Genomic DNA, 115,343 nt, shown 5'->3' with positions numbered 1-115,343 from the left:
GCCGACCAGCAGCAACAACAATAACAACCCGAGCACGAGCGGTACGCCAAGCACGAGCGGCACCAGCGGTACGTCCACCGGCACCAAGGGCGTAGTCAGCACGGTCGGCCAGACGGCCACCGACCTCGGCAGTACGGTCGGCAACATCAGCGTGCCGGGCCTCGGCGACGGCGTGACGAAGGGTGTCGGCAGCACGCTCTCGAGCACCGGCACGATCGTCGGCGCCGCCGCCGACGCGGTGAGCAACGGGCTGGGGCAGATCGGCACGGCGAAGGATCCGGTCGGCACGACCGTCGCGGGCCTCGGCAACGTGGTCGGCGCGACGAGCAACACGGTGTCCGGCCTGAGCTCGACGGTCAAGGCACTCGGCACCGGCCAGCTCGCACCGCTCGCGCCCGTCACGACGCCGGTCGGCACCGTCCTCGACACGGTGGCCAACGGCTTGACGGCCGCCGGCACGACGCTCGGCTCGACGCTGTCGTCGGGCGCCGTTCAGCAGGTCACGCAACCGCTCAGCTCGGCAATCACGCCGCTCGTGATCACCGCCGGCCAGGTCACGCAACAGGTCGGCACGACGACCGGCCTCGGCCAACCCGTCTCGGGCCTGCTCGGCCAGGTCGGCGGCGCGATCAGCTCGGCGGGCAAGCAGGTGGGCGGCACGTCGAGCCAGCCGCTCGTCGGCGACGTCGGTCAGCTCGTCACGGCGGTCGGCAACACCGTCACCAACGCGGGCGGCCTCGTCAACCCGAACGGCCCGAACGGCGCGGCACCGATCCCCGGCCTGATCACGAGCCTCGTCGGCGGCTCGACGGCGACCGTACAGAACGGCACGTCGTCGGGTTCCGGCTCGACGAATCCGCTCGGCGGCCTGCTGTCGGGTCTCGGCTCGACGCCGCTCGGCTCGCTCACGGGCGCACTCGGCGGCGCGACCGGCGGCTCGGGCAGCAGCCCGCTCGCGCCCGTCACCGGCCTCGTCTCCACCGTCACCGGCGCACTGAGCGGTGCGGCGGGCGGCAGCGGCGGCCCGCTCGCCCCCGTCACGAATCTCGTGTCGACGGTCACGGGCACGCTCGGTGGCGCGACGGGTGGCGCAGGCAGTGCAAACCCTCTCGCGCCTGTCACCGGTTTGCTGAATACTGTCACCGGAGCAGTCGGCGGCGCCGCAGGATCCGGGGGATCGAGCCCGCTCGCACCGGTCACGTCGCTGGTTGGCGGCGTCACGGGTACGGCAACGTCGGGCGGCAGCTCGACGGGGCTGCTGGCACCGGTAACGGGGTTGCTGGGTACGCTGGGTAGCGTTGGCAAGTAAGGAGGACGGTCGCACCTTCGCAGCCGGAGCGAATGGCGCGGCCGTACAAACACAACCGGCATTGCGGCACGCGGCGCGCGGCACCCTGGTGTCGCGCGCCGGCATTACAAAGAAGACGAAGAGCAAGGCCAACGAGGAAGAACAATGAAATCCAGACTCGACAGATGGATGATGCTGCTCGCCATCGCGGCAGCAGGCACGGCACATGCACAAACGCGCGTCGGCGGTAACCCGCTCGACTCCCTGCCCCAGATCAACGCGCCGAAAACCGGCCCGAACGTGACCGTGCAGGTCGCACCGCAAGCACCGCAATTGCAGGAGTTGCTGTCGCGTCACCTGACACCGACCACATTCCAGGTCGAAGGCGTGAAATCCGTTCCGTTCGAAGAGATCTCGCGTCGCTTCACCCCGCTCGTCGGCAAGGACATCACGATCGGCGACCTGATCGAAACCGCCAACGGCGTGACGAAGCTGTACCAGGATCGCGGCTTCGCGCTGTCGTTCGCGTTCGTCCCGGCGCAGACGTTCGAGAACGGCGTCGTGCGCATCACGGTTGTCGAAGGCTATGTGTCGGACGTCAAGGTCACCGGCAAGCCCGGTGCGATGGAATCGAAGATTCGTGCGATCGCCGCGCATATCACTGCCGATCGCCCGCTGCGCCGCGCGACGTTCGAACGCTACGTGAACACCTTCGGCCTGTTGCCCGGCCTCACGGTCAAGGCGAACGTACCGCCGCCGCAAACCACCGACGGTGCCACGATGCTCGAACTCGCGGTCGACCGCAAGCCGTTCAACGTCAGCACCGGTATCGACTTCAACCATCCGGGCGTCCAGGGTCTCATCACCGCGACCGAAAACGGCCTCACGTCGTTCGGCGAGCAACTGAGCATTTCCGCGCTGGCGCCGCCGGGGCGCGACAAGCAAACCTATTTCGCATTCAGCGGAGCGGTACCCGTGGGCAGCAGCGGCCTGATCACGCGCCTCGACGCGAGCACCTATCGCGGCAAGCCGACCGACAACCCGGGGCTGCCGTCGTACGTGCAGCGCACGGTCAAGAACGAGAAGCTGGGTCTTTCGGCATCCTATCCGATACTGTTGAACAACCAGCGCAGCCTGCTCGGCACGGTGTCGGGCTACGCGGCGCACAACGAGGACAACTACCAGAACCAGATCAATGGCGCGACGCTCAACAATCGGTCGCAGGTCCGCGTGCTGCAACTGCAACTTGACTACACCAACGTCCAACCGAAGCAAGTGCGAAAGTTGAGCGTCAACGTAGCCAAGGCGTTCGACATCCTCGGCGCGTCGAAATCGCAGGTCGCCCAGGCCAACGGCTCGACGATCACGTACGCCGACCCGACATCACTGACCTTCGTCCGTACCGGCGCGACCTTCACGCAAACCAACGAGTGGCCGTTCCGGATCGGCACGTCGGTTTCGCTGACCGGACAATACAGCCCCGACTCGCTGCCGACATCCGAGCAGATCTCGTTCGGCTCGACGCGTTACGCGCTCGGCTATCAGCCGGGCGAAGCGTCGGGTGACTCGGGATGGGGGATGTCGCTGGAGGTCAACCGCGGCTTCACGCCGGGCTGGACGTACATGAAATCCGTAACGCCGTACATCGCCTACGACATGGCGCGCGTGTACCTGCACGCGGGCACACCGTCGCCGAACCGCATGTCGTCGGTCGGTATCGGCGTGCGTTTCACCGACAGCCGCTTCTACAGCCTCGACCTGAACGTCGCGAAGCCGGTGGGTGACGCTCCCGTCGAAAGTGCGTCACGCAGCCCGCGCATCAACGCCGCATTCTCGTATCAGCTCAACTGATCGGGCACCCAACAGCCCGCGCCAGCGGGCTGTTTCGATTAGAGTCCCCTCTATCAAACGTGACACGCGGTTTCACGTATTCTGGCGAAGCTCGCAACATGCCCGCCCCATGCAGACGGTCGTGCGGGCAAATCGAACACGACATGCAAAACAAGGAGGACGACAATGATTCAACTGACCCACCCGTTTCGTGCCATCGCCGTCGCCGGCGTACTGCTCGCTTGCGCCGCGCCCACGTTCGCACAAGCAGACAGCCCCATCGGCATGTGGCAAACGATCGACGACAACACGCATCAGCCCAAGGCACTCGTGCAGATCGCCGAGGACGGTGACGGTGCGCTGACCGGCAAGGTCGTGAAGGGCCTCGGCGCGAACGATACGCCTGATCGCCGCTGCACCGCCTGCACGGACGAGCGCAAGGATCAGCTCATCAAGGGCATGACGATCATCAAGGCCATGAAGAAGGATGGCGACCACTGGGACGGCGGCAACATTCTCGACCCGGAGAACGGCAAGGTCTACAAGTGCAAGATGACGCTTGAAGACGGCGGCCAGAAACTCGTCGTGCGCGGTTACATCGGCGTGTCGCTGCTCGGTCGTTCGCAGACCTGGGTTCGCCAGCAATAATGCGGCTCGCGCTTAAACGCGCGGCTCAATGAAAAAATCGGCCTGCGACGAAGTCGTCAGGCCGATTTTGTTTTGGTGCGTGCGTGGCGGGAACTGATGAACATCACGCTGCATGCTTCAGCGTGTCCGACGCATAGCTGCCAGGTGCGCGATATGCGGGCGCCGCATTGCTGCGTGCTTCCGCCGCCTTCGATTGCGTGTGCTTGCGCATCCGCGTGGACAACTCGTTGCACAAATTCACGCCTGCGTCGCCATATAGTTCACGCATGACACTCATCAACGTGCCCGTCTCGTGCCAGACCTTGAAGCGACGATGGCAAGTCTGGTACGAAGGGTAACGACGCGGCATGGCCGACCACGTTGCGCCGCTGTAGATCACCCAGAGCACGCCGTTCAGGACGGCACGCGTATTGGCCAACGGGCGGCCGCGCAACTCGGTGCGCGGCTGCATTTCGGGCAGAAGCGACGCAACGCAGCGCCACTCTTGATCGGTCAGATCGCGATACGGTGTCATGGACATCTCCAGCCTTAGTAACCATGACACAACGATATCGGCTCACCTCAACAATGAATATAAGACAAATCCGAAATTACCCCGAGATTGCTTTAATTTGACCGGAATTGACGATTGAATCCCGTCAATTGCCGGAAATCGCACTCAGGTCAGCGACGTATCGACGATGCGGCGCGGCGTTTCGATGTATTCCTTCGACTGCATCTCGACGATTCGCGAGACCGTACGCGCAAACTCGTTGGCCATCGGGCCTTCGATATACAACTGCTCCGCCGGCACCGCCGCGGACATCAGCAGCTTGACCTTGTGGTCGTACAGCACGTCGATGAGCCACGTGAAGCGCCGCGCCTCGGACGCCATGCGCGGCGACATCTGCGGTACTTCGGACAGCACGATCGCGTGGAAGCGGCTCGCCAGCTCGAGATAGTCGTTCTGCGAGCGCGGGCCGCCGCACAGCGTCGCGAAGTCGAACCATACGACGCCGTCCGCCTTGCGCAGTGCCTTCAGTTCGCGCTTCTCGATATGCAGGAGCGGGCTTTCGTCGGGAACGGCCGCGAGCTTCTGGAACGCATGCCGCAATTCGCGATCGGCATCCGCGCCGAGCGGCGTGTGATACATCTTCACCTGCGCGAGCGTGCGCTGGCGATAATCGACGCCCGCGTCGACATTGAGTACGTCGAGCTTGGACTTGATCAGCGCGATTGCCGGCAGCATGCGGTCGCGATGCAGGCCGTCCGGATACAGGTCGTCGGGATCGTAGTTGGACGTCATCACGAACTGCACGCCGTTGTTGAACAGGCGGTCGAGGAGACGGTACAGGATCATCGCATCGGCAATGTCCGACACGTGGAACTCGTCGAAGCAGATCAACCGGTAGCGCTTCGCGATGCGCCGCGCGAGTTCGTCGAGCGGATCGGCCTGCCCTTTCAGCTCCTCGAGCTCGCGGTGCACTTCGCGCATGAACTCATGGAAATGCAGCCGCGTCTTGCGCTGCACGGGAACGACCGCGTAGAAGCTGTCCATCAGGAAGCTCTTGCCGCGACCGACGCCGCCCCACATGTACACGCCGCGCGGGAGGTCGGGATGATTGATGAGCTTCTTGAATGCGTTCGAGCGGCGCGCCTTGTACTCGACCCATTCGTCGAAACATTGCTGCAGGCGATCGACGGCCGCGCGCTGTGCGGGATCGGACTGATAGCCGCGCGTGGTCAGTTCGCGCGTGTAGTATTCGGTGACGTTCATCGGGCAAACCGGAAAAAACGAAGGCGGACGGGAAACCCCGCCCGCCCTCGTCATGAGACGGCTGCGCCGGCCGATGGCCGGCCGGCGCTATACCGCGCTCAGCTGTTCAGCGAGCGCTTGTCGACGGCGAGCGCCGCTTCGCGCATCACTTCCGACATCGACGGGTGCGGATGGCAGATACGGGCGATGTCTTCCGACGCCGCCTTGAATTCCATCGCCACCACGGCTTCCGCGATCAGGTCCGACGCGTTCGCCGCGATCACGTGCACGCCGAGCAGTTCGTCGGTCTTCGCGTCCGCGATCATCTTCACGAAGCCGTCCGGCGCGTTCATGCCGAGCGCGCGGCCGTTGATCGAGAACGGGAACTTGCCCGACTTGATCTCGCGGCCTTCCGCCTTCAGCTGCTGCTCCGTCTTGCCGACCCATGCGATTTCCGGGTACGTGTAGATCACCCACGGAATGCAGTTGTAGTCGATGTGCGGCTTCTGGCCGTCGATCACTTCCGCGACCAGCACGCCTTCGTCTTCCGCCTTGTGCGCGAGCATCGGGCCACGCACCACGTCGCCGATCGCGTACACGTTCGGCACCGCCGTGCGGCAGTGGTCGTCCACGTCGATGAAGCCGCGCTCGTTCGCCTTCAGGCCGATTGCCTCGAGGCCGAGGTTGTCGGTGTTCGGCACGCGGCCGACCGACACGATCAGGCGGTCGGCGTCGAGCGTCTGCGCGTTGCCGTCCTTGTCCGTGTAGGCGATCGACACGCCATTCGCGGTCGTCTTCACTTCGCCGATCTTCACGCCGAGGTTGATGTCGAGGCCCTGCTTCTTGAACAGCTTGGCCGCTTCCTTCGCGAGCGCTTCGTCGGCTGCGCCGAGGAAGGCCGGCAGCGCTTCGAGCACCGTCACTTCGGCACCGAGGCGACGCCACACCGAGCCGAGCTCGAGGCCGATCACGCCTGCGCCGATCACGGCGAGCTTCTTCGGCACCGAGTCGAACGTCAGCGCACCTTCGTTGTCCGACACGATCTTGTTGTCGACCGGGATGCCCGGCAGGTGACGCGCCTTCGAGCCCGTCGCGATGATCACGTTCTTTGCGGTGACGACTTCGGTTTCACCTTCGCCGCTCACTTCGATCTGCACGCCGGCGTCGGTCTTGCCGGTGAACTTACCATGGCCCTTCAGCCAGGTGATCTTGTTCTTCTTGAACAGGAACTCGATCCCGCTCGTCATCTTCTCGACGATCGCGTCCTTGCGGCCGAGCATCTTCGCGACGTCGATCTTCACGCCGTCGACCGTGATGCCGTGGTCGGCCAGGTGGTGCGACGTGTTCTCGAACTCTTCCGACGATGCGAGCAGCGCCTTCGAGGGGATGCAGCCGACGTTCAGGCACGTACCGCCGAGCTTCAGCGCGCCGGCCGGGTTCTTCCACTTCTCGATACAGGCAACGGTCTTGCCGAGCTGCGCGGCGCGGATCGCGGCGATGTAGCCGCCGGGGCCGGCGCCGATCACGACGACGTCAAATTCCTTGGACATGACAATCCTTTCTTCTTGTGCAGCCGCACGGGCCGCGCGTGTCGCGCGCCCGTGCGGTGCGGGTCAATGCGGTGAAACTCGGCTTACAGGTCGAGCAGCAGGCGTGCCGGATCTTCCAGCGCATCCTTCATCGCGACGAGCGACAGCACGGCTTCGCGGCCGTCGATGATGCGGTGGTCGTACGACAGCGCGAGGTAGTTGATCGGACGGATCACGATCTGGCCGTTTTCGACGACCGGACGCTCCTTCGTCGCGTGCACGCCGAGGATTGCCGATTGCGGCGGGTTGATGATCGGGGTCGACAGCATCGAGCCGAACACGCCGCCGTTCGAGATCGAGAACGTACCGCCCGTCATTTCCTCGATCGACAGCTTGCCGTCCTTCGCCTTCTGGCCGAACTCGGCGATCTTCTTTTCGATCTCGGCGAGGCTCAGTTGATCCGCGTTGCGCAGGATCGGCACGACGAGGCCGCGCGGCGAGCCGACAGCGATACCGATGTCGAAGTAGCCGTGGTAGACGATGTCGTTACCGTCGATCGATGCGTTCACGAGCGGGAACTTCTTCAGCGCGTGGACGGCCGCCTTCACGAAGAACGACATGAAGCCGAGCTTCACGCCATGTTCCTTCTCGAACTTGTCCTTGTACTTGTTGCGCAGCTCCATGACCGGGGCCATGTTCACTTCGTTGAACGTGGTCAGGATCGCGTTGGTCTGCTGCGACTCGAGCAGACGCTCGGCGATACGCGCACGCAGGCGCGACATCGGCACGCGCTGTTCCGGACGGTCGTTCAGCCAGGTCGCGGCCGATGCCGGCACCTTTACTTCCGGCAGCGACGGCTTCGCAGCGGCGGTCTTCGCCGGTGCAGCAGCCGGAGCGGCCTTCGGTGCGCTGCCTGCTGCCAGCGCGTCGCCCTTCGTGACGCGGCCGTCGCGGCCCGAACCCGCGACGTCGCCTGCCGACAGGCCCTTCTCGGCCAGCAGCTTCGATGCGGCCGGCGATGCGGTGGTCGACGATGCGGCTGCAGCGACCGGCTGTGCTGCCGGTGCGGCTGCAGCAGGCGCTGCTGCCGGCTTGACTTCGGCGGCGCCTGCCGCGGCTTCGGCTGCACCTGCCTTCGCTTCGGTGTCGATCGTTGCGATCAGCTGATCGGCAACGACGGTGTCACCGTCGTTCTGCAGCACTTGCGCGAGCACGCCCGCAGCCGGTGCCGGCACTTCGAGCACGACCTTGTCGGTCTCGAGTTCGATCAGGATTTCGTCTTGAGCGACTGCTTCGCCCGGCTTCTTCTTCCACTGCAGCATGGTGGCTTCCGAAACCGACTCCGAAAGCTGGGGGACTTTGACTTCTACGATAGCCATGTGATTTTCCTGGATGCTTAATCTGGGGTGTGACGAGGTTCGTGCGATTCCTTCGGCCGGTGCGGCGCGCAACGCGCCCGGCGGGCCAAAAGAGACGGGAAAGCGCATGGCGCCTTCCCGTTTCGCTTCCGTCGGTTATTTCGCGATCGATGCGCTCTTCAGGCGGCCGAAAGCACCTTCGATGAGGGCCTTCTGCTGCTCGTAGTGCTTCGCGTAGTAGCCAACCGCCGGCGAGGCAGAAGCCGGACGGCCGCTGTATGCCAGCTTCTGCCCTTCCTTCATGCCTTCCTTCAGATGGTGCTCGACGTAGAACCAGGGGCCCTGGTTCTGCGGCTCGTCCTGCACCCAGACCACTTCAGTCGCGTTCTCGTACTTCTTCATTTCGGCTTCGAACTGCTTGTGCGCGAACGGATACAGCTGCTCGATACGGATGATCGCGACGTCGTTCGCCTTCGCTTCGCGGCGATGGGCGACGAGGTCGTAATACACGCGGCCCGAGCATGCCAGCACGCGCTTGACCTTCTTCGCGTCGATGCCGCCGTCGGTTTCGCCCAGCACCGGCTGGAACGAACCCTTCGCGAGTTCCGACAGGTCCGACACCGCTTCCTTGTGACGCAGCAGCGACTTCGGCGTTGCGACGATCAGCGGCTTGCGGAACAGGCGGATCATCTGGCGACGCAGCAGGTGGAAGATCTGCGCCGGCGTCGTCGGTTGAACGACCTGCATGTTGTGATCCGCGCACAGTTGCAGGAAACGCTCGATACGCGTCGACGAGTGCTCCGGACCCTGGCCTTCGTAGCCGTGCGGCAGCAGCATCGTCAGACCCGACACGCGGCCCCACTTCACTTCGCCCGACGAGATGAACTGGTCGATCACGACCTGCGCGCCGTTGACGAAGTCGCCGAACTGCGCTTCCCACAGCACGAGCGTGTTCGGCTCGGCGGTCGAGTAACCGTATTCGAAGCCCAGCACCGCTTCTTCCGACAGCACCGAGTCGATCACCGTGAACTTCGCCTGGCCTTCGGCGATGTTCTGCAGCGGCACGTACGTGCCGTCGTTCCAGCGCTCGCGGTTCTGGTCGTGCAGCACCGCGTGACGGTGCGTGAACGTGCCGCGGCCCGAGTCCTGGCCGGTCAGGCGCACCGAGTAACCCGATGCGACGAGCGACGCGAACGCGAGGTGTTCGCCCATGCCCCAGTCGAGCGGCTGGTCGCCACGCGCCATGTTGCGGCGGTCGTTGATCACGCGCTCGACGAGCGGGTGGACCTTGAAGTTTTCCGGGACCGTCGTGATGCGTTCGCCGAGGCGCTTCAGTTCTGCGAGCGGCACGGCCGTGTCGGCTGCATCCGTCCACTTGCGGTTCAGGAACGGAACCCAGTCGACCGCGTACTTGCTCTTGTAGTTCGACAGGACCGGGTCGACCGTGTGGTGACCGTCGTCCATCGCCTTGCGGTACGCCTTCACGTAGTTGTCGGCGTCTTCCGCGGTGATCACGCCCTGCTGCACGAGCTTCTCGGCGTACAGCGCACGGGTGCCCGGGTGCTGCGCGATCTTCTTGTACATCAGCGGCTGCGTGACCGCCGGCGTGTCCTGCTCGTTGTGACCCAGCTTGCGGAAGCAGACGATGTCGATCACGACATCCTTGTGGAACTGCATCCGGTAGTCGATCGCGATCTGGATCGCGAGCACGACAGCTTCCGGATCGTCACCGTTCACGTGCAGCACCGGCGCTTCGATCATCTTGACGACGTCGGTACAGTACAGCGTCGAGCGCGCATCGCGCGGGTCGGACGTCGTGAAGCCGATCTGGTTGTTGATGACGATGTGCAGCGTGCCGTGCGTGCCGTAGCCGCGCGTCTGTGCGAGGTTCAGCGTTTCCATCACGACGCCCTGGCCAGCGAAGGCCGCGTCACCGTGGATCTGCACCGGCAGCACTTGCAGGCCGTCTTCGTCGCCGCGACGGTCCATCCGCGCCTTCGCGGAACCTTCGACCACCGGGTTCACGATTTCGAGGTGCGACGGGTTGAACGCGAGCGACAGGTGGACCGGGCCGCCTTCCGTCGACACGTCCGACGAGAAGCCCTTGTGGTACTTCACGTCACCGGCCGGCAGGTCGTCGACGTGCTTGCCTTCGAATTCGGCGAACAGGTCGGCCGGCATCTTGCCCAGCGTGTTGACCAGCACGTTCAGACGGCCACGGTGGGCCATGCCGATGATGATTTCCTGCACGCCGCGCTTGCCCGCGTGCTGGACGACTTCGTCCATCGCCGCGATGAAGCTTTCGCCGCCTTCGAGCGAGAAGCGCTTCTGGCCGACGTACTTGGTATGCAGGTAACGCTCGAGGCCTTCGGCGGCCGTCAGGCGATTCAGGATGTGCTTCTTCTCGTCGGCCGAGAAGTTCGGCGTCGCGCGGGTCGACTCCAGGCGCTCCTGCCACCAGCGCTTCTGTTCCGGGTCGCTGATGTACATGTACTCGGCGCCGATCGTGCCGCAGTACGTGTCGCGCAGGCCCTTGACGATGTCACGCAGCGAAGCCTGGTCGAAACCGAAGTACAGGTTGCTTGCGCTGTACGTCTGGTCGAGGTCGCCTTCGGAGAAATCGTAGAACGCGGGTTCGAGCTCGGGAATGGCGGGACGTTCGCGACGCTTCAGGGGATCCAGATTGGCCCATTGCGAGCCGAGGAAGCGATACGCGCTGATGAGGGACTGGACGTGCACCTGCTTGCGTGCCGCAGCCAGATTGGTCGTGCTTTCGCGCGGGATGAAGGCATTGGCCTTCGCGCGCTCGGCGAACGATTCGACGATCGGAAAATGGGCGACGTCATTGGCATTCGAACCGTCCGTTGCAGGCACATTCTGCAGCGCGTCGAAATACTCTCGCCAGTTTTCCGGCACCGATGCCGGATTGTTGAGGTATGCATCGTACAGTTCTTCAACGTACGAAGCATTGCCGCCGAACAGATAGGAGTTCAGCTGAAACTGCTTCATTACATCTGACATTTTACGCTCACCTTTCTTCGAGCTTCTCGAGAAATAGCGGGTTACTCAACCTTCCGCGACACGGCCTGACCGTTTAGCGGATTGCGAATCAAGTCTTGCTTGGAAGGACCTAAAACTTGCGTGCGCGCAGCATATCACAGAACCGATACCGGAGTTCACGGCGAAATGTGCCCGAAAGCACCGCGCGACGGGGTTTTGCCGGATTGCCACGAGCCGCGGGAACAGTGTTTTGCAGACAATCCGATTGCGCGTCGCGCAGATGCAAAAAAGGCTGCCCGCAGGCAGCCTTTTCCGTGACGCAACGAACGGCCGGAACGCTTAGTCGACCGCGCCTTCGCGGCTCGCGCGGCGACGCTCGTGCTCCTTCAGGAAGCGCTTGCGCAGGCGGATCGATTGCGGCGTCACTTCGACGAGCTCGTCGTCGTCGATGAATTCGACCGCGTATTCCAGCGACATCTGGACCGGCGGCACGAGGCGCACCGCTTCGTCGGTACCCGACGCGCGCACGTTGGTCAGCTGCTTGCCCTTGATCGGGTTCACGACGAGGTCGTTGTCGCGGCTGTGGATGCCGATGATCATGCCCTCATAGAGCGCGTCGCCCGGCTTCACGAACATGCGGCCGCGATCCTGCAGCTTCCACAGTGCATAGGCCACGGCAGCGCCGTCGTCCTGCGAGATCAGCACGCCGTTGCGGCGCTCGAACACCGAGCCGTCCTTGACCGGTGCGTACGAGTCGAAGATGTGGCTCATCAGGCCCGTGCCGCGCGTGAGCGTCAGGAATTCGCTCTGGAAGCCGATCAGGCCACGCGCCGAGATCTTGTACTCCAGACGCGTGCGACCGCGGCCGTCCGACGCCATGTCGAGCATCTCGCCCTTGCGGCGGCCGAGCTCTTCCATCACGCCACCCTGATGCTCGTCCTCGACGTCGACGGTCAGCAGTTCGTACGGCTCGTGACGCACACCGTCGATTTCCTGCATCACGACGCGCGGACGCGACACGGCCAGCTCGTAGCCTTCACGCCGCATGTTCTCGACGAGAATCGTCAGGTGCAGCTCACCACGACCCGACACTTCGAACACCGTTTCGTCGCCGGTGTCCTTCACGCGCAGCGCGACGTTGTGGTTCAGCTCCTTCATCAGGCGGTCGCGGATCTGGCGGCTCGTGACGAACTTGCCTTCGCGGCCGGCGAGCGGCGACGAGTTGACGAGGAAGTTCATCGTCAGCGTCGGTTCGTCGACGGTGATCATCGGCAGCGCTTCCGGCGTATCCACCGCGCAGATCGTCGCGCCGATGCCGACGTCTTCAATACCGTTGATCAGCACGATGTCGCCCGCTTCGGCCGATTCGACCTGCACGCGCTCGAGACCCGTGAACGACAGCACCTGGTTGATCTTGCGGTTCAGCACTTCGCCTTCCGGGCCGAAGCGCATCGCGACCGGCTGGCCCGGCTTGATGCGACCGCGCGTGATGCGGCCGACGCCGATCCGGCCGACGTACGTCGAATAATCGAGCGACGTGATCTGCAGCTGCAGCGGTGCGTCCGGATCCGCCGGGCGGACCGGCACGTGCTCGAGGACTGCCTCGAACAGCGGGCGCATGTCGCCTTCGCGCGCGGCCGGGTCGAGCGACGCATAGCCGTTCAGGCCCGATGCGTAGACGATCGGGAAATCGAGCTGCTCTTCGGTTGCGCCGAGCTTGTCGAACAGGTCGAAGGTCTGGTTGATGACCCAGTCGATCCGCGCACCCGGACGGTCGATCTTGTTGACGATGACGATCGGCTTCAGGCCGAGCGCGAGCGCCTTCTTCGTGACGAAGCGGGTCTGCGGCATCGGGCCCTCGACCGCGTCGACGAGCAGCAGCACCGAGTCGACCATCGACAGCACGCGCTCCACCTCGCCACCGAAGTCCGCGTGCCCCGGCGTGTCGACGATGTTGATGTGCGTGCCTTCGTACTCGACCGCGCAGTTCTTCGCGAGAATCGTGATCCCGCGCTCTTTTTCGATGTCGTTCGAGTCCATCACCCGCTCGGCAATCTGCTGGTTCTCGCGGAAGGTGCCGGACTGGCGAAGCAGTTGGTCGACGAGCGTAGTCTTGCCGTGGTCGACGTGGGCGATGATGGCGATATTGCGAAGGGCGCGGGTCATAGAAACCTGGAAATCGTTTGAACGCGCAAAAGCGCCCGCTCGTTTTTCACGGGCGCGCGCATTGCAGCTTGGAAAGCCACAAATTATAGCACGTGCGGATGTCGGGAGCTGACCGGCACGTTGCGACGCAACACCAGACGACCGCACACCCTCCCCTCGAACCCGCCGGTCGGCCGAAGCCCGCGCCATTGGCAAGCCCCAAAAACCTTATTGGGATAGTGGATTTATGGGACACAAAGCGCGCCCTTTGCCGTTCGATTAACATTTGCCGCGGCAAGCAACTGTGCCTATACTGCTGCCTAGTCAACTATTGCAGCTTCAGGGTTTTATGTCGGATTCTTCTACCCAACCGCCCGTCTCGCCGCTGTCCTCGTATCAGATGAACGACAGCGTCGGTTATCTGATGTCGCGCGTGAAGTCCGTGATGACCAACCTCGTCACGCAACGCACGCAGGAGGAGCTCGGCATCACGGGCACGCAGGCGAGCATGCTGTTCATGATCGCGGTCGGCAAATGCTCGACGGCCGCCGAGCTCGCGCGCGAGTACGGGATCGACGCGAGCGCGGTCACGCGCCTGCTCGACCGGGTCGAGAAACGCGGCCTGCTTTCTCGCGTCCGCAGTGTCGAGGATCGGCGCGTCGTGCGCCTCGAGCTGACCGACGAAGGCCGTGCGCTCGCCGAACGGCTGCCGCCGATTTTCCGCAGCGTGCTCGACCAGGTGCTGGACGGGTTTACGCCGGAGGAAGTCGGGTTCCTGAAGAGCATGCTGCGCCGCATTCTCAGCAACTACTGCGAGACCGCCGGCGGCAGCATCACGTAATAGTTGCCATAACAATTACTTTTGACAGATTAATGTAAGGAAATCCTTGCAGTGTCCATCATTCATTCCGAGTCAGGGATCAGCGCGATGAAATCCTCCCCGTTGTCCGTGCGCGCCGGGTCGTGCCGCGCCGCCATCGCCGCCGCGGTCGCCGCACTGGCACTGGCGGGCTGCGCGAACTACATCGGCATCAAGAGCGACAAGCAGATCGCCCCCGCGTCGCAATTCGAATCCGCCCAGAGCCTGCCGGCCCAGGGCGGCCAGTGGCCGGCGCTCGACTGGGCCAGCCAGTTCGGCGATCCGCAACTGCCGAAGCTGATCGACGAAGCCCTGCAGGGCAATCCGTCGATCGCGCAGGCGCAGGCGCGCATCGCAAAGGCGTCGTCATACATCGAATCGTCGCGCTCGAACCTGATGCCGAAGGCGGAAGCCAGCTATTCGTGGACGCGCGAGCTGTATTCGTCGAACGCGCTGTTCCCGCCCCCGTACGGCGGTCAGTGGTACAGCGAAAACAACGCGCTCGCGAGCGCGTCGTGGGAACTCGACCTGTGGGGCAAGAACCGCGAGCGCCTGCATACCGCCGTGTCGCAGGAAAAAGCCGCCGAAGCCGACATGCAGCAGGCACGCATCACGCTCGCGTCGTCGGTCGCACGCACCTACAACTCGCTCGCGCAACTCTATGCGCTGCGCGATATCGCGCAGCGCGAGATCACCAACCGCGAGACGGTCGGCAAGATCACCGACGGCCGCGTGTCGGCCGGCCTCGACACCAACGTCGAACGCCAGACGGCGCGCGGCAATATCGCGACGACCCAGGCTTCGCTGTCCGATCTCGATGGCCAGATCACGACGGTGCGCTACCAGCTCGCCGCGCTGCTCGGCAAGGGCCCGGACCGCGGGCTGCAGATCGCCGCGCCCGTGGTGAACCCGAGCGGTGAAGTCGCCCTGCCCGGCAACCTGCCGGCCGATCTCGTGTCGCGCCGCCCCGACATCGTCGCCGCGCGCTGGCAGGTCGAAGCCGCGATGCACGACGTGAAGGAAGCGAAGGCCGAGTTCTATCCCGACGTGAACCTCGCGGCCGGCTTCGGCTTCGATGCGTTCGGCTGGGGCAAATTCCTGAACTTCGCGAGCCGTCAGGCGCAGTTCGGCCCGGCGATCCACCTGCCGATTTTCGATGCCGGCGCGCTGCGCGCGCAGCTCAAGGGCCGCTACGCGGACTTCGACCTGTCGGTGGCGAACTACAACCAGACGCTGATCAGTGCGCTGAACGACGTCGCGACGCAGGTCGCATCGATCCGCGCGGTCGATCGCCAGATGGGCGATGCGCAACGCGCACTCGACGCATCGACGCGCGCCTATGACCTCGCGGTCATCCGCTACAAGGCCGGCCTGTCGCCGCAACTGCAGGTGCTGACCGCGGACAGCAACCGCCTCGCATCGGAGCAGACGGTGACCAACCTGAAGATGCGCCGCCGCGACATGCAGCTCGCGCTGATCAAGGCGCTGGGTGGCGGGTTCGACGCGACCGGCACGCCGCTCGCCGCACCCGATGCCGACAAGCCGACAAAACAGGCCGCCAACTGATCCGGCGCCACCACTACGCAGACACTCGAAATAACGGACGGAGAAAATCGCCATGAGCGACCAACAAAACGCCGCCAGCGCGCAGCCGCAGAACAACGGCAAGCGCAAGCGAATGATGACGCTGCTCGTCGCGGTCATCGTGATCGCGGCCATTGCGTACGGCCTGTATTACTTCCTCGTCGCCCGCTTCCATGAAGGAACCGACGACGCGTACGTGAACGGCAACGTCGTGCAGATCACGCCGCAAGTCACCGGCACCGTGATCGCGGTGAAGGCCGACGATACGCAGACCGTCAAGGCCGGCGATCCGCTCGTCGTGCTCGACCCGGCCGACTCGCAGGTCGCGCTGCAACAGGCGGAAGCCAATCTCGCGCAAACGGTGCGCCAGGTGCGCGGCCTGTTCGTCAACGACGACCAGTACCGCGCGCAAGTCGCGCTGCGCCAGTCCGACCTGTCGAAGGCGCAGGACGACCTGCGTCGCCGCCTCGCCGTCGCGCAGACGGGCGCCGTGTCGCAGGAAGAGATCTCGCATGCCCGCGACGCGGTGAAGGCCGCGCAGGCGTCGGTCGACGCCGCGCAGCAGCAGCTCGCATCGAATCGCGCATTGACCGCGAACACGACGATCGCATCGCACCCGAACGTGATGGCCGCCGCCGCGAAGGTGCGCGACGCGTACCTTGCGAACGCACGTAACGTGCTGCCCGCGCCGGTCACTGGTTACGTCGCGAAGCGCTCGGTGCAGGTCGGCCAGCGCGTGTCGCCCGGCAACCCGCTGATGTCGGTGGTGCCGCTCAATGCCGTGTGGGTCGACGCGAACTTCAAGGAAGTCCAGTTGAAGCACATGCGCATCGGCCAGCCGGTCGAGATGACGGCCGACATCTATGGCTCGTCGGTCACGTACCACGGCAAGGTGGTCGGCTTCTCGGCCGGTACGGGCTCGGCGTTCTCGCTGTTGCCGGCGCAGAACGCGACGGGTAACTGGATCAAGGTCGTGCAGCGCCTGCCGGTGCGGATCGAACTCGATCCGAAGGATCTCGACAAGCACCCGCTGCGCATCGGCCTGTCGATGCAGGTCGACGTGGACATCAAGGACGAACGCGGCGACCAGCTCGTGAACGCACCGAACACCGTCTACGAGACCAACGTGTTCGCGAAGTACGGCGACGAAGCCGATGCCGAAATCGCCCGCATCATCGCCGAGAACGCAGGCGGCAACGCATCCGCGCCGGCCGCGGCGAAGTCGAATGCCGTCGCGAAGATGATGTAACCGTTCCGACTCCGGAAAAAGCAACCGACATGGCACAGGCTCCTGTCTCTCACCCGCCCTTGCAGGGCGGGCAACTCGTGATCGGGACGATCGCGGTATCGCTCGCGGTGTTCATGAACGTGCTCGACACGTCCATCGCGAACGTCGCGATCCCGACCATCTCGGGCGACCTCGGCGTGTCGTCCGACCAGGGCACGTGGGTCATCACGTCGTTCGCGGTCGCGAACGCGATCTCGGTGCCGCTGACCGGCTGGCTGACCGACCGCTTCGGGCAGGTGCGCCTGTTCCTCGCGTCGATCATCCTGTTCGTGATTTCGTCGTGGATGTGCGGTCTCTCGCCCAACCTGCCGTTCCTGCTCGGGTCGCGCGTGCTGCAAGGCGCGGTGGCCGGCCCGATGATTCCGCTGTCGCAAGCGCTCCTGCTGTCGAGCTATCCACGCGCCAAGGCACCGATGGCGCTCGCGCTATGGGCGATGACGACGCTGATCGCGCCCGTCGCCGGCCCGATCCTCGGCGGCTGGATCTCGGACAACTACTCGTGGCCGTGGATCTTCTACGTCAACATCCCGGTCGGCATCGCCGCCGCCGCCGCGACGTGGGCGATCTATCGCAACCGGGAGTCGGCCGTGCGCCGCGCGCCGATCGACGGCGTAGGCCTCGCGCTGCTGGTCATCTGGGTCGGATCGCTGCAGATCATGCTCGACAAGGGCAAGGATCTCGACTGGTTCGCGTCGACGACCATCATCGTGCTCGCGCTGACCGCCGTCATTGCGTTCGCGTTCTTCGTCATCTGGGAATTGACTGCCGAGCACCCGGTCGTCGACCTGTCGCTGTTCCGCATGCGGAACTTCACCGGCGGCACGGTTGCGCTGTCGATCGGGTACGGCCTGTACTTCGGCAACCTCGTGCTGTTGCCGCTGTGGCTGCAGACGCAGATCGGCTACACCGCGACCGACGCCGGTCTCGTGATGGCGCCGGTCGGGCTGTTCGCGATCCTGCTGTCGCCGCTCACCGGGAAGTATCTGCCGCGCACTGATCCGCGCTTCATCTCCACGGCGTCGTTCCTGACGTTTGCGCTGTGCTTCTGGATGCGCTCGCGCTACACGACGGGCGTCGACGAATGGTCGCTGACGCTGCCGACGCTCGTGCAGGGCATCGCGATGGCCGGCTTCTTCATCCCGCTGGTGTCGATCACGCTGTCCGGCCTGCCCGGCCACCGCATCCCCGCGGCATCGGGCTTGTCGAACTTCGTGCGGATCATGTGCGGCGGCATCGGCACGTCGATCTTCCAGACCGCCTGGGACCATCGCAACAACTTCCACCACGCGCAACTAGTCGAGCAGGCGAACGTCTACAACCCGGCGTTCAACCAGGCCGTCACGCAGATGGGCAACCTCGGGCTGACGCAGGATCAGGCGCACGGGCTGATCAACAACATGGCCACGCAGCAGGCCGCGCAGCTCGGCGTGAACGACCTGTTCTACATCTCGGCGGCAATCTTCGTGCTGCTGATCGGGCTGATCTGGATCACGAAACCCGAGCGCTCGGGCGGCGGCGATGCAGGTGCCGCGGCATCGGCTGCACACTGAACACGCAGCCTGGACGCAAACAAAAAGCCCGGTCGACATCGACCGGGCTTTTTCATTCGAGCGGGAGCGTTCCCGCGGCTGCGTCAGGCCGCCGTGACGACGAGCCGTTCCGGCGCCAGTACGCCGTTCGTCTTGCGCGCCACGCCGAGCAGCCGAGTGGCGTCATAGACGCGCACACGCTCGCCTTCGGCCGCGTCGATCGGATCGAGCGCCGACAGCGGCAGGCGCTGGCCGTGCAGGAACCGTTTCGCGCTGGTTTCATCGAGACGAACCAGCGGAAACGTCGACAGCAACGCGTCGACCGGCTGGAGCCACGCATCGCGCGACGCTTCGTCCGCATCGGACAGCGCATCGAGCGTCACCGCATGCTCGAGCGTCAGCGCGCCGACGCCCGTGCGACGCAGCATCGTCAGATGCGCGCCGCAACCGAGCGCCTCGCCGATATCCTCCGCCAACGTACGCACGTAAGTGCCCTTGCTGCAGGTCACGCGAAACGTCACGTCAGGCAGGTCGCACGCAAGCAGGTCGAGTGCGAGGATCGTCACGTTGCGGCCCTCGCGCTCGACGGTCTGCCCCGCCCGCGCATATTCGTACAGCGGCTTGCCGTCACGCTTGAGCGCCGAATACATCGGCGGCACCTGCACGATCTCGCCGGTGAAGCGCACGAGTGCGGCTTCCACCGCCGCGTGGTCGCATTCGACGGGCCGCGTCTCGATCACTTCGCCTTCCGCGTCGCCGGTGGCCGTACGCTGACCGAGACGCATCGTCGCCTCGTAGGTCTTGTCCGCTTCGAGCAGATCCTGCGAGAACTTCGTCGCCTCGCCGAAGCACAGCGGCAGCAGGCCGGAAGCCAATGGATCGAGCGTGCCGGTGTGACCGGCTTTTTTCGCGAGCAGCAGACGCTTCGCGCGAATCAGCGCATCGTTACTCGACAGGCCGACCGGCTTGTCGAGCAGGAGGACACCGTCCAGCACGCGCCGGGGCACGCGCGGACGTTGGGGTGCTGCAGTCGTCATAGGCCGGTCGAGCTCAGTCGTCCTTGGCGGCCGAATCGGCCTCGTCGTCGTCCTTCGCGCGCGTCGAGTTCGCTTCCTTGATCAGGCGCGACATTTCCACGGCCTTCTCGATCGTCTGGTCGTAGTGGAAATGCAGCGTCGGCACCGTATGGATGTGCAGGCGCTTGAACAACAGGTTGTGCAAGTGACCCGACGCGTGGTTCAGCGCTTCCTGCGTCTTGTCCGGATCGCCGGTCAACGCGGTGAAGTAGACCTTCGCGTGTGCGTAATCCGGTGTGAGCTCCACGCTCTGGATGGTCACAATGCCGATGCGCGGGTCTTTGACCTCGCGCATGATGAGTTCGGACAGATCGCGCTGAATCTGGTCAGCGATCTGCACGTTGCGATTGGGGGAAGTACGTTTCCTGGACATGATCGATCCGTGATCCGTTTATCAGGATAAAGCGGCGGCCAGTATTGGCACGCCACCATGAAAATGGGCGGGACAGGCCCAAAGCCTGCCCCGCCCATGAGCCGATGCGCGAGGGTTACAGCGTACGCGCGACTTCGGTCACTTCGAAGACTTCGAACTGGTCGCCTTCGACGATGTCGTTGAAGTTCTTCACCGACATACCGCACTCGAAGCCTTGCTTCACTTCCTTCACGTCGTCCTTGAAGCGCTTCAGCGATTCGAGTTCGCCCGTGAAGATCACGACGTTGTTGCGCAGCACGCGCACCGACGACGAGCGCTTGACGACGCCGTCCGTCACCATACAGCCGGCGACTGCACCGATCTTCGGTACCTTGAAGACCTGGCGCACCTCGACCATGCCGGTGATGACTTCGCGCTTCTCCGGCGCCAGCATGCCCGACATCGCCGCCTTCACCTCATCCACTGCGTCATAGATGATGTTGTAGTAGCGGATGTCGATGCCGTTCGACTCGGCCAGCTTGCGCGCCTGTGCATCTGCACGCGTGTTGAAGCCGATGATGACAGCCTTCGATGCCGTTGCGAGGTTGACGTCGTTTTCGCTGATGCCACCCACCGCGCTGTGCACGATCTGCACGCGCACTTCGTCGGTCGACAGCTTGAGCAGCGATTGCACGAGTGCTTCCTGCGAGCCCTGCACGTCCGCCTTGATGATGAGCGGCAGGTTCTGCACTTCGCCTTCGCCCATCTGCTCGAGCATGCTTTCCAGCTTCGCGGCCTGCTGCTTCGCCAGCTTGACGTCGCGGAACTTGCCCTGACGGAACAGCGCGATTTCACGCGCCTTGCGCTCGTCCGGCAGCACGATCACTTCTTCGCCCGCACCCGGCACTTCCGACAGACCCTGGATTTCGACCGGGATCGACGGGCCGGCTTCCTTCGTCGGCTTGCCGTTTTCGTCGAGCATCGCGCGCACGCGGCCATAGGCCGTACCCGCCAGCACGACGTCGCCTCGGTTCAGCGTACCGGACTGCACCAGGATCGTCGCGACCGGGCCCTTGCCCTTGTCGAGCTTCGCTTCGATCACGATGCCCTTGGCCGGCGCCTCGACCGGTGCCTTCAGTTCCAGCACTTCGGCTTGCAGCAGCACGTTCTCGAGCAGATCGTCGATACCCGCGCCCGTCTTCGCCGAAACCGGCACGAACGGCGAATCGCCGCCGTACTCTTCCGGCACGACGCCTTCCGCGACCAGCTCCTGCTTGACGCGATCGAGATTCGCGTCCGGCTTGTCGATCTTGTTGATCGCGACGACGATCGGCACACCGCCTGCCTTCGCGTGGGCGATGGCTTCCTTCGTCTGCGGCATCACGCCGTCGTCGGCTGCCACCACCAGCACCACGATGTCGGTCGCCTTCGCGCCGCGTGCACGCATTGCCGTGAACGCTTCGTGACCCGGCGTATCGAGGAACGTGATGACGCCGCGCGGCGTTTCGACGTGGTATGCGCCGATGTGCTGCGTAATGCCGCCCGCTTCGCCCGCTGCAACCTTCGCGCGGCGGATGTGGTCGAGCAGCGAGGTCTTGCCGTGGTCGACGTGACCCATGACCGTGACGACCGGCGGACGCGGCAGTTGCTCCGCATCGGTACCGGTTTCGCCTTCGACGAGCAGCGCTTCCGGATCGTCCAGCTTCGCGGCAACCGCGCGGTGGCCCAGTTCTTCGACGATGATCATCGCCGTTTCCTGGTCCAGCACCTGGTTGATCGTGACCATCTGGCCCATCTTCATCATCACCTTGATGACTTCGGAGGCCTTGACCGACATCTTGTGCGCGAGGTCGGCAACCGACACGGTTTCCGGCACGTGCACTTCACGAACGATCGGCTCGGTCGGCGCCTGGAACGTCGAGCTGTCCTGGTGACGGCCGCGACCCTTCGGACCGCCGCGCCAGCCGCGGTCGACACCGCCGCTGGAATCGCCGCGCGTCTTGATGCCGCGACGCTTCGATGCGTCGTCCTGCCAGCCGCCCTTGCCTGCGCCCGGCTTCTTGTTACGGTCGCCCGCACCTGCCGGCGCAGTCGTGGCCGGCGCTGCCGCACCGGCCGGCTTCTTCACGGCCGGACGCGCCTGCGCACCTTCCGGCTTCGCCGGCTTGTGCAGCGTGCCCTTCGCTTCGGCCGGCTTCGGCGGCTCCACCGGCTTCGGCGGCTCGACTGCCTTGACCACGGCCTTGCGCGGCGTGTTCATCATTTCGCGGATCGCACGCGCTTCGGCTTCTGCCGCTGCACGACGCTTGCTGATCTCTTCCTGCTCGGCGCGCGCCTTGTCCGCCGCCTCGCGAGCAGCGTCTTCAGCCTTCTTCGCCGCTTCGCGCTGAGCCGCACGTTCGGCGGCTGCGCGTGCTTCGTCCTGCGCGGACTGCGTGCTGGCCGTTTCCTGCTGCTCGGCTGCCGCAGCCTGCTGTGCGGCCGCCTGCTGCTGCGCCGCCGCTTCGGCCGCGGCACGCTTCACTGCGGCCTCTTCCTCGGCGCGACGACGCTCGGCTTCAGCCGCTTCCTCGCGGGCGCGGCGCTCTGCTTCCTCGCGCTCGAGGCGTTCCTGGCGCTCGCGAAGCTCCTGCGCCTGCTTCTCGAGCAGCTCGGCCTCACGGCGCGCTTCTTCTTCGCGACGCTTCAGTTCCGCATCGTCGTCCGCCTCGGCAACCTGCGCCTGACCCTGTTCCGCACCCTCGCTCACGTCGTCGCGCTTGACGAACGTACGCTTCTTGCGGACCTCGACCTGAATGGTGCGAGCCTTGCCCGTCGCGTCAGATTGCTTGATCTCCGACGTATGCTTGCGGGTCAGCGTGATCTTGCGCTTGTCGCCGTCGGTTGCGCCGTGCGACTTGCGCAAATGATCGAGCAGACGCGCCTTGTCCGTTTCGGACAGCGCATCGTCTTCACTCGCTTTCTGGACGCCCGCTGCCTGCAGCTGTTCGAGCAGCACACCAGCAGGCATTTTCAGTTCCGCGGCAAATTGGGCTACGTTGTTACTCGCCATTCATTCCTCTTAGTGCAAGGACCGATTCCTTGCGGTTAGCATCGGGTCAGGCCATACGGCCGCCATCAAATCAGTGCGCCATGGTCATTTCTCACTGGAACCAATGTTCACGTGCTTTCATGATCAACGCCTTAGCGGCATCCTCTTCCATTCCGGTCATGTCGACCAGTTCATCTACAGCCAGCTCGGCGAGATCGTCGCGCGTCTGCACGCCGTGTTCGGCCAGCTTCGCGAGCAGCTCCGGCGTGATGCCGTCGAGGCTCTTGAGATCCAGCGCTGCGTTCTCGACCTTTTCTTCGTTCGCGATGGCCATCGTCAACAGCGCGTCGCGTGCGCGATTGCGCAGTTCGTGCACGGTGTCCTCGTCGAACGCCTCGATTTCGAGCATTTCGTTGAGCGGCACGTACGCGATCTCTTCCAGGCTCGTGAAGCCTTCGTCGATCAGGATGTCGGCAACTTCTTCGTCGACGTCGAGACGCGCCATGAACAGTGCACGCAGCCGGTCGCGCTCTTCACCCTGCTTCAGGGCGGATTCGTCCGGCGTCATGATGTTGATCTGCCAGCCGGTCAGTTCGCCTGCAAGACGAACGTTCTGACCGCTGCGGCCGATCGCGACAGCCAGCTCGTTCTCGTCGACGACGACGTCCATCGAGTGCTTTTCTTCATCGACGACAATCGACTGAACAGCTGCCGGCGCGAGCGCGCCGATCACGAACTGGGCGGGATCCTCCGACCATAGCACGATGTCGATGTTTTCGCCACCGAGCTCGTTGCGCACGGCCTGCACGCGGGAACCGCGGATGCCGACGCAGGTGCCGATCGGATCGATCCGCTTGTCGTACGCGATGACGCCGATCTTCGCGCGCACGCCCGGGTCGCGGGCAGCCGCCTTGATCTCGAGCAGGCCCTGCTCGATTTCCGGCACTTCCATCTCGAACAGCTTCATCAGGAACTCGGGCGCCGTACGCGACAGCTCGATCTGCGGGCCGCGCGCGGTGCGGTCGACCTTCGCGATGTAGGCGCGCACGCGGTCGCCCACGCGCAGGTTTTCCTTCGGGATCAGCTGATCGCGGCGCAACAGCGCCTCGACACGGCCCGATTCGACGATGAAGTTGCCCTTGTCGAGGCGCTTCACCGTACCCGTCATGATCTTTTCACCCCGCTCGAGGTAGTCGTTCAGGATCTGCTCGCGCTCGGCGTCGCGCACCTTCTGCAGGATCACCTGCTTCGCGGCCTGCGCGCCGATGCGACCGAACTCGATCGACGGAACGGGTTCCTCGACATACTCGCCGACTTCGACGTCGGGCTTCTGCTCACGTGCTTCGAACAGCAGGATCTCGCGATCCGGCTCCTGCAAGCCTGCCTCGTCGGGCACGACGAGCCAGCGACGGAAGGTTTCGTGCTCGCCGCTTTCGCGATCGATATGGACGCGGATTTCGGCGCCTTCGTCGAACAGCTTCTTGGAAGCGGACGCGAGCGCAGCCTCGAGGGCGCCCAGCACCACATCCTTGTCGACGTTTTTCTCGCGCGCCAGCGCATCCACCAGCATCAACACTTCGCGACTCATTATTTGCGGCTCCTAAAGTCAACTTGCGGAATCAGGCGGGCTTTGTCGATATCGGCCAGCGTGAAATCCAGCATGGCCGCCTCGCCCTTCTTCCTCTCAAATTCCAAACCGATCGTTTCGCCATTCGGCGCGTGCAGAATGCCCCGGTACGTCTTGCGCCCGTCCAGCGGCTTTTTCAAGGTCACGGAAACTTCGCTGCCGGCGAAGCGCTCGAAGTCGGCCAGCTTCTTCAACGGGCGGTCGAGCCCCGGGGACGAGACTTCGAGCCGTTCGTAATCGATGTTTTCGACCGTCAAGACGTGCTGGAGCTGACGCGTGACCTTTTCGCAATCTTCGAGCGAGATGCCGGCAGGCTGATCGATATAGATGCAAAGCATGCCGCGCCCGGTGCGCTCGAGATCCACCAGCTCGTAGCCGAGCCCGGTGACCGTGGTTTCTATCAGTTCCGTCAGTTGCACTGTGTCCTCTCAGGTGTTCGCGCCCGCCGCTCGCGATTACACCCGCGGGCGCGCGCCTTAGCCGGCGCAGGAAGCGCTACCCGAGATGCCTAACCGTTTCAGCAAAAAAAAATGGGCGGAACGCCCATCTTCTTACTGGTGGTCGCACCTGAGCCGCACATTGAATCCGTACGCCCAGCGACTCCGCGATTATAGCGATTTTTGGCGCAAACGCCAAGCCAGCCCGTAAAAGCAGCGTGTCGCCTGCCTTTACGGACCCAAAAATGCGAAATCGGGCTGCACGATTGACCGGCGCCATGACGACACGCCGGTGATCGGTCATGCCGGCGGCCATCCAGCACCGCGCGATATATATACAGTCGAAGGCAATCAACGCAATGCCTCGCGCCGACAAGACCGGCCGGATGCCGATCCGGCCGGCACACCGGCGGCCTTGCGCCGCATGCCTGACTGAATGCTCAGCGGCTGCGCGTGCGGCTGCGCTGCGGACGCTGACCGCCGCGCGGGCCGCCGCCGTTGCCGGCACCCTCGGCACGATTGCCGTTCGGGTTGCGGTTACCGCCCTTGCTGCCGCCACGCTTGGGGCCCGCGCCGTCGCGCTTGGGGCCTGCGCCATACGACGCGCGATTGCCGTCGACATCGCCACGGCCACCGCCGGCGCGATTGCCATCGCGTCCGCCTCCGCCCGCACGATTGCCATCCCGGCCGCCGCCGGCGCGATTGCCGTAGCCCGACGGCGCGACCGGCAGGCTGCCGTAGCCGCTCAGACCCGGCAGGCCCGGGCCGCCACGACGACCGCCACCACGACGGGGCTGATCCAGCTGCCCATGCGTCGTCAGCACCGGCTCACGGCTGATGAAGCCCATCGACGTCTGCATCGGATCGGGCTGGCGACGCTCCGCCTGGCCCGCACCGGCGCGCTTGCCCTTCTCCTCGGACGGCGCTTTCAGGCCGACGGTCGCCATCAGCTTGCGCACTTGCGCGTCGTCGAGCTCTTCCCAACGACCGCGCTTCAGGCCACGCGGCAGCGGAATCGGGCCGTGACGTGTACGGATCAGGCGGCTCACCATCAGGCCGACCGCCTCGAACATCCGGCGCACTTCGCGGTTGCGGCCTTCGGCCAGCGCAACGTGATACCAGTGGTTCGTGCCTTCGCCGCCGCCGTCGCGGATGCGCAGGAAGTTCGCCGGGCCGTCATCGAGCTCGACGCCGTGCAGCAGTTTCTGCCGCATACCTTCGGCCAGTTCGCCGACGACACGCACCGCGTACTCACGCTCGACGCTGTAGCGCGGATGCATGAAGCGGTTGGCGAGGTCACCGGAAGTCGTCAGCATCAGCAGACCTTCGGTATTGAAGTCGAGGCGGCCCACCGCGAGCCATTTCGCCGTCTTCATCGGCGGCAGGCGGTCGAACACCGACGGACGGCCTTCCGGATCCGCGTGGCTGACGATCTCGCCCGTCGGCTTGTGGTACAGCAGCACGCGCGGCGGCTTGTTCGGCAGCTTGCGCTTGACCGGCTTGCCGTTGATCCGCACCTGGTCGGTCGGCATGATGCGCTGGCCAATGTGCGCGGGCTCACCGTTCACCGACACGCGTCCGGCCACGATCAGCTCTTCCATTTCGCGGCGCGAGCCCATGCCCGCTTCCGCCAGCACCTTGTGAAGCTTCGGCGCGTCGTCGTCCGGCGACAGCACGCGCTTGTTCGCCGGCTGGCTACGGCCGCGACGCAGCATCGGTGCACGCACGCCGCTACCGCCCGCGGAGTTGTCCGCGTCGAATGCCGGCGACGTCACGTAGGCGAACAGTTCGTCCTGGGACGCATCGCCCTCCACCTTTGCCGCGCCGCCTTCGGCCTTCGGTGCGCTACCGCGACGACCCTGGCCGCCCTGAGCCTTGGCCGCGCCTTCGCGCTTGGCCGCCGGCTTGCGAGCCCCCTTGGCCGCACCTTCCTTGCGCGGTGCACGCGTCGGCTGCGGCGCTTCGGCGGCCTCGGCCGGCTGCGCGTCAGCGCCTTCGCCGCCCTGCGGCTCGCCTTCGGCGCCCTTCGACTTGGCTGCCGCGCGACGCCGCGCGATCAGGCTGCGCGGGCCTCGCCGCAGACCGCGGCGGGGACGCTCGTCGCCGCCCTCGGCCGAAGCGCCCTGCTCCGGTGCATCGTCGGCACGCGCTGCCTGTACGGCAGGCGCGGACGATTCAATATCGTGGATATCTGTCAAAACAACCTCAAAATGTCAGGTCTCGCGCCCGGCGCGGGCGCGGCAAGAAGTTGGCCGCGATCAGGCGCGACGCTGTTCAGGTTCTGCTTCGTCGTCCGGCAGCGCATCGGCACCGATGGGTGCACTGGCGCTTCGCACGGCATCGGCGAGACTGTCGGACGTGTCGTCCAGCAGCTCGTCGTCCGCAGGACGGGAACGGGGGGCGTCGGCCTGGCCGGCCTCGCCGGGCGTGTCGCCGGCCGCTTCCGCTCCGTCTCCGGCAACCGCTTCGGCAGCCGGCTTGCGATCTTCCTCGCTCCAATCCGCGCGCAGCGGCTCGGGCTGCGCACCGGCCGGCACTGCTTCGGCGCCAGCCTGTTCCATTCGTTCCGTTTGCCCGTGAACAGCATCGAGCGTATCGCGGCTCGCGATTTCATGCGTCGACGCGCCGTCCGCCGCAGGATCATCCGGCAATCCTGCCGATTGACCGGCGGATGCCTCATCTGTTTGCGGCGCGTCGCCCGTTGCATCGCCGGCAACCGGCATGCCCTCGTCGAAATCCATCGCCTGCTGCGCCAGCAGCGCGGCCTCGATGTTCGCGGCCGGCTCTTCGAGCGCAGGCAGATCATCGAGCGCCTTCAGGCCGAGGTCGTCGAGGAATTGCTTGGTCGTCGCATACAGCGCCGGGCGTCCCGGCACGTCGCGATGACCGATCACCTCGATCCAGCCGCGATCCTCGAGCTGCTTGACCACCTGCGTATTGACCGTCACACCGCGAATCTCTTCGATATCGCCGCGCGTGACAGGCTGCCGATACGCGATGATCGCGAGCGTTTCGAGCACCGCACGCGAATATTTCGGCGGCTTCTCGGGATGCAGGCGATCCAGATAGTGGCGCATCGCCGGCTTGCTCTGGAAGCGCCATCCGGTTGCCAGCGCCACCAGTTCGACGCCGCGGCCGGACCATTCCTGTTTCAGATCTTCGAGCAACGTGCGGACCGTGTCAGCCGACACGCCGTCGGCAAAGAGCTTGCGCAAATCGCCGAGTTTCAGCGGTTCCTGCGCGCAGATCAAAGCAGTCTCGAGGACGATCTTCGCCTCTTGGGTATTCATGCAGCTAGGCCAGACCCTGTGGTCAAACGAACCGGATCAACAAACAGACGAAAGGAACGGAAGACGCGCTCGCCCGATTCTGATCGGTCATATTGATGGGAGCACGAACCGGGGGCGGCGAACCAACTTCAGGCCAGGCCCAAACCGGACGGAACAGCACGGCTCAACGACGGAACCGCGTGACTGAGCGCCATATTACGCAAAATTGCCCGGTGCGTAAAGATGAGCCGAACGGGGTGCCGCCAGCACGGCGCGCCCGCTCCGGCCCCGCTTCAGCGGTCGGCCACGCCCCGTGCCAGGAACCGCCGTAACCGCTCCACGCCCGCGTCAAGGCGTGCCGGATCGCACGCGTAGCACCAGCGCACGAACCCTTCTCCCTCCGGGCCGAATGCGCGCCCAGGCGCGAGGCCGAGCCCCGCCTCGCGCACCAGCGTCTTGCAGAACGCGAGGCTGTCCGACGCGCCCGGCAGGCGCAGAAACAGGTACATCGCGCCCGGCGGAGGCGGCACCTCGACACCCGGCAGCGTGCGCAGCGCGGCGACCAGGTGATCGCGCGCATCGTTCAGCGCCGCGACGAACGACCGCACGAACGGCTCGCCATCGCGCAGCGCGACCTCACCCGCGGCCTGCACGAAGCCCGGCGCACACGACGTGTTGTATTCGACGAGCTTCGACAGGTCGGCCATCACCGCTGCCGGCGCGACGAGCCACCCCAGGCGCCAGCCCGTCATTGCCCACGCTTTCGAAAACGAATTCACGACCACGACCCGCTCGTCGCGTGACGCGATGTCGAGGAACGATGGTGCACCGTCCGCACCGCCGGCGTCGAAAGCGAGCCGCTCGTACACCTCGTCGGCGACCAGCCAGATGCCGTGGCGGCGACAATGGGCGAGCACCGCTCGCTGGTCGTCGCGCGACATCGTCCAGCCGGTCGGATTGTTCGGCGAGTTGATCAGCAGCATCCGCGTATCGGGCGTCAGCGCCGCCAGCAGCCGCTCGACATCGAGCTGCCAGCCCGCATCGCCATAGCCGAGCGGTACGCATTCGACCTGCGCCCCAAGGATCTTCGGAATCTCGACGAGATTCGGCCACAGCGGCGTGACCGCGACGACACGTTCGCCCGGACCGACCAGCATCTGCGCGGCCAGCATCAGCGCGCTTACACCCGAGCTCGTCACGGCCACGGTGTCGGCCGCCGTCGCACCGTGACGGGCGCTGACGTAGGAGGCGATCGCGTCGCGCAGCGGCGCAGTGCCGAGATTGTGCGTGTAGAAGGTCGCGCCATCGCGCAGCGCCGCCGCGGCGGCGTCCCGGATGAAGTCCGGCGTCACGCGATCGGATTCGCCGAACCAGAACGGCAGCATGTCCGGCACGCCAAAGCCGGCGTTTGCCACTTCCCGGATCAGCGACGGACGCAGCGCGTGCACGGCGTCGCGCGCCACCGGAAGAGAATCTGCGGAATGCACCATCGAGAACCACCTTCGAGGAACACGATCCGCGTAGTGTACCGGCCCGCGCGCAGGGCCGGCGCACGTCGATCCGCGTCAGTCGAGGTCCTCTGCCCTCTCCGGCATCTGCCGCACGAGTTCCCAGATCGCTTGCGCAGCGGGCGACAACGACCGGTCGCGGCGGCGCACGAGTTCGACCGTGCGCTCGGTGCGTGGCGTGAGCGGCCGCGCGACGAGCGTCGAGCCGGCCGGTAGCGGCAGCGACAGCCACGGCTGCACGCTCACGCCGACGCCGGCCTCGACGAGTCCGAACACGGTCGCCGAATGCCCGAGCTCCTGCATGACCGTCGCGTTGACATGATGAGCGGCCAGCGCGGCATCGATCAGCGGCCGGCTTCCCGATGCATGATCGAGGAGCACGAGGCGCTCGCCGTCCAGCGCCGTCCAGGGCACCTCGGCACGCGCCGCGAGCGGATGGTCCGCGCGCGCGACCAGGCAGAACGAATCGGTCATCAACGATTCGCAGACGAGATCGGCCACCGTGAGCGGACCGATCACGACGCCGAAATCGACCTCGCTCGACTTCACCTTGCGCAACACGTCGCTCTGCACGTCGTCGCGCAAACCCAGCGTCACGAACGGAAACTGGCGCTCGCACGACGCAACCACACGCGGCATCAGCCGGCACGCGATCGTCGGACTGGCCGCGACGATCACGCGTCCGCGGCGCTGCTCGCCGATCTCGCGAATTTCGCGCAGCGTGTCGTCGAGATCGTCGAGCAGACGGGACACGCTCGCGATCAGGTTTGCACCGACATCGGTCAGCTGCACGTCGCGCGTCGTGCGATCGATCAGCTTCAACCCGAGCTCGGCCTCGAGCTCGCGCACGCAGCGACTGACCGCGGACTGCGTGAGCCCGATCTCGTCGCCCGCGCGACTGAAGCTCTTGAGCCGCGCGACCTCGATGAAGACGCGAAGCTGGCGCAGCGTGACGTTCATTTCCCGACCTCATCAATCGTCGATATCGATGCGCGATTTTAATGCGCGAATCCAGCTTCGATGTGCGAATCAGGCACCTGCCCCACATGTTTCGCTGCGGTGCAATACATCCGCGAACGCACGTGGTGCGGGCGAACTGCACAAGATTGGTGATTGTCCCGATTTGCTGGCGGGTTATTTTGGCGTCTTATACGCCCCTAGCTGACTTAGCCGTTAGCTCGCTGCCAAGCGGCTCTCGAGGGAATTACCTCCGACATGGCACGCTTCGTGCATTACCTGGCGCACAGGGCGCAGGTTTTCGTCGGACGGAAGAGCAGAAACGCCGCTGCCGGCCAACCGGACGCCCCCACCCGGCACTCGATGATCGAGTGCCTGAAGAGTGCGCGGCGCAGGGCAGCGCACCGGAGTTAGCTTCGCTGAGGTGAGGACATGATGCTGTTCGACGATTTGAGAGATAACGAGTGGGCGCTGGTCGAGGGTCTGTTTTGCTCTGAACCCGCGCGGAGTGAGCGGCGTGGCCGCCCCCGCGTGGAAGCCCGCTCGGTGGTGAACGCCGTGCTGTGGGTGCTGTCGACGGGTGAAGGCTGGTCGAAGCTGCCGGGCCGCTATCCGTCGCCGCCGACTTGCCGCCGTCGCTTCGACGAATGGCAGGCGGACGGCACGCTCGCCGAAATCGTGAAGCGACTCGGCACGAGCGGCCGGCAGATTTCCCTGCGCGGGCGCATCGGCGCAAGCGCCGCGAAGCCGCCCGCACCGCCGAGCCGCGACCGGCTGCGCGGCGCCTTCTGGACCAATCCGGAATCCTGGCGCGCGCCCGTCAAGATGGCGTAACGAATGCTCGATCGGGCGGCTTCGGCCGCCCGGTTTCTTTCAGCGTCGCGACCTGTTCGCGACGCCCGCGTTGCCGTCGATTACCGTTGTCGTGTCGCGATACATCTATTTACCAATATTTACAGCAAGCCTGCACTCCCACGCTTACCTTAGCGAAATATCAACAGGCCGCGTCGACGGCTTGAAGGGAGCCCCGCCATGAAACCAATGTCACTGCTCGTCGCATGCGGCATTGTCATTTCCATGGCGTTGTCGGCCCCAGCCCACGCCGACGATCGCGTGAAGCCGCCCCATCGCCAGCAGGATCACCGGAACACCCTCCGCCAGCCGCCGTCCGCCAATCCGCCCAGCCGGCAAACCGTGCCGCGCGGCGACCTGCGCGGCGACATCGCCAGCAACGCGCGAGCGCGCATCGGCTCGCAGCCGACCGACGTACCGCGTCATCCGTAGTCCTGCCAATTTCGGGATTTAGCCAAAGAAAATGCCCGCGGTCGGGAACTGCGTCGCATGCGACGAGTCACAACGTTGCCATGAGCACAGCGTGGCAACAGCAAAAGTATCCGGTACGCCCGTATCCTCGCGATACGGGCTTTTTTTTGGCGCATCGCCAGCCGCACGGCGATGTGCGTGACGGGATGATCGACCGTTACAGACGGCTTTCGAGAATCGCCACGGCACTCGCTTCGCTCAATGCGTAGTCGGCCATGCGGCGATCGGTCCAGGAAAGTAATTTCTCGTCGCGCTCGAGGCGCGAGAATTCGGCTCGACCGCTTTCGGTCAACACGGCAATGTCGACCGGCGCATGGAAGCCCGGCGCGGGGGCAACGGTTTTCTGCCTGACCGTGTCCATGAGCCCGAGCGAACGGAGATACTCGAACACACCCGGGCGGCGTGCCCACGGTACCTGGCGGTACTGCACTCGTCTCAATGCGTCGAGCACCGCTTCGTTGGAATACGTGGCCATCTCGATTCTTTCTTAAAGTGCAGCGACAATGCGAAGCGGCGCGCCGGGCGGCGTCTCCGCCCGCCGATACCGCCACCGATTCTGGACGCCGACGGTCGGCGTCGCGTCAGGGCCGGATCGTCAGCCGTCCATAAAAAGACACCATACCCCAATCAAATTGATTCTGTTCGATTCATTTGTACTTCTCTTCATCTGTTTCATGCTCTGCCGCAAGCGGCGACGAATCATCTCGATCGCCGCCGTTGCGCTGTTCTGGCTGCTCGCGACAGGCTGGCTCGCCGCGCCGCTGATCGCCTGGACCGAGGCGGGCGTCGCACCCGTCGAGCACCCGGACATGCATGGACGGACCACGCTGATTCTCATCGGCGCAGGGACGAAGCGCACCGACTCCGGGCTGCGGCCTCCACCTGACGGAACCGCCCGCATCCACAAGGTCGCAGCGCTCTACCGCGCCTGCCGGCAGCAAGCCGAGCGCTGCACCGTGGTGATGTCGGGCGGCGACCCGCAGCATCACGGCGAAACCGAGGCTGCCGTATACGGGCGCCAACTCGTCGCCGAAGGCGTCGCGCCCACGGACCTCGTTCTGGAACCGGAAAGCCGCACAACCTACGAAAACGCGAAATTCACTGCGTCTATACTACGCTCACAGTATGACGACGCACGCATTCTCGTCACCTCGTCATACCAGATGCGCCGCGCATTGCTCGATTTCCACCGTTTCGGGATCGATCCGCAGCCCGTTTATGCGAATCGCCGGCGTGCGCAAACAGGCTGGCTGCCGCGCTGGCGCAATGTCGTCAACGCCGAGCAGGCGCTTCATGAACTGGTCGGCATCGCGCAGTTCCATGTCTATCGACGGCTCGGGTGGTTCTGACGACTCCGGGGAAACCGGAGCGGAAATGACTGCGGCGACGACGATGGCACGCACGTGACGAAGCGCGCGAAGTGTTGCGCGACTTCAACGGGGCGTTGCGTCGCGCCACGATCCGGTGCACATTGATCCGTCACTTTTGTTACACTCGACACGCACTCGATTGCAGTCGCCAGACAAAACGGCAACACTCGGGTTCATCACCACTTAGCGGAGGTAAAGCAATGAAGAAGACGTCCCTGGCTATCCTGGTAGCGATGTCGGCGCTGACTGGCGCAGCGTATGCGCAAGAGAGCACGGAAATCAAGACGATTACCGATCCGGCCAAGATCTCCGAGATCGAGCAGCGCGCACAGGCGCTGCAGCAGCAGCAAGCGGCTGAAGCCGCTCAGCCGGCGGTGCAGGAAGAGCATCACCACGGCAAGAAGGCTGCTCACCACAAGGCAGCTGCGAAGAAGGCCGGCAAGAAGGCTGCCAAGGCCGCAGACGCTGCCAGCCAGTAAGTTCGGCGGCACCGCACAAGCGAAAAGCCGAATCCGGGCAACCGGGTTCGGCTTTTTTGGTTGCGGTGCCCGTGCGCTGTGCTAAAGTCGCGCACCGAAATTTTCCACCCGTGCGCACCCCGGTGCGGAGGACAGCATGAGCAACATTCAACTCGACATCGAGTGGACCGAAGCCGCCACTCGCCAGATCAAGCAACTGATGCCCCGCGGCTCGGCTGACGCGTTCCTCGCGCTGCCGCCGATCGAGTGCCTGCCGATGGAGGGCGACGTGCTTTTCCTCGGCCCGCAAGGCAAGCAGCAACCGTTCATCGTCGCCGAGCGCCAGTACCATCACGACGGCGACGCCGACTGGACGATCATCCTGATCCTCGACGTACCCAACACGTCGCACTGACGCATCCCGCGACCGGACACGTCCGGTCGCCCTGCCCGGCTCAGACGAGCTTCGACAGCACGCGGATTTCGGAACGCTCGATCCAGTCCGCGGCCGCTTCCCGATAAGCGAGAATGTGCGCGGAACGCGCATGAGCAGCCAGCGCCTCCTCGCTTTCCCAGCGCTCGACGAATACGAATCGCGCCGGCTCGTTCAAGTCCCGATGCAGGTCGTACTGCAACGCTCCCGCTTCGTTGCGGGTCGGCTCGACGATCCCTTCGAGCTGCGCACGCAACTTCTCCTCGGCGCCCGGCTTCGCCACGATCAGCGCCACCACTGCAATTTCCGCCATTCCCGCTCCCCCCCTTCGTCTGGAAAAGTCCGAGAATACGCGAATCGTGCAGCGGCTGCGCCAGCACGGCGTCACACGACGGCCCCAAAAAAATAGCCCGCGCTTCAGAGAAGCGCGGGCGAAACCGTCGCCCTACGAGGATAGGCGACGGGGCCATCGAGATCCGCACGCTGGCGCGGATCGTCATCAGTTGCGCCGACGCTTGTCGCGTCGGCATTCGAAGACGTCGATACCGTTGATCGGGCACTCGCGGCGCACCCCCGGCATCTGACGCCATCCTCCCTGTTTCAACAATTCCAACATATAAAGCAGGTTGCGTGCCAGCCACCACAGGCCGACCACCCTATTGATTTAAAAGGATAAATTTTTGACCTTCGACGATGCGACACGGGTTTTGCCGCCGTAACGCACGGATGTTACGTAACGTCACGAGGAGGGACCGAACCTTCCGCACACATGCGCGCCGGCGAGCGGCGATAAAAAAACCCGCCATGTGGCGGGCTTTTCATCGATGCGGAGAAACGTCGAGATCAGCGAAGCTGATTCACGAGCAGCCCCATGATCTGGCGAGCCGGCGACGACGTATCGATCGCGCCCGCATCGTCGACGATCGCGATGCGCGTCTGGTCGGCCGTGAGTGCCTTCACGTTGACACGGTACTGCTTCGCCTGCTTTTCCTTCTTGCCGTGGAACAACTGGCTCCAGAAGCCCTGCTCGGCCGAGGTCAGATCCTTCGGATCGACATAGCGCACGAAATACAGGCCCTTGGTGCGATCGCGATCGTCGACGGTGAAGTTCGCACGATCGAGCGCGAGACCGACGCGCAGCCACGACCGGTCGTACGGCTCGCCGAGCGTGACTTCCGACGGGACGGCAGCATCAGCCGCATCGTTGCCTTGCGCCGACGCGCGGGAAACGTTTTGCGCGGCAATCGCTGCAGCAGCCTTCGACGATGCGTCGTCGGCCTTCTTGTCCTTGGCCACCGGTACCGTGTTGTCCTTGATGTTCGCGATTGGCGGCTCGCCGTTCTTCGCGCGCTGCTCGTTCTGTGCGAGCACCGCCATCAATCGCTTCAGGTATTCGGTCTCGAGCGCCGGATCATTCGGCTTCGGTTCCCACTTGCTCGAATCGTTGTTCGAGCCCGTGATCGCTTCGCGCATCCCCTTCTGGCTGATGAACACGTAGGTGCCGCCATTCGGCGCCGAATCGAGACGCGTACGGTACTTGTTGCGCTCGGCCGTCACGTACGAGTTGCCCATCGCCTTCGAGATCACGCTACGGATCAGGCCGTCATTGATCTGCGGATGGGTTTCGTTCCAGTCGGTTTCCATCACGCCCTTGTCGCGCTGGTCGACGACGAGCAGGAAGCCCTGCTCCTGCCAGAAGCGGCGAACCTGCGGCCAGACGGCGGCGGGCTGCTTGCCGTCGATCACGAGCCAGCTCTCGGTGCCGTCGCGCTGGATATGCATGCCGGCGACGGCCGGAGCAACGGTGTCCAGCGCAGGCGCTGCCTGCTGGACCTGCTGAAGCGCGGACAGGGAAGTCGCGCCGCCCTGGGGCGGCAGCGAACGCTGATCGGCCGTCTCGTCGAGCATGTTGGGCGGCACTGCGAGCGACGCTTCCTTCGATTTCGAATCGCTCTTGTAGTCCACTTTCGTGGGCGACGACGTACCGCAACCGGCGACGAGCGCGCCGGTGGCGAGCACTGCAGCGAACCGCATGGTAAGACGAAGATCAGTCATGTTCGGGGAATCCTCTTCCGCTAAATCACGGCGCTTTCCGTGGATCAACCTTGCATTTTACCGGGGCCGCGCCGCGATGTGCAAAAAAGCGACCGGCAAGAAAAAACCCGCGTCAGCTTGAGCTGACGCGGGTTCTTTGTCTGGTCGGGGCGAGAGGATTTGAACCTCCGACCACCTGCACCCCATGCAGGTACGCTACCAGGCTGCGCTACGCCCCGAAAGAAAAAAATTATAACAGACAGTTTTCCGATTTAGAACGGGTCGCATGCATTTTGTGAATATTCTTGTGAAATTTTTTGGCGCGAAGGCACGATGCGGGCAACGACGCGCGTGGCATGAACGAATTGCGCAGCAGCAACCACACGACGCCGCCTCGCATTCACCGCTTGCGCGCCACACAGATGACCGTGAGCCCGGCGACGCGGTTGAAACGGAATATCGGTAACTCGATCCGACAGATCGACTTGAGCAAGCCGTTGACGAACGGATGGTGACGACGCAATTGCGACGCCGGCTCGCTCGGCTGCCGACGCACCCGTTCGCCGAGCCGCAACGCTGCCGCAAGCGGAAACGTGAGACCGAAATAATAGGCGCCGTGCTCGACGTCGAGCCCCGAGCGACGCACCACGTCCTCGAGACTGCCCAGCGTATATCGGCGCTTGTGCTCGAGAAAATCGTCGTGCCCGCTCCAGAGGAACTGGAACGCGGGAACCGTGATCAGAAAGCGGCTCCCCGAAGGCGCACCCTTCACATACTGCGTGAGCAGACCGACATCGTCGTCGACATGCTCGAGCACATCCATCAGCAACACGAGATCGGCGTCGAATCGGTCGACGGATCGCCGAAAGTGGATGGGCTTGCCGGACGCTTCGCCGTCGGTATCGTCCGCATAGCTCGTATCGACACACCACGCCTCCGTCGCCTGCGTACGCTCCAGCAAGTGCTTCGAGAAGAAGCCCGAGCCTGCACCGACATCGAGTATCCGGTTTGCACCAGGCACCCCAAGGAACCGACGGATCGCACTCGCCTTCGACGCGTAGTACCAGTGATCGCCCACGCCCGCACCCAATACGTCGACTTCCTTGAGATCCATGACGTTTCCCCGTGATGGCTACTGTGCTTTGGTCGATACAGCCACTGATGTCGATCTTACCGCGCTGCCGCCGCCGATCCTACCTGTCGACAACGCGCAGCCGGCCCCGGCAACCCGCATTCCGACCTAATCGAAAAGGACGATGGCCGGTTCGCCGCAAATCGCTACCGTGCGGTTACCCGGCGCGAGATCGATGCGCACGGGCGAACCGTCCGACTGCATGCCGATCGGTCCGGCCCGGCTTTGCCGCGTCGCACGTGATACAGGAGGCAACCTCGGTCACCACCGCAGTCGCGACCCCTTGTAACCGTCTCCGATACAGGGCATTGAATGCATCAGAAAAACGAAATTTCCCGTCGACAGTTTCTCCGGCTGGGCGCCGGTACGATAGGCGTGGCGCTGGGAAGCGCATCGCTTCTGTCGGCATGCGGAGGCGACTCGATTTCGGTCGCGCCGGTCACGACACCGCGGTTGAGTTCCGTATCGAATTTTCGCGACTCGGCCGGGCCGGACGGAACCGGCTACGTGACAACGAGCGGCGCCAAGATGAAAAAAGGCGTGATCTATCGTTCCTCCGCGCTCGCGTTGTCGGCCGCGGACATCGCCACCGTCGGCACGCTTGGCATCAGGCAGGTCTGCGACCTGCGCACGCCCGCCGAGATCAAGACGCAACCGGATGTGCCGCTGGCCGGCGCCGCCTGGCAAAACCTCAACGTGCTCGGGGCGGCCAGCATCGAGCCGCTCCCGACCACCGGCGCCACCGCGACGGCATTCATGTTGAGCATGTACCGCGCGTTCGTCACGTCGGACACCGCGCATGCCAGCTATCACGCGCTCTTCACCGGATTCGCCGGCTCAGGCGAAAACCTCGTGTTCCACTGCACGGCCGGCAAGGATCGCACGGGCTGGGCCACCGCGATCCTGCACACGATCCTCGGCGCGTCCGAACAAACGATACTCGCCGACTATCTGCTGACGAACGTCTACAGTGCATCGGAAATCGCGACTTCGGTCGCCCAGGCGCAGAAAGCCGGCGGGCAAAATGCGGCAGACATGATGACCGCGCTGCAAGGCGCACACACCGACTATCTGCAGGCGGCATTCGACCAGGTCACCGCATCGTACGGCTCGATGACGTCGTATATCGCGAACGGGCTGCAACTCGACCAGACGACGCTGAACGCAATCCGGCGGCACATGCTGGTCTGACCGACCCGCAGGCTGCGGCGGCGGGGCTGGATCGCAGCTCCGCTTCGACCGCCACGGCCGCTGCCCGTCGCATCCGGCGAAACCCGCATCGGCCAAGGCTGCGGCGGATTTTCCCGGTCGCAGCGACATTCGCCGGCGACGGGCCGCGCAAACCAAACGACCGTTTGATCCAGCCGCCCAATCACCCTGAATCCATTGTCCCGCAGCCCGCCGGACGGCCCTACCCCGGCGCCCGTTGTTTGGTAACGCCGCTCTAGCGCGCTATGCCACACTGCACGGCATCGACGCTCGCGCCGTGCAGTGGCGCGCGCCGCCGTCGATCACGACAAGACATGGAGACAGACGATGCGGAATGCGGTCCGGCGCGGCCATCGCTCGCCTTTGGCAATTTTCGACTGGATTTCCGGCCCGCCACGCGCGGGCGGCCCCATCTCGCCCACGACGTCCCGCGTGTTCGGCTGCGGCGTGCTGGCGCTCGCGCTGCTGTGCGCCGGTTGCGCGGAATCCTCCGCGCAGCGTGACGGCAACACGTCGGCCGCGTCGACGAAGATCGAACGCACCAAGGCCGAACGCCTCACCCGCGAGCAGCAGGTTGCACGCACCGTGCCGTCGCTCGCATCGATCAGCCTCACGCAACCGCGCCCGTTCACGCTGCGCGATTCCGGCCAGAACGGCGCGATGACGTTCCTGCGCGACGTCGATTTCCGCATCGTCAACAATCTCGGCTTCTTCATCCACCAGTTGTCGGCCACGCTCGTGCCGACGCAAGCCGGCGCGCCGATCGTGTTCGACGATCCGACCAGTTTCCAGATCGACGTGCATGAAGGCACGGTCACGCTCGACGACGCGAAGCTCACCGCGCTCTTCAACACGTACATCTTCGGCTACCGCAACGCGCCCCTGCGCAAGCTCGCCGTGTCGGCCGGCGACGGCGTGATCCACCTGCAAGGCGAGATGCAGCGCGACGGCTGGGTACCGTTCTCGCTGACCGGCACCCTCGCGATCCGTGACGGCAGCCAGCTCGTGTTCCATCCGACGGGCGTGCGCGTATCGGGCATCAACGCGCAGCCGGTGATGCGCGCGGCCAACGTGAAGATGGCCGACCTGCTGAAAGTCCAGACGCCGATCGCGCAACTCGCCGGCGACGATCTCGTGATGTCGGTCGACAAGCTGATGCCGCCGCCGCGCCTGAAGCTCACGATCACCGCGCTGCGCGTGACGCCGGCCGGGCTCGACCTGAAGCTCGACGACGGCACGCATGCCGGCTTCGCGATGCCCGCGAATGCGCCACAGCAAGCGATGTACATTCGCGGCGGCGACGTGAAGTTCATGCGCTCGATGCCGATGAACGCGGACATCCTGATCGGTCCGGTCGATTCCACGAAACGCGACCAGACTTTCGTGTTCGACCTGTATCACTATCGCGACCAGGTGTCGGCCGGCTACTTCAATTTCGACGAAAGCGGCGCGATGGCGATCCGGATGCCGTCGTATGCGGGCCCGGCCAGCGGCGCGTTGCTCGGCAACGCGACCGCGCGCCTGAACGACAGCTTCCTCGCCGCGCAACAGAATGCGTTGCGCGACATACGCCAGCACTGGGAAGCCTATGCACTCGCGGCGAACCCCGCTCACCCCGGCATGCAGAAGGTCGCAATGCGGCGCACGTCGACCACGCCGTTCAACGAACGGCACGTGTCGAACCGCAACCCGACGATCCATCTGCGCAACGTCGACTTCAACCTGTCCGGGGATATCGGCTTTCACGTCGAGGACCTCGACGTCGAGCTCGTATCGAAGCGGCCCGGCGACCCCGTCGATCTCGACGATCCGAACCAGTACGACATCCGCATTCTCGGCGGCACCGTCGTCGAGTCGTGGAAGGCGATGTCGGCGCTCTTCAACAACTATCTGCTCGACTACTCACCGCGCTCGCTCAACGATCTGCAACTGAGCGCGGACGGCACGAACCTGCGCGTCCAGGGCGGCATCAAGCTGTGGAACCACGTGCCGGGCGTCTGGCTGCCGACCGACATGAAGGGCACGCTGTCCGTGCTCGACGACCGGCATCTCGCGTTCACGCCGTCCCAGGTGTCGGTGCTCGGCATCCCGCAGGCGAAGCTGCTGCGTTCGCTCGGCATCGAGCTCGCTTCGCTGACGCCGTTGCAGCGGCGCGGCGCGGAACTGCGCGGCGACACGCTCGTGCTCGACCAGTACACGGTGTTCCCGCCCCCCGTGCTGAACGGCAAGCTCGGACAGGCAACGGTCGAACGCGACGGGCTGCGCCTCACGTTCAGGCGCATGGCAGGCGCGCCCGCGCCGCAACGGCCGCAGATCGATGCACCGAGCTACATGTGGATGGAAGGCGGCGACATGAAGATGTTCAACGTGCTCGAACTGAACGTGCGTGCGCTGATCCGCAATTCGGCCGAGGCCGGCCCGATGCGTTTCGACCTGTACGGCTACCGCAACCAGGTTGCACAAGGCTCGGTGCGGATGCTGCCCGACGGTACGCTGGTCGTCGACATGGGGCAGAAGAACCCGCTGGCGTCACGCTGAAACGCACCCGGCACGCATGAAAAAAGCCCGGTGGCACGCTGCCAACCGGGCTTTTCATTTCATTCTTCGCGCTTCGCACTCAGTCGTGCTTCAGTCCGTCGAGCACGTCGAGCAGCGCCTGCCGCAATGCAATGACGTCGACGGTCGCGCCCGGCTTGCCCGCTGTACGAGCATCGGCGGCCTGCGCCTCCGGCTCGACGGGTGCTGCCGCAGCCCGCTCGCCGGCCGGCGAATCGAGCCGGTTGCGCGCACCGTTGATCGTGAATCCCTGCTCGTACAGCAACTCGCGAATCCGCCGGATCAGCAGCACTTCGTGGTGCTGGTAGTACCGCCGATTGCCACGCCGCTTCACCGGCCGCAGCTGAGTGAATTCCTGTTCCCAATAACGCAGCACATGCGGCTTGACCCCGCACAGCTCGCTGACTTCACCGATCGTGAAGTAGCGCTTTGCGGGAATCGGAGGCAAGACGACTTTCTCAACCGTAGTGGTCATCGTCGGTTAACCGTCGGTAAAGGGTGCGCGGCGGCCGCGCGGAGACGTCAGCGCGCGGGGCTTACTCCGCGCCGTTTTCGACCAGCGCCTTCAGCTTCTGGCTCGCGTGGAAGGTTACCACCCGGCGGGCCGCGATCGGAATCGCCTCGCCCGTCTTCGGATTGCGGCCCGGGCGCTGCGGCTTGTCGCGCAACTGGAAATTGCCGAACCCCGACAGCTTGACGCTCTCGCCGTTTTCGAGCGCGTCACGGATCACCTCGAAAAACGCCTCGACCATGTCCTTCGCTTCACGCTTGTTCAGCCCGACGCTGTCGAACAGCAGCTCCGCCAGTTCCGCCTTCGTCAGCGTGGGCGTCTCGGTAGACGCCGGCGCCGAAGCGTCGCGGTTCATGGCGCTGCGTTGCGCCGTCAGGAGGGCTTCGAATTCACTCGAGGTCATGTCGTTCATATCTGCCATACAGCGCGTTAAATCAAAACTTACGATCGGAAAAGGCCGCCCGCGAGCGGGCGGACCTCCTCCTTAGCCGCGCAGGCGCGCACCGGCACGAGCCATCCGCTCGACCAGCGTCTGGATCGCCTGATCGACGACCTCGTCCTGTAGCGTGCCAGCCGCGTCCTGCAGCGTCACGCGGAAGGCAAGGCTCTTCTCGTGCGCGGCAAGACCACCGGAAGTATTTGATTTTGCACGAAATTCGTCGAAGAGTACAACCTTCTGAACGAATCGGCAGGCCTCTTCGGCAAGCGCCTTCTTCATTTCGTCGAAAAGTGCCTGAACCTCGACCGCCTGATCGACGACAACGGCGATATCGCGACGAACCGGCGGGAATTTCGATACGTCGGTCGGCGCGGGCAACGCACGTGCAATCAGCGCGTCCGCGTCCACCTCGAACATCACCGGCGCGTGCGGCAGCTCGTACTTCTGCATCAGGCGCGGGTGCAGTTCGCCGATCCAGCCGACCGCACGGCCATCGACTTCGATGCGCGCGCTGCGGCCCGGATGGAGGGCCGGATGCTCTGCCTTCACGAAGCGTGCGGTTGCGGGCGCGAGCAGTGCCTCGAGATCGCCCTTCACGTCGAAGAAATCGACCGCGCGGGTTGCCGTGCCCCATTGCTCGTCGAGCGCCGGACCGTACGCAAGCGCACCGACGCGCTTCGGCTGCACGTAGCCCTCGACCGTCAGCTCGCCGGCCTTCGCCGCCGTATCGGTGAGGAACACGCGGCCGGCCTCGAACACGCGCACGCGATCCGCGCGGCGGTTCAGGTTGTGGCGCAGCACGGAAATCAGGCTGCCGAACAGCGTCGTGCGCATCACCGACAGCTGGCTCGCGATCGGATTCAGCAGGCGAATCGGATGGTCGTTGCCCGCGAAATCCTGCTCCCACTCCGCATCGACGAAACTGAAGTTGACGGTTTCCGCATAGTCGCGCGCGGCGAGCGCGTGACGGATGTCGTGGATCGAGCGCCGCGTCTCGTTGGTCGCGCGCATTTCGCTCGTGGCGACCGGCGGACGCGCCGGGATCTTTTCGAAGCCGTAGATGCGCGCCACTTCCTCGATCAGGTCTTCCTCGATCTCGATGTCGAAGCGATGCGACGGCGGCGTGACGAGGAATGCGTCGTCTTCACGCTCGAACGGCAGCCCGAGGCGCGTGAAGATGCTGGCGATCTCGTCGGCGCCGATCTGCACGCCGATGATGCGGTTCGCGCGCGACACGCGCATCTTCACCGGCGCGCGCTGCGGCAGGTTCACGGACTGATCGTCGACCGGGCCGGCCTTGCCGCCGCAGATCTCGAGAATCAGTTGCGTGATGCGCTCGACGTGCTCGACGGTCGTCGCGTAGTCGACGCCGCGCTCGAAGCGATGCGCCGCATCGGTCGAGAAGTTGTACTTGCGCGCGCGGCCGCGGATGCTGTCCGGCCACCAGAATGCGGCTTCCAGATAGATGTTGGTCGTATCGAGCGTGACGGCCGTGCTGTCACCGCCCATGATGCCGGCCAGGCTTTCGACCTGACGGTCGTCCGAAATCACGCCGACCGTTTCGTCGAGTTCGACCGTGTTGCCGTTGAGCAGCTTCAGCGATTCGCCGCGCTTGCCCCAGCGCACCTCGATGCCGCCGTGGATCTTGTCGAGATCGAACACGTGCGACGGGCGGCCGAGCTCGAACATCACGTAATTCGAGATGTCGACGAGCGCCGACACGCTGCGCTGGCCGGAACGCTCGAGGCGCTCGACCATCCACTGCGGGGTCTTCGCATGCGCGTTCACGCCGCGGATCACGCGACCCGAGAAGCGGCCGCACAGATCGGGCGCGGCAATGCGCACGGGCAGCGTTTCGTCGAGTTCGACGCGCACCGGGCGGATGTCGACCGGCGTCAGCGGTGCGCCGGTGATCGCAGCCGTCTCGCGGGCGATGCCGAACACGGACAGGCAATCCGCCTTGTTCGGCGTCAGCTTGATTTCGAAGATCGTGTCGTCGAGATTGAGCGTCTCGCGGATGTCCTGGCCGACCGGCGTGTCTTCCGGCAGCACCATCAGGCCGCTGTGGTCCTCGGACAGCTTCAGCTCGCGTGCCGAGCACAGCATCCCCTGGCTCTCCACGCCGCGCAGCTTCGACAGCTTGATCGCGAACGGCTTGCCGCCCTCTTCTGCCGGCGGCAGTTCCGCGCCGACCAGCGCGACCGGCACCTTGATGCCGGGCGCGACGTTCGGTGCGCCGCAGACGATATTCAGCGTCGCGCCGGTGCCGGCGTCGACCTGGCAGACATTGAGCTTGTCCGCATCCGGATGCTTGACGACTTCGAGCACGCGGCCGACGACGATCTTCGACGTCGGCGGCGCAGCCTTGCTCAGCGATTCGACTTCGAGCCCCGCCATCGTCAGCGCGTGCGACAGTTCGTCGGTCGTCAGCTGCGGGTCGACAAAGGTTCTCAACCAGGATTCAGGGAATTGCATGGATGTCTACGTTCGAAACAGGTTAGATCGACGCCCGGGCCCCTCGGAAATGTCCGTCGGGGCGTGCACGGGCACAGGTCGGCGCGGCGCGCGGCGTTACGCGAACTGGCGCAGGAAACGCAGGTCGTTCTCGAAGAACAGCCGGAGATCCTGGACGCCGTAGCGCAGCATCGTCAGGCGCTCGAGGCCGCTGCCGAACGCAAAGCCGATGTAGCGCTCGGGATCGAGGCCCATGTTGCGAATCACGGTCGGATGCACCTGCCCCGAACCGGAGATCTCGAGCCACTTGCCGGCGTTCTTGCCTTGCTCGAACATCATGTCGATCTCGGCCGACGGTTCCGTGAACGGGAAATACGACGGACGGAAGCGCACGAGAATGTCGTCGCGCTCGAAGAATTTTTTCAGGAAGTCGGTATAGACGCCCTTGAGGTCGGCGAAGCTGATGTTTTCGTCGATCCACAGCCCCTCGACCTGATTGAACATCGGCGAGTGGGTCGCATCGCTGTCGACGCGATACGTGCGGCCCGGCGCGATCACCTTGATCGGCGGACGGTTCATGCGCGCGTAACGCACCTGCATCGGGCTCGTGTGCGTGCGCAGCAGCAGCTGGCGGCCGTCGGCATCCTTGCCTTCGACGTAGAAGGTGTCCTGCATCGAACGCGCCGGATGGTTCTCCGGGCTGTTCAGCGACGTGAAGTTGTACCAGTCGGTCTCGATTTCGGGGCCGTCGGCCACATCGAAACCGATCGAGCCGAAAATCTGTTCGACACGCTCCCACGTGCGCATCACGGGGTGCAGGCTGCCTGCACCGGCGCCGCGGCCCGGCAACGTCACGTCGATCGCTTCGGCGGTGAGGCGCTGATTCAGCAGCGCGTCGGCCAGTGCCTGGCGACGGGCGGTCAGCGCGGCTTCAACCTGCTGCTTCGCGACGTTGATGCGTGCGCCTTCGGTCTTGCGTGCTTCGGGATCGAGCTTGCCGAGGCCCTTCAGCAACTCGGTCAGCGCACCCGACTTGCCGAGAAATCGTGCTTTCTCGTTTTCGAGCGTGGTGATGTCGGCAGCCTGTTCGAAGGACTGCTGCGCGTCGGCGACAATCTGGTCCAGATCCATAGATCCCATCATTTCCAACGTCATTCGGTCTTGGCGAGCGAAATCGCCCACCAAACAAAAAAGGGGCTCGGAAGAGCCCCGTTTTCGCTGCAGCGGCCGAGACTACCGGAACCTCGCTGCAACTAACCACGCAGTGCTAATTTCGCAATTAGGCTGCAACGGCGGCTTTCACCTGCTTGACGATCGCAGCAAAAGCAGCCTTGTCGAACACCGCCATGTCGGCCAGAACCTTACGGTCGAGTTCGATCGACGCCTTCTTCAGGCCGTTGATGAACACGCTGTAGGTCATGTCGTGCTGGCGAACTGCCGCGTTGATACGCGTGATCCACAGTGCGCGGAACACACGCTTCTTGTTGCGGCGATCGCGGTACGCGTACTGACCAGCGCGCATCACCGCCTGCTTGGCGATGCGGTAGACGTTATTGCGGCGGCCGCGATAACCCTTGGCCAGGTTGATGATCTTCTTGTGGCGGGCCCGTGCGGTTACCCCACGTTTGACTCGAGGCATGTTTCTCTCCTTAGAGTATCAGTTAGGGGTTACGCGAACGGCAGCATCGCGCGGACGGAGTTCAGATCGGAATCATGAACTGCCGTTGCGCCGCGCAGGTGACGCTTGTTCTTCGTGGTTTTCTTGGTCAGGATGTGACGCTTGAAGGCTTGACCGCGCTTGACGGTACCGCCCGGACGCACCACGAAGCGCTTTGCAGCACTCTTCTTGGTCTTCATCTTAGGCATGACGAACAACTCCAGTTTATTAGATGGCGATGGGTGTGCGGTTGGCTTGCGCCCTTGACCCGCCCTTCGAAACCCAGTCCACTTGTGTACGGCAAACCGCTTGCGCAGCCGCCGTCATTGCTGGCGCGCCGCCCTGACCGGGCAACGCGCCGAACCTCTGCGAACCTGCGCGCGACGCGCGCGGGCCCGTTACTTCTTTTTCTTCGGCGAGAGCACCATGATCATCTGGCGCCCTTCCATCTTCGGCATCTGCTCGACCTGGCCGACTTCCTCGAGATCCGTGCGCAGACGCTCAAGCATCCGCATACCGATTTCCTGGTGAGCCATTTCGCGGCCGCGGAAACGCAACGTGATCTTCGTCTTGTCGCCTTCTTCGAGGAAGCGCACGAGATTGCGGAGCTTGACGTTGTAGTCACCGTCATCGGTACCCGGGCGGAACTTGACTTCCTTGACCTGGATGACCTTCTGCTTCAGCTTCGCTTCGTGCTGCTTCTTCGACTCCTGGTACTTGAACTTGCCGTAATCCATCAGACGGCAAACCGGGGGAACCGCTTGCGGCGCGATTTCCACCAGGTCAACATCCAGTTCTTCCGATTTACGGAAAGCATCAGCGAGTTTTACGATACCGAGCGGTTCGTTCTCGATCCCGACCAGGCGCACTTCCGGCGCAGTGATTTCACCGTTGATGCGGTGCGACGACTTATCAGTAGCGATGTTACGTTTCCTCTAAAAATTAAAAAAACGAGCCGCGCTGCCAGGGCGGTTACTTGAACGAGCGCAGGTCTTCCTGCAGACGCTCAACGAAGGCTTCGACCGGCATCACGCCAAGATCGACGCCGCCACGGGCACGCACGGCTACCGTTTGCGCATCACGCTCCTTGTCCCCCACGACGAGGAGATAAGGCACCTTTTCCAGCGTGTGCTCGCGTATTTTATAGCTAATCTTCTCATTGCGCAAATCGGCCGTCACTCTAACCCCTTGTTTTTGCAACGATTGGGCCAGAGATTGCGCATATTCGGCCTGACTTTCGGCGATATTGAGCACAACTGCCTGGAACGGCGCGAGCCAGGCCGGCATCGCACCAGCGTGGTGCTCGATCAAAATGCCGAGGAAACGCTCCATCGAACCGACGATCGCACGGTGCAGCATCACCGGACGGCGACGGCTGCTGTCATCCGCGACATACTCGGCGCCGAGGCGCTCCGGCAGCACCATGTCGAGCTGCAGCGTGCCGCACTGCCACGAACGGCCGAGCGCATCCTTGATGTGGTATTCGATCTTCGGACCGTAGAACGCGCCTTCACCCGGCAGCTCTTCCCACGTGAGGCCGCACGCCGTCAGCGCGTCGCGCAGGCCCTGCTCGGCGCGATCCCAGGTCTCGTCCGTACCCGCGCGCTGCTCCGGGCGCAGCGACAGCTTGATGTCGATGTGATCGAAACCGAAGTCCTTGTACACGCTCATCGCCAGCGTGTTGAACGCGATCGATTCCGAGATGAACTGGTCTTCCGTACAGAAGATGTGCGCATCGTCCTGCACGAAGCCGCGCACGCGCATCAGGCCGTGCAGCGCGCCCGACGCCTCGTTGCGGTGGCACGAACCGAATTCCGCGTAACGCAGCGGCAGGTCGCGGTACGAGCGCAGGCCGTGCTTGAACACCTGGACGTGACCCGGGCAGTTCATCGGCTTGATCGCGTAGTCGCGCTTCTCCGACTCCGTCGTGAACATGTTCTCGCGGTAGTTCTGCCAGTGACCCGACGCTTCCCACAGCGAGCGGTCCATGATCATCGGCGTCTTGATCTCGAGGTAGCCGGCTTCGTTCACGCGGCGGCGCATGTACTGCTCGACCTGCTGCCACAGCGCCCAGCCCTTCGGATGCCAGAACACCATGCCCGGCGACTCTTCCTGCATGTGGAACAGGTCGAGCTGCTTGCCGAGCTTGCGGTGGTCGCGCTTTTCCGCTTCCTCGAGCATGTGCAGGTACTGGTCCTGGTCTTCCTTCTTCGTCCAGGCCGTGCCGTAGATGCGCTGCAGCTGCTCGTTCTTCGAATCGCCGCGCCAGTACGCGCCGGCGACCTTCATCAGCTTGAAGACCTTCAGCTTGCCGGTGGACGGCACGTGCGGGCCGCGGCACAGATCGGTAAAGCCGCCGTGCGAATACAGCTTGATTTCGTCGCTTTGCGGAATCGACTCGATGATCTCGGCCTTGTACTTCTCGCCGATGCTGCGGAAGTAGCCCGCCGCTTCGTCACGCGACACGACTCGGCGCGTCACGGGCTCGTCCTTCTTCGCGAGCTCCTGCATGCGCTTTTCGATCTTTTCCAGATCTTCGGGCGTAAACGGGCGGTTGTACGAGAAGTCGTAATAGAAACCGTTGTCGATCACCGGGCCGATCGTCACCTGCGCGTCCGGATACAGTTCCTTCACCGCGTACGCGAGCAAGTGCGCCGTCGAGTGACGGATGATGTCGAGGCCGTCGGCGTCCTTGTCGGTCACGATCGCGAGCGACGCGTCGCGGTCGATCACGGCCGACGTATCGACGAGCTCGCCATCGAGCTTGCCACCAAGCGCAGCCTTCGCAAGGCCGGGACCGATCGAGGCTGCAACCTCGGCAACTGTCACCGGATGCTCGTATTGTCGAACTGAGCCGTCAGGCAAGCGTATCGAAACCATAGCAATCTCCGTGATGCCGACAGTGGGCGGCAGACCAGGTACGCGATATAAAAATCACGCGGGAAAATTTCACGACAAAAAAAATGCGGCCCCGCTTTCGAGGGGCCGCATTCGATACTTCACTCAAACTGAAAGGGCGAAAGGGTTCCTCGACTAGCGTCGCTCCGAAAAAGTTTCGGTCAACGTTCGCGGTGTCATAACCGTATTCGCCTTGTTCGCGTTGAGTTATTTGCTGCATCGAACACCCGGCAAGCGGGCATTCTCAATTCGTTGGTAGGCTCGATTGGACTCGAACCAACGACCCCCACCATGTCAAGGTGGTGCTCTAACCAGCTGAGCTACGAGCCTAGTGAAGCTAAGATTATATGGAGCCCTTACCCGCTTGGCAAGTATTTTTATGCGGTCGCAGCAGAATAACGGTGTTCGAACCCCACATCAGGCCTTCCGCCCCGCCCGCACGACGCCCTGCACCTCGCCGAGCAGCGTGCACGCGCGCTGCACCTGCGCCGAATTCGACACCTCGACCGTGAACTGCATGAATGCCGCATTGCGGCGGCTCTGCGTCTTCACGCCCACGACGTTCATCTTCTCGCGCGCAAACACTTCGGAGATGTCGCGCAGCAACCCTTGCCGGTCGCTCGCCTCGATCATCAGGTCGACCGGATAGACGGACGCACCGCGCCCGCCGAGCACGTCGGCCGACCAGGTCGTCTGCAGCACGCGCTCCGGCGCGCGCTCGACCATACGGCGGAACGTCGGGCAATCGGTGCGGTGGATCGACATCCCTTTGCCGCGCGTGACGAAACCGCTGATCGGATCGGGCGGCGCCGGACGGCAGCAGCGCGCGAGCTGGGTCAGCAGCGCGTCGACGCCCACGACCAGCACACCGGTCGACGCGCCATGCGCCACGCTCGCGCCGCTGCTGCGTTTCTCGAAATCGGCAGGCGCCTCGGGCGCCGGCTCGGGCGGCGGCGCATCGGACAGCGCGTGCTCGACATTGCGCAGGCTGAACTCTTCCTTGCCGACGACCGAGAACAACTCCTCCGGCGACTTGAAGCCGAGCTTCGCGGCGAGATTGTCCAGGCTGACCGACGTCTTGCCCTCGCGTTGCAGCGTCTTTTCGACGAGCGCGCGGCCATGCGCGACGTTTTCTTCCTGCTCGATCGAGTTGAACCACGCCCGCACTTTCTGACGCGCGCGCGGGCTCTTCATATAGCCGAGCTGCAGGTTCAGCCAGTCGCGCGACGGCCCGCCCTCCTTCACCGCGACGATCTCGACCGTCTGGCCGTTTGCGAGCGGCGTGTTGAGCGGCACCATCGCGCCGTCGACGCGGGCGCCACGGCAACGATGACCCAGCTCGCTGTGCAGGTGGTATGCGAAATCGACCGGCGTCGCGCCCTGCGGCAACGCGATCACGCGCGCCTGCGGCGTCAGTACGTAGATGTGATCGTCGTCGAGCGACGTCTCGCGCAATTGCGCCCACGCCTTGTCGCCGGACTTTTCCGCGCCGTCCTCGACGTCATCCTTCCACGCGAGCAGCTGGCGCAGCCATGCAATCTTCTCGTCGTACTTGTCGCTTGCCGAGAACTGGCCGCCGTAGCCGCGCGCGCCGGCTTCCTTGTAGCGCCAGTGGGCGGCGACGCCGTACTCGGCGAAACGGTGCATCTCCTGCGTGCGGATCTGCACTTCGAACGCACGGCCATCGTCGCCGATCACGACCGTGTGCAGCGACTTGTAGCCGTTCGGCTTCGGCCGCGAGATGTAGTCGTCGAATTCCTTCGGCACCGGCTGCCACAGGTGATGCACGATGCCGAGCACCGCGTAGCAATCCTTGATGTCCGGCACGATCACGCGAAACGCGCGCACGTCGTAGAGCTCGGAGAAGTCGAGTTCCTTGCCGCGCATCTTGCGCCAGATGCTGTAGATATGCTTCGGCCGGCCGCTCACGTCGGCCTGGATGTGCGCATCCGCCAGTTCTTGCTGCAACCGGTCGATCGCCTGCGTGACGTACGCTTCGCGCTCGATGCGTTTCTCGTCGAGCAGCTTCGCGATCCGCTTGTAGGTGACGGGATCCTCGAAGCGGAACGCAAGATCCTCGAGCTCCCACTTCAATTGCCAGATGCCGAGACGGTTCGCGAGCGGCGCGTAGATCTCGAGCGTCTCGCGCGCGACGTCGGGCGGCGGGTCGATCTTCGCGGCCGCGTAGTAGCGCAGCGACTGCAAGCGCGACGCGAGCCGGATCAGCACGACGCGGATGTCCTGTGCGAACGCCAGCAGCATCTTGCGCAGCGCCTCGATCTGCGTGCGCCGCTCTTCGGCCGCATCTCGCCCGGCGTCGGCCCCCGCGTTCTGCGCGGCTCGCAGACTGACGGTACCGAGCCGCAACAGCTTGCGCACGTCGGACACGAGCCGCGCCACTTCGTCGCCGAAACGCTCGGTGAGCTCGCGCTCGGGGTCGCTCAGGTGCGGCGTCAGCACGAACAGCGCGGCCGCCTGCATCGCGGACGGATCGACATTCAGCGTGCGCATGATCGACGCCGTGCCGGCCGAGTGATCCGCGAGCAGTTCGCCCGACGACAGGCGCACGTCGCCGGCCCGCTCGCGCACGAACGCGAGCACGTCGTCGAACGACGGCGCCGCGACGGGGGAGGCGGAAACGGACTCGGTCATTGCTCGGCCTGGCGAAATGCGATCATCGTCGGGTGACGTTCAGTTCAGCTCCGCTGCGCGGCGACGACCACGATCTCGACGAGCAGCGCGGGATCCGCGAGCTTCGCCTCGACGGTGGCGCGCGGCGGCGTGTTGCCCTGCGCGACCCATGCATCCCACTCCGCATTCATGCCTTCGAAGTTCGCCAGATCCGAGATGTAGATCTGAACCGACAGCAGATGCGCCTTGTCGCTATTCGCTTCGGCGAGCAGGCGATCGATGTGGCCGAGCACTTCGCGCGTCTGGCCCCTGATGTCCTGCGTGGTGTCTTCGGCGATCTGGCCGGCCAGATACACGGTACCGTTGTGGATCGCGGTTTCGGAGAGACGGGCCCCGACGTGGTGACGAATGACTGCCATGGAATGTTCCGGTCGTGAGTGGATGGAGATTCGGGCGGCGGCACGGCCCGCGTGCCGTCGAACCGCATATTATGACGCGTTTATGCGCCGCCTTCGACGAAAAACCGCCGCGCGAGCGCAATCTGGCTTGCGTCGATGAACGCCGGCGCGTGGCCCGCCCCTGGAATCTCGGCATGGGTCACATGCCGGCCGCGACGCTCCATCTCGGCCACCGTCTCGCGCGACAGCAGGTCGGACGTCTCGCCGCGCACGACCAGCAACGACGCGTTCGTCGTCTCGATCGCGTGCCACAGCGCGGCCTCGCCGAGCGCCGCCAATTCGGGCGTCGTCGCCTTGAACGGTTCGGCGATGCGCGGATCGTAGCGAACCGTCCAGCCCCCTTCGGGCAGCTCGCGCAGCAGCGGCCCGTTGATCTCGCGCCATTCGTCGGCGGTCAGCGCCCCGAACGGCAGCGACAGCGACGTCAGATAGTCGATGCCCTCCTGCCGGGTCGCAAAGCGCGGCTGCACGCCGAGATATTCGCCGATGCGCGTGAGCGACTCGGGTTCGATGCGCGGGCCGACGTCGTTGACAATCATCCGGCGCAGCGGCGAACCCGGTAGCCCCGCGAACGCCATGCCGATCAACCCGCCCATCGACGTACCGAACCAGTCGACCGATTCGACGTCGAGCCGCGCGATCAGCGTCACCATGTCGGACACATATTGCGGGATCGCATAGAGCCGCGGGTCGGCCAGCCAGTCCGACTGGCCGCGCCCGACGACATCGGGGCAGACGACGCGATACGTATCGGACAGCGCAGCGGCGAGCCCGTCGAAATCGCGCCCGGAACGGGTCAGGCCATGCACGCAGACCAGCACGCGCGGGTTGGCGGGATCGCCCCACTCGGTATAGGCGACGTGGTGAAGGCCGGCCGCGCTCGCACACTGCACGCGCCGCTGGCGAGGAACCTGGGAATTCGCTGGGGTCGTTGGCATCGTTGGCATCCTGTCGAACGGGGGCGACGCGCAGGGCAACGCATGCGACGCCCGATGCAAACGATTGTAAACCGCTTCAGCCGCACGGGTCCGCTCGCCGGGCACCCGACAATCGGCCGGACGGAGGACACCATGACAAACGCCCCGCATGCCGTCGTCCGGCATGCGGGGCGTCGAAGCTGCGCGTACGCGCGGAACCTTATGCGACCGCGCTGACGTCGAGCGGCGCGCCCGTCTTCGCCTGGATCTCGTCGACGCTCACGCCGTCGGCGAGTTCAAGCACCTTCAGGCCCGACGGCGTCACTGCGATCACGCCGAGATCGGTGATGATCAGGTCGACCACGCCGACGCCCGTCAGCGGCAGGTTGCATTCCTCGAGGATCTTGTGCTGGTCGCCCTTCGCGACGTGCTCCATCAGCACGACGACGCGCTTCACGCCGGCGACGAGATCCATCGCGCCGCCCATCCCCTTGATCATCTTGCCGGGGATCATCCAGTTCGCGAGGTCGCCCTGCTTGCTGACCTGCATTGCGCCGAGGATCGCCAGGTTGATGTGGCCGCCGCGGATCATCGCGAACGAATCGGCCGACGAGAAGATCGACGAACCCGGCAGCGTCGTGACGGTCTGCTTGCCGGCGTTGATGAGATCGGCGTCGACTTCGTCTTCGGTCGGCGACGGGCCGATGCCGAGCAGGCCGTTCTCCGACTGCAGCCACACCTCGACACCTTCCGGCACGTGGTTCGCAACGAGCGTCGGCAAGCCGATGCCGAGGTTCACGTAGAAGCCGTCCTGCAATTCCTTCGCCGCGCGCGCGGCCATCTGGTCACGATTCCAGGCCATGTCAGTCTCCTTTGGCGCGTACGACGCGTTGTTCGATGCGTTTTTCGGGCGTCGCGTTCAGCACGATGCGCTGCACGAAAATCCCCGGCGTGTGGATGTGGTCCGGATCGAGCGCGCCGTTCTCGACGATCTCCTCGACCTCGGCGACGGTGATCTTGCCGGCCATCGCGCACATCGGGTTGAAATTGCGCGCGGTGCGGCGAAAGATCAGGTTGCCGGACTTGTCGGCCTTCCAGGCCTTCACGAGCGCGACATCGGCCGTCAGCGACGGCTCGAGCACGTAGTGGCGATCGCCGAACTGGCGCGTTTCCTTGCCTTCCGCGATCACGGTGCCGTAGCCCGTGTTCGTGAAGAATGCCGGGATGCCTGCACCGCCCGCGCGCAGCTTTTCGGCGAGCGTGCCTTGCGGCGTGAATTCGAGCTCGAGTTCGCCGGCCAGGTACTGACGCTCGAACTCCTTGTTCTCGCCGACGTACGACGAGATCATCTTCTTGATCTGGCGCGTTTCCAGCAGCAGGCCGAGGCCGAAACCGTCGACGCCCGCGTTGTTGCTGATGCAGGTGATGCCCTTGACGCCCGTATCGCGCAACGCCGCGATCAGCGCCTCGGGAATCCCGCACAGGCCGAAGCCGCCCACCGCGAAGGTCTGTCCGTCGCGGACGATCCCTTCCAGCGCGGCAACCGCGCTTGGATAGACTTTGTTCATCAGTTGTCCCTTCCTCTATGGAAACCAGCGAAACCGGTTCACGCGCCCACGTGGCCCGCAAGCCCGCCGCATCATTCTATGCATGCACGGCGATGCCTGCGTCGAGGCGCGCTGTTTTTATACCGCGGCAAACCGCCACGAGATGCCTGAAAGGGTACGATGCGGCGCGGATGCGGCACAATACGCAAAAATACATAAGCGTTTGCCTCCGCTTGCCTGCGCCATGCCCGCTCTCGATTACCAGACTGCCTTCCACCTCGCGCCGCTCGGCCTCGTGCTGTCGCGCGACCGCGTGATCGAGGACTGCAACGACGCGCTCGCGTCGATCTTCCGCTGCGCGCGGGCCGACCTGATCGGGAAGTCGTACGAGGTGCTCTACCCGTCGACGGACGAATTCCAGCGCATCGGCGAGCGCATCGCGCGCGTGATGGCCGCGAACGGCATCTACTCGGATGACAGAATCATGAAACGGGCGGACGGCGAACTGTTCTGGTGCCACGTCACCGGCCGCGCGATCGATCGCACCGCCCCGCTTGCGGCGGGTGTGTGGACCTTCGAGGATTTGAGCGCGACGCGCCGGGTCGCCGTCGAACTGACCCCGCGCGAGCGCGAGATCGCCGCGCAGCTCGCGACCGGCAAGACCAGCAAGCAGATCGGGCGCGTGCTTGACATCAGCTCGCGCACGGTCGACATCTACCGCGCACGGCTGATGCGCAAGTACGGGACCAACAATACGCCGGAGCTGCTGCAGCGCCTGCTCGGGCAGTGAGTGACAGCGCCCGGATGACAATCGGCCGCACACGGCGGCCGATTCGGGAAACAACGGGTATCGCGTGCCGCCCCGGCGACCTTGTGCCGGCCGGGACTCGCCGACTCGACGCTCAGCCGACCTTCGCCGCGAGCGCGCGCTCGATCGTGTCGCGCAGCAACTGGGGCAGCGGCACCGACTTGCCGAGCGCGTAGTCGACCCACACGCAGCGTGCATTGCCGCGCGCATAGACATGCTGCGGATCGTCGGCGCGCGTCAGTTCGAAACCGGTGTCGAAGCTGCTGCGGCCGGGTTTCGCAGCCGACATCTTCGCGATCACGTCGCCCGGATAGTGCAGCTGCTTGAGAAATTCCATCGACGCCGTGACGATGACGGGCCCCTGCCCCTCGCCGTTGCCGCCGGCAATGCCGAGCGCCTCGAACCACGAGATCCGCGCCTGCTCCATGTAGCGGAAATAGACCGTGTTGTTCACATGGCCGAATGCGTCCATGTCGCCCCAGCGGATCGGCATCGACATCTCAAAAACGGGGGAATAATCGCTCATTGCAGTCTTCTTTGTTGCGGTATGTCATCCGCTCAGGCGAGGCCGAAGCCATCGTCGGCGGAGATAATCGAGCCATTGATGAACTGCGACTCGTCGGCCGCGAGCAGCAACAACAGCCCGTCGAGATCCTGCGGCTTGCCGACGCGCCGGCGCGGCAGCATCGACTGCAGCTTCTGGCCCTGCTCGGTTTCCCACAGGTAATGATTGATTTCGGTATCGATATAGCCCGGACAGATCGCGTTGACGTTGATCCCGTGGCGCCCCCATTCGAGCGCCATCGCGCGCGTCATCTGCACGACCGCGGCCTTGCTCATCGCGTACAGCCCGATCTGCGGAAACACGCGCAGGCCGGCCACCGACGCAATGTTGATGATCCGGCACGGCGGCTTGCCGTTGCCGCTTCCGTTCGCGCGCATGATCATCCGCTTCGCGACTTCCTGCGCGACGAAAAATGCGCCGCGCGTGTTGGTGTCGAATACGAACTCGAAATCCTCCGGCGTCACGTCGACGAGCTTCTGCATCGTCGAGACACCCGAATTGTTCACGAGGATGTCGATCGTACCGGCTTCCGTCTCCGCGTGCGCGACCGCCGCCTTGATGCTCTGGACATCGGTGACGTCGAGCGACACGACGTGCGCGGCGCCGCCCGCCGCCTCGATCTCGGCACGCAGCTCCTTCAGGCGCTCGACGCGACGGCTCGCGAGCACGACCTTCGCACCGGCCTGCGACAGCACCTGCGCAAAGCGCTGCCCAAGGCCGCTCGACGCGCCCGTGACCAGCGCAACCTTGCCTTCCAGATTGATCGACCGACCCATTTGCACTTCCCCTTTCGATGTCGTTTCGCCGCCACGGGCAGCACAGCCCGAGCCGCATTACCCTAGCACTAAAATAGAACGATCGTGCTAATCTAGCCGCATGCTGTTGCGGCAAGCGTTTCGTTTCGCAGACAATACGCTCCCGAATAAAAGCATTCTAACGGTTAGAGGAACGCCAATGACCCCCGCAAGCCTCATCGAGCAATATGGCCCGCGCGAATCGATGGAATACGACGTCGTGATCGTCGGCGGCGGCCCCGCCGGGCTGTCGGCGGCGATCCGGCTCAAGCAGCTGGCCGCCGAGAAAGGCACCGAAATCGGCGTGTGCGTGCTCGAGAAGGGTTCCGAGATCGGCGCGCACATCCTGTCGGGCGCGGTGATGGATCCGCGCGCGATCAACGAACTGTTCCCCGACTGGAAGGAACGCGGCGCGCCGCTCGACGTCGAGGTGACGGAAGACCGCTTCCTGTTCCTGTCCGAGAAGAGCGCGGTCACGACGCCCAACTGGGCGCTGCCCGCCAACTTCCAGAACCACGGCAACTACGTGATTTCGCTGGGCAACGTCACGCGCTGGCTTGGGGCACAGGCCGAAGCGCTGGGCGTCGAGATCTTCCCGGGCTTCCCTGCCGCCGAGATTCTCTACAACGACGACGGCTCCGTGAAGGGTGTCGCGACCGGCAACATGGGCGTGGGCAAGGACGGCGAGCCGACCGAGAACTTCCAGCTCGGCATGGAGCTGCATGCGAAATACACGCTGTTCGCCGAAGGCTGCCGCGGTCACCTCGGCCGCCAGCTGATCTCGAAGTTCAAGCTCGACGCGAACGCGGATCCGCAGGCCTACGGGATCGGCATCAAGGAACTGTGGGAGATCGACCCGGCCAAGCACAAGCCGGGCCTCGTGATCCATACGGCCGGCTGGCCGCTGAAGTCGGATACGTACGGCGGCTCGTTCCTGTATCACATGGACAACAATCAGGTCGTGGTCGGCTTCGTGGTGGGCCTGGGTTATACGAACCCGTACCTGTCGCCGTTCGAGGAATTCCAGCGCTACAAGACGCATCCGTCGATCCGCGCGTTCCTGGAAGGCGGCAAGCGCGTGTCGTACGGCGCGCGTGCGATCACGGCGGGCGGGCTGCTGTCGCTGCCGAAGACGGTGTTCCCGGGCGGCGCGCTGATCGGCGACGACGCGGGCTTCCTGAACGCGTCGCGGATCAAGGGCAGCCACGCGGCGATCAAGACCGGCATGCTGGCCGCCGACGCCGCATTCGACGCGGTGCAGGCCGGCCGCCAGAGCGACGAACTGAACGCGTACCCGGATGCCTTCAAGCAATCGTGGCTGTACACGGAGCTGTACCGCGCGCGCAACTTCAAGCAGTGGATGGCCAAGGGGCTGTACCTCGGCACGCTGATGGTCGGGATCGAGCAGAAGGTGATGGGCGGCAACGTGCCGTGGACGCTGCATCACAAGCATGCGGATCACGAGATGCTGAAGCCCGCATCGCAATGCCAGCCGATCGAGTATCCGAAGCCGGACGGCAAGCTGACGTTCGACCGTCTGTCGTCGGTGTTCATCTCGAACACGAACCACGAGGAGAACCAGCCGGCGCACCTGACGCTGAAGGATGCGAATGTGCCGGTGAACGTTAACCTGCGCACGTACGCGGGGCCGGAGGGCCGTTTCTGCCCGGCGGCGGTGTACGAGTTCGTGAAGAACGACGACGGCAGCGACCGCCTGGTGATCAACGCGCAGAACTGCGTGCACTGCAAGACCTGCGACATCAAGGACCCGACGCAGAACATCGTGTGGGTCACGCCGGAAGGCGGCGGCGGGCCGAACTACCCGAACATGTAATGGCCGGAACGCGCCGCCACGAGCGGCGCGCTTTTTCGGGTGCCGCAAACGAAACGGGGCGCTGCTTGATGCAGCGCCCCGTTTTGCATGCTCCGCGCAACTGCCGGCGAGACGCGCTGCGCCCCGCCTGCTTGCGTCAGGTCGCGCTGCCCGCGATCTTCGGCGTCGGCGTCTCGACATCGCCGCACTGCGCGCGATGGCGCAATGCATGGTCGATCAGCACCAGCGCCAGCATCGACTCCGCGATCGGCGTCGCACGAATGCCGACGCACGGGTCGTGGCGGCCGAACGTTTCCACCGTCGCTTCCTCGCCGGCCTTCGTGATCGAACGGCGCGGCGTGCGGATGCTCGACGTCGGCTTGATCGCGATCGACACGGTGATGTCCTGCCCCGTCGAAATCCCGCCGAGCACGCCGCCCGCATGGTTGCCGACGAAACCGCCCGGCGTCAGCTCGTCGCCGTGCACCGAGCCACGCTGCGCGACGCTGTCGAAGCCCGCGCCGATCTCGACGCCCTTCACCGCATTGATGCTCATCATCGCCTTTGCGATATCCGCATCGAGACGGTCGAACACCGGCTCGCCCCAGCCGACCGGCACACCCGACGCGACGACGTCAATGCGCGCGCCGATCGAATCGCCATCCTTGCGCAGCGCATCCATGTACGCCTCGAGCTCCGGCACGACGGCCGCATTCGGCGAGAAGAACGGATTCTCATGGACGTGCGACCAGTCGACGAATGGCACGTCGATCTCGCCGAGGCCGCTCATGTAGCCGCGCACCTCGACGCCGAAGCGCTCGCGCAGCCACTTCTTCGCGACCGCACCCGCGCCGACGATCGGCGCGGTCAGGCGCGCGGACGAGCGGCCGCCGCCGCGATAGTCGCGGATGCCGTATTTCTGCCAGTAGGTATAGTCGGCGTGGCCGGGACGGAACGTCTCGACGATGTTGCCGTAGTCCTTGCTGCGCTGGTCGGTGTTGCGGATCAGCAGCGCGATCGGCGTACCGGTCGTCACGCCTTCGAACACGCCCGACAGGATCTCGACCTCGTCGGCCTCCTGCCGCTGCGTCACGTGGCGCGACGTGCCGGGCTTGCGGCGATCGAGTTCGACCTGGATGTCGGCTTCGGTCAGCCCCATTCCCGGCGGGCAGCCGTCGATCACGCAGCCGATCGCGGGACCGTGCGATTCGCCGAAGGTCGTGACAGTGAAAAGCGTGCCGAGGGTATTGCCGGACATGATGGAACCGCCCAAAGAGAAATGGACAAACCGATGCGCTGCCCGGGCCGCAGGCAGGTCGATCGTTTGCCGGTCGAGAAAAAGAGGTAAGCCGCTATTATGCCAGCCGTCCCGGGCACGCGGGCCGTGTGAACCGTTCGGACCACACCGGCCGGCCACGGGAACGGCCCCGGGCGTCGCTTGCCGACCCGCGCCGTTCCGGTCGAACGGGACCGTTCACGGCGGCCATGACGGCCCGGGGCGATGCCGCCGGGCCCGCCCCGCCTACTTACGCGCGCCGCGCAGTTCGGTGACTGCCGCCTGAAGCGCTTCGGGCGTCGCGACCGACGCCGGGATCGGCTCGCCGACCGCCAGCGTCAGCCGGCTCATCACGCCGCGCTTGATGGGCCGCGGCATCCGCGCATCGGAATGCCGCGAAAAATAGCTGCCCCACAGCCCGCGCAGCGCCATCGGGATCACCGGCGCCGGCGTGCGGCTCAGGATCTCCGTGATGCCGTGGTGGAACGTGTTGATGTCGCCCGTCTTCGTCAGCTTGCCTTCCGGGAAGATGCACACGAGTTCACCTTCCTTCAGCGCGGCCTCGCATGCGTCGTACGCGCGCGCGAGCATCGCGGGATCCTCGTGGCGCGGCGCGATCGGGATCGCCTTCGCATGCCGGAACACCCAGCTCGCGAAGCGCGTCTTGAAGATCCGGTGGTCCATCACGAAACGGATCGGGCGCGGGCTCGCGGCGGCCAGCACGAGCGCATCGACGTAACTGACGTGGTTGCACACGAGCACGGCCGCCCCTTCCGCCGGAATCCGCTCCGCGTGCACGAGGCGAATCCGGTAGAACGTATGCACGAGCACCCATGCGACGAAGCGCAGCAGGAACTCGGGCACGAGCAGGTAGATGTACGTCGCGACGATCACGTTCAGCAGCGCGGTGACGAGGAACAGCCCCGGGATGTCGACGCCGGCCTTGGTCAGCCCCATCGCCATCACGGCCGACAGGATCATGAACAGCGCGTTCAGGATGTTGTTCGCGGCGATGATCCGCGCGCGGTGCGTCGGTGCGCTGCGGCTCTGGATCAGCGCGTACAGCGGCACGCTGTAGAAGCCGCCGAACATCGCGAGCAGGAACAGGTCCGCCAGGATGCGCCAGTGGCGCGCGCCGGCCAGGAATTCGCCGACCGACAGCAGATGGCCGGGCGACGGCAGCGCATGGCTCGCGAAATACAGCTCGATCGCGAACACGCTGATGCCGATCGAACCGAGCGGCACGAGGCCGATCTCGACGCGCCGCTGCGACAGGCGTTCGCACAACAGCGAGCCGAGGCCGATACCGACCGAGAACGTCGCGAGCAGGATCGTGACGACGTCGGGGCTCGCGGACAGCACGTCCTTCGCGAAATTGAAGAACGACGTGAGGAACGTCGCACCGACGAACCACAGCCACGAGATACCGAGCAGGCTCAGGAACACGGTGCGGTTCTGCCGGGCGAGCCCGAGGTTGCGCCAGGTCTCGCTGACCGGATTCCAGTTGATCACGAGATCGGGCTGCGGCGCCGGCGTGGGCGGCACGCGCTGCGCGACGAACCGCCCCGCGAGCGCGATGACGACGACGCTCACCGCGAGCACGCGCTCGCCGTTGCCCTCGATGCCCGCGGCCGCGCCGCCGATGATCGTGCCGATCAGGATCGCGATGAACGTGCCCATCTCGACGAGGCCGTTGCCGCCGACCAGCTCGTGCTCGCCGAGATGCTGCGGCAGGTACGAATACTTGACGGGCCCGAACAGTGTCGAGTGCATCCCCATCATGAATGTGCACAGATACAGCAGCGGCGCGCTGTGCGTGACGAAACCGGCCGCGCCGACCAGCATCAGCACGATCTCGAAGGTCTTCACGAAACGCGTGAGGGTCGCCTTGTCGTACTTGTCGGCGATCTGGCCGGACGTCGCCGAGAACAGCACGAACGGCAGGATGAAGATCGCGGAAATCAGGAAGGCCGCCGTCTTCGCATCGACGCCGGAGAACCGCGCGGTGTGATAGGTGACGAGCGACGTGAAACCGATCTTGAAGACGTTGTCGTTCAGCGCGCCGAGGAACTGGGTCGTGAAGAACGGCGCGAAACGGCGCTCGCGCAGCAGGTCGAACTGCGACGCGTGTGCGTGCCGTTCGTCACGCCGCCTGGAAGTGGCTTGCGTTTGATCGCTCATGCGGAATACGCGCGCGCCGTCTGGGCAGCGCTGCGCGGGCCTCGTGTGGTCATTGAAAAAAAGACGGCGCAGGACCCACCTGCGCCGCCGCGTGCCGGGTAGCGACGCCCGCGCATGACGACGACGGGCGCGGCAGGGTTCACGACTTGTGCGCTTCGGCTTCCGATTCCGGCCAGTCGCGGATGTACGCTTTCAGCATCCGGTTCTCGAAGCTCTGCGCCTCGACGACCGTCTTCGCGACGTCGTAGAACGAAATGACGCCCATCAGCACCTTCTTGTCGAGCACCGGCATGTAGCGCGCATGGCGCTCGAGCATCATCCGGCGCACTTCGTTGACGTCCGTTTCCGGCGTGCACGTGAGCGGCTCGTCCATCACCTTGCGCACCTGCACGTCGCCGATCGCGCCGCCGTTCACGTGCAGGCGCAGGATGATCTCGCGGAACGTCAGCATGCCGACGAGATCGCCGTACTCCATCACGACGAGCGAACCGATGTCGTGTTCGGCCATCGTATCGACCGCTTCGCGCAGCGGCTTATCGGGCGTCACCGTAAACAGCGTGTTGCCCTTCACTTTCAGAATATCGCTGACGCGCATCGTAGTCCCCTCATGCTTGAATGCAAAACCTCTTTCGATCCTATCGGAAAGCCTGTCAAAAGGAAAGCGCGGGCCCGCGCGGCGGGCCGCCCCCCGCTTGCGGAAGCGGACTGCCGGCAGCACAATGGCCCCATGAACAGCGGCCGGAGGAGACGTCCATGGCGCATACGCATTCGGAGCAATTCGCCAGCTTCGCCGATTTCTACCCGTATTACCTGAATGAACACCAGAACCAGACGTCGCGGCGGCTGCACTTCGTCGGCTCGCTCGGCGTGATCGGCTGCGTCGCGATGGCGATCGCGACCGGCGACTGGCTGTGGCTGCCTGCGGCGATCGTCTGCGGCTACGGCTTCGCGTGGGTCGGGCACTTCTTCTTCGAGAAGAACCGCCCGGCCACGTTTCGGCACCCGATCTACAGCCTGATGGGCGACTGGGTGATGTTCAAGGATATCTGTACGGGCAAGATCCCGTTATAACGCGGCCGGGCGCCCCGCTCACGCGGGGCGCGGCGGCCGCGCGTGCGGATCGGGCACGGCGCCCGGTGCCTGCCCCGCAATCGCCGCCGGCTGCGCCCCCGCAAGCCGGTGCGCAGCGATCAGCGACGCGAGCGACACGTCGAAGCGGTCGCTCGACAGCGCCGCGAGCAGCGCCGCGCCGTCGACGTGGCTGCGGCGCCGCTGCAGCTGGTAGGTCAGTTCGGTGCGATCGATCACCAGCACGTCGAACAGTTGCGCAAGCGTCAACTGCTCCGGGTTCGCGAGCAGGATGTAGCGCGGCGTGGTCTCGCCGCCGCCGTCCAGCCGCGCAATCCATTCCCGCTCCTCCATCGTCGTCAGCAGGCGCTGCGCGGTTTCCATGTCGCAGCGCAACATGGTCGCGAGCCGCATCGCCGTGTAGCCGCGCTTGCCGGCGGCGCGCGCCTCGGCCAGCCGCGCGAGCATTTCCAGCGCGTCGAGCAGGTCGCTGCCCGGGTAGTGGATGCGGTGGAACTGGCCGACGCGGATCGCCGGCAGCGCGGACGCCACCATCGCGCCGAGCAGCGCGATGAACCAGCTCAGGTACACCCACAACAGGAACACGGGCAGCGCCGCGAACGCGCCATAGACGGCCGTATAGGTCGGAATGCGCCGCACGTAGTAGCCGAAGCCGCGCTTCGCGAGCTCGAACGCGACGGCCGCGAACAGCCCGCCGATCACCGCGTCGCGCCATGCAACCGTGCAGTTCGGCAGGTACACGTACAGCAGCGTGAACGCGAGCACCGTCAACGGCAGCGAGACGAGCGCGAGCAGCCACTCGACGATCGACGTGGACGGCGCGGCGCCGGTAAACGCCAGCGACTGCGTGAACAGGTACGACGAGATCGACAGGCTCACGCCGAACAGCAACGGGCCGAGCGTGATCAGCGCCCAGTACGCGAGCACGCGCTGCGCGAACGGCCGCGGCTTGCGCACCCGCCAGATCAGGTTGAACGCCGACTCGATCGTCATCATCGTCATCACCGACGTGACGACGAGCACGATCAGGCCGGCCGTCGTCAACCCCTTCGCCTTCGACGCGAACTGGTTCAGGTACTTGAAGATCTGGACGTTGAACTGCGCGGGCATCAGGTGATCCGCGAGGAACCCCTGCAGCGAGATCTGGAACGACGCGAACATCGGGAACGCGGTGAACAGCGCGAACGCGACCGTCACGAGCGGCACGAGCGCCAGCATCGTCGTGAACGTGAGGCTGCCCGCCACTTGCGGGATGCGATCCTCGGCGCTGCGCCGGGCCGCGAACTGCGCGAGGCGCTTGATGGTGTCGAGATCGACGCTCAACTTCGGCAAACGACTTCTCCTTCTTGATGCCGCGCGCCCGACGGCGCGCCGCCGCCGCGCTACGCGACGGCTTCAGCCCCTATAATAGCCGCTCGATTCCAGCAGGGGCCGACTGCACCGGGCACGCGCGCGGCCGCACGCGGCTCCGTCGCCCATGAAAGACATCCTCGTCCTCTATTACAGCCGCCACGGCGCCACGCGCGATCTCGCGCTCGCGATCGCGAACGGCATCGACAGCGTGCCGGGCATGCAGGCCCGCATCCGCACCGTGCCGCCCGTGTCGGCCGTCTGCGAAGCCACCGCCCCCGACATCCCCGCCGACGGCCCGCCGTACGCGGAGCTGCGCGATCTCGAGGAATGCGCGGGCCTGGCGCTCGGCTCGCCGACCCGCTTCGGCAACATGGCCGCCGCGCTCAAGTATTTCCTCGACGGCACCACACCGCAATGGCTGTCGGGCGCCCTGACCGGCAAGCCGGCCTGCGTGTTCACGTCGACGGGCAGCCTGCACGGCGGCCAGGAATCCACGTTGCTGTCGATGATGCTGCCGCTGCTCCATCACGGAATGATGATCGTGGGAATTCCGTACACGGAATCCGCGCTCACCACGACGCGCACCGGCGGCACGCCCTACGGCGCATCGCACGTCGCGCAGCACGATCGCTCGGCAGCCGCCGGGCTGTCGGCGGACGAAAAGGCGCTCGCGTCCGCGCTCGGCGTGCGGCTCGCGCGCGCAGCGGCGGCCCTGTCCAGCGCCCAGGCCGCCGAGACCGCATGAACACCCCCGCCCGCCCCCCCGTCGCGGCCCGGCCGCGCCACGCGCTGATCGCCACCGCGTGCCTCGTCGCACTGATCGCGCTGTCGCTCGCGTGGGAGCTGTGGCTCGCGCCGCTGCGCCCGGGCGGCTCCGCGCTGATGCTCAAGGCGATCCCGCTCGCGCTCGCGCTGCCCGGCGTCTGGCGGCGTAACATCTATACGATGCAGTGGGCGAGCATGCTGATACTCGTCTATTTCGCCGAGGGCGTCGTGCGCGGCATGTCCGATCGCGGGCTGTCCGCGACGCTCGGCTGGTGCGAGACCGCGCTCGCCGTCGGCTTCTTCGTGGCGGCGCTGGCGTACGTCGCGCCGTTCAAGCGCGCGGCGAAAAAGTCGCGCGCCGCGTCCTGCCCCTTACGCGACAAGGTGATGATGTCCTCCGAAGCTTTCGTTTCCGCGTGCCGTGACGCGATCGGCGCCGATCATGTGCTGACCGACCCGCACGATACCGAACCGTTCCTGACCGACTGGCGCCGCCGCTACAAGGGTGCCGCGTGCGCGGTGCTGAAGCCCGCGAACACGGCCGAAGTCGCCGCGCTCGTCAAGCTGGCCAACGCACATGGCATCGCGCTCGTGCCGCAAGGCGGCAACACGGGCCTGGCCGGCGGCGCCACGCCCGACGCGAGCGGCAGCCAGGCCGTGCTGAGCGTCACGCGCCTGAACCGCGTGCGTGCGCTCGATCCGCACAACAACACGATTACCGTCGAAGCCGGCGTGATCCTCGCCGACGTGCAGGCGCGCGCCCGCGAAGGCGGCCGGCTGTTCGCGCTGAGCCTCGCGGCGGAAGGCAGCTGCACGATCGGCGGCAATCTGTCGACCAACGCGGGCGGCACCGCGGTGCTGCGCTACGGCAACGCGCGCGAGCTGTGCCTCGGGCTCGAGGTCGTGACGCCGCAGGGCGAGATCTGGGACGGGCTGCGCGGACTGCGCAAGGACAACACGGGCTACGACCTGCGCGACCTGTTCATCGGCGCGGAAGGCACGCTCGGGATCATCACGGCGGCCGTGATGAAGCTGCATCCGCTGCCGGCCGCGCAGGTCACCGCCCTCGCCGCGCTCGAATCGCCGCACGCGGCGCTCGATTTCCTCGCACTCGCGCAGCGCGCGGCCGGGCCGCTGCTGACCGGGTTCGAGCTGATGTCGGACTTCTGCATGCAGCTCGTCGGCAAGCACTACCCGCAACTGCGCTACCCGTTCGCGCAGACGCATGCGCAGACGGTGCTGCTGGAGCTGTCCGACAACGAAAGCGAAGCGCATGCGCGCGCGCTGTTCGAAAAACTGATGGAAGAAGCGTTCGAGGCCGGGCTCGTGGTCGACGCGGTGGTCGCGGAGAATCTCGCGCAGTCGCGCGCATTCTGGGATCTGCGTGAGCACATCCCGCTCGCGCAGGCCGACGAGGGGCTCAACATCAAGCACGACATCGCGGTGCCGATTTCGTCGATCGCGCGCTTCATCGACGAGACCGACGCGGCGATCCAGCAAGCCGCGCCGGGCGCGCGGATGGTGACGTTCGGCCACCTCGGCGACGGCAATCTCCACTACAACGTGCAGATGCCCGAAGGCGGCGACCCGAAAGCATTCCTGGCCGCGTTCCAGGCGCCGATCAACCGGATCGTCTACGACAACGTGCACCGCCACCACGGCACGATCAGCGCGGAGCACGGCATCGGCCAGTTGAAGATCGACGACGCGCAGCGCTACAAGTCGCCGGTCGAAACGACGCTGATGCGCACGCTGAAGACCGCGCTCGACCCGCGCGGCCTGATGAATCCCGGCAAGGTCCTGCGCTGAAGCCGTCCACTCCGGAGCCACGCCCGTGAAAGTCCGCGTCCTGTCCGACCTGCATCTCGAAAGCAACCTGCCCGACGCGATCCCGCATGCCGACGCGGATCTCGTCGTGCTCGCCGGCGACATCCACAATCATGCGGAAGGCCTGCGCTGGGCCGCCGAAACGTTCGATCCCGCGGTGCCGGTGATCTACGTGCCGGGCAACCACGAGTACTACGACGGGGAATTCGGCGCGCTGGAGTCGGCGATGCGCGATGCGGCGCGGGCGCTCGACAACGTGCATTACCTGAACAACGACGTCTACGTCGATCCCGCGCAGCGCTACCGCGTGCTCGGCACGACGCTCTGGGCCGATTTTTCGCTGTTCGGCGCCGACGAAGCCAGCGTTGCCGGTTCGATCGAGGCCGGGCAGCGCGTGATGCTCGATTTCAAGGGATTGATCCAGGTGACCTGGCCGCACGATGCGGCGCTGCATGCGGCGCCAGGCACGCCGGAGCGGGATTTCTCGCCGGCGGACGCGATCGCGCTGCATCGACGCAGCCGCGCGTGGCTCGAAGCGCAGCTCGCCACACCGTTCGCGGGCCAGACGATCGTCGTGACCCACCATGCGCCGCACCGGCGCTCTCTGGCGGCGCGTTATGCGGAAGATCTGGCGTCGGCGGGATTCGTGACGGATATGGCGGAACTCGTGCAGCCGCCGGTCAATCTGTGGCTCCACGGCCACACGCATACGTCATTCGACTATGTGGCGGACGGCGGCACGCGCGTGGTGTGCAACCCGCGCGGCTACATCCACAGGCGCACCGGCGAACTGGAAAATACCGCGTTCGCGTGGGACAAGGTCGTCGAGCTCGGCTGAACGCCGGCCCGCGCGGCCGCGTTGCGCGGCCTTTTCCGACCCGGAGCGTGACGGCCCGATCAGCGGCCGGGACGGCGTTGCTCGCGCACCCGCACCGGCACCGGCCTCATCTGCGCCTTCGCCTTCATCGCGCGCAGCAGGTCGCGGGTCGCCGCGGCAGCCGCGGCCGCGCCCAGCAGGACTCCAAGGCCGATCATCAGGTGCGTATCCATTGCCACTCCGGGGTTGCGTATCTCGTTAATTCTCACAGTATCAAACTGTCTGACACGCGTTCGTAAAAAAATGTTGCGTGAAGGACAAATCTCGTCAGATCGCGGTCAACCGCGCTGTCATGTCGCACGCGTGTACTGCTCGAGCGCGGCTTCGTCGGCGGCGAGCGTGGCCGGCAGTTCGTCGCGCAGGAAATCGACCCAGGTGCGAATTTTCGCGTCGAGGTACTGGCGCGACGGATACAGCGCGTAGATGTTCATCACGTGCGACCGGTACTCGGGCATCACGCGCACGATGTGCCCGCTGCGCAGCCAGCCGATCGCCGAATAGAGCGGCAGACCGCCGATCCCCATCCCTTCCCGCACGGCCACCGCGAGCGCCTCGGCGACGTTCACGCGAAACGGCGGCGCCGTGACCGGCACGACCTCGTCGCCGTTCGGCCCCGACAGCGCCCATTCGTCGAAGTGAAAGCCCGGCGCGATCATCCCGAGGCACACGTGCTGCGCGAGGTCGGCCGGCCGCTGCGGCACGCCGTGCGACTCGACATACCCGGGCGATGCGCACACGACGCTGTAGCTCACGCCGAGCCGCTGCGACACGAGCCCGGAATCGGGCAGGTCGCGGCCGACGACGATCGCGACGTCATACCCCTCGTCAAGCAAATCGGGCATCCGCTGCGCGAGGGTCAGCTCGACGTGCACGTCCGGGTAGCGCTCGCGATAGCGCGCGATGGCCGGCACCAGGTAGTGCTGGCCGAGGCTCGTGAAGCAATGCACCTTCAGCTTGCCCGACGGGCGCGCATGCGCGTCGCCCGCCTCGGCTTCGGCCTGGTCGACATACGCGAGGATCTGCTCGCAGCGCTGCAGGTAGCGCTCGCCGGCTTCGGTGAGCGCGATCCGGCGCGTCGTGCGGTTCAGGAGACGCGTGCGCAGGTGCGCCTCGAGATCAGAGACCGCGCGCGACGCGTAGGCGGTAGTCGAATTCATCTGCTGGGCGGCCGCGGTAAAACTTCCCGCGTCGACCACGCGGACGAATACCCGCATGTTTTGTAACGTATCCATCCCATTGCCCGTTTGAATCCGGACGGATTGTTGCACAGAGGCGAACAAGTATTGTCTCAGGATTCGTAAAAATGACTTGCACCCTTGTCCATTTATTCAGGAATCACTGAAAAATATAATCGCATCCGACTCATCTATATCGGAAAGGGAGAAAATCGTGCAGTCTCCGGCGACAAAAGGGACGCTCGCACTGGCGGTTCTTGCAGTCTCATTAATAATGGCCGGCTGCGCGAGCATGGGCGACAACAAGCCGCAGTCAGCCCGCATCGAAGCGAACGCGCTCGACGCCGGCGCGGCGATTCGCGCGGCCGACCGTGACGCGGGCTGGCCCGCGGCCGACTGGTGGCGCGCCTACCGCGATCCGCAACTCGACGCCTGGATCGCCAACGCCCAGGCCGGCAACCCGACGCTCGCGGCCGCCGAGGCACGAGTGCGCGAAGCGCAGGCGATGGCGCGCGTGGCCCGCTCGGCCGAGCTGCCGCAGATCAACGGCAACCTGTCGCTGATGCGCCAGCACTGGCCGGACAACGTGTACTACGGCCCCGGCCCGCTCGCGAACACCGATACCTGGAACAACACCGGCACGCTCGGCCTGTCGTACCACCTCGACCTGTGGGGCAAGGACAAGAACGCGACCGAGCGCGCGCTCGACACAGCGCATGCGACCGCCGCCGACGCGCGTGCGGCCAAGCTCGAGCTCGAAGTCAACGTCGTGCGTGCGTACGTCGGCATGTCGATGAACTATGCGCTGCTCGACCTCGCGCACGAAACGTTCGAACGCCAGCGCGCGCTCGCCGATCTGGCGCGCAAGCGGCTGCAGGCCGGCCTCGGCACGCAGCTCGAAGTGAGCCAGGCGGAATCGACGCTGCCCGATTATGAGCGCCAGATCGACAGTTATGAGGAAGCGATCCAGCTCGCGCGGCACCAGCTCGCCGCGCTGGCCGGCAAGGGCCCGGGCGCGGGCGATGCGATCAAGCGGCCGCAGCTGTCGCTCGACGCACCGGCCGGCCTGCCGTCGGCGATGCCGGCCGACCTGCTCGGCCGCCGCCCCGACGTCGTCGCGGCGCGCTGGACGGTCGACGCGCAGGCGCGCGGCATCGATGTCGCGAAGGCGTCGTTCTACCCGAACATCGACCTGCTCGCGACGGTCGGCGGCTTCGGCGTGACCGCACCGTTCACCGACTTCCTGCGCGCGATGAACGGCGGCTGGACGGCCGGCCCTGCGCTGTCGCTGCCGATCTTCGAAGGCGGCCGGCTGCGTGCGCAGCTCGGCGCCGCGAATGCCGGCTACGACCAGGCGGTCGAGCGCTACAACCAGACGATCGTCGGCGCGCTCAAGGACATCGCCGACCAGGTCGTGCGGATCCGTTCGCTCGATACGCAGAAAAAGGACGCCGCACGCTCGGTGGCCGCCAACGACCGCAGCTACCAGCTGTCGCGCGAAGGCTTCCGCCGCGGGCTGACCGATTACGTGAACGTGCTGGTCGCGCAGCAGCAGTTGCTGCGCGCGCAGGAAACGGCCGCCCGCATCGATGCGGAACGCCTCGCCGCGCACGCGCAGTTGATGGCCGCGCTCGGCGGTGGGGTCGAGACGGATACGGACGTTCGGGGCGGCCATCCGCAGGGCGGCCATCCGTCGCATGACGAATCCGCCACCGGCGCAGCCGCGCCTGCCGCCGCGTCGGGCGCGAAGCCCGTGGCGGCCGTCGCCCGGCCCACGCAGGTGGCCGCCGCCGGCGCGTCCGGCGTGCCGGCCGCACGGTAACGCGGAGCGACGCCATGTCAGCCTCCTCCCCCGCTTCCACGCCCGCCGGCGGCCCGTTGGCGGCCTGGGCCGCCGCGTTCGGCGACTGGGCCCGCACCGACGGCGCCGCGTGGCTCTACCTCTTCAAGGCGCTGCTCGCGACCTTCATCGCGCTCGGCGTATCGATGCGGCTCGACCTGCCGGCACCGAAGACGGCGATGACGACCGTCTTCATCGTGATGCAGCCGCAAAGCGGCGCCGTGCTCGCGAAGAGCTTCTACCGGGTCGCCGGCACGATCTTCGGGCTCATCGCGACGCTCACGTTCGTCGGGCTGTTCCCGCAGCAGCCGCAGCTGTTCCTGCTGGCGATCGCCATCTGGATCGCGCTGTGCACCGCCGGCGCGGCGCGCAACCGCAACTTCCGCAGCTACGGCTTCCTGCTCGCCGGCTATACGACGGCGCTGATCGGCCTGCCCGCGTCGCAGCACCCGGACGGCGCCTTCATGAGCGCGATGACGCGCGTCTCCGAAGTGATCATCGGGATCGTGTCGGCCGGCGTGGTCAGCGCGCTCGTGTTTCCGCAGTACACCGGCGAGCAGATGCGCACGACGGTACGCAAGCGCTTCGGCAGCTTCGTGGACTACGTCGCATCGGCGCTGTCGGGCCAGCTCGACCGCGCGCACATCGAGACCATCCACACGCGCTTCGTCGCCGACGTGGTCGGCTTCGAGGCCGCGCGCAGCATGGCCGTGTTCGAGAATCCGGACACGCGCATGCGCAGCGGCCGGCTCGCACGCCTGAACAGCGAATTCATGAGCGCATCGAGCCGCTTTCACGCGCTGCATCAGTTGATGAACCGGCTGCACGCAGCCGGTGCGCAGGCCGCGATCGATGCGATCGAGCCGTATTTCCGCGAAATCGCGCCGCTGCTCACGCGCCATGGCGAACCCGTGCGCACGTCGATCGACGCCGCGCACTCGGCCGAGCAACTGCTCGCGTGGCGCGACGCGCTGCCGCGCCGCATCCGCGCGACGCGCGCGGAACTCGAAACGCAGCCCGGCTTCCCGCTGCTCGACTTCGACACGGCCGCCGAGCTGTTGTACCGCTTCATCACCGACCTGCAGGAATATGCGGCGACCTATGCCTCGCTCGCGACCGCGACGCACGAGCGCGAACGCTGGATCGAGCGCTACGAGCCGCGCACCAACCGGACGGCCGCCACGATCGCGGGGATCCGCACTGCGACGGTGATTCTCGCGCTGGGCTGGTTCTGGATCGAGACCGCGTGGCCGAGCGGCGTGATGCTGGTGCTGAACGCCGCGGCGACCTGCGCGCTCGCATCGTCGGCACCGCGCCCGACCGCGATGGCCGCCCAGATGGGGATGGGCACGGCGCTGGCCGTTTGTACCGGCTTCCTGCTGATGTTCGGCATCTACCCGCGGATCGACGGCTTCTGGCTGCTGTGCGCGGCGCTCGCGCCATTGCTCGCGATCGGCATCTACATGACGCTGAAGCCGAAGCTCGCGGGCTACGGGATGGGCTACCTGATCTTCTTCTGCTTCCTCGCGGGCCCGGACAGCATCACGCACTACGATCCGACGAGCTTCATGAACGATGCGCTCGCGCTGCTGCTGTCGATGCTGGTATCGGCGATCGCGTTCGCCGTGCTGTTCCCGCCGACCGCGCCGTGGCTCAAGAAGCGGCTGCTCGCCGACCTGCGCCACCAGGCCGTCGCGGCCTGCCATGCGCGGCTCGCCGGCTTGCGCACGCGCTTCGAGAGCGGCGCGCGCGACCTGATGTACCAGGCGCACACGCTGTCGGCCGACCAGCCCGACGTGCAGCGCGACGCGCTGCGCTGGATGTTCGCGGTGCTCGAAACCGGCAACGCGGCCATCGACCTGCGCCATGAGCTGGCCACGCTGCCGTCCGATCCGCGCTATGCGCCGACGACGCCGTGGCGACGCGCGATCGAGACGATGCGCGCCGCGCTGTCGTCGCTGTTCACCCGGCCGGACGCCGAACGCTTCGACGCCACGCTCGCCGCGGTCAACGCTGCGATCGATGCGACCCGGCAGACGCTCGACGCGTTCACGCCGACGCGCGAGGAACGCCACCAGTTGCAGCGGATCCTGAGCCACCTGCATTTCGTGCGCACGGCCCTGCTCGATCCCGAATCGCCGCTCGCCGCGCTCAACCGCAACCGCCCCGTGCGTCCCCAACCAGGAGCCTCGTCATGATGCCGCGTGAAATCGCCATTCTCGATGCCTACATGCCCACGGTGGTGCTGATGTTCGTCCTCGGCGCGCTCGCGACCTGGGCCGTCGACCGCCTGCTCGCCTACACGGGCCTCTACCGACTCGTCTGGCACCCGTCGCTGTTCCGGGCCTGCCTTCTCGTCTGCATTTGCGGCGGACTGAGTCTTGCCGTTTACCGTTGATTCCGAACCATCATGATTCTCAGAAAACTCTTCGGCTTCGTCGCGACCGCCATCATTCTTCTCGTCGCGATCCTGATCGGGCGCTCGCTGTGGGTGCACTACATGGATGATCCGTGGACGCGCGACGGGCGCGTACGCGCCGAGATCGTCAACGTCGCGCCGGACGTGTCGGGCGCGATCGTCGAGCTGCCCGTGCATGACAACCAGCTCGTCAAGAAAGGCGACCTGATCATGCAGATCGACCCGTCGCACTACCAGATCGCGGTCGAGCAGGCGCAGGCGGCCGTTGCCGCCCGCCGCGCGGAACTGCAGATGCGCCGCGACGACGCGGCCCGCCGCGCGGATCTCGACGCGCTCGTCGTGTCGAAGGAAAATCGCGAGAACGCCGCGCACAGTGCGTCGAGCGCCGATGCGCAATACCAGCAGGCGATCGCCGCGCTCGATGCCGCGAAGCTCAACCTCGAGCGCACGCGCGTCGTCGCGCCGGTCGACGGCTACATCACGAACCTGCAGACGTTCAAGGGCAACTACGCGGTGGCCGGCCAGGCGAAGCTCGCGATCGTCGACAGCCATTCGTTCTGGGTCTACGGCTACTTCGAGGAAACCAAGCTGCCGCGCGTGAAGATCGGTGCGCCGGCCGAGATGCGGCTGATGAGCGGCGGCGTGATGAAGGGCCACGTCGAAAGCATCTCGCGCGGCATCTACGATCGCGACAACCCGCAAAGCCGCGACCTCGTCGCGGACGTGAACCCGACCTTCAACTGGGTGCGCCTCGCCCAGCGCGTGCCGGTGCGCATCAAGATCGACGACGTGCCGGCCGACGTGGTGCTGTCGGCGGGCACGACCTGCACGGTCATCATCGACCCGGACAAGCAGAAGAAGTCGTAAATGCGGGACGGCCGGGCGCGCTCAGGCCGCGATGCGAAAGCGCCCGACCAGTGACGTCAACGCCTGCGCCTGCTCGTCGAGCGCGTTCGCCGCGGCGGCCGCCTGTTCGACGAGCGCCGCGTTCTGCTGGGTGCCGGCGTCCATTTGCGTGACCGCGCGGCCGATCTCTTCGATGCCGGCGCTCTGCTCATCGGATGCCGCCGAAATCTCGCCGATGATGTCGGTCACGCGCTTCACTGCCCGCACGACGTCGCCCATCGTGCGGCCCGCGTCGTGCGCGAGCGTCGCACCGTTCGCGACGCGCTCCACCGACGCACCGATCAACTCGCGAATCTCCTTCGCCGCGGTCGCCGAGCGCTGCGCAAGCAACCGCACCTCGCCCGCTACCACCGAGAAGCCGCGCCCCTGTTCGCCGGCGCGCGCCGCCTCGACCGCCGCATTCAACGCGAGAATGTTGGTCTGGAACGCGATCCCCTCGATCGTGCCGATGATGTCGCGGATGTTCTTCGCGCTGTCGTCGATCTCGCTCATCGTCGCCACCACCCGCCCGACGACTTCCCCGCCCGTCTCCGCGACGGCCGACGCATTGGCCGCCAGCGCGCTCGCCTGCCGCGCGTTCTCGGCGTTCTGGCGTACGGTCGACGTGAGCTGCTCCATGCTGGCCGCGGTGCGCTCGAGCGCGACGGCCTGCTGCTCGGTGCGCTTCGACAGATCGAGGTTGCCGGTGGAGATCTCGCCCGACGCCGCCGCGATCGCTTCCGCGCTGACGGCGATCTCGCCGACGGTCGCCGCGAGCCCCGTCTGCATCTCGGCCAGCGCACGCACCATGCTGTCGCGGTCGTGCCGGCCCAGCGTGATCGGTCGCGTCAGGTCGCCGCGCGCGATGTCCGCGGCGATCGCCTTCGCGTGCGCGGGCTCGCCGCCGAGCTGTGACGCGAGACGGCGCACGACGCGCTCGGCGATCACGATCGCGAGCACGATCAGCGCAACCGTCATCGCCGCGATCATCGCGAACGACGACGAGAATATGGTGGCGGACGCATCGAGCGTCGCCTTCGACTTCGCGCCGCGCGTCTTCACGAGTTCGGCGACGAGTTTCTCGAGCTTGCCGGTTTCGACCAGCAGCGACACGTCCTGCGTGCCGACCTGCCAGTTCATCTGCGACAGGTCGAGCGGCTGCGCACGCACGAGTTCGACGAAATCGCGCAGATGCGCGCTCCATGTGCCGACCGCCGTCGAGAACGCGTGCAGCCGCGCCGAATCGTCGGCGTCGGCCGGATCCGCATAGCGCTGCAGCGTACCGAGCGCCTGGCCGATCGACGCGAGCCCCGCGCCCACGTCGGCGCCCAGCTCGTCGCGCTCCTTCGCGGTAGTCGCGGTCAGCAGCATCTTCTGGGCGCGGCTCGCGCGCAGCACTTCGGCCCGGACCTCCTCGGCCGCGCGGCTCGCGACGTGGCCCTGCTCGTAGACCGACGCGATCGACGCGTTCAGCCGGCTGATCTGCCAGAGCGAGAACACGCCGATCGCCAGCGTGCCGACCAGCAGGATCGCGAAGGCGGCGCGCAACGTCGCCTTGACGGTCCACGGCCGGCGCTCGCGACGCGCCGCGCGCTGGCGCCGTGCGGCGCGGCCGGCGGCAACGTCGGGGGCGGCGGCTGCCACACCCGGCTGTGGATGCAAAGATGCTGCTTTCATCGAACTATCCCCGTATTGATCACGCGGCCGGAAAGGTCGGTCCCGGCGTTCCCGCGATGGCTGGCCTTGCCGCGCGTCCTGCGCCCGCACCGGCGGATAGCCGGTGCCGGGCGCGGCGCGCCTGTTGTCATTGGGTCGTTCTACGGCCGCCATCGCCGTTTCTTGAGTCCGGGAAACCACGCACCGCCCCCGGGCGCGCCCTCCGCCGACCGGCAGGGGCGCCGCCTGCGTTATACCCGGTCAAAAAAGTGCGTATCGGACGATCCGTCAGATGAATGTCCGATTCGCGATAAAACTTGTCCTGACATTCTCGATACGCCACATTACACTTCTTTGACTCAGCAACGATTCAAGACGCGCCGATCCCCAGCAGAGCGCGCCCGCCACCTCAACTCGTTCAGCTCTCACATGGAAACCAGCCTCGATACCGGCTCCGCCGGCGCAGCCGCCGCCCAGCCATCCGCCCCGCCCGTCGCCCGCACCGTGTACCCGGTGCTCGGCGCGATCAGCTTCTCGCACATGCTCAACGACATGATCCAGTCGTTGATCCTCGCGATCTATCCGATGCTCAAGAGCCAGTTCGCGCTGTCGTTCGCGCAGATCGGCCTGATCACGCTCACCTACCAGATCACCGCGTCGCTGCTGCAGCCGCTCATCGGCCTCTATACCGACAAGCGTCCGAAGCCGTATTCGCTGCCGGTCGGCATGGGCTTCACGCTCGCGGGGCTGCTGCTGATGTCGGTCGCGACGAGTTTCCCGATGCTGCTGGTGGCCGCCGCCCTGGTCGGCTGCGGCTCGTCGGTGTTCCATCCCGAATCGTCGCGCGTCGCGCGGATGGCGTCGGGCGGCCAGCATGGGCTCGCGCAGTCGGTGTTCCAGGTCGGCGGCAATGCGGGTTCCGCGCTCGGGCCGCTGCTCGCCGCGCTGGTGATCATTCCGCACGGCCAGCACAGCATCGCGTGGTTCTCGGCGGCCGCGCTCGTCGCGATGATCGTGCTCACGCAGATCGGCCACTGGTACAAGAAGCATCCGTCGATGAAGAAGAAGGCCGCCGCGGCCGGCCACCCGACGCTGTCGCGCGGCCGCGTGATGGGGGCGATCGGCGTGCTGGTGCTGCTCGTGTTCTCGAAGTACTTCTACCTCGCGAGCATCAACAGCTATTTCACGTTCTACCTGATCGACAAGTTCCACCTGTCGGTGCAGGCCGCGCAGATCCACCTGTTCGTGTTCCTCGCGGCGGTGGCGGCCGGCACGCTGATCGGCGGGCCGGTGGGCGACCGGATCGGCCGCAAGTACGTGATCTGGGTGTCGATCCTCGGCGTCGCGCCGTTCACGCTGCTGCTGCCGTACGCGAACCTGTTCTGGACCAGCGTGCTGACCGTGATCATCGGCGTCGTGCTCGCGTCGGCGTTCGCCGCGATCCTCGTCTATGCGACGGAGCTGATGCCCGGCAAGGTCGGGATGGTCGCGGGCCTGTTCTTCGGCTTCGCATTCGGCCTCGGCGGGGTCGGCGCGGCCGTGCTCGGCCAGCTCGCGGACGCAACGAGCATCCCGTTCGTCTACAAGGTGTGCTCGTTCCTGCCGCTGATCGGCGTGCTGACGGTGTTCCTGCCGAACCTCGAAAGCAGCCGGCGCAAGCCGGCGTGACGAACCGGCCGCGGCGTGCGCGCCGCGGCCGGTCGAACGGCTCGAATGAAGGAATGCAGAAAACGGCGGCGGCTTCAGGCCGCCGTCGTCGCATGCAGCGTCAGGAAACGCTTGAGGATGCCCGACGAATAGCTGCTCGCGATCGCCGACAGGAAGTGCGAGAACGACTGTGTCGCATGATCGTCGGCCGTATCGGAGATCGTGCGCACGAGCGCGAACGGCACGTCGTGCTCCGCACAGACCTGCGCAATCGCGGCGCCTTCCATCTCGACCGCAAGCGCATCCGGCAGCGCGTCGCGCAGCGCGACGACCTCGCGCTCGCTCGACACGAAGCGGTCGCCGCTGATGATGAGCCCCGCATGCAGCGTCGCACCGGCCAGGCCGAAGCGCGCGGCGAACTGCGCGCCCTCTTCCTCGACGAACTGCGTGCATGCCGCCCGCAGGCTCGCGGTCAGCGCCGTGTCGGTTGCGAAACGCGTGATGCCGAGCAGCGGCACCTCGTAGCGCGGAAAGAGCGGCGACGCATCGAGATCGTGCTGCAGCAGCGTATCGGCCACGACGACATCGCCGACCCGCACCGTGCGCGACACGCCGCCCGCCACGCCGGTGAACACGACGCCCGCCACGCCGAACACGTGGATCAGCGCACTGACCGTCGCGGCGGCCGCCACCTTGCCGACCCGTGCGAGCGTCACGACGCAGGCCGCGCCGTGCACGGTGCCGACGTGATAATCGCGACGGCCGAGCGTGACCGTCTTCATCGCGCCGTCGGCGCGCATCGCGGCGATCAGGTCGCCGAGTTCCTCGGGCAGCGCGGCCAGAATGCCGAGCGGGCGGGCCGCAGGCGTCACATCCAGGTCGATACCCATCATTCCACCGCCTGCAGTTTCGCGACCGCGAGCGCGAGCCACTTCTCGCCGTGCCGCTTGAACTTCACCTGCGCCTTCGCATCGGTGCCGTTGCCTTCGAGCGCGGTGACCGTGCCTTCGCCGAACTTGGTGTGGAACACCTGCTGGCCGACCCGGAAGCCGGCATCGGCCGCGCGCTGCTTGTCCGCGAACGCGGGCAGCGGCGCGGATACGGCCGGGTCGACGATCTGCTCGCGACTGCCGCCGCCCGGCCGCGCGAACCAGTCGCGCCCGTATCCGGCGTTGTCCGACCGGCCACCCCAGCGCGAACCGGCCTCGACCTTCGGCGTCAGCCACTTCAACACGTGCTCGGGCAGTTCGTCGAAGAAGCGCGAGCGCACGTTGTAGCGCGTCTGGCCGTGCAGCATCCGGCTCTGCGCGAACGACAGGTAGAGCCGCTCCTTCGCGCGCGTGATCGCGACGTACATCAGCCGGCGCTCTTCCTCGAGGCCGTCCGATTCGAGCACGCTGTTCTCGTGCGGGAACAGCCCTTCCTCGAGCCCCGTGATGAACACGGCCGAGAATTCGAGCCCCTTCGCCGCGTGCACCGTCATCAGCTGCACGGCGTCCTGCCCGGCCTGCGCCTGGTTGTCGCCGGCCTCCAGCGACGCATGCGACAGGAAGCCGGCGAGCGGCGTCATCGTGTCGGGGTTCTGCGCCGGGTCGGCGGGCGATACCGGGTCGAGCACGTCGACGGCCGGATCGTCCGTCGCGGTGCCGAGCTCGGGCGCCGCGATCGCGCCCGCGCGCAGCGGGATCGAACGGGCCGGCGTGTCGAGCCCGTAGCCTTCCTCGGCGATGAACGCGGTGGCCGCGTTCACGAGTTCCTGCAAGTTCTCGAGACGGTCCTGGCCTTCGCGCTCGCCCTGGTAGAAATCGGCGAGGCCGCTGGCGCGCACGATGTGCTCGACGGTGTCGGGCAGGTTCATGTGCTGCGTGTCGGCGCGCATCTTCGCGACCAGGTTCGCGAACCCGCCGAGGCTCGTGCCGGCCTTGCCCGTCACGTACGGAATCGCGGCGGCCATCGAGCAACCGTACAGGCGCGCGGCGTCGGCCAGCTGCTCGATCGAGCGCGCACCGATGCCGCGGGTCGGGAAGTTCACGACGCGCACGAACGCGGTGTCGTCGTTCGGGTTGTCGATCAGGCGCAGGTACGCGAGCGCATGCTTGACTTCCTGGCGCTCGAAGAAGCGCAGGCCGCCGTACACGCGGTACGGGATGCCCGACGACATCAGCGTGTGCTCGATCGAGCGCGACTGCGCGTTGCTGCGGTACAGGACGGCCACTTCGCTGCGCGCCATCCCGGTGTTGATCAGCGAGCGGATCTCCTCGACGATCCAGCCGGCTTCCTGCGAATCGGTGCTCGCTTCGTACACGCGCACGGGCTCGCCGTGGCCCGCGTCGGTGCGCAGGTTCTTGCCGAGGCGGTGCGCGTTGTTCGAGATCAGCTGGTTGGCCGCGTCGAGGATGTTGCCGTGCGACCGGTAGTTCTGCTCGAGCTTGATCAGGTTGCGCACGCGGAATTCGTCTTCGAAGTCACGCATGTTGCCGACGTTCGCGCCGCGGAACGCATAGATCGACTGGTCGTCGTCGCCGACCGCGAAGATCGCGTTTTCGCCGCCCGCGAGCATCTTGAGCCACGCGTACTGCAGCTTGTTGGTGTCCTGGAACTCGTCGACGAGAATGTGGCGGAAGCGCGCCTGGTAGTGCGCGCGCAGCGGCGCGTTGTACGCGAGCAGTTCGTAGCAGCGCAGCAGCAGCTCGGGGAAATCGACGACGCCCTCGCGCTGGCACTGCTGGTCGTACGCCTGGTACAGCTCGACGAACTTGCGGTTGAAGTTGTCGGACGCGTCGACCTTGTCGGGACGCAGCCCCTGCTCCTTCGCGTTGTTGATGAAGTACTGCACGTTCTTCGGCGGGTACTTTTCATCATCGACGTTCGCCGACTTCATCAGCCGCTTGATCGCGGACAGCTGGTCGGCCGTATCGAGGATCTGGAAGGTCTGCGGCAGGCCGGCATCACGCCAGTGCGTGCGCAGCATCCGGTTGCACAGGCCGTGGAACGTGCCGATCCACATCCCGCGCGTGTCGATCGGCATCATCGCCGACAGGCGCGCCATCATTTCGCGCGCGGCCTTGTTCGTGAAGGTCACGGCGAGCACGGTGGGCGGCGACGCGTAGCCCTGCTGGATCAGCCACGCGATGCGGGTGATCAGCACGCGGGTCTTGCCGCTGCCCGCCCCTGCGAGGATCAGCGCCGGTTCGTTCGGCAACGTGACGGCGGCGAGTTGTTCGGGGTTCAGATTGGCGAGCAGATCGGGCATGGAGCGGCAGCAAACGGGCGAGAAAAATGCGGACCCGACATTATAAGTCGGCCGCGCGATGCCGTTCCCGATCCGTTCGCCGGCACGTCACGGACGCGCTGTTGCGGCGTCCCGCGAGGCCCGCGCCGGCAAGGCGATGGCTGGTCGATGTGCATCCATTTATAATTGTCAGATTCGGCATCCAATTCACGCATTTTTCGGCAGATTTCCAACATGAGCGACAACACGATTGCGAAGAGCTTCGAGCCCCACACCATCGAGTCCCAATGGGGGCCGGAGTGGGAAAAACGCGGCTACGCCGCCCCGGCATTCGACCCGGCCCGCCCCGATTTCGCGATCCAGTTGCCGCCGCCGAACGTGACGGGCACGCTGCACATGGGCCACGCGTTCAATCAGACGATCATGGACGGCCTCGCCCGCTACCACCGGATGCTCGGCGAGAACACGCTGTGGGTGCCCGGCACCGACCACGCGGGGATCGCGACCCAGATCGTCGTCGAGCGCCAGCTCGATGCACAGGGCGTATCGCGCCACGACCTCGGCCGCGAGAAGTTCGTCGAACGCGTGTGGGAATGGAAGGAAAAATCGGGCTCGACGATCACCGGCCAGGTGCGCCGCCTCGGCGCGTCGACCGACTGGTCGCGCGAATACTTCACGATGGACGACAAGATGTCGGCCGCCGTGCGCGACGTGTTCGTCACGCTCTTTGAACAGGGCCTGATCTACCGCGGCAAGCGCCTCGTGAACTGGGATCCGGTGCTGCTGACTGCCGTGTCGGACCTCGAAGTCGTGAGCGAAGAGGAAAACGGCCACCTGTGGCACATCCGCTACCCGCTGGTCGACGGCTCGGGTTCGCTGACCGTGGCCACGACGCGCCCGGAAACGATGCTCGGCGACGTCGCGCTGATGGTCCACCCGGAAGACGAGCGCTACGCGCACCTGATCGGCAAGCTCGTCACGCTGCCGCTGACGGGCCGCCAGATCCCGGTGATCGCCGACGACTACGTCGATCGCGAGTTCGGCACGGGCGTCGTGAAGGTCACGCCCGCGCACGACTTCAACGACTACCAGGTCGGCCAGCGCCACAAGCTCGCGCCGATCGAGATCCTGACGCTCGACGCGAAGATCAACGACAACGGCCCCGAGCAGTATCGCGGCCTCGACCGCTTCGACGCGCGCAAGGCGATCGTCGCCGACCTCGACGCGGAAGGCTTCCTCGACTCGGTGAAGCCGCACAAGCTGATGGTGCCGCGCGGCGACCGCACGGGCGTCGTGATCGAGCCGATGCTGACCGACCAGTGGTTCGTCGCGATGACGAAGCCGGCGCCGGAAGGCACGTTCAATCCGGGCAAGTCGATCACGGAAACGTCGCTCGACGTCGTGCGCAGCGGCCAGATCAAGTTCGTCCCCGAAAACTGGACGACCACCTACTACCAGTGGCTCGAGAACATCCAGGACTGGTGCATCTCGCGCCAGCTGTGGTGGGGCCACCAGATTCCCGCGTGGTACGGCGAGAACGGCGAGGTGTTCGTCGCGCGCAACGAGGAAGAAGCGCGCGCGCAGGCTGCCGCGAAGGGTTACACGGGTGCGCTGAAGCGCGACGAAGACGTGCTCGACACGTGGTTCTCGTCGGCGCTCGTGCCGTTCTCGTCGCTCGGCTGGCCGAACGAAACGCCTGAACTGAAGCACTTCCTGCCGTCGTCGGTGCTCGTCACGGGCTTCGACATCATCTTCTTCTGGGTCGCCCGGATGGTGATGATGACCACGCACTTCACGGGCAAGGTGCCGTTCCACACCGTCTACGTGCACGGCCTCGTGCGCGACGCGGAAGGCCAGAAGATGTCGAAGAGCAAGGGCAACACGCTCGACCCGATCGACATCGTCGACGGCATCGACCTCGACACGCTGGTCGCGAAGCGCACGACTGGCCTGATGAACCCGAAGCAGGCCGCGACGATCGAGAAGAAGACGCGCAAGGAATTCCCGGACGGCATCGCCGCGTTCGGCACCGACGCGCTGCGCTTCACGATGGCGTCGATGGCGACGCTCGGCCGCAACGTGAACTTCGACCTCGCGCGCTGCGAAGGCTATCGCAACTTCTGCAACAAGCTGTGGAACGCCACGCGCTTCGTGCTGATGAACTGCGAAGGCCACGACTGCGGCAGCGACAAGCCGGAAGTCTGCGGCGCGGGCGATTGCGGCCCGGGCGGCTACCTCGACTTCTCGGCGGCCGACCGCTGGATCGTGTCGCTGCTGCAGCGCACGGAGGCCGACATCGCGAAGGGCTTCGCCGATTACCGCTTCGACAACATCGCCAGCAGCATCTACAAGTTCGTGTGGGACGAGTACTGCGACTGGTATCTCGAACTCGCGAAGGTGCAGATCCAGAACGGCACGCCGGAACAGCAGCGCGCGACGCGCCGCACGCTGCTGCGCGTGCTCGAGACGGTGCTGCGCCTCGCGCACCCGATCATCCCGTTCATCACCGAAGCGCTCTGGCAGAAGGTCGCGCCGCTGGCGGGCCGGTATCCGCAGGGCATGGCCGAAAGCGAAGCGTCGCTGATGACGCAGGCGTACCCGGTCGCGAACCTGCAGAAGATCGACGAGGTGTCCGAACAGTGGGCGGCCGACCTGAAGGCGATCGTCGACGCGTGCCGCAACCTGCGCGGCGAGATGAACCTGTCGCCGGCCACCAAGGTGCCGCTGCTCGCAGCCGGCGATGCCGAGCGCCTGCGCTCGTTCGCGCCGTACGTCCAGGCCCTCGCGCGCCTGTCGGAAGTGCAGATCCTCGCCGACGAAGCGACGCTCGACAAGGAAGCGCACGGCGCGCCGATCGCGATCGTCGGGCCGAACAAGCTGGTGCTGAAGGTCGAGATCGACGTCGCGGCCGAACGCGAGCGCCTGTCGAAGGAAATCACGCGCCTGACGAACGAGATCACGAAGTGCAATGCGAAGCTCGGCAACGAGGCATTCGTCGCGAAAGCGCCGCCGGCCGTGGTCGAACAGGAGCAGAAGCGCGTCGCGGAATTCCAGAGCACGCTTGAAAAACTGCGCGCGCAGCTCGATCGGTTGCCTGCGTAACAAAGGGTAAGGTCGTTTGCGTTCACTATAATGGGGACGTGAACATAGACCATCTGACAAGTCGATTACAGGAATAAAGGTTCGATCATGTTGAAAGTTACCAAGGCAGTGTTCCCCGTTGCTGGTCTCGGCACGCGGTTCCTCCCGGCAACGAAAGCGAGCCCAAAGGAAATGCTGCCGGTCGTCGACAAGCCGCTGATCCAGTACGCGGTTGAAGAGGCGATCGCCGCCGGCATCACCGAGATGATCTTCGTCACCGGGCGCAGCAAGCGCGCGATCGAGGACCACTTCGACAAGTCGTACGAGGTCGAGGCCGAACTCGAGGCGCGCGGCAAGGAAAAGCTGCTCGAACTGGTGCGCAGCATCAAGCCGAGCCATGTCGACTGCTTCTACGTGCGCCAGCCGGAAGCGCTCGGCCTCGGCCATGCGGTGCTGTGCGCGGAAAAGCTGGTGGCCGACAACCCGTTCGCGGTGATCCTCGCGGACGACCTGCTCGACGGCAACCCGCCCGTGATGAAGCAGATGGTCGACGTGTTCGACCACTATCACAGCTCGGTGATCGGCGTCGAAGAGATCCCGCCGTCGGAGACGAAGTCGTACGGGATCGTCGACGGCAAGGAGTGGGAAGAGTCGATCGTCAAGATGTCGGCGATCGTCGAGAAGCCGGCGCCGGAAGTCGCGCCGTCGAACCTCGGCGTGGTCGGCCGCTACATCCTGAAGCCGCGGATCTTCGAGCACCTGCGTGCGCTGAAGCCCGGCGCGGGCGGCGAGCTGCAGCTCACCGACGCGATCCAGGCGCTGCTCGCCGATGAGCAAGTGCTGGCCTACAAGTACCAGGGCACGCGCTACGACTGCGGCAGCAAGCTCGGCTACCTGAAGGCGACGGTCGAATTCGCGCTGCGCCACGCGGAAGTCGGCGCGGAGTTCGACGCGTACCTGCGCACACGCAACGGCGCACACCCGGCCGCCTGAACGCGGCAAGGGCACGACGGCCCGCTCCGGCGGGCCCGCCCTCACCTCACCGGCCGACGCTCAGCGCGCTTCGGCCGGCTTCACCGAGACGACGCCCGGCATCGCGCCCGCGTCGTCTTTTTTCGTCTTGACGAGCCAGCCGCCGCCGTCGCCGAACGGCAGCTTCGCGAGTGCGCTCTTCACGAGCGCCGGCGCGGCCTGCTGCGTGCCGGGATCGCGATCGCGCAGCGCGGCCGATACGCGGTAGACGTCGGCGCCCGATTTCGCGTCGACGAAGCGCAGCGTCAGCACATGGCGATACACGCGGCCCATGAACGGCAGCGCGAACGGCGCCGGCCCATCGACCGTCACGCATGCGCTGCTCGCGGCCCCGCACCCGTCGGCGCGCGCCGCGACCGAGGCCGGCTGCGTCGCATACGCGATCGACAGCCGGTAGCGCGCGGCCGCGAGCGGCTTCGCATCGAAACCGCGGTGCGCGAGTTCGTCGCGCACGAGCGTCTCGATCTGCCGGTATTCGGCATCGTCGGCCTGCGCGGCCGTGCGCACGAAATCGTAGCCGTGCGCACCGGATGCGAACGCGTTCGGCTGCCCGACCGCACTGACGCCGCTCGTCACGCCGGCGCAACCCGTCAACAGCGACGCCGCCAGCGCGGTCGCTGCCCATTCCTTTCTCATGGCTTTCCCCAAATGCCTGCCGTCGCGCCCGGCCCTGTCAAGCGGACGGCTCGTCGATCGCGGGCAGCGACACCGTCACCGCGGTGCCGACACCCACCTCGCTGTCGACCGACACGCTGCCCCCATGGCGCGTGACGACCGTCTTCACGAATGCCATGCCGAGCCCGGAGCCCGAGATTTCGGGCCGCTCGCCGGCATGGAATCGCTTGAAACGCTCGAACAGATGCCGCTGATCTTCCGGCGCAATGCCGTATCCCTGATCGCGAATCGTACAGAACATCCGTTTCGACGCGTGCTCGACCGCCAGCGTACACGTGATCACGGTATCGGACGGACTGTATTTGACTGCGTTGTTCAGCAGGTTCACGAACGCGCGCGTGATCAGCGAGCGGTCCGCGCGCACCCAGCACATGTCGGTGCCGACGTCGGTGTCGACGCGAATGTGCTTCGCCTGCGCCTGCGGCCACACCTCGTCGCTCGCATCGATCAGCACGTCGACGAGGCTCGTCACCTCGAGCTGGTACACCTGCGACTCCGCGCGCGCCAGTTGCACGAACTCGTCGGCCAGCGACAGCGCGCGGTGCGCATAGCGCTCGATCCGCGCGAGCAGCCCGCGCATCGCGTCGGTCTCGGCGCGGTCGCGCTCGATCTCGACGAGCGCGAGAATCGACGACTGCGGCGAGCGCATGTCGTGCGACAGCAGGTGCAGCGCTTCCTCGCGCTGCCGCTCGGCCGCATGCAGTTCCGTCACGTCGACGAGGCCGGCGATCCAGCCCGTCACGCGGCCCTGCGCGTTCGTACACGCCGCGTAGCGTAGCAGATGGTCGAGCCCGTCACGATCGCGCACCTCGATGCCGCGCGCCATCGCGTCGTGCTCGGCCTCGAGCGTCGGGTCGAGCGCCGCCGGCCAGTGTTCGCGGATCGTCGCGTCGTGTTCGGCGTTGCCGTCGACGGTCTTCATGAAGGTCAGCTCGCCGAGCGCGGTGCGCAGCGGCCGCCCTTCCGGCAGCGGCAGCGACAGGCGCGACCCGTAGCGCTTGGCCGCGTGGTTCGCGATCAGCACCGTGCCGGCCAGGTCGGTCACGAAGATCGGCTCGGGCATGCTGTCGAGGCTGTCCCACACGAAGCGCTTCATGTCCTGCACGCGCTGCGCGGCTTGCGCCATCAGCGCCATCTGCCGCTCCAGCACGTCGCCGCCGACGCTGCGCGTGCGCGGCGCCTCGGGCAGCAGGTGCGGCTCGTCGGCGAGCCGCTGCAGCTCGCGGCGCAGGTACGACATCGTCATTTCCAGGCGCCGCCAGTTCCAGATCGGGTAGACGGCGATCAGCCCGAAGATCGCGGGCGCCGGCGACAGCCAGATGCGCGCCTCGAACAGCAGCGCCATGCTCGCGACGACGGCCAGCGCGGCCAGGCTCAGCGTGAGCAGCAGCGCGCGCCACGGCGACAGCATCAGGAAGCCGCCCACCAGCACGGCGAGCGGCAGCAGCGACGCGACGAACAGCCCGGCGCGCGACGCCGGCGAGATCGCACTGCCGGTCGCCAGCATGTCGAGCACGTTGGCATGGATATACACGCCGGCGAGCGGCCCGAACTCGCCGGACACGGGCGTGGCGAAGCGGTCGTACAGCCCCGACGCCGTCACGCCGACGACGACGATCTTGCCGCGCAGCGCGTCGGGCTTCACGCGCCCTTCGAGGACGTCGTCGAACGACAGTGTCGGATACGCGGGCGTGTTGCGGCTGAACGGGATCAGATAGCGGCCCTCGCCCGCCGCATCGCGCGACAGGTCGTGCGCATCCGCGCCGGGCACGCCGCCGACCGGGTGCAGCCGGCCGGCCTGGATCGCGCGGTAGACGGGCACCATCAGCTGCGGCCAGCGCACGCGGCCGTCGCTTTCGTACAGCGCCACGCTGCGTACGATGCCGTCGCGATCGACTTCGAGGTTGATGTGGCCGAGCCCGACCGCGCGCGCCGCGAGTGCGGCCACCGGCGGATCGACCGCGCGCGTGCCGTCCGCCTGCTCGGGACTCAGCAGCACGGGCAGGAAGGTCGGCACGTGGGTCATTGCGTCCGCGAACGCGCGATCTTCCGACGATGGTTCGGTAAACAGCACGTCGTAGACGACGGCGGCCGGCTGCGCGCGCGCCAGCGTGTCGAGCAACCGTGCATGCACGTCGCGCGGCCACGGCCAGCGGCCGAGCGCGGACACGCTCTGGTTGTCGATGTCGACGACGACCACGTCGGGTGACAGCGGCAGGCTGCGCAGCATCAGCAGCCGGTCGTAGATCAGGCCGTCGACGCTCGCCGACAGCCGGCCGAGCGTGCACGCGAGGATCACCGCGATCCCGAGGCAGCCGATCGCGATCCATTCGATCAGGAAGCGGCGGCCGAGGTGCCGCCGCGGAGAAACGGAATCGGGTTTCATGCGCCGCGGATCAGCGCGACAGCGTGAACGCGCTGACCGGACTAGTCTTCTCGTAGAACTTGCCGCCTTCGAACTCCTCGACGGTCACGGCCCAGAAATACTCACCCGGCGGCAGGTGCGCGACGGTGATCTGGCGCGTATGCAGGCCGACCTGGTCGACGACCGGCGCGCTCAGGTCCTTCGAGCGCGACAGCACGAACCGGTAGCGCGCGCCCTTGCCCGATCCGTTCGGCGACCAGCGGAACTCGTAGCCGCCGGCGCCGGGCGACGCGCTCGCGTCGAGCCCCATCACGCGGCGTTCGAACGCGTACGTCCGCGGCCGGCCCTCGAGGCCGTTCGCATCGATCGCGGCGATCCGCACGAAGTAGTTCCCGTTCGGCACGTCGCGGAAAACCGCGCGCGGCGAATCGGTGCGCGTTTCGCGGAACAGGTCGAGCAGCCCGGCGTCGTGCGCGAGTTGCACGCGGTACGCATGCGCGTCGGCGAGCGGCGCGACGTCGAAGGCGACCTCGGGCTCGTCCTGCACCTTGTCGGGATGCGCAAGCGCCGGCGCGGGCAGCAGCTCGACGGGCGCGCCGACCGCGCCGGACGATGTCGCGACGCTGCCGAAATTCGCATGCACGAGCGTCGGATCGGCGGGCTTCCGGCCGCCCGCGACGCCGACGGTGCCGTCGAGCACTTCGACGCGCGTCGACGCATTGCCGGCCGCGTCGTAGTTCACGCGAAAGTGCGTGCCGCGCACACCGGCCACGACCGACGGCGACCGGATCTGGAAGCGGTCGTCGCGTTTTTTCAGATGGGTGACTTCGCTGTCGACCGAGCCGCGCGTGAGTTCGAACTCACGATCGAGCGTGCCGGTCAGCACCGTGCGGCGCAGCGCCTTCAGGTTAAGCTGGCTGTCGGGCGGCAGGCTCATGTGCGTGCCGTCGGCGAGCTCGAGCGTCACGAAGCCGTTCGGGCCCGTGCGCACGCGATCGCCCTCGGCGAGCGTCGCGTCGTTCGCGAGCGGCACAAAAGCATCGCCGGACGCGCGTTCGGCCGTGCCCTGCACCGCGATGACGCGGGCGGTCAGCTTTTCCTTGCGCAGGCGCGCCACCGGCAGCTTCAGCGCGATGCCGGGCTGCAGGTGCTTCGGCGCGGGCACGCCGTTGATCTGTTGAAGCAGTTGCCAGTCGTCCGCGCCCTGCAGATAGCGCGCGGCGACGTCGTACAGCGTGTCGCCCGCCTGCGTGCGGTAGACGACCGTCTTGCCCGCCGCCGCCGCCGCGGGCGGCTGGGCGGCCGCATGCTGCGCGGCGAACGCAAACGCGACCGCGCAGGCTGCGCGCCGCGCGACCGTGCGCAGGTTCGCCGTGCGCTGCGTGATTCCCGTGGTCACTCCGGTTCTCCCTGCCCGACCCGTTCGAGCCGGTAGCCGTAGCCGTAGATCGGCGCGAGGCGATAGCCGTTTTCGGGCCGCAGGCCGAGCTTGGTGCGCAGCATCGAGATGTGCGTATCCATCGTGCGCGACGGGATGTCGGTCGCCTGCTTCCACACGAGATCGAGAATGTGCGCGCGCGACAGCGGCCGGTCGAGGTGCTGGAACAGCAGCAGCGCGAGTTCGAATTCCTTCTGCGTGAGGCTCACGGCCTTGTCGCCGACGTAGGCCTGCTTCAGGTTCACGTCGAAACGGAACTGATCGAATTCGCGAACGGTGGCCTCGGCGTTGACCGGATACGCGCGACGCAGCAGCGAGCCGATGCGCGCGCGCAGGATCGGGCCCGACACCGGCTTGACCACGTAATCGTCGGCACCGGCGTTGAGGATCTGCGTGATCCCCGCCTCGTCGTCACGGCTCGTCATGAAGATGATCGGCAGGCTGTGCTCGGTCTGATTGGCACGCACCCACTTCAACACCTCCTCGCCGGACATGTCGGGCACGTTCCAGTCGAGCACCAGCAGATCGAACGTCTCGCGCTGCAGACGCTTCTTCAGGGCCTTGCCTTCCTTGAACGCATAGCACGTATGGCCAACGGCCGTCAGCGTTTGACTGACGAAATCCGTCTGGGCCGGATCGTCATCCAGTACAGCAATTCTCATAGCACCCCGCAAATCGAAATCGATTCGTCCTGTTCAGCTCCCCGCCCCCACCCGGCCGCGCAGCACGTGCGCGGCTCCCGGATACCGGCCGGCGAGCCGTCGTTCGCCGCTCGCGCCAACTGCGCAAACCGGCGACCCCGGCAAAATATCTCAAAAACGGGGCACGGACGAACCGGCGATTTCATCATAGTAGTATGAAATTCGCCAATAAATTGCGCGGACTACCGTCTTTTCTTCGAATAATCCTTCCTGCCGCGCAATCGAGCGCCTAATCGGCGCCCGTGATGCCCGCCACCGGCTCGGCGACGTCGTCGGCCGGTACGCGATGCGACAGCGGCTCCGGACGCGCCGGTTGTACAAGCATCCGCTGCAACTGGCCGCGCACGCGCTCCCACGCGGCCGCCGCGTAGTCCGGCTGGCTCGCCGCCCACGCCTGCGCCAGATCGAACACGCGCTCGATCGTCGCACCGCAATAGGTCAGGCCCGAGCCGTCGTCCTGCGCGGCATCGCGCAGCCGTTCGTCGAGCCACTCGGCCAGCCACGGCATCTCGGCCGCGGCGGAATCCGCGTAGGCCTCCAGCGCGGCACGCGCGTGGCGATCCTGTTGCGGGTCGAGCTCGATACGGCTCAGTCCCGATACGCTGCGTTCCGCTCCGGACGGACTTCGAATGGTCCCTGGTCTGAAGGACATGTCCTCTCCCCGTTGTACGACGGTAACGTCAGGCATGGCCCCCGTGCCCGCCGTACGACGTACCGTGGCCGGCGCATCCGCTGGGAGCGGACGACCGGCCGGGTCAGTATACGCAGCCGATCACGCAGCGAGGTTTAAGAATTGTCAGAAAAGTGTGGCGGCGACGCGCGGCCGGCGCCAGGCGCTGCCGGCGGCGTGATGCGGGCCGTCAGCGGCGGCGCATCAGGAACACGAAGGTCTTGTCCTGCGTCGTCGATTCGACGATCTCGTTGCCCGTCTGCTTCGCGAACGCGGCGAAATCGCGCTGCGAGCCGGGATCGGTCGCGAGCACCTTGAGGATTTGCCCGCTTTCCATATCGGCGAGCGCTTTCTTGGCACGCAGGATCGGCAACGGGCAATTGAGCCCGCGCGCGTCCACTTCCTTGTGAATCTGCATCGGCTGTCGACCTTCGAATGACGCGCCGTTCAAGGCGCGGAGAGAAGGCGTGATTTTACCGCAGCGCCGTCGTGCCTGCCCGCGCTGCCGGCAGCCCGACGCCCGCGGACACCGGTTCAAGTGCCCGAGAAGCCGCCCGCGAGCCGTTCGCGCAGGTGCCGCACGAGCGCGCGCACCGCGCTCGGCACGACCGGGCTGTACGGACGGATCGCGAAGATGTGGTCGCCGAACGCGCCCGACGGCCGCCAGCCATCGAGCAGCGCGACCAGCCGGCCGGCGTCGAGATCGCGCTGCGCGCTGAAATCCGGCAGCAGCGCGATGCCGAGCCCGCCGAGCGCCGCCTCGCGCATCGCCTCGCTATTGTTCGCCGCGAAGCTGCCGCGCACCGGCACGCTCACGCGCTCGCGCCGCCGGCCGTGCGGCTCGAAGCTCCAGGCGGCCGGCTCGTTGTCGCGCAGGTAGCACAGGCAGCTGTGCTCGACGAGCTCGCTCGGGTGCCGCGGCGCGCCGCGCGCGTCGAGATAGTCGCGGCTCGCGACGAGCAGCGAGCGCGTGTCGCACAGTTTCCACGCAACGTGGGTCTGCGGCGCGGTGGTCGTATGGCGGATCGCGAGATCGAAACCCTCCTGCGTCAGCGAATGCAGCCGGTCCGACAGGTCGAGCTCGATCTGCACGCCCGGATGCTGCCGCAGGAAATCGGGCAGGTGCGGCACGACCTGCTGGCGCCCGAGCGCAACCGGCACTGTCAGGCGCAGCAGGCCGCGCGGCTCGCCGGCCAGGTCCTTCACGCGCGCGAAGTGCTGCCCGATCGACTCGAACGCGTCGCGCGTGCTGTCGACGAGCGTCTGGCCCGCGTCGGTGAGGCGCACGCTGCGCGTCGTGCGCCGCACGAGCGGCACGCCGGCCGCCTTTTCGAGATCGGCGATGCGCTGGCTCATCGCGGCCTTGCTGATGCCGAGCCGTTGCGCGGCGGCCGTGAAACTGCCGGCCGCGGCCAGTACCGTCAGCGAATGGATATGCGGCCAGAGCGCCTGGACATTTTGCTGATTCATGCGGTGATTATTCAGAATTCTGAACAGTGAATCAAGCTGCGCGGCCTTCTCCCGCCCTGCCCGTTTGCCTAGACTGGGCGCTGTCCACCCTCACCCGAGATCCCCCAGGAGACACGATGAATCCGGTTCCCGCGTACACCTCCGACGCCGACGTCGGCCACTATGTCGACGGCGCGCCCGTCGCCGGCCGCAGCGGCCGCTTCCAGGACGTCCTCAACCCGGCGCTCGGCCGCGCGGTGCGCCGCGTGGCGCTCGCCGACGACAGCGAAGTGCAGCAGGCCGTCGCGTCGGCCCACGCCGCGTTCCCGGCCTGGGCCGCGACGCCGCCGATCCGCCGCGCGCGCGTGCTGCACCGCTTCCTGCAGCTGATGAACGAGCACCGCGACGCCCTCGCGGCGATCATCACGGCCGAGCACGGCAAGGTGTTCTCCGATGCGCAGGGCGAAGTCGCGCGCGGCATCGACATCATCGAATTCGCGTGCGGCGTGCCGCAGCTCCTGAAGGGCGACTTCACCGACCAGGTCAGCACCGGCATCGACAACTGGACGATGCGCCAGCCGCTCGGCGTCGTCGCGGGCATCACGCCGTTCAACTTCCCGTGCATGGTGCCGTGCTGGATGTTCCCGGTCGCGATCGCGACGGGCAACACGTTCGTGCTGAAGCCGAGCGAGCGCGACCCGTCGGCGGCCCTGTTCATCGCCGACCTGCTCACGCAGGCAGGTCTCCCGGCCGGCGTGTTCAACGTCGTGCAGGGCGACAAGGGCGCGGTCGACGCGCTGCTCGACCACCCCGACGTGCAGGCCGTCAGCTTCGTCGGCTCGACGCCGATCGCGGCCTACGTGCAGCAGCGTGCCGTGCAATCCGGCAAGCGCGTGCAGGCACTCGGCGGCGCGAAGAACCACCTCGTCGTGATGCCCGACGCGAACCTCGAGCAGGCCGTCGACGCGCTGATCGGCGCCGCGTACGGCTCGGCCGGCGAACGCTGCATGGCGATCAGCGTCGCGGTGCTGGTGGGCGACATCGCGGACCAGATCGTGCCGCTGGTGGCCGAACGCGCGCGCAAGCTGGTGATCGGCGACGGCATGTCGCCGGAAGTCGAGATGGGCCCGATCGTCACCGGCGACGCGCTGAAGCGCATCGAAGGCTATATCGAGCAAGGCGTGAACGAAGGCGCGCAGCTGGTGGTCGACGGCCGCGGGCTGCGTGTGCCGGGCCGCGAGGCCGGCTTCTTCACCGGCGGCACGCTGTTCGATCACGTGACGCCCGACATGCGCATCTACAAGGAAGAAATCTTCGGGCCGGTGCTCGGCTGCGTGCGCGTGAAGGACTTCGGCGAAGCGGTCGACCTGATCAACGCGCACGAATTCGGCAACGGTGTGTCGTGCTTCACGAGCGACGGCGGCATCGCGCGCGAGTTCGCGCGGCGCATTCAGGTCGGGATGGTCGGCATCAACGTGCCGATTCCGGTGCCGATGGCGTGGCATGGCTTCGGCGGCTGGAAGAAGAGCCTGTTCGGCGACATGCACGCGTACGGCGAGGAAGGCGTGCGCTTCTACACGCGCCAGAAGTCGGTGATGCAGCGCTGGTCGTCGAGCATCGGCAAGGGCGCCGAATTCGCGATGCCGACCGCGAAGTAACCGTCTGACGGCACGCCGCCCGCTGCGCCGTCGCGCGGGCGGTGCGCCGGCAACACCGGCAGGACGCGTCAGCCGGCCTGCGTGCCGTGCGCGCCGTCGGCGGTCGGCAGGTACGACAGTTCGAGCCGGTACGCGAGCGCGACGAACAGGCTCTGTGCAAGGCCCATCGTGGCCGTCAGCGCGCGGAAGCCGAACGTCGCGCTGTCCTGCACCATCAGCGTCACCTCGGCCTCACGTGCCAGCGGGCTCATCCGGCTGTCGGTGATCGCGATCAGCCGCGCGCCGCGCTGCACGGCCTGCTGCGCGACCTGCACGGTTTCCTCCGCATACGGCATGAACGAGATGACGATCATCACGTCACCCTCGCGCACCGAACGGATCTGCCCGAGATGCATGCTGCCGAGCGCGCTGAACAGCCCGATGCGCTTGTCGGTGTGCTGCAGCGCGTAGTCGAGATAGACGGCAATCGGAAACGCGCGCCGCGAGCCCGCGATCCAGATCGCCTGCGTCTCGGCGAGCAGGTCGACGGCCTGCGCGAGCGCCTGCGAATCGAGCGTCTGCCGCAGCTGCTGCATCCCGGCAATGCTGCCCTTGATGAATTCGTCGGCGATCTGCTCGGGCTGCAGGCTCGACGAGCCCGATTCGATCACGTCGCGCAGCCGCAGGTTGTACGCACGCCCCGGCGCGATCTGCTGCGCGAGCCCCTCGCGGAACAGCTTCTGCATCTCCGAGAATCCGGAAAAGCCGAAATGCTTCGCGAAGCGCACGACGGCCGACGGCTGGACGCCGCACGCTTCCGCGAGCGACTGGATACCCTCCAGGCCAAGCTGGTCCCGATGCGTTTCCACATGGCGCGCAATCACCTTCAGGCGATTGCTGAGGCCGTCGTATTCCTGCGTCAGGTGCTGCAGGAACTGCTCGACGGTGGCGGGAGGTTTCTCGGATGAACTCATCGGATAGCGCGAAGTTGACGGCCCCGATGTGCGCGCGATGTTGACGAACGCGGGCCGGGGCTCACCTGGATACATGCATGAAGGGCGAATTTAATCACGTTTGCGACGCGGCCCGCGCCGCGTGCTCGCTCCCACGCGCTCGATCATCACTTGCCTACGCTCCACGGCAACACTGGAAGCGATTGTCCAACGCGCTCGCGGCGGCGTAAAGATTAGGGCGTCTACCAAGGCCGGCCGTCGGTGCAAAGCCTTGCGCGACGGGCGCGCGGCGCACCGCCGGCCCGTCGCGCGCGGTTCGACCGGTTCAACGATAGTCGACCCACGCGCCGCCCGCATCGGCGGAGCGCACGCAGTTCTCGACCCAGCGCACGCCTTCCACGCCCGCATGGACGTCCGGATAGCGGATGTTCTTCAGTGCCGCGACGTCGCCGCGGTCGGCCGCATCCATCGCGAGCGCGAAGCGCGCATACAGGTTCGACCAGGCCTCGAACAGCCCTTCCGGATGCCCGGCGCCGATGCGATCCTCGCGCAATGCATGCGGATGCAGATAACCCATCCCGCGATCGAGCACCTGCGCGGGCTGCCCCTGCACTTCGTAGCGCAACTGGTTCGGATGCTCGTCCCACCACTCGACGCTCGCCTTCGAGCCGATCACGCGCACCTTCTGGCCGTGCATCGAGCCCGCATTCACCGCGCTCGACCACACGTAGCCGACCGCACCCGTGTCGTATTCCATGATCGTGAACGCGTTGTCTTCCAGCGGCGCGCGGCTCTTCACGAAGCTCTGCCGCGAACACATCAGGCGCCGGATCTTCAGCTCGGGCGCCATCACCTCGGAGATGTACAGCGGATGCGTGCCGATGTCGCCGAGCACGTAGCTCGGGCCCGCGAACTTCGGGTCGACGCGCCAGCGCGCGGCCGCGCTCGCGGCCTCGACACCGTCGCTGTGGAACCCGTGCGCGAACTGCATCTGCACGATGCGGATCTCGCCGAGATCGCCGCGCGCGATCATCTCGCGCGCCTGCTCGATCATCTGGTGTCCGGAATAACCGTACGCGACGCCGACGATCCGGTTCTTCTCGACCGACAGCCGCTCCAGCGCCTCGGCCTCCTCGGTCGTGAAGCACAGCGGCTTCTCGCAGACCACGTGCAGGCCCGCGTTCAGCGCGGCTCGGCAGATCTCGAAGTGCGTGTTGTTCGGCGTCGCGATCGACACCGCGCGGATGCCGTCCGGGCGGCGCGCCTCGGCGTCGAACATCGTCGCATAGTCGGGATAGCAGCGCTCGGCCGCGACGCCGAGCTTCACGCCGAACTGGCGGCCGCGTTCGGGATCGATGTCGAACGCGCCGGCGACCAGCTGGAAGCTGCCGTCGCGCAGCGCGGCCGACCGGTGGCTGTAGCCGATCTGGCTGCCGAGCCCGCCGCCGACCATGCCCCAGCGAATCGAATGTCCAAGCAGAATCTGTCCGTCAATCATGATGAGGGTGTTCCTGGTCCGTGTTCAGTTCAGGGAATGCGTGGTGTGCAGGATCATGCGAAACCGGCCGACGCGAGAAACGCGCGACTCGCGGCGACGTCGCGCAGGCTCGTGCCGGCATGGCGCGGGTCGCGCTCCTGCTCGATCGTGATATAGCCCGCATAACCGATGTCGATGAGCGCGCGGCGGATCGCTGGGTAGTCGAGCACGCCGGTGCCGATCGGGCACATCACGCCGCGCGCGCAGGCGGCGAAGAACGCGATGCGCTCGCCCATCACCGCGTCGTATACGGCCGCGTCGATGTCCTTGAAATGCACGTAGTCGAGGCGCGCCGCGTGGCGGCGCAGCCACGCCTGCGGGTCCATGCCCGAGTAGTACAGGTGGCCCGTGTCGAGACAGAGCCCGGCCGTGTCGGCGGGAATGTCGGCGACGATCCGGTCGATCTCGTCCGCGAACTCGATGTAGCCGCCCGCATGCGGATGGATCACCGTGCGCACGCCGAATTCGTCGCGTGCGATCGTCGCGATCTGCCGGATGTGCTCGACCATCGTCGACCAGCCTTCGTCCGACAGCCGTGGCGCGCGGTCGCGGTGGCCCGCCGCGTAGTCGCGTTCGTCGTGGCCCCAGTCCATCACGACGAGGTACGGGGCCGCGTAGCGCTGGCCGTCCTGCGTCGGCAGCTTCGGCAGACGCGAGATCAGCGCGCAGATCTCGCGCGTCTGGCGCAACAGGTTCGGCAGGTTCTCCGGCGACACCAGATCGTCGAAGATCGTGCCGGCGGTGATGCTCAGGCGCTGCCGCTCGAGCTCGGCACTCACCACGTCGAGTTCGAGCGGGATGTAGCCGTACGGCCCCAGCTCGATGCCCGAGTAGCCGGCCTCGGCCGCTTCGCCAAGCACCTGCCGCCACGGCGGCAGGTGCGGGTTCTTCACGTCGTCGACACCCCAGCAGCACGGTGCGCAACCCATCTTCATCGTCATGTCGGTCAGTCCGGCAAGTAGCGGCTGCGGTTCAGCCGCGATAGAACGCGGGGCGTTCGGCCATCGCGATCGGCTCGACCGCCCCGCTCTTTTGCGCGCGCACGCAGGCGTCGGCCGCGACCGCCGCCGCGTAGCCGTCCCAGGCCGACGGCCCGGTGAGCGCTTGCGCGCGCACGCCGTCGATGAACGCCTGCAGCTCGACGTCGTACGACGCGATGAAGCGCTCCTTCCAGTCGGTCATGATCTCGACCGACTGCCGCGCGGCATGCTTGAGCCCGACGGCCGGCGGATCGGGCAGCTTCGCGATGCCCTGCTCGCCGACCACCTCGCACTGGATGTCGTAGCCGTACTGGCAGTTCACGAAGATCTCGACGTCGATGCGCACGCCGCTCGCGGTTTCCAGCAGCACGATCTGCGGATCGGCGAGATGCGAGGACGCATGGCGCGTCTTCTTCGGATAGACGACCTGCGTGCTCACGTAGTCCTCGCCGAGCAGCCAGCGCAGCACGTCGAGTTCGTGGATCAGCGTGTCGGTGATCGCCATGTCGGTCGTGTAGCGCTCGCCGACCGACTGGTTGCGGTGCGCGCAATGCAGCATCAGCGGCGCGCCGATCTCGCCGCTGTCGATCACGCGCTTCAGCGCGCGATAGCCTTCGTCGTACGGCCGCATGAAGCCGACCTGCACGAGCCGCTTGCCGTGCGCGACCTCGGCTTCGACGATCCGCATGCAGCCTTCGGCCGTCACGGCGAGCGGCTTCTCGCAGAACACCGGCTTGCCATGCGCGATCGCGTCGAGCACGAACGCTTCGTGCGTCGGCCCCCACGACGTGACGAGCACGGCCTGCACGTCGGCGGCCGCGACCACCTCGTGGCCGTCGCCGTAGATCTCGGCGTCGAGCCCGTACTTCGTCACCGCGTCGCGCGCCTGCTGCGGATCGATGTCGTTGACGGCCACGACGCGCGCGCCGGACAGCGTGCGGGTCAGTCTGCGAATATGGTCCTGGCCGATCGCTCCGCAGCCGATCACGCCGATTTGCAAGGTCATCTAACAGTCTCCAGTCGTTCATTGGCGGTGCGGCACGCGCCGCACCGGTCAGTCATCCGTCAGCGCGCGGTGCGATCGAAATGACGATCGACGTAGCGCTGGATCGTGTCGCGCATGTAGCGCGACGATGCTTCCGCGCGGTCCTCCCACGCGAACACGCACGACGACATCACGCCGTCGAAGCCTGCCGCGCCGAGCGCGCGAAAGAACACGTCCCAGTCGATCTCGCCCTGCCCGATGTCGAGATGCTGGTGCACGCGGATCTGGTGCGAACCCGGCGGGTTCACGATGTAGCGCAGCTGGCTGCTCTTGCGATGGTCGAAGGTGTCGGCCACGCGCACGTGCGCGAGGATCGGCGCGGCCTGCGCGATCATCGCGGCCATGTCGTCGCCGTAGTAGAACGTGTGCGGCGCGATGTACGACAGCTTCAGCGACGGCGAGCCGAGGTTCGTGACGATGTCGATCGCCGGCTGCAGCTGCTCGATCCAGTCCTCCGGATGCGGCTCGACCGACAGCACGATGCGCTCGCGCTCGAGGATCGGCAGCAACTCGTCCATCGACCGGAACCACGCGGCTTCGCACAGCTCCTTCGGGTTCGCGCCCGGCCGTTCGCCGACCGAGCGCTCGGGCGATGCGCCGCGCCCGAACTCCGACACCATCAGCGCACACTCCATCTCGACCGCCACCTCGATCGCCTTCTTCCAGCAGCGCACCGCCCATTGCCGCTCGTCCTCGAACGGGCTCGCCCAGCGGTACATCGGCTGCAGCGACGCGAGGCCGACGCCGCTCGCGCGCATCGCCTGCCGGAACGCGGCCATCCGCTCGCGCGTGGCGCGGGGCATTACCCACCAGTCGAGAAAGTCGCTGCGCGGCGACAGCTCGATCTGGTCGTAGCCGAGCTCGGCCACCGCGTGCGGCAGGCGGTCGAGCGGCAGGTGGCGAATCATGTAGGGGTCCAGCGCGATCTTCATCGAATATCCTCGACGATGGCGGGTAGCGGGTGCCGGACGCGGGCGGCGGCACGTGCCGCCCTCGCCGGCGATGCACGAAGGGTTAGCGGCGCTTCTTCTTGTTGCGGTACTGGTCGGCGATCACGGCCGCGACGATGATCGCGCCCTTGACCATCTCCTGGTAATACGCGTCGATGCGGATGAACGTGAAGCCCGACGTCATCACGCCGAGGATCAGCACGCCGATCACGGTGCCCGTCACGCGGCCGAGGCCACCCGACAGCGACGTGCCGCCGATCACGACCGCTGCGATCGCATCGAGCTCGTACATCACGCCCATGCCCGACTGGCCCGAGATCGCGCGCGCGGCCGTCACGGTGCCGGCGATCCCGCTCAGGAGGCCCGCGATCGCATAGACGAAGATCAGGTGGCGCGTGACGTTGATGCCCGACACGACGGCCGCATGCCGGTTCGCGCCGATCGCATACGTGTACTTGCCGAAGCGCGTGTAGCGCAGCACGACGTGGAAGATCGCGGCGATCACGAGAAAGATGATCACCGGGTTGGCGCCTGCGCCGATGGCCGCGAACGAGTCGGTCAGCATCGACACCGGCATCCCGTTGGTGAACCACTTCGCGAAGCCGCGCGCCGCGACCATCGTGCCGAGCGTCGCGATGAACGGCGGGATGCCCGTCATCGCGATCAGCGAGCCGTTCAGCAGGCCGACCAGCAGCCCGACACACACGCCGGCCAGCACGGGCCAGATGATCGGCAGGTCGGTCAGGTGCGGAAACACCGCGCGCGGGAAGTCGGACACCTGCGCGAGACTGGCCGAGACGACCGCCGCGGCGGCCACGACCGAGCCCGACGACAGGTCGATCCCGCTGGTGATGATCACGAGGTTCACGCCGACCGCGATGATGCCGATCACGGCCATCTGCAGCACGATGATCTCGAGCCGCTCGGTGTTGAACAGGAAGCTCTGGCCGACGACGATCCAGCCGACGATCTCGAAGAACAGGCTGATGCCGACGAGCACGAGGAAGATGCTCAGCTCGGGCGGCCACTTCGTGTGCCGCGTCTTGAGGGTCATGGTCTGCGCATCCGCGACCGGGTTCAGGTTGCCCATTGCTTTGTCTCCAATCTTGGTTCGGCTCAGCGCGACGCGAGATCCATGATGCGGACCTGGTCGGCGTCCTTGCGATCGACGATGCCGGTCATGCGCCCTTCGTGCATCACCATCACGCGATCGCTCATTCCCAGCACTTCCGGCATCTCCGACGAGATCATCAGCACCGCGACGCCCTTGCCCGCGAGCGCGCTGACGAGCCGGTGGATCTCGGCCTTCGCGCCGACGTCGATGCCGCGCGTCGGTTCGTCGAGGATCAGGATGCGCGGCTGCGTGAGCAGCCAGCGGCCGATCAGCACCTTCTGCTGGTTGCCGCCCGACAGGTTCTGGATTTCCTCGTGCAGCCCGGGCGACTTCACGCGCAGCATCCGGCTCATTGCCTCGCAGTCGCGCTTGAGCTGCGCCTGCCGCACGAAATTGAACTTCACGTAGCGGTTGCTGAGCACCGCCGCTTCCATGTTCGCGAGCAGGTCGAGATTCAGGAAGCAGCCGGTGTCCTTGCGGTCTTCGGTGAGGAAGGCCATCCCGTGCTTCATCGCCTGCGCGGGCGTCGTGATGCGCACCGGCTTGCCGTCGATGCGGATCTCGCCCGACGTGGCCGGCACGACGCCGAACAGCGCCTCCGCGACGTTCGAGCGCCCCGAGCCGACGAGGCCGGCCACGCCGAGAATCTCGCCCGCGCGCAGCTCGAAGCTCACGTCGCGGAACACGCCGTCGACGCCGAGGTTCTTCACCGACAGCACGACGTCGCCGATCGGCACTTCCTCCTTCGGGAACATCTGCGTGATCTCGCGCCCGACCATCATGCGGATGATGTCGTCGCGCGTGACGTCGCTCGATGCATGCGTGCCGATGTACTTGCCGTCGCGGAACACCGAGAACTCGTCGGCGATCTCGAACAGCTCGTTCATCTTGTGCGTGATGTAGACGATGCCCTTGCCCTGCTCGCGCAGCTGGCGAATGATCCGGAACAGGTGCGTGACTTCCTTGTCGGTCAGCGCGGAGGTCGGCTCGTCCATGATCAGCACGTCGGAGTCGAACGACACGGCCTTCGCGATCTCGACCATCTGGCGGCTCGCGACCGTCAGCGTGCGCACGTCGGTTTCCGGGTCGATGTCGATCGACAGCCGCTCGAACAGCGCGGCCGTCTGGCGGCGCAGCGCGGCGTGATCGATCAGGCCGAAACGGTTCGTCGGTTCGCGGCGGATCCAGATGTTCTCCGCGACCGTCATGTACGGCATCAGGTTGAGTTCCTGGTGGATCATCGCGATGCCGCGGTCGAGCGCATCGAGCGGGCCGTTGAGCACGACCGGCTCGCCGTTGATCAGGATCTCGCCCTGGTCGGGCGTGTAGACGCCCGCGATGATCTTCATCAGCGTCGACTTGCCCGCGCCGTTCTCGCCCATCAGCGCATGGACGGTGCCGCGCCGCACGCGGAACTGCACGCCGTCGAGCGCGACGACGCCCGGAAAGGACTTGCCGACGCCGCGCACCTCGAGCACGCAGTCGGCCGCGGAAGAAGCCGGCGGGGCCGACACGCCGGTCGAGCCGGACGAAGCGGCCCGCGCATCGTCGCCGGCCATCGGGCGCGCGACTCTGGCTGTAAACATGGACGTTCCTCGACAAGTCGTGCGCGAACCCGGTCGTGCCGGGCCCGCGCCATTCAACGGATCACCGGTCAGTGCTTCGCGTACTGGTTCATGTTCTCGGGCGTCACGAGCTCGAACGGCACGTTCACGTAGCGGTCGACGGGCTGTTTCTTCGCGAGCTTGAGCGCGGCCGCGACGGCCTGCTGCCCCTGCCCGGATGCGTTCTGGTACACCGACACCTTCAGCTCGCCGCTCTTCATCGATGCGAGGCCGTCCGGCGTCGCGTCGATGCCGGCGACGATCGTCTTCGGCGTCCACTTGCGCGCGGCCTTCAGCGCGTTGATCGCGCCGATCGCCATCTCGTCGTTGTTGGAGATGATCGCGTCGTACTTCGTGCCGGAGCTCAGCCAGTTCATCGTGATGTCCTGGCCTTGCGTGCGGCTCCACTTGCCCTCGCGCTTGTCGACGATCTTCATGCCCGAGCAATCCTTCGTCGCGATCACATCCTCGATGTCCTTGGTGCGGGCACGCGCCGACTCGTTGGACAGCTCGCCCATCAGCACGAGGAGATCGCCCTTGCCGCCGAGCAGCTTGCACACCTGGCGCGCCTGCAGCGTGCCCGACTGCTTCTCGTCGGACGCGACGACCGCGACGCCCGTCGGCAGCTTGTCGAAATCGACCGGCTTGCGGTTCACGTACACGAGCGGAATCTTCGCCGCCGTCACCATCTTGGTGATCTTCGGCGTCGCGTCGGTATCGACCGCGTTCACGATGATCGCGTCGACCTTCTGCGCGATCATGTTCTGGACCTGGCTCAACTGCTTGCCGACGTCGTTGCCGCCGTCCTCGATCTGCACCGTCGCGCCGTCCTTCTTCGCTGCGTCGGAAATGCTGTTGCGCAGGATGGTCAGGAACGTGTCGTCGAACGACGCCATCGTCACGCCGATCTTCTCGGCATGCGCGAGCGGCGCAGCCAGGATCGCGGCGGCCGCGACGGCCATCAGCTTGGTCTTCATGATCAATCTGTCTCCTCATCTCCGGGGGGCGGAAGACGGCGCGTTGCGCGCCGCCGGGCCGAGTCCGATCGAATCCGATACGGACTGAAGCATCCGGATGAAACTGTAGATCACTTCGTCGAAAATTTGGAAATTTATTTCTACGTGATTTCACCTAGGGAACTGGATTTCCAAAAAGTCTAGACTCCGTTCCGTAGCCCGATTCCTTGCGGCAGGCAGTCCCGCGTCGTGCCCCACACGGTGCGCAGCGTCGCCGGAGGTTCGGTCCCCTAATCCGCCGGCATCGCCGAACGCCGGCCGCGAGCGTGATACGTGATATGAGCCTGCTGACCTTTCCGAGTGACCGCCCCATCGATCTCGCCTGCCTCGGCCGCGTGGCCGTGGATCTCTATGCGCAGCAGTACGGCAGCCGCCTGGAAGATGCGCGCAGTTTCCAGATGTATCTCGGCGGCTCGTCCGGCAACGTCGCGTTCGGCGTGGCCCGGCTCGGGCTGAAGACCGCGATGATCTCGCGCGTCGGCGACGAGCAGATGGGCCGCTTCCTGCGCGAGACGCTCGAGCGCGAAGGCTGCGACACGAGCCAGCTGCAGACCGACCGCGAACGCCTCACCGCGCTGGTGCTGCTCGGGCTGAAGGACCGCGACACGTTCCCGCTGCTGTTCGTGCGCGAGAACTGCGCGGACATGGCCGTGCGCGCCGACGAGATCAGCGAGGACTTCATCGCCGGCTGCCGCGCGCTCGCGATCACCGGCACGCACCTGTCGACGCCGGGCACGCGCGAGGCGTCGCTGACCGCGCTCGGTTACGCGCGCCGCCATGGCGTCGTGCGGATACTCGACATCGACTACCGGCCGGTGCTGTGGGGGCTGACCGCGCGCGGCGCGGGCGAAAACCGCTACGTGCCGGACGCGCAGGTGACGCGGCAATTGCAGCAGGTGCTCGGCGAATTCGACCTGCTGGTCGGCACCGAAGAGGAATTCCTGATCGCCGGCGGCGTGCCGCACGACGTGATCTGCTCGTTGCAGGCGGTGCGCAAGATCACGAACGCGACGCTGGTCGTCAAGCGCGGCGCACTCGGCTGCTGCGTGATCGAAGGCGACATTCCCGAGCGCATCGGCGATGCGCCGACCTATCTCGGCGAACGCGTCGAGGTGCTCAACGTGCTCGGCGCGGGCGACGCATTCCTGTCGGGCCTGCTGTCGGGGCTGCTGCGCGGGCGCGACTGGGCCGAGTCGACGCGCATCGCGAACGCGTGCGGCGCGATCGTCGTGTCGCGCCACGCGTGCTCCGCCGCGATGCCGACGCCGGCCGAGCTGGCCCACTGGTTCGACGGCAGCCGCAATCCGGTGGTCGACGCCGACCACACGCTCGCGCACCTGCATCGCGTGACGGTGCCGCGCCGCGAATGGGACGACCTGTGCGTGATGGCGTTCGACCATCGCAGCCAGTTCTACGAACTCGCGGTGCAGGCCGGAGCGGACGAAGCGCGGATCAAGACCTTGAAGCGCCTGCTCGTGCGCGCCGTCGAACAGGTCGAGCGCGATCGCCAGATCGCAGGCCACGTGGGCGTGCTGATCGACGGCGGCGGCTACGGCAGCGACGCGCTGGCGTCGGCGACCGGACGCGGCTGGTGGGTCGGCCGCCCGGTCGAGCTGCCCGGCTCGCGGCCGCTGCGCTTCGACGAAACGCGCTCGGTCGGCTCGTCGCTCACGCACTGGCCGACCGAACAGGTCGTGAAGTGCCTCGTGCACTATCACCCGGACGACCCGGTCGACCTGCGCGTCGAACAGGAGCAGCGCGTGCTGGAACTGTGGGAAGCCACGCGCGCCAGCGGCAACGAGCTGCTGCTGGAAATGATTCCGCCGCGCGCGGTCACGCCGGCCGGCACCGAGGACGACGCGGTGCTGCGCACGATCGCGCGCTTCTACAACCTCGGCGTGAAGCCCGAATGGTGGAAGCTCACGCCGCTCTCCGCCGACGGCTGGACGCGGCTCGCCGCATTGATCGCCGAGCGCGACCCGTATTGCCGCGGCGCGGTGATCCTCGGGCTGAACCAGCCGCTGCAATACCTCGTCGACAGCTTCCGCTCGGCGACCAACCCGATCGTCAAGGGCTTCATGGTCGGGCGCACGCTGTGGGCCGACGCATCGCTGAACTGGTTCGCCGGCCGGATCGACGACCAGGCGCTGATCGACGAAGTCGCCGGCAACTTCGCGCAACTGGTCGATGCGTGGCTCGGCCGTCGTGCCGCGGCTGCCCGCGCCGCCGCGGCCTGACGCGATGCCTGCGATGCCCCTTTCCTCTTCACCGACCGACATGACCTCTACCGTGAGACTGACCGTCAGCCAGGCGCTCGTGCGCTACCTGGCCGCCCTGCGCGCCGAAGTCGTCCAGCCCGACGGCCGCACCGAGATCCTGCCGTACTGCGGCGGCGTGTTCGCGATCTTCGGCCACGGCAACGTGGCCGGGCTCGGCGAGGCGCTGCACGCGGAAAAAGACCGCCTGCCGACCTTCCGCGCGCACAACGAGCAAGGGATGGCCAATGCGGCCATCGCGTTCGCGAAAGCGAACTTCCGCCAGCGGATGATGGCCGCGACGTCGAGCATCGGCCCCGGCGCGACCAACATGCTGACGTCGGCCGCGCTCGCGCACGTCGGCCGGCTGCCGCTGCTGCTGCTGCCCGGCGACGTGTTCGTGTCGCGGCTGCCCGACCCCGTGCTGCAGCAGGTCGAGGATTTCGAACAGGGCGACGTCAGCGCGAACGACTGCTTCCGGCCGGTGACGCGCTACTTCGACCGCATCACGTCGCCCGAGCAGCTGCTCGTCGCGCTGCCGCGCGCGATCCAGGTGATGACCGATCCCGCGCAGTGCGGCCCGGTGTGCCTCGCGTTGCCACAGGACGTACAGACCTTCGCATACGACTGGCCCGAGGACTTCTTCGCACCGCCGGTGATCCGGATGCGCCGGCCGCCGGCCGACGCGCTCGAACTCGCCGATGCGCTCGACGTGCTGAAGGCCGCGAAGAAGCCGCTGATCGTCGCGGGCGGCGGCGTGCTGTACAGCCAGGCGTGGGATGCGCTGCGCGCGTTCGCCGATACGCATGGCGTGCCGGTCGCCGAATCGCAGGCCGGCAAGGGCAGCCTCGCATGGGACCATCCGCTGAATCTCGGGTCGATCGGCGTGACGGGCTCGCCGGCCGCGAATCGCGCGGCCGCGCAGGCCGACGTGGTGTTCGCGGTCGGCACGCGGCTGCAGGACTTCACGACCGGCTCGCATGCGCTCTACGGCCATGCGACGCTCTTGAGCCTGAACGTGCAGCCGTTCGACGCAGGCAAGAAACGCGGCCGTCAACTGGTGGCCGATGCGCGCACGGGCCTCGGCCAGCTGTCGGCCGCGCTGGCCGGCTGGCAAGCCGATCCGGCGTGGACCGCCAGCAACCGCGACCAGGCCGCCGCCTGGAGCGCGCGCGTGACCGAGCTCACGACCCGCATTCCGAAGGACACGCTGCCGTACGACGCGGAAGTGATCGGTGCCGTGCGCGACTCCGCAGCGGACGCGGGCCGCGACAGCGCACGTGATGACCTCGTCGTGTGCGCGGCCGGCACGCTGCCGGCCGAGCTGCACAAGCTGTGGCGCAGCGGCGCGCCGGGCAACTACCACATGGACTACGCGTACTCGTGCATGGGCTACGAGGTCGCGGGCGGCCTCGGCGCGAAACTCGCGCGGCCCGAACGCGAAGTGATCGTGATCGTCGGCGACGGCTCGTACATGATGCTCAACGCGGAACTCGCGACGTCGGTGATGCTCGGCCGCAAGCTCATCGTCGTGATCCTCGACAACCGCGGCTACGGCTGCATCGAGCGGCTGCAACTGAATTGCGGCGGCGCGAGCTTCAACAACATGCTCGACGACTGCGTGCCGGAGGGCGGCGAGCGCTCGACGATCGACTTCGCGATGCATGCGCGCGCGATGGGCGCCGAAGCCGTGCACGTGCGCGACATCGGCGAGCTGCGCAGCGAGATGAAACGCGCCCGCGCGGCGACGAAGAGCCAGGTGCTCGTGATCGACACCACGCACCGCCGCACGACCGACGACGGCGGCGCATGGTGGGAAGTCGCGGTGCCGCAAGTATCCGAACGCGCCGGCGTCGATGCAGCGCACCGCGCGTATCTCGATGCGAAAACCCGGCAGCGACGCTGATCGCGCGCACTGCCCACCCTCCCCGCGAAAAACACATTCGAACCAAGGAAGCACGTCATGAGCTGGAACGTCCGCATCGGTATCAATCCCCTGTCGTGGATGAACGACGACCTGCCGTCGCTCGGCGGCGAGACGCCGCTCGAAACGGCGCTGAAGGAAGGCGCCGAAATCGGCTATGCGGGCTTCGAGCTCGGCAACAAGTTTCCGAAGACCGGCCCCGAGCTGAAGGCGAAGCTCGCCGAGTTCGGGCTCGTGTGCGTGTCGGGCTGGTATTCGGGCTTCCTCGCCGAGGTCGAGCCGGGCATGAGCGACGACGATGCGGTCGCCGCCGAGATCGAGCGCTGCCGCGCGCACCTGACGAAGCTGCAGGTCAACGACGTGAAGGTCGTCGTGTACGGCGAATGCGCGGGCACGATCCAGGGCAACATCGACATGCCGGTCGCGAAGCGGCCGCGCTTCGTCGACGACGCAGCCTGGCGGCGCTATGCGGCGCGCCTCGACGCGTTCGGCGCGCACCTGCTCGACACGTACGGCATCAAGCTTGCCTACCATCACCACATGGGCGCGTACGTCGAGTCGCCCGACGACGTCGACCGGCTGATGGCGCTGACCGACCCGTCGAAAGTGTTCCTGCTGTTCGACACCGGCCACGCGTATTTCGGCGGCGCGGCCGACCCGGTCACGCTGCTGAAGAAGCATGTGTCGCGCGTGGTCCACGTGCATTGCAAGGACGTGCGGCCGCAGGTCGTCACGCAGGCGCGCAACGACGGCTGGAGCTTCCTGAACGGCGTGATCAACGGCACCTTCACCGTGCCGGGTGACGGCGCGCTCGACTACGAGGCGACGCTCCGTACGCTGAAGGACGCCGGCTACGAAGGCTGGCTCGTCGTCGAGGCCGAGCAGGATCCGGCCGTCGCGCCGAGCTATGCGTATGCGAAGAAGGGTTACGAATCGCTGCGCGCGATCGTCGACCGGTTGAGCGCGTGAACACATGAACGCGTGAACGCATGAGCCCTACCCTGTTGCGGAGCCCCACCCCATGACGATTTCTCCCCTGCTGATCAAGGCCTCGGCCGACCGCGAGATCTGCAACGTCACGCCCGAGTCGGCCGGCTGGAAACACGTCGGCTTCCGTGCGCTGCGCCTGAAGGCCGGCGACACCGAGACGCTCGACACCGGCGCGCGCGAACTGTGCGTCGTCGTGCTCACCGGCACGGTGCGTGCGGATGTCGACGGTAAAACCTACGATGCGCTCGGCAAGCGCGACAGCGTCTTCGAGGACGTGTCGCCGGACGCGCTGTACGTGCCGGGCGGCAAGACGGTCACGCTGGTCGCGACGCGCGATGCGGAAATCGCGCTGTGCACCGCGCCGTACGCGAGCGGCGACAAGCCCGTGCAACGCCTCGACGGCGAGCGGATGCGCCGCTCGGTACGCGGGCAAGGCACCAACACGCGGTACGTGTGCGACATCCTGATGGGCGACAACCCGGCGGCCGACCGGCTGCTCGTGGTCGAGGTCGTCACGCCGGCCAGCCATTCGAGCAGCTATCCGCCGCACAAGCACGACCGCGACGCGGCGCCGGAAGAAACGTCGCTCGAGGAAACCTATTACCACCGGATCGATCCGCCGCAAGGCTTCGCGTTCCAGCGCGTGTACACGGACGACCGCAGCCTCGACGAAGCGTGCGCGGTCGAGGACCACGACGTCGTGATGGTGCCGCGCGGCTACCATCCGGTGGTCGCGCCGCACGGCTACAACCTGTACTACCTGAACGTGATGGCCGGGCCGAACCGCGCGTGGGCGTTCAAGAACGATCCCGCGCACGAGTGGATGCTCGACGCCCCGAAGCGCTGATGGAAAGACGGGCCCGCGCGCGGCCCGCGACGATGCGACGCCCGGCGCGCGTGCCCAGCGCCGGCGACGCCACGGAGCCGCCATGGTGACGACCCTCTTTCGCCTCGACCCCCATCCTTTCGACGACGACGCGTCGAACCCGGCGCTGCCGCGCTTCGACGCGGCCGTTGCGCGCCGGATGGGGGAAATCGCCGTCAATCTTGCGTCGCGCCGCGGGCTGCCGATCGCGGTGAGCATCGTCGGCGAGCAGGCGCCGCTGTTCTACTGCGCGCTCGACGGCAGCGATGCCGATGACAGCGACGCGATCCGCCGGCGGCAGAACACGGTGTTGCGCTTCGGCCTGAGTTCGCTCGCGGTCGGCGAGCGGTTTCGCCGCGCCGGCTGGTCGCTGCAGTCGCAGGGGCTGTCGGATGACGACTATGCGCTCGACGGCGGCGGCGTGCCGCTGCGGATTGCCGGGGCCGGCATCGTCGGTGCGATGACGATCGCGGGGCTCGACTCCGAGCACAATCACGCGCTCGTCGTCGAGAGCCTGCAGTGGCACGTCGGCCGTTACGCGCTCGCGAGGCACGCGTAACGAAACGGGCAGCACGACCGGCGCACGCGCGCCGCTGCACCGCCGTTGCCGGATCAGTTCAACCCGCCGCTCACGACGAGGTGCTCGCCGGTCATCCAGCGTGCATCGTCCGATGCGAGGAACACGGCGACCGACGCGATGTCGTCCGGCTCGCCGAGGCGGCCGAGCGGCGTCTGGCCAAGCACCTGCGCTTCGAGATCGGAACCGATGATGCCCGCGCTGTGCGTGCCTTCGGTCACGACCATTCCCGGGTTGATCGCGTTCACGCGGATCTTGCGCGGCGCGAGTTCGAGTGCGAGCACGCCGGTGATCGCGTCGACCGCGCCCTTGGTGCCGCTATACACGGCGCTCGCGGGCGGCGTGATGCTGGTCACCACCGAGCTGATGTTGATGATGCTCGCGCCTTCGCCGAGATGCTTGACCGCGGCCTGCGTGGTCAGCAGCACGCCGAACACGTTCGTGTCGAACTGACGGCGGTAGTGCTCTTCGGTGATCGCTTCGATCGGTGCGAATTCGTATACGCCGGAATTGTTGACGAGCACGTCCAGACGCCCGTACGTGTCGATCGCCGTATCGACGATGCGTTGCGCGTCGGCTGCCTTCGACACGTCGCCGCCAACCGCGACCGCGCGGCCGCCGGCTTCGACGATCGCGCTCACCACCGCATCGGCGCCCGCCTTGCTGCTTGCGTAGTTGACGACCACCGACGCGCCTTCCGCGGCCAGTGCCTTCGCGATCGCCGCGCCGATGCCCTTCGATCCGCCCGTGACGATCGCGACCTTGTTTGCCAGCTTGCTCATGATTTCATTCCTCAGTCAGAAGACTTTCGATGGAGGGTGCCGGCTGCCGCGTTGCCGCATCGATATGCAACCGGTATGACCGGCAATTTACGGTGCGGCATGACGACGATAAAGCGGCTCGACGCGAATTGACTGGCAGCGTTTTCCGAACAATCGTTCGTGCGCTATCAGCCGGCGCTCAGCCATGCATTCGCCACCTCGCCGCCCAACCCGTCGAGCGCACCGTCGTAGACGATCCGTCCGCGCCCCATGACCGCGACGCGCCGCGCGAGCCGCGGCGCGAACTGCAGCCGCTGCTCGATCAGCACGATTGCAACACCGTCGGCCTGCAGCGCGGCGAGGCATGCGCCGACTTCGTCGACCGCGAGCGGCGCGAGCCCTTCCGCCGGTTCGTCGACGATCAGCACGCGCGGGCGGCCGGCCAGCGCCCGCACCAGCGCGAGCACCTGCTGCTCACCGCCCGACAGCCGCCCCGCTTTCACGTCCGCGCGCGCGGCCAGCAACGGAAAGCGGTCGAACAGCCGTTCGAGCGCCGTGCGCTCGGCCGCGCCGCTGGCGCCGCGCAGCCCGAGCCGCAGGTTGTCGCGTACCGTCAGCAGCGGGAACACGTCGCGGCTTTCGGCAACGTAAGCGACGCCGCGCCGCGCGATCTCGAACGTGCGCGCCCCCACGCATTCGGCGCCGCCGATACGCACCGAGCCGGCCGTGCGCACGAGCCCCATCACGGCCTTCGCGAGCGTCGAGCGCCCCGAGCCGTTGCGGCCGAGCAGCGCCAGCGTCTCGCCCGGCGCGAGCGCGAGATCGACGCCGTCGAGCACGGGTTGCAGCCCGTACCACGCGCGCAGGTCGCGAATCTCGAGCAATGCGCTCATGGGCCGCCCTCGCCCAGATAGGCGGCCCGCACGGCCGGATCGGCGCGGATCGCATCGGGCGCGCCGGTCGCGACCACCGTGCCGCGCACGAGCACCGTGATGCGTTCGGCGAAGCCGAACACCGCATCCATGTCGTGTTCGATCAGCAGGACCGTGCGCCCCTGCGTCGTCGCACGAATCAGCGCGATCATCCGGGCCGCCTGCGCGCGGCTCATGCCGGCCGTCGGCTCGTCGAGCAGCAGCGTGCGTGCGCCGCTCGCGAGTGCGATCCCGAGATCGAGCGCGCGCTGTTCCGCATAGCTCAGTGCGCCGGCCAGCGTGTCGCGGTGCGCATCGAGGCCGATATCGTGCAGCACGCGAGCGGCCGCGAGATCGACCGACGCCGATTCGCGCAGCCGGTTCCACCAGCGCCGCCGCTCGGCCGGCGCATGCAGCGCCGCGCAGCGCAGGTTGTCGAACACGGTCAGCCGCGCGAACGCGCTCGTCTGCTGGAAACTGCGGCCGATGCCGAGCCGGCTCGCGACGACCGGCCCGCGCCCGCGCAGCTCGACGCCGTGCAGCACGACGCGCCCGCGCGTGGGCCGCACCGCACCGGCGATCACGCCGAACAGCGTCGACTTGCCCGCGCCGTTCGGCCCGATCAGCGCGTGACGCTCGCCGGCCGCGATGCTCAGTTCGACGCCGTCGAGCACCGTCTGCGCGCCGAAGCGCTGCACCACGCCGTGCAGCGCGATCGCGTTGCCGTTCATCGCCCGTCCTCCCGCAGGCCGGCCTGCCCGCCCGGCGCGAGCCGCGCGCGCCAGCCCCACAGCAGCGTGCCGATGCCGAACGCGGAGCACGCGACGGCCCAGCCGGCCGGCGTATCGGCGTCGATGCGCCAGGCGCCGAACGCGAAGCCCGCGCCGTCATCCTGCGCGAAACGCCACGCGTAGCCGAGCTCGGCCGCGCAGACGAGCGCGACGCCCCAGAACACGCACGCACCGACCGCGCACAGCATGCGCCACCGCTCGGCCGCCGGTGCGCCGCGCCGCAATGCATGCGCGAGCGCTGGCACGATCCCGGCGATCCCGCCTGGCGCGGCCACGACGACCGCGACGAACAGCACGCCGAGATACAGCGCCCACGCGCGCGACACGCCCGCGACGACGATGCTCAGCACCGTGAGCACGGCGGCACCGGCCGCCGGCCCGAAGAACGCGCCGGTGCCGCCGATCACCGCGGCGATCAGCACGGTCGCCGAACGCGCCATCGATACGCTGTCGGGCGTCGCGATCTCGACGTCGATCAACGTCAGCGTGCCGGCGACGCCGGCGAAGAACGACGCGCAGGTGACCATCGCGAGCCGCACGCGGCGCGGATCGGAGCCGAGCGCGGCGACGCGCACCGGGTTGTCGCGCACCGCATTCGCGAGCCGCGCGAGCGGCGTGCGTGTCAGAGCGTGCATCGCCCACGCCGACGCGAGGCACCACGCGGCGATCACCGCATACGCCTGGACGGGTGCGCCGAAATGCCAGCCGCCCCACGGCGTGCCGCTCGCCCGGTCGATCGGCACGCCGCCGATTCCGCCGAACCAGGCCGGCACGCTCCACGCGGCGGCCGCGACGCACTCGCCGAGCCCGAGCGTGATCATCGCGAACGCGGTGCCCGAGCGGCGCGTCGCGAGCAGCCCGGCGGCAAAGCCGAAAGCGGCGCCGGCCACGCCGCCGACGAGCGGCAACAGCGGCAGCGGGCCGCCAAAGTGGTTGAACCAGTGCGCGGCCGCGAACGCGCCGAGGCCCGCGAACGCCGCGTGCCCGAACGACAGCAGCCCGGTCGTGCCGAGCTGCAGGTTGTACGACAGCGCGAGCACGACGAGCGCGGCCGTCTGTGCGAGATAGCCGAGCATCGCGCCATGCGGCCACAGCCAAGCGGGCAGCACGACGCAGGCGGCGAACAGAGACCAGCGCATGACGCCGGCGAGCATGCGGTTACGCATCGGCACGCTCGCCGAACAGCCCGCGCGGCCGCGCGACCAGCACCGCGACGAGCAGCAGGTACGGCACCAGCGGCGCGAGCTGCGCGATCGACACCGCAGCCACGCTGTCGGGCAGCGCGATGCCGGCCCATTCCGTGAGGTCGCGCAGCGACGTGTCGCTCGCGGCCGCGAAGGTCTGTGCGAAGCCGACCGCGAGCGACGCCGCGAACGCGCCGCCGAGCGAGCCGAGCCCGCCGATCACGACGACCGCGAACACGACCGACCCGACGGTTTCGGCCAGCGCGGGTTCGATCACCGCGAGCGGCGCGCCGATCACGCCGGCCAGCGCCGCGAGCGCGGTGCCCGCACCGAACAGCGCCGTCATCACGCGCGGCACGTCGTAGCCGAGCGCCTCGACGGCCGCACGGTGCGTGAGCGCCGCGCGCACGACGAGCCCGATGCGCGACGCGCGCAGCAGCGCGCCGAGCGCGACCAGCATCGCGGTGGACATCCCCATCATGAACAGCCGGTAGCGCGGCAGCGCGAGGCCGAATACGGTGACGGGCGCGCCGTCGAACAGCGCCGGCACGGGCGCCGGCAACGGCGCGAGGCCCCATACGAGTTTCGCGCCCTCGCCGATCAGGTACGCGAGGCCGAAGGTCAGCAGCAGTTCGCTCGTATGGCCGCGCGCCTGCACGCGGCGCAGCAGCATGCGTTCGCAGCCGGCGCCGAGCAGCCCGACCGCGAGCGGCGCGAGCACCAGCGCGGGCCAGAAGCCCGCGCCGGCCGCGATGCTGTAGCCGACGTACGCGCCGAGCATGTAGAAGCTCGCATGCGCGAAATTGAGCACGCCCTGCACGCTGAAGATCAGTGTGAGGCCGGCCGACAGCATGAACAGCAGCAAGCCGTAGCTGAGGCCGTTGAAGGCCTGGAGCGCGAACGCGTGCACCGCGCAATCAGGCCGCGAGCGGCTCGAGCGCGGCGCGCAGCGCGTCGGGCAGCGGCACCGGCCGGCGCGTGCCGCGATCGACGTACACGTGCACGAAGTGCCCCTGTGCGGCGGGCGTGGCGTCGCCCTGCGCGAACAGCCCGACCTCGTAGCGCACGCTCGACGTGCCGAGCTTCACGACCCGCAGCCCGGCGTCGACCGACTGCGGGAACACGAGCGGCGCGAAGTAGTTGCACTGCGTCTCGACCACGAGGCCGATCGTCTGCCCGTGCTCGACGTCGAGCACGCCGGCGCGGATCAGGTATTCGTTCACGACCGTGTCGAAGTAGCTGTAGTAGACGACGTTGTTCACGTGCCCGTAGACGTCGTTGTCCATCCAGCGGGTCGTGATCGGCAGGAAGTGGCGATAGGCGTCGCGCGGACGCGGTTGCGGCTTGTCGGACATGGCGATGGCGGTCAGGACGAGGGAAGCGAGGTGGACGACGCGCGGCGGCCGCGGGACACGGCGCGCCGGCAGGAAGCGGAACGCCGCGCCGCGATCGCGCGCGGCACGGCGGAGGCAACGCGGCTGGCGGGCCGGCCCGTCACTGCCCCGGCCGGTCGACGAACTCGAAATCGAGGCCGCGCGCCCGCATCCAGTCGGCGAGCG

The 115,343-nt window shown here is 66.4% G+C and carries 97 protein-coding genes, 2 tRNA genes and 2 pseudogenes (2 of these 101 only partly in view); 34 read left to right on the top strand and 67 right to left on the bottom strand.

The genetic code is table 11. The features are described from left to right. The 3 genes from CFB41_RS07750 to CFB41_RS07740 all read left to right on the top strand — a co-directional run. Positions 1 to 1,309: the 3' portion of a collagen-like triple helix repeat-containing protein gene (locus CFB41_RS07750; RefSeq protein ID WP_089456103.1), read on the top strand. The gene continues 116 nt to the left of window position 1, outside the view; only the last 1,309 of its 1,425 coding nucleotides appear in the window; its start codon lies off the left edge, out of view; the stop codon is at positions 1,307 to 1,309. 144 nt (positions 1,310 to 1,453) lie between these two features. Then, a complete protein-coding gene (locus CFB41_RS07745; RefSeq protein ID WP_089456102.1) occupies positions 1,454 to 3,139 on the top strand; it encodes a ShlB/FhaC/HecB family hemolysin secretion/activation protein in 1,686 nt (561 codons plus the stop codon). A 165-nt stretch (positions 3,140 to 3,304) separates the two neighbouring features. Continuing rightward, positions 3,305 to 3,766, top strand: a complete 462-nt coding sequence (locus CFB41_RS07740) for a DUF2147 domain-containing protein (protein WP_089439957.1) — start codon at positions 3,305 to 3,307, stop codon at positions 3,764 to 3,766. A 103-nt stretch (positions 3,767 to 3,869) separates the two neighbouring features. Here the strand turns inward: CFB41_RS07740 and CFB41_RS07735 are convergent, their stop codons facing one another. The 6 genes from CFB41_RS07735 to typA form a co-directional block, all read right to left on the bottom strand. Continuing rightward, positions 3,870 to 4,280, bottom strand: a complete 411-nt coding sequence (locus CFB41_RS07735; RefSeq protein ID WP_089494720.1) for a transposase — start codon at positions 4,278 to 4,280, stop codon at positions 3,870 to 3,872. A 144-nt stretch (positions 4,281 to 4,424) separates the two neighbouring features. Further along, positions 4,425 to 5,522: a cell division protein ZapE gene (gene zapE, locus CFB41_RS07730; protein ID WP_089439955.1), complete on the bottom strand. Its 1,098-nt coding sequence runs from the start codon at positions 5,520 to 5,522 to the stop codon at positions 4,425 to 4,427. A 98-nt stretch (positions 5,523 to 5,620) separates the two neighbouring features. After that, positions 5,621 to 7,051, bottom strand: a complete 1,431-nt coding sequence (gene lpdA, locus CFB41_RS07725) for a dihydrolipoyl dehydrogenase (RefSeq protein ID WP_089425219.1) — start codon at positions 7,049 to 7,051, stop codon at positions 5,621 to 5,623. Positions 7,052 to 7,134: 83 nt separating this feature from the next. After that, complete coding sequence (odhB, locus tag CFB41_RS07720; RefSeq protein WP_089456100.1) at positions 7,135 to 8,409, bottom strand: 2-oxoglutarate dehydrogenase complex dihydrolipoyllysine-residue succinyltransferase; 1,275 nt, start codon at positions 8,407 to 8,409, stop codon at positions 7,135 to 7,137. A 135-nt stretch (positions 8,410 to 8,544) separates the two neighbouring features. Beyond that, the gene (locus CFB41_RS07715) at positions 8,545 to 11,409 is read right to left on the bottom strand and encodes a 2-oxoglutarate dehydrogenase E1 component (protein WP_069247825.1); all 2,865 of its coding nucleotides are present in this window, start codon (positions 11,407 to 11,409) and stop codon (positions 8,545 to 8,547) included. 318 nt (positions 11,410 to 11,727) lie between these two features. Beyond that, the gene (gene typA, locus CFB41_RS07710) at positions 11,728 to 13,554 is read right to left on the bottom strand and encodes a translational GTPase TypA (protein WP_021162397.1); all 1,827 of its coding nucleotides are present in this window, start codon (positions 13,552 to 13,554) and stop codon (positions 11,728 to 11,730) included. Positions 13,555 to 13,882: 328 nt separating this feature from the next. Here typA and CFB41_RS07705 point away from each other — a divergent pair, with 328 nt between their 5' ends. From CFB41_RS07705 to CFB41_RS07690, 4 genes are all read left to right on the top strand, one after another. Further along, complete coding sequence (locus CFB41_RS07705) at positions 13,883 to 14,374, top strand: MarR family winged helix-turn-helix transcriptional regulator (protein ID WP_069247824.1); 492 nt, start codon at positions 13,883 to 13,885, stop codon at positions 14,372 to 14,374. A gap of 87 nt (positions 14,375 to 14,461) precedes the next feature. Then, positions 14,462 to 15,958: an efflux transporter outer membrane subunit gene (locus tag CFB41_RS07700; protein WP_089456099.1), complete on the top strand. Its 1,497-nt coding sequence runs from the start codon at positions 14,462 to 14,464 to the stop codon at positions 15,956 to 15,958. A gap of 52 nt (positions 15,959 to 16,010) precedes the next feature. Then, positions 16,011 to 17,225, top strand: a complete 1,215-nt coding sequence (locus tag CFB41_RS07695; protein WP_089439951.1) for an HlyD family secretion protein — start codon at positions 16,011 to 16,013, stop codon at positions 17,223 to 17,225. Between the two features lie 29 nt (positions 17,226 to 17,254). Then, on the top strand, positions 17,255 to 18,814 hold the full coding sequence (locus CFB41_RS07690) for a DHA2 family efflux MFS transporter permease subunit (RefSeq protein ID WP_089456098.1): 1,560 nt from the start codon (positions 17,255 to 17,257) through the stop codon (positions 18,812 to 18,814). Positions 18,815 to 18,897: 83 nt separating this feature from the next. On the opposite strand, the gene truB is transcribed toward CFB41_RS07690, so the two are convergent. From truB to CFB41_RS07645, 9 genes are all read right to left on the bottom strand, one after another. Then, a complete protein-coding gene (gene truB / locus CFB41_RS07685) occupies positions 18,898 to 19,830 on the bottom strand; it encodes a tRNA pseudouridine(55) synthase TruB (RefSeq protein WP_089456097.1) in 933 nt (310 codons plus the stop codon). A 13-nt stretch (positions 19,831 to 19,843) separates the two neighbouring features. Further along, positions 19,844 to 20,242, bottom strand: a complete 399-nt coding sequence (rbfA, locus tag CFB41_RS07680; RefSeq protein ID WP_089425212.1) for a 30S ribosome-binding factor RbfA — start codon at positions 20,240 to 20,242, stop codon at positions 19,844 to 19,846. 115 nt (positions 20,243 to 20,357) lie between these two features. Further along, positions 20,358 to 23,273, bottom strand: coding sequence for a translation initiation factor IF-2 (infB, locus tag CFB41_RS07675; protein WP_089439949.1), 2,916 nt, complete (start codon positions 23,271 to 23,273; stop codon positions 20,358 to 20,360). A 91-nt stretch (positions 23,274 to 23,364) separates the two neighbouring features. Continuing rightward, positions 23,365 to 24,840 carry a transcription termination factor NusA gene (gene nusA / locus CFB41_RS07670; RefSeq protein ID WP_006476166.1) on the bottom strand — a complete coding sequence of 492 codons (1,476 nt, stop codon included), beginning with the start codon at positions 24,838 to 24,840 and terminating at the stop codon, positions 23,365 to 23,367. Then, on the bottom strand, positions 24,840 to 25,298 hold the full coding sequence (gene rimP / locus CFB41_RS07665; RefSeq protein WP_014897219.1) for a ribosome maturation factor RimP: 459 nt from the start codon (positions 25,296 to 25,298) through the stop codon (positions 24,840 to 24,842). The genes nusA and rimP overlap by 1 nt, the downstream gene beginning before the upstream one ends. A 458-nt stretch (positions 25,299 to 25,756) precedes the next feature. Continuing rightward, complete coding sequence (gene rluB, locus CFB41_RS07660) at positions 25,757 to 27,514, bottom strand: 23S rRNA pseudouridine(2605) synthase RluB (protein ID WP_089456096.1); 1,758 nt, start codon at positions 27,512 to 27,514, stop codon at positions 25,757 to 25,759. Positions 27,515 to 27,574: 60 nt separating this feature from the next. Further along, a complete protein-coding gene (gene scpB, locus CFB41_RS07655; protein WP_089456095.1) occupies positions 27,575 to 28,606 on the bottom strand; it encodes an SMC-Scp complex subunit ScpB in 1,032 nt (343 codons plus the stop codon). A gap of 272 nt (positions 28,607 to 28,878) precedes the next feature. Further along, on the bottom strand, positions 28,879 to 30,075 hold the full coding sequence (locus tag CFB41_RS07650) for a pyridoxal phosphate-dependent aminotransferase (RefSeq protein WP_089456094.1): 1,197 nt from the start codon (positions 30,073 to 30,075) through the stop codon (positions 28,879 to 28,881). 75 nt (positions 30,076 to 30,150) lie between these two features. Further along, positions 30,151 to 31,053: a LysR family transcriptional regulator gene (locus CFB41_RS07645; protein WP_089456093.1), complete on the bottom strand. Its 903-nt coding sequence runs from the start codon at positions 31,051 to 31,053 to the stop codon at positions 30,151 to 30,153. Positions 31,054 to 31,485: 432 nt separating this feature from the next. Here CFB41_RS07645 and CFB41_RS07640 point away from each other — a divergent pair. After that, positions 31,486 to 31,881: pseudogene (locus CFB41_RS07640) on the top strand (transposase); the annotation flags it as partial. A 201-nt stretch (positions 31,882 to 32,082) separates the two neighbouring features. Then, positions 32,083 to 32,334, top strand: a complete 252-nt coding sequence (locus CFB41_RS07635) for a hypothetical protein (protein ID WP_089439945.1) — start codon at positions 32,083 to 32,085, stop codon at positions 32,332 to 32,334. A gap of 196 nt (positions 32,335 to 32,530) precedes the next feature. On the opposite strand, the gene CFB41_RS07630 is transcribed toward CFB41_RS07635, so the two are convergent. Next, complete coding sequence (locus CFB41_RS07630; protein WP_011351791.1) at positions 32,531 to 32,848, bottom strand: hypothetical protein; 318 nt, start codon at positions 32,846 to 32,848, stop codon at positions 32,531 to 32,533. A 157-nt stretch (positions 32,849 to 33,005) separates the two neighbouring features. Here CFB41_RS07630 and CFB41_RS07625 point away from each other — a divergent pair, with 157 nt between their 5' ends. From CFB41_RS07625 to CFB41_RS07615, 3 genes are all read left to right on the top strand, one after another. Then, positions 33,006 to 33,722, top strand: coding sequence for a YdcF family protein (locus CFB41_RS07625; RefSeq protein ID WP_089456092.1), 717 nt, complete (start codon positions 33,006 to 33,008; stop codon positions 33,720 to 33,722). Between the two features lie 221 nt (positions 33,723 to 33,943). Then, positions 33,944 to 34,222 (top strand): hypothetical protein, encoded by a 279-nt coding sequence (locus tag CFB41_RS07620; RefSeq protein WP_039339310.1) that lies wholly within the window; start codon positions 33,944 to 33,946, stop codon positions 34,220 to 34,222. A gap of 136 nt (positions 34,223 to 34,358) precedes the next feature. Further along, positions 34,359 to 34,616, top strand: a complete 258-nt coding sequence (locus tag CFB41_RS07615) for a hypothetical protein (protein WP_021162409.1) — start codon at positions 34,359 to 34,361, stop codon at positions 34,614 to 34,616. A 40-nt stretch (positions 34,617 to 34,656) separates the two neighbouring features. On the opposite strand, the gene CFB41_RS07610 is transcribed toward CFB41_RS07615, so the two are convergent. From CFB41_RS07610 to CFB41_RS07595, 4 genes are all read right to left on the bottom strand, one after another. Beyond that, positions 34,657 to 34,947, bottom strand: coding sequence for a putative quinol monooxygenase (locus tag CFB41_RS07610; RefSeq protein WP_089456091.1), 291 nt, complete (start codon positions 34,945 to 34,947; stop codon positions 34,657 to 34,659). 530 nt (positions 34,948 to 35,477) lie between these two features. Beyond that, positions 35,478 to 36,689, bottom strand: a complete 1,212-nt coding sequence (gene bamC / locus CFB41_RS07605) for an outer membrane protein assembly factor BamC (protein WP_089456090.1) — start codon at positions 36,687 to 36,689, stop codon at positions 35,478 to 35,480. A gap of 141 nt (positions 36,690 to 36,830) precedes the next feature. Beyond that, a tRNA-Pro gene (locus tag CFB41_RS07600) sits at positions 36,831 to 36,907 on the bottom strand. Between the two features lie 161 nt (positions 36,908 to 37,068). Continuing rightward, on the bottom strand, positions 37,069 to 37,782 hold the full coding sequence (locus CFB41_RS07595) for a bifunctional 2-polyprenyl-6-hydroxyphenol methylase/3-demethylubiquinol 3-O-methyltransferase UbiG (RefSeq protein ID WP_089456089.1): 714 nt from the start codon (positions 37,780 to 37,782) through the stop codon (positions 37,069 to 37,071). Between the two features lie 330 nt (positions 37,783 to 38,112). On the opposite strand from CFB41_RS07595, the gene CFB41_RS07590 reads away from it, so the two are divergent. Together CFB41_RS07590 and CFB41_RS07585 are read left to right on the top strand one after the other, a co-directional pair. Continuing rightward, on the top strand, positions 38,113 to 38,991 hold the full coding sequence (locus CFB41_RS07590; protein WP_089456088.1) for a tyrosine-protein phosphatase: 879 nt from the start codon (positions 38,113 to 38,115) through the stop codon (positions 38,989 to 38,991). 345 nt (positions 38,992 to 39,336) lie between these two features. Further along, positions 39,337 to 41,547 carry a hypothetical protein gene (locus CFB41_RS07585; protein WP_089456585.1) on the top strand — a complete coding sequence of 737 codons (2,211 nt, stop codon included), beginning with the start codon at positions 39,337 to 39,339 and terminating at the stop codon, positions 41,545 to 41,547. A gap of 79 nt (positions 41,548 to 41,626) precedes the next feature. Here the strand turns inward: CFB41_RS07585 and CFB41_RS07580 are convergent, their stop codons facing one another. The 14 genes from CFB41_RS07580 to CFB41_RS07510 form a co-directional block, all read right to left on the bottom strand. Then, positions 41,627 to 42,040, bottom strand: a complete 414-nt coding sequence (locus CFB41_RS07580) for a MerR family transcriptional regulator (RefSeq protein WP_089439880.1) — start codon at positions 42,038 to 42,040, stop codon at positions 41,627 to 41,629. Positions 42,041 to 42,101: 61 nt separating this feature from the next. Next, the gene (locus CFB41_RS07575; protein WP_006486093.1) at positions 42,102 to 42,488 is read right to left on the bottom strand and encodes an integration host factor subunit alpha; all 387 of its coding nucleotides are present in this window, start codon (positions 42,486 to 42,488) and stop codon (positions 42,102 to 42,104) included. Between the two features lie 72 nt (positions 42,489 to 42,560). After that, positions 42,561 to 44,990, bottom strand: a complete 2,430-nt coding sequence (pheT, locus tag CFB41_RS07570) for a phenylalanine--tRNA ligase subunit beta (RefSeq protein ID WP_089456087.1) — start codon at positions 44,988 to 44,990, stop codon at positions 42,561 to 42,563. 96 nt (positions 44,991 to 45,086) lie between these two features. Beyond that, positions 45,087 to 46,100, bottom strand: coding sequence for a phenylalanine--tRNA ligase subunit alpha (gene pheS / locus CFB41_RS07565; RefSeq protein ID WP_006486107.1), 1,014 nt, complete (start codon positions 46,098 to 46,100; stop codon positions 45,087 to 45,089). A gap of 148 nt (positions 46,101 to 46,248) precedes the next feature. Further along, positions 46,249 to 46,608 carry a 50S ribosomal protein L20 gene (rplT, locus tag CFB41_RS07560; protein WP_004192938.1) on the bottom strand — a complete coding sequence of 120 codons (360 nt, stop codon included), beginning with the start codon at positions 46,606 to 46,608 and terminating at the stop codon, positions 46,249 to 46,251. Between the two features lie 29 nt (positions 46,609 to 46,637). Next, a complete protein-coding gene (gene rpmI, locus CFB41_RS07555; protein ID WP_004191477.1) occupies positions 46,638 to 46,835 on the bottom strand; it encodes a 50S ribosomal protein L35 in 198 nt (65 codons plus the stop codon). A gap of 189 nt (positions 46,836 to 47,024) precedes the next feature. Then, positions 47,025 to 47,549 carry a translation initiation factor IF-3 gene (gene infC / locus CFB41_RS07550; protein WP_071734130.1) on the bottom strand — a complete coding sequence of 175 codons (525 nt, stop codon included), beginning with the start codon at positions 47,547 to 47,549 and terminating at the stop codon, positions 47,025 to 47,027. A 49-nt stretch (positions 47,550 to 47,598) separates the two neighbouring features. Further along, positions 47,599 to 49,506, bottom strand: coding sequence for a threonine--tRNA ligase (thrS, locus tag CFB41_RS07545; RefSeq protein ID WP_089439878.1), 1,908 nt, complete (start codon positions 49,504 to 49,506; stop codon positions 47,599 to 47,601). Positions 49,507 to 49,777: 271 nt separating this feature from the next. Next, a tRNA-Val gene (locus tag CFB41_RS07535) sits at positions 49,778 to 49,854 on the bottom strand. A gap of 87 nt (positions 49,855 to 49,941) precedes the next feature. Then, positions 49,942 to 52,176, bottom strand: coding sequence for a bifunctional (p)ppGpp synthetase/guanosine-3',5'-bis(diphosphate) 3'-pyrophosphohydrolase (locus CFB41_RS07530; protein ID WP_089456086.1), 2,235 nt, complete (start codon positions 52,174 to 52,176; stop codon positions 49,942 to 49,944). 44 nt (positions 52,177 to 52,220) lie between these two features. Beyond that, positions 52,221 to 52,574, bottom strand: coding sequence for a RidA family protein (locus CFB41_RS07525; RefSeq protein ID WP_027784253.1), 354 nt, complete (start codon positions 52,572 to 52,574; stop codon positions 52,221 to 52,223). Positions 52,575 to 52,654: 80 nt separating this feature from the next. Further along, positions 52,655 to 53,551 carry an alpha/beta fold hydrolase gene (locus CFB41_RS07520; RefSeq protein ID WP_089456085.1) on the bottom strand — a complete coding sequence of 299 codons (897 nt, stop codon included), beginning with the start codon at positions 53,549 to 53,551 and terminating at the stop codon, positions 52,655 to 52,657. 199 nt (positions 53,552 to 53,750) lie between these two features. Further along, entirely contained in the window at positions 53,751 to 54,392 is a 642-nt protein-coding gene (locus tag CFB41_RS07515; protein ID WP_089456084.1) for a CoA transferase subunit B, read from the bottom strand. 1 nt (position 54,393) lies between these two features. After that, positions 54,394 to 55,098, bottom strand: a complete 705-nt coding sequence (locus tag CFB41_RS07510; protein WP_089456083.1) for a CoA transferase subunit A — start codon at positions 55,096 to 55,098, stop codon at positions 54,394 to 54,396. Positions 55,099 to 55,321: 223 nt separating this feature from the next. Here CFB41_RS07510 and CFB41_RS07505 point away from each other — a divergent pair, with 223 nt between their 5' ends. After that, complete coding sequence (locus CFB41_RS07505; protein ID WP_089425197.1) at positions 55,322 to 55,867, top strand: LuxR C-terminal-related transcriptional regulator; 546 nt, start codon at positions 55,322 to 55,324, stop codon at positions 55,865 to 55,867. A 112-nt stretch (positions 55,868 to 55,979) separates the two neighbouring features. On the opposite strand, the gene CFB41_RS07500 is transcribed toward CFB41_RS07505, so the two are convergent. Further along, the gene (locus tag CFB41_RS07500) at positions 55,980 to 56,411 is read right to left on the bottom strand and encodes a thioesterase family protein (protein ID WP_089439873.1); all 432 of its coding nucleotides are present in this window, start codon (positions 56,409 to 56,411) and stop codon (positions 55,980 to 55,982) included. A 32-nt stretch (positions 56,412 to 56,443) separates the two neighbouring features. Next, positions 56,444 to 57,226, bottom strand: a complete 783-nt coding sequence (locus tag CFB41_RS07495; RefSeq protein WP_089439872.1) for an SDR family oxidoreductase — start codon at positions 57,224 to 57,226, stop codon at positions 56,444 to 56,446. Between the two features lie 178 nt (positions 57,227 to 57,404). Between CFB41_RS07495 and CFB41_RS07490 the strand changes: the two genes are divergently transcribed. Continuing rightward, positions 57,405 to 59,078 (top strand): electron transfer flavoprotein-ubiquinone oxidoreductase, encoded by a 1,674-nt coding sequence (locus CFB41_RS07490; RefSeq protein ID WP_089456082.1) that lies wholly within the window; start codon positions 57,405 to 57,407, stop codon positions 59,076 to 59,078. Positions 59,079 to 59,214: 136 nt separating this feature from the next. On the opposite strand, the gene aroC is transcribed toward CFB41_RS07490, so the two are convergent. From aroC to CFB41_RS07475, 3 genes are all read right to left on the bottom strand, one after another. Further along, positions 59,215 to 60,315 (bottom strand): chorismate synthase, encoded by a 1,101-nt coding sequence (gene aroC / locus CFB41_RS07485; protein ID WP_089425194.1) that lies wholly within the window; start codon positions 60,313 to 60,315, stop codon positions 59,215 to 59,217. 264 nt (positions 60,316 to 60,579) lie between these two features. After that, positions 60,580 to 62,514: an MFS transporter gene (locus CFB41_RS07480; RefSeq protein WP_089456081.1), complete on the bottom strand. Its 1,935-nt coding sequence runs from the start codon at positions 62,512 to 62,514 to the stop codon at positions 60,580 to 60,582. A gap of 139 nt (positions 62,515 to 62,653) precedes the next feature. Continuing rightward, positions 62,654 to 63,109, bottom strand: coding sequence for a CBS domain-containing protein (locus tag CFB41_RS07475; protein WP_006755543.1), 456 nt, complete (start codon positions 63,107 to 63,109; stop codon positions 62,654 to 62,656). A gap of 158 nt (positions 63,110 to 63,267) precedes the next feature. Between CFB41_RS07475 and CFB41_RS07470 the strand changes: the two genes are divergently transcribed. Beyond that, complete coding sequence (locus CFB41_RS07470; RefSeq protein WP_089439869.1) at positions 63,268 to 63,585, top strand: Mpo1-like protein; 318 nt, start codon at positions 63,268 to 63,270, stop codon at positions 63,583 to 63,585. Between the two features lie 18 nt (positions 63,586 to 63,603). Here CFB41_RS07470 and CFB41_RS07465 read toward each other — a convergent pair whose 3' ends face one another. Then, positions 63,604 to 64,935: a YihY family inner membrane protein gene (locus tag CFB41_RS07465; RefSeq protein WP_089439868.1), complete on the bottom strand. Its 1,332-nt coding sequence runs from the start codon at positions 64,933 to 64,935 to the stop codon at positions 63,604 to 63,606. Between the two features lie 145 nt (positions 64,936 to 65,080). Here CFB41_RS07465 and wrbA point away from each other — a divergent pair, with 145 nt between their 5' ends. The 4 genes and pseudogenes from wrbA to CFB41_RS07450 all read left to right on the top strand — a co-directional run bounded on the left by wrbA (position 65,081) and on the right by CFB41_RS07450 (position 68,386). Further along, the gene (gene wrbA / locus CFB41_RS07460) at positions 65,081 to 65,701 is read left to right on the top strand and encodes an NAD(P)H:quinone oxidoreductase (protein WP_089456080.1); all 621 of its coding nucleotides are present in this window, start codon (positions 65,081 to 65,083) and stop codon (positions 65,699 to 65,701) included. Beyond that, positions 65,698 to 66,033: pseudogene (locus CFB41_RS38550) on the top strand (DUF2069 domain-containing protein); the annotation flags it as partial. The gene wrbA and the pseudogene CFB41_RS38550, both read left to right, overlap by 4 nt. Positions 66,034 to 66,108: 75 nt before the next feature. After that, entirely contained in the window at positions 66,109 to 67,530 is a 1,422-nt protein-coding gene (locus CFB41_RS07455; RefSeq protein ID WP_256940973.1) for an FAD-binding oxidoreductase, read from the top strand. 25 nt (positions 67,531 to 67,555) lie between these two features. Next, positions 67,556 to 68,386 carry a metallophosphoesterase gene (locus tag CFB41_RS07450; RefSeq protein WP_089456078.1) on the top strand — a complete coding sequence of 277 codons (831 nt, stop codon included), beginning with the start codon at positions 67,556 to 67,558 and terminating at the stop codon, positions 68,384 to 68,386. Positions 68,387 to 68,445: 59 nt separating this feature from the next. On the opposite strand, the gene CFB41_RS38070 is transcribed toward CFB41_RS07450, so the two are convergent. Both CFB41_RS38070 and CFB41_RS07445 read right to left on the bottom strand, forming a co-directional pair. Next, the gene (locus CFB41_RS38070) at positions 68,446 to 68,598 is read right to left on the bottom strand and encodes a hypothetical protein (RefSeq protein WP_179249978.1); all 153 of its coding nucleotides are present in this window, start codon (positions 68,596 to 68,598) and stop codon (positions 68,446 to 68,448) included. Positions 68,599 to 68,715: 117 nt separating this feature from the next. Continuing rightward, positions 68,716 to 69,657, bottom strand: a complete 942-nt coding sequence (locus tag CFB41_RS07445) for a LysR family transcriptional regulator (RefSeq protein ID WP_039347327.1) — start codon at positions 69,655 to 69,657, stop codon at positions 68,716 to 68,718. Between the two features lie 157 nt (positions 69,658 to 69,814). Between CFB41_RS07445 and CFB41_RS07440 the strand changes: the two genes are divergently transcribed. The 4 genes from CFB41_RS07440 to CFB41_RS07425 are packed head-to-tail and all read left to right on the top strand — an operon-like array spanning position 69,815 to position 74,726. Next, entirely contained in the window at positions 69,815 to 71,422 is a 1,608-nt protein-coding gene (locus CFB41_RS07440; protein WP_089456077.1) for an efflux transporter outer membrane subunit, read from the top strand. 14 nt (positions 71,423 to 71,436) lie between these two features. Continuing rightward, positions 71,437 to 73,638 (top strand): FUSC family protein, encoded by a 2,202-nt coding sequence (locus CFB41_RS07435; RefSeq protein ID WP_089456076.1) that lies wholly within the window; start codon positions 71,437 to 71,439, stop codon positions 73,636 to 73,638. Next, the gene (locus tag CFB41_RS07430; protein WP_011351756.1) at positions 73,635 to 73,838 is read left to right on the top strand and encodes a DUF1656 domain-containing protein; all 204 of its coding nucleotides are present in this window, start codon (positions 73,635 to 73,637) and stop codon (positions 73,836 to 73,838) included. Before CFB41_RS07435 ends, CFB41_RS07430 begins: the two co-directional genes overlap by 4 nt. A gap of 12 nt (positions 73,839 to 73,850) precedes the next feature. Further along, positions 73,851 to 74,726 carry an HlyD family secretion protein gene (locus CFB41_RS07425; RefSeq protein WP_089439860.1) on the top strand — a complete coding sequence of 292 codons (876 nt, stop codon included), beginning with the start codon at positions 73,851 to 73,853 and terminating at the stop codon, positions 74,724 to 74,726. Between the two features lie 21 nt (positions 74,727 to 74,747). Here the strand turns inward: CFB41_RS07425 and CFB41_RS07420 are convergent, their stop codons facing one another. Next, positions 74,748 to 76,421, bottom strand: a complete 1,674-nt coding sequence (locus CFB41_RS07420; RefSeq protein ID WP_089456075.1) for a methyl-accepting chemotaxis protein — start codon at positions 76,419 to 76,421, stop codon at positions 74,748 to 74,750. 408 nt (positions 76,422 to 76,829) lie between these two features. Here CFB41_RS07420 and CFB41_RS07415 point away from each other — a divergent pair, with 408 nt between their 5' ends. Then, positions 76,830 to 78,068 (top strand): MFS transporter, encoded by a 1,239-nt coding sequence (locus CFB41_RS07415; protein WP_089456074.1) that lies wholly within the window; start codon positions 76,830 to 76,832, stop codon positions 78,066 to 78,068. A 74-nt stretch (positions 78,069 to 78,142) separates the two neighbouring features. Here the strand turns inward: CFB41_RS07415 and CFB41_RS07410 are convergent, their stop codons facing one another. Together CFB41_RS07410 and CFB41_RS07405 are read right to left on the bottom strand one after the other, a co-directional pair. Then, positions 78,143 to 78,940 carry a 5'-methylthioadenosine/adenosylhomocysteine nucleosidase gene (locus CFB41_RS07410; RefSeq protein ID WP_089456073.1) on the bottom strand — a complete coding sequence of 266 codons (798 nt, stop codon included), beginning with the start codon at positions 78,938 to 78,940 and terminating at the stop codon, positions 78,143 to 78,145. Then, positions 78,937 to 81,300, bottom strand: a complete 2,364-nt coding sequence (locus tag CFB41_RS07405) for a UvrD-helicase domain-containing protein (RefSeq protein ID WP_089456072.1) — start codon at positions 81,298 to 81,300, stop codon at positions 78,937 to 78,939. The genes CFB41_RS07410 and CFB41_RS07405 overlap by 4 nt, the downstream gene beginning before the upstream one ends. A 213-nt stretch (positions 81,301 to 81,513) precedes the next feature. Between CFB41_RS07405 and CFB41_RS07395 the strand changes: the two genes are divergently transcribed. Beyond that, complete coding sequence (locus tag CFB41_RS07395) at positions 81,514 to 84,381, top strand: valine--tRNA ligase (protein WP_089456071.1); 2,868 nt, start codon at positions 81,514 to 81,516, stop codon at positions 84,379 to 84,381. Positions 84,382 to 84,468: 87 nt separating this feature from the next. Further along, entirely contained in the window at positions 84,469 to 85,353 is an 885-nt protein-coding gene (galU, locus tag CFB41_RS07390; RefSeq protein WP_089456070.1) for a UTP--glucose-1-phosphate uridylyltransferase GalU, read from the top strand. Between the two features lie 60 nt (positions 85,354 to 85,413). Here galU and CFB41_RS07385 read toward each other — a convergent pair whose 3' ends face one another. The 7 genes from CFB41_RS07385 to CFB41_RS07355 form a co-directional block, all read right to left on the bottom strand. Then, on the bottom strand, positions 85,414 to 86,028 hold the full coding sequence (locus CFB41_RS07385) for a DUF4136 domain-containing protein (protein WP_089456069.1): 615 nt from the start codon (positions 86,026 to 86,028) through the stop codon (positions 85,414 to 85,416). Between the two features lie 37 nt (positions 86,029 to 86,065). Further along, positions 86,066 to 88,453, bottom strand: coding sequence for a CHASE2 domain-containing protein (locus CFB41_RS07380; RefSeq protein WP_089456068.1), 2,388 nt, complete (start codon positions 88,451 to 88,453; stop codon positions 86,066 to 86,068). A 10-nt stretch (positions 88,454 to 88,463) separates the two neighbouring features. After that, a complete protein-coding gene (locus CFB41_RS07375; RefSeq protein ID WP_089456067.1) occupies positions 88,464 to 89,831 on the bottom strand; it encodes a FecR domain-containing protein in 1,368 nt (455 codons plus the stop codon). Further along, a complete protein-coding gene (locus CFB41_RS07370; RefSeq protein ID WP_006490421.1) occupies positions 89,828 to 90,532 on the bottom strand; it encodes a response regulator transcription factor in 705 nt (234 codons plus the stop codon). Before CFB41_RS07370 ends, CFB41_RS07375 begins: the two co-directional genes overlap by 4 nt. Before the next feature lie 268 nt (positions 90,533 to 90,800). Further along, positions 90,801 to 91,223 (bottom strand): peptidase, encoded by a 423-nt coding sequence (locus tag CFB41_RS07365; protein ID WP_089456066.1) that lies wholly within the window; start codon positions 91,221 to 91,223, stop codon positions 90,801 to 90,803. Positions 91,224 to 91,431: 208 nt separating this feature from the next. Next, complete coding sequence (locus CFB41_RS07360) at positions 91,432 to 91,659, bottom strand: sulfurtransferase TusA family protein (protein WP_006402122.1); 228 nt, start codon at positions 91,657 to 91,659, stop codon at positions 91,432 to 91,434. Between the two features lie 116 nt (positions 91,660 to 91,775). Further along, the gene (locus CFB41_RS07355) at positions 91,776 to 92,711 is read right to left on the bottom strand and encodes a LysR family transcriptional regulator (protein ID WP_089439849.1); all 936 of its coding nucleotides are present in this window, start codon (positions 92,709 to 92,711) and stop codon (positions 91,776 to 91,778) included. A 116-nt stretch (positions 92,712 to 92,827) separates the two neighbouring features. Here CFB41_RS07355 and CFB41_RS07350 point away from each other — a divergent pair, with 116 nt between their 5' ends. Next, the gene (locus CFB41_RS07350; RefSeq protein WP_089456065.1) at positions 92,828 to 94,348 is read left to right on the top strand and encodes a CoA-acylating methylmalonate-semialdehyde dehydrogenase; all 1,521 of its coding nucleotides are present in this window, start codon (positions 92,828 to 92,830) and stop codon (positions 94,346 to 94,348) included. Between the two features lie 68 nt (positions 94,349 to 94,416). Here the strand turns inward: CFB41_RS07350 and CFB41_RS07345 are convergent, their stop codons facing one another. The 8 genes from CFB41_RS07345 to CFB41_RS07310 form a co-directional block, all read right to left on the bottom strand. Next, the gene (locus CFB41_RS07345; RefSeq protein WP_089439847.1) at positions 94,417 to 95,301 is read right to left on the bottom strand and encodes a MurR/RpiR family transcriptional regulator; all 885 of its coding nucleotides are present in this window, start codon (positions 95,299 to 95,301) and stop codon (positions 94,417 to 94,419) included. Between the two features lie 304 nt (positions 95,302 to 95,605). Continuing rightward, positions 95,606 to 96,778 (bottom strand): Gfo/Idh/MocA family protein, encoded by a 1,173-nt coding sequence (locus CFB41_RS07340; protein WP_089456064.1) that lies wholly within the window; start codon positions 96,776 to 96,778, stop codon positions 95,606 to 95,608. 53 nt (positions 96,779 to 96,831) lie between these two features. Beyond that, positions 96,832 to 97,758, bottom strand: a complete 927-nt coding sequence (locus tag CFB41_RS07335; RefSeq protein ID WP_089456063.1) for a TIM barrel protein — start codon at positions 97,756 to 97,758, stop codon at positions 96,832 to 96,834. Between the two features lie 31 nt (positions 97,759 to 97,789). After that, positions 97,790 to 98,803, bottom strand: coding sequence for a Gfo/Idh/MocA family protein (locus CFB41_RS07330; protein WP_089456062.1), 1,014 nt, complete (start codon positions 98,801 to 98,803; stop codon positions 97,790 to 97,792). Positions 98,804 to 98,862: 59 nt separating this feature from the next. Further along, positions 98,863 to 99,774: a sugar phosphate isomerase/epimerase family protein gene (locus tag CFB41_RS07325; protein WP_089456061.1), complete on the bottom strand. Its 912-nt coding sequence runs from the start codon at positions 99,772 to 99,774 to the stop codon at positions 98,863 to 98,865. An 82-nt stretch (positions 99,775 to 99,856) separates the two neighbouring features. Continuing rightward, positions 99,857 to 100,882 (bottom strand): ABC transporter permease, encoded by a 1,026-nt coding sequence (locus CFB41_RS07320; protein ID WP_089456060.1) that lies wholly within the window; start codon positions 100,880 to 100,882, stop codon positions 99,857 to 99,859. A 26-nt stretch (positions 100,883 to 100,908) separates the two neighbouring features. Then, positions 100,909 to 102,492: a sugar ABC transporter ATP-binding protein gene (locus CFB41_RS07315; RefSeq protein WP_089456059.1), complete on the bottom strand. Its 1,584-nt coding sequence runs from the start codon at positions 102,490 to 102,492 to the stop codon at positions 100,909 to 100,911. 68 nt (positions 102,493 to 102,560) lie between these two features. Then, on the bottom strand, positions 102,561 to 103,487 hold the full coding sequence (locus CFB41_RS07310) for a sugar ABC transporter substrate-binding protein (RefSeq protein ID WP_089439842.1): 927 nt from the start codon (positions 103,485 to 103,487) through the stop codon (positions 102,561 to 102,563). 317 nt (positions 103,488 to 103,804) lie between these two features. On the opposite strand from CFB41_RS07310, the gene iolC reads away from it, so the two are divergent. The 5 genes from iolC to CFB41_RS07285 all read left to right on the top strand — a co-directional run bounded on the left by iolC (position 103,805) and on the right by CFB41_RS07285 (position 110,119). Further along, positions 103,805 to 105,763, top strand: a complete 1,959-nt coding sequence (iolC, locus tag CFB41_RS07305; protein ID WP_089456058.1) for a 5-dehydro-2-deoxygluconokinase — start codon at positions 103,805 to 103,807, stop codon at positions 105,761 to 105,763. Positions 105,764 to 105,803: 40 nt separating this feature from the next. Continuing rightward, complete coding sequence (gene iolD / locus CFB41_RS07300; RefSeq protein ID WP_089456584.1) at positions 105,804 to 107,687, top strand: 3D-(3,5/4)-trihydroxycyclohexane-1,2-dione acylhydrolase (decyclizing); 1,884 nt, start codon at positions 105,804 to 105,806, stop codon at positions 107,685 to 107,687. 57 nt (positions 107,688 to 107,744) lie between these two features. After that, positions 107,745 to 108,674 carry a myo-inosose-2 dehydratase gene (gene iolE, locus CFB41_RS07295; RefSeq protein WP_089456057.1) on the top strand — a complete coding sequence of 310 codons (930 nt, stop codon included), beginning with the start codon at positions 107,745 to 107,747 and terminating at the stop codon, positions 108,672 to 108,674. 52 nt (positions 108,675 to 108,726) lie between these two features. After that, positions 108,727 to 109,542, top strand: coding sequence for a 5-deoxy-glucuronate isomerase (iolB, locus tag CFB41_RS07290; protein WP_089456056.1), 816 nt, complete (start codon positions 108,727 to 108,729; stop codon positions 109,540 to 109,542). 82 nt (positions 109,543 to 109,624) lie between these two features. Continuing rightward, a complete protein-coding gene (locus tag CFB41_RS07285; RefSeq protein ID WP_089456055.1) occupies positions 109,625 to 110,119 on the top strand; it encodes a heme-degrading domain-containing protein in 495 nt (164 codons plus the stop codon). Positions 110,120 to 110,172: 53 nt separating this feature from the next. Here the strand turns inward: CFB41_RS07285 and CFB41_RS07280 are convergent, their stop codons facing one another. From CFB41_RS07280 to CFB41_RS07250, 7 genes are all read right to left on the bottom strand, one after another. Further along, positions 110,173 to 110,919, bottom strand: a complete 747-nt coding sequence (locus tag CFB41_RS07280) for an SDR family NAD(P)-dependent oxidoreductase (protein WP_089425159.1) — start codon at positions 110,917 to 110,919, stop codon at positions 110,173 to 110,175. A 167-nt stretch (positions 110,920 to 111,086) separates the two neighbouring features. Then, on the bottom strand, positions 111,087 to 111,791 hold the full coding sequence (locus CFB41_RS07275) for an ABC transporter ATP-binding protein (RefSeq protein WP_089456054.1): 705 nt from the start codon (positions 111,789 to 111,791) through the stop codon (positions 111,087 to 111,089). Then, positions 111,788 to 112,540, bottom strand: a complete 753-nt coding sequence (locus tag CFB41_RS07270) for an ABC transporter ATP-binding protein (RefSeq protein ID WP_089456053.1) — start codon at positions 112,538 to 112,540, stop codon at positions 111,788 to 111,790. The genes CFB41_RS07275 and CFB41_RS07270 overlap by 4 nt, the downstream gene beginning before the upstream one ends. Beyond that, positions 112,537 to 113,766, bottom strand: coding sequence for a branched-chain amino acid ABC transporter permease (locus tag CFB41_RS07265; protein WP_089456052.1), 1,230 nt, complete (start codon positions 113,764 to 113,766; stop codon positions 112,537 to 112,539). Before CFB41_RS07265 ends, CFB41_RS07270 begins: the two co-directional genes overlap by 4 nt. Beyond that, positions 113,759 to 114,694: a branched-chain amino acid ABC transporter permease gene (locus CFB41_RS07260; RefSeq protein WP_089456051.1), complete on the bottom strand. Its 936-nt coding sequence runs from the start codon at positions 114,692 to 114,694 to the stop codon at positions 113,759 to 113,761. The genes CFB41_RS07265 and CFB41_RS07260 overlap by 8 nt, the downstream gene beginning before the upstream one ends. A gap of 7 nt (positions 114,695 to 114,701) precedes the next feature. Next, the gene (locus tag CFB41_RS07255; protein ID WP_089425894.1) at positions 114,702 to 115,139 is read right to left on the bottom strand and encodes a thioesterase family protein; all 438 of its coding nucleotides are present in this window, start codon (positions 115,137 to 115,139) and stop codon (positions 114,702 to 114,704) included. Positions 115,140 to 115,278: 139 nt separating this feature from the next. Further along, positions 115,279 to 115,343, bottom strand: partial view of an NUDIX domain-containing protein gene (locus tag CFB41_RS07250; protein ID WP_089456050.1) — the 3' portion only. 472 nt of this gene lie beyond the right edge of the window; 65 of the gene's 537 nt are visible here — the last part of the coding sequence; its start codon lies beyond the right edge, outside the window; it ends in the stop codon at positions 115,279 to 115,281.

Source organism: Burkholderia sp. AU33803, assembly GCF_002223095.1.
In the GTDB taxonomy this organism is placed as follows: domain Bacteria; phylum Pseudomonadota; class Gammaproteobacteria; order Burkholderiales; family Burkholderiaceae; genus Burkholderia.
Note: the sequence above shows the minus strand (reverse complement) of the source record. Positions and strands in the feature narration are given on the sequence as shown.

Excerpts from the sequence above, each read along its gene's own strand:
- CFB41_RS07425 (WP_089439860.1), top strand. The coding sequence starts at position 73,851 with ATGATTCTCAGAAAACTCTTCGGCTTCGTCGCGACCGCCATCATTCTT.
- CFB41_RS07310 (WP_089439842.1), bottom strand. The coding sequence starts at position 103,487 with ATGAAGACCAAGCTGATGGCCGTCGCGGCCGCCGCGATCCTGGCTGCG.
- CFB41_RS07615 (WP_021162409.1), top strand. The coding sequence starts at position 34,359 with ATGAGCAACATTCAACTCGACATCGAGTGGACCGAAGCCGCCACTCGC.
- aroC (WP_089425194.1), bottom strand. The coding sequence starts at position 60,315 with ATGTCCGGCAATACCCTCGGCACGCTTTTCACTGTCACGACCTTCGGC.
- pheT (WP_089456087.1), bottom strand. The coding sequence starts at position 44,990 with ATGCAATTCCCTGAATCCTGGTTGAGAACCTTTGTCGACCCGCAGCTG.
- lpdA (WP_089425219.1), bottom strand. The coding sequence starts at position 7,051 with ATGTCCAAGGAATTTGACGTCGTCGTGATCGGCGCCGGCCCCGGCGGC.
- CFB41_RS07420 (WP_089456075.1), bottom strand. The coding sequence starts at position 76,421 with ATGAAAGCAGCATCTTTGCATCCACAGCCGGGTGTGGCAGCCGCCGCC.
- CFB41_RS07740 (WP_089439957.1), top strand. The coding sequence starts at position 3,305 with ATGATTCAACTGACCCACCCGTTTCGTGCCATCGCCGTCGCCGGCGTA.
- pheS (WP_006486107.1), bottom strand. The coding sequence starts at position 46,100 with ATGGATCTGGACCAGATTGTCGCCGACGCGCAGCAGTCCTTCGAACAG.
- rbfA (WP_089425212.1), bottom strand. The coding sequence starts at position 20,242 with ATGTCCAGGAAACGTACTTCCCCCAATCGCAACGTGCAGATCGCTGAC.
- CFB41_RS07575 (WP_006486093.1), bottom strand. The coding sequence starts at position 42,488 with ATGAACGACATGACCTCGAGTGAATTCGAAGCCCTCCTGACGGCGCAA.
- CFB41_RS07275 (WP_089456054.1), bottom strand. The coding sequence starts at position 111,791 with ATGAGCGCATTGCTCGAGATTCGCGACCTGCGCGCGTGGTACGGGCTG.
- thrS (WP_089439878.1), bottom strand. The coding sequence starts at position 49,506 with ATGGTTTCGATACGCTTGCCTGACGGCTCAGTTCGACAATACGAGCAT.
- CFB41_RS07335 (WP_089456063.1), bottom strand. The coding sequence starts at position 97,758 with ATGACGATGAAGATGGGTTGCGCACCGTGCTGCTGGGGTGTCGACGAC.
- CFB41_RS07270 (WP_089456053.1), bottom strand. The coding sequence starts at position 112,540 with ATGAACGGCAACGCGATCGCGCTGCACGGCGTGGTGCAGCGCTTCGGC.
- rplT (WP_004192938.1), bottom strand. The coding sequence starts at position 46,608 with ATGCCTCGAGTCAAACGTGGGGTAACCGCACGGGCCCGCCACAAGAAG.
- CFB41_RS07325 (WP_089456061.1), bottom strand. The coding sequence starts at position 99,774 with ATGAAGATCGCGCTGGACCCCTACATGATTCGCCACCTGCCGCTCGAC.
- CFB41_RS07515 (WP_089456084.1), bottom strand. The coding sequence starts at position 54,392 with ATGGCCTGGAATCGTGACCAGATGGCCGCGCGCGCGGCGAAGGAATTG.
- CFB41_RS07695 (WP_089439951.1), top strand. The coding sequence starts at position 16,011 with ATGAGCGACCAACAAAACGCCGCCAGCGCGCAGCCGCAGAACAACGGC.
- infB (WP_089439949.1), bottom strand. The coding sequence starts at position 23,273 with ATGGCGAGTAACAACGTAGCCCAATTTGCCGCGGAACTGAAAATGCCT.
- CFB41_RS07635 (WP_089439945.1), top strand. The coding sequence starts at position 32,083 with ATGAAACCAATGTCACTGCTCGTCGCATGCGGCATTGTCATTTCCATG.
- CFB41_RS07255 (WP_089425894.1), bottom strand. The coding sequence starts at position 115,139 with ATGTCCGACAAGCCGCAACCGCGTCCGCGCGACGCCTATCGCCACTTC.
- iolD (WP_089456584.1), top strand. The coding sequence starts at position 105,804 with ATGACCTCTACCGTGAGACTGACCGTCAGCCAGGCGCTCGTGCGCTAC.
- CFB41_RS07480 (WP_089456081.1), bottom strand. The coding sequence starts at position 62,514 with ATGAGCGATCAAACGCAAGCCACTTCCAGGCGGCGTGACGAACGGCAC.
- rpmI (WP_004191477.1), bottom strand. The coding sequence starts at position 46,835 with ATGCCTAAGATGAAGACCAAGAAGAGTGCTGCAAAGCGCTTCGTGGTG.
- CFB41_RS07455 (WP_256940973.1), top strand. The coding sequence starts at position 66,109 with ATGATGTCCTCCGAAGCTTTCGTTTCCGCGTGCCGTGACGCGATCGGC.
- CFB41_RS07620 (WP_039339310.1), top strand. The coding sequence starts at position 33,944 with ATGAAGAAGACGTCCCTGGCTATCCTGGTAGCGATGTCGGCGCTGACT.
- zapE (WP_089439955.1), bottom strand. The coding sequence starts at position 5,522 with ATGAACGTCACCGAATACTACACGCGCGAACTGACCACGCGCGGCTAT.
- CFB41_RS07435 (WP_089456076.1), top strand. The coding sequence starts at position 71,437 with ATGTCAGCCTCCTCCCCCGCTTCCACGCCCGCCGGCGGCCCGTTGGCG.
- CFB41_RS07280 (WP_089425159.1), bottom strand. The coding sequence starts at position 110,919 with ATGAGCAAGCTGGCAAACAAGGTCGCGATCGTCACGGGCGGATCGAAG.
- CFB41_RS07645 (WP_089456093.1), bottom strand. The coding sequence starts at position 31,053 with ATGAACGTCACGCTGCGCCAGCTTCGCGTCTTCATCGAGGTCGCGCGG.
- CFB41_RS07495 (WP_089439872.1), bottom strand. The coding sequence starts at position 57,226 with ATGGGTCGGTCGATCAATCTGGAAGGCAAGGTTGCGCTGGTCACGGGC.
- wrbA (WP_089456080.1), top strand. The coding sequence starts at position 65,081 with ATGAAAGACATCCTCGTCCTCTATTACAGCCGCCACGGCGCCACGCGC.
- nusA (WP_006476166.1), bottom strand. The coding sequence starts at position 24,840 with ATGAGTCGCGAAGTGTTGATGCTGGTGGATGCGCTGGCGCGCGAGAAA.
- CFB41_RS07350 (WP_089456065.1), top strand. The coding sequence starts at position 92,828 with ATGAATCCGGTTCCCGCGTACACCTCCGACGCCGACGTCGGCCACTAT.
- CFB41_RS07265 (WP_089456052.1), bottom strand. The coding sequence starts at position 113,766 with ATGCGTAACCGCATGCTCGCCGGCGTCATGCGCTGGTCTCTGTTCGCC.
- CFB41_RS07340 (WP_089456064.1), bottom strand. The coding sequence starts at position 96,778 with ATGATTGACGGACAGATTCTGCTTGGACATTCGATTCGCTGGGGCATG.
- CFB41_RS07505 (WP_089425197.1), top strand. The coding sequence starts at position 55,322 with ATGCCCGCTCTCGATTACCAGACTGCCTTCCACCTCGCGCCGCTCGGC.
- CFB41_RS07700 (WP_089456099.1), top strand. The coding sequence starts at position 14,462 with ATGAAATCCTCCCCGTTGTCCGTGCGCGCCGGGTCGTGCCGCGCCGCC.
- CFB41_RS07345 (WP_089439847.1), bottom strand. The coding sequence starts at position 95,301 with ATGAGTTCATCCGAGAAACCTCCCGCCACCGTCGAGCAGTTCCTGCAG.
- CFB41_RS07445 (WP_039347327.1), bottom strand. The coding sequence starts at position 69,657 with ATGGATACGTTACAAAACATGCGGGTATTCGTCCGCGTGGTCGACGCG.
- iolC (WP_089456058.1), top strand. The coding sequence starts at position 103,805 with ATGAGCCTGCTGACCTTTCCGAGTGACCGCCCCATCGATCTCGCCTGC.
- CFB41_RS07365 (WP_089456066.1), bottom strand. The coding sequence starts at position 91,223 with ATGTCCTTCAGACCAGGGACCATTCGAAGTCCGTCCGGAGCGGAACGC.
- CFB41_RS07630 (WP_011351791.1), bottom strand. The coding sequence starts at position 32,848 with ATGGCCACGTATTCCAACGAAGCGGTGCTCGACGCATTGAGACGAGTG.
- CFB41_RS07500 (WP_089439873.1), bottom strand. The coding sequence starts at position 56,411 with ATGAGCGATTATTCCCCCGTTTTTGAGATGTCGATGCCGATCCGCTGG.
- CFB41_RS07315 (WP_089456059.1), bottom strand. The coding sequence starts at position 102,492 with ATGTTTACAGCCAGAGTCGCGCGCCCGATGGCCGGCGACGATGCGCGG.
- CFB41_RS07590 (WP_089456088.1), top strand. The coding sequence starts at position 38,113 with ATGCATCAGAAAAACGAAATTTCCCGTCGACAGTTTCTCCGGCTGGGC.
- CFB41_RS07530 (WP_089456086.1), bottom strand. The coding sequence starts at position 52,176 with ATGACCGAGTCCGTTTCCGCCTCCCCCGTCGCGGCGCCGTCGTTCGAC.
- CFB41_RS07360 (WP_006402122.1), bottom strand. The coding sequence starts at position 91,659 with ATGCAGATTCACAAGGAAGTGGACGCGCGCGGGCTCAATTGCCCGTTG.
- iolE (WP_089456057.1), top strand. The coding sequence starts at position 107,745 with ATGAGCTGGAACGTCCGCATCGGTATCAATCCCCTGTCGTGGATGAAC.
- CFB41_RS07580 (WP_089439880.1), bottom strand. The coding sequence starts at position 42,040 with ATGACCACTACGGTTGAGAAAGTCGTCTTGCCTCCGATTCCCGCAAAG.
- CFB41_RS07650 (WP_089456094.1), bottom strand. The coding sequence starts at position 30,075 with ATGGTGCATTCCGCAGATTCTCTTCCGGTGGCGCGCGACGCCGTGCAC.
- CFB41_RS07585 (WP_089456585.1), top strand. The coding sequence starts at position 39,337 with ATGCGGAATGCGGTCCGGCGCGGCCATCGCTCGCCTTTGGCAATTTTC.
- CFB41_RS07385 (WP_089456069.1), bottom strand. The coding sequence starts at position 86,028 with ATGAGAAAGGAATGGGCAGCGACCGCGCTGGCGGCGTCGCTGTTGACG.
- CFB41_RS07355 (WP_089439849.1), bottom strand. The coding sequence starts at position 92,711 with ATGAATCAGCAAAATGTCCAGGCGCTCTGGCCGCATATCCATTCGCTG.
- CFB41_RS07370 (WP_006490421.1), bottom strand. The coding sequence starts at position 90,532 with ATGAGAATTGCTGTACTGGATGACGATCCGGCCCAGACGGATTTCGTC.
- CFB41_RS07525 (WP_027784253.1), bottom strand. The coding sequence starts at position 52,574 with ATGGCAGTCATTCGTCACCACGTCGGGGCCCGTCTCTCCGAAACCGCG.
- bamC (WP_089456090.1), bottom strand. The coding sequence starts at position 36,689 with ATGACTGATCTTCGTCTTACCATGCGGTTCGCTGCAGTGCTCGCCACC.
- CFB41_RS07330 (WP_089456062.1), bottom strand. The coding sequence starts at position 98,803 with ATGACCTTGCAAATCGGCGTGATCGGCTGCGGAGCGATCGGCCAGGAC.
- CFB41_RS07705 (WP_069247824.1), top strand. The coding sequence starts at position 13,883 with ATGTCGGATTCTTCTACCCAACCGCCCGTCTCGCCGCTGTCCTCGTAT.
- CFB41_RS07520 (WP_089456085.1), bottom strand. The coding sequence starts at position 53,551 with ATGCCAACGACCCCAGCGAATTCCCAGGTTCCTCGCCAGCGGCGCGTG.
- CFB41_RS07285 (WP_089456055.1), top strand. The coding sequence starts at position 109,625 with ATGGTGACGACCCTCTTTCGCCTCGACCCCCATCCTTTCGACGACGAC.
- CFB41_RS07475 (WP_006755543.1), bottom strand. The coding sequence starts at position 63,109 with ATGCGCGTCAGCGATATTCTGAAAGTGAAGGGCAACACGCTGTTTACG.
- CFB41_RS07735 (WP_089494720.1), bottom strand. The coding sequence starts at position 4,280 with ATGACACCGTATCGCGATCTGACCGATCAAGAGTGGCGCTGCGTTGCG.
- CFB41_RS38070 (WP_179249978.1), bottom strand. The coding sequence starts at position 68,598 with ATGGATACGCACCTGATGATCGGCCTTGGAGTCCTGCTGGGCGCGGCC.
- typA (WP_021162397.1), bottom strand. The coding sequence starts at position 13,554 with ATGACCCGCGCCCTTCGCAATATCGCCATCATCGCCCACGTCGACCAC.
- CFB41_RS07380 (WP_089456068.1), bottom strand. The coding sequence starts at position 88,453 with ATGAAACCCGATTCCGTTTCTCCGCGGCGGCACCTCGGCCGCCGCTTC.
- CFB41_RS07610 (WP_089456091.1), bottom strand. The coding sequence starts at position 34,947 with ATGGCGGAAATTGCAGTGGTGGCGCTGATCGTGGCGAAGCCGGGCGCC.
- truB (WP_089456097.1), bottom strand. The coding sequence starts at position 19,830 with ATGACGACTGCAGCACCCCAACGTCCGCGCGTGCCCCGGCGCGTGCTG.
- CFB41_RS07595 (WP_089456089.1), bottom strand. The coding sequence starts at position 37,782 with ATGGATCTCAAGGAAGTCGACGTATTGGGTGCGGGCGTGGGCGATCAC.
- CFB41_RS07510 (WP_089456083.1), bottom strand. The coding sequence starts at position 55,098 with ATGAACAAAGTCTATCCAAGCGCGGTTGCCGCGCTGGAAGGGATCGTC.
- CFB41_RS07415 (WP_089456074.1), top strand. The coding sequence starts at position 76,830 with ATGGAAACCAGCCTCGATACCGGCTCCGCCGGCGCAGCCGCCGCCCAG.
- CFB41_RS07410 (WP_089456073.1), bottom strand. The coding sequence starts at position 78,940 with ATGATGGGTATCGACCTGGATGTGACGCCTGCGGCCCGCCCGCTCGGC.
- CFB41_RS07405 (WP_089456072.1), bottom strand. The coding sequence starts at position 81,300 with ATGCCCGATCTGCTCGCCAATCTGAACCCCGAACAACTCGCCGCCGTC.
- CFB41_RS07690 (WP_089456098.1), top strand. The coding sequence starts at position 17,255 with ATGGCACAGGCTCCTGTCTCTCACCCGCCCTTGCAGGGCGGGCAACTC.
- CFB41_RS07470 (WP_089439869.1), top strand. The coding sequence starts at position 63,268 with ATGGCGCATACGCATTCGGAGCAATTCGCCAGCTTCGCCGATTTCTAC.
- scpB (WP_089456095.1), bottom strand. The coding sequence starts at position 28,606 with ATGAATACCCAAGAGGCGAAGATCGTCCTCGAGACTGCTTTGATCTGC.
- CFB41_RS07715 (WP_069247825.1), bottom strand. The coding sequence starts at position 11,409 with ATGTCAGATGTAATGAAGCAGTTTCAGCTGAACTCCTATCTGTTCGGC.
- CFB41_RS07430 (WP_011351756.1), top strand. The coding sequence starts at position 73,635 with ATGATGCCGCGTGAAATCGCCATTCTCGATGCCTACATGCCCACGGTG.
- CFB41_RS07395 (WP_089456071.1), top strand. The coding sequence starts at position 81,514 with ATGAGCGACAACACGATTGCGAAGAGCTTCGAGCCCCACACCATCGAG.
- CFB41_RS07490 (WP_089456082.1), top strand. The coding sequence starts at position 57,405 with ATGACCCCCGCAAGCCTCATCGAGCAATATGGCCCGCGCGAATCGATG.
- galU (WP_089456070.1), top strand. The coding sequence starts at position 84,469 with ATGTTGAAAGTTACCAAGGCAGTGTTCCCCGTTGCTGGTCTCGGCACG.
- iolB (WP_089456056.1), top strand. The coding sequence starts at position 108,727 with ATGACGATTTCTCCCCTGCTGATCAAGGCCTCGGCCGACCGCGAGATC.
- CFB41_RS07320 (WP_089456060.1), bottom strand. The coding sequence starts at position 100,882 with ATGGGCAACCTGAACCCGGTCGCGGATGCGCAGACCATGACCCTCAAG.
- CFB41_RS07745 (WP_089456102.1), top strand. The coding sequence starts at position 1,454 with ATGAAATCCAGACTCGACAGATGGATGATGCTGCTCGCCATCGCGGCA.
- odhB (WP_089456100.1), bottom strand. The coding sequence starts at position 8,409 with ATGGCTATCGTAGAAGTCAAAGTCCCCCAGCTTTCGGAGTCGGTTTCG.